Origin of the sequence: Mycobacterium sp. E3198 (genome assembly GCF_001667015.1) — a bacterium.
Lineage (GTDB): Bacteria > Actinomycetota > Actinomycetes > Mycobacteriales > Mycobacteriaceae > Mycobacterium.
In genome coordinates this window covers 1-98,873 of the sequence record NZ_LZIS01000116.1, presented here as the reverse complement: position 1 = coordinate 98,873, position 98,873 = coordinate 1, and the positions used below count along the sequence as shown (strand labels likewise).

The 98,873-nt window shown below is 68.4% G+C and carries 90 protein-coding genes and 2 pseudogenes; 55 read left to right on the top strand and 37 right to left on the bottom strand.

Annotation, left to right across the window (positions count from 1 at the left end):
* A partial coding sequence (locus tag A5673_RS13615; RefSeq protein WP_156748172.1) for a DUF222 domain-containing protein occupies positions 1–416 on the bottom strand: 416 nt, incomplete at its 3' end.
* A 546-nt stretch (positions 417–962) separates the two neighbouring features.
* On the opposite strand from A5673_RS13615, the gene hsaA reads away from it, so the two are divergent.
* A complete protein-coding gene (gene hsaA, locus A5673_RS13610; RefSeq protein WP_068232809.1) occupies positions 963–2,147 on the top strand; it encodes a 3-hydroxy-9,10-secoandrosta-1,3,5(10)-triene-9,17-dione monooxygenase oxygenase subunit in 1,185 nt (394 codons plus the stop codon).
* Positions 2,148–2,161: 14 nt separating this feature from the next.
* Positions 2,162–3,400: a cytochrome P450 gene (locus A5673_RS13605; RefSeq protein ID WP_068232804.1), complete on the top strand. Its 1,239-nt coding sequence runs from the start codon at positions 2,162–2,164 to the stop codon at positions 3,398–3,400.
* A gap of 3 nt (positions 3,401–3,403) precedes the next feature.
* On the opposite strand, the gene A5673_RS13600 is transcribed toward A5673_RS13605, so the two are convergent.
* The 4 genes from A5673_RS13600 to A5673_RS13585 all read right to left on the bottom strand — a co-directional run bounded on the left by A5673_RS13600 (position 3,404) and on the right by A5673_RS13585 (position 8,367).
* Entirely contained in the window at positions 3,404–4,549 is a 1,146-nt protein-coding gene (locus A5673_RS13600) for a Rieske 2Fe-2S domain-containing protein (RefSeq protein WP_068232802.1), read from the bottom strand.
* A 102-nt stretch (positions 4,550–4,651) separates the two neighbouring features.
* Positions 4,652–5,923, bottom strand: a complete 1,272-nt coding sequence (locus A5673_RS13595; protein WP_068232799.1) for an alpha/beta hydrolase — start codon at positions 5,921–5,923, stop codon at positions 4,652–4,654.
* Complete coding sequence (fadD12, locus tag A5673_RS13590) at positions 5,923–7,554, bottom strand: acyl-CoA ligase FadD12 (RefSeq protein ID WP_068232796.1); 1,632 nt, start codon at positions 7,552–7,554, stop codon at positions 5,923–5,925. Before fadD12 ends, A5673_RS13595 begins: the two co-directional genes overlap by 1 nt.
* A 3-nt stretch (positions 7,555–7,557) precedes the next feature.
* Positions 7,558–8,367 (bottom strand): 1-acyl-sn-glycerol-3-phosphate acyltransferase, encoded by an 810-nt coding sequence (locus A5673_RS13585; protein WP_068232788.1) that lies wholly within the window; start codon positions 8,365–8,367, stop codon positions 7,558–7,560.
* Between the two features lie 452 nt (positions 8,368–8,819).
* Here A5673_RS13585 and A5673_RS13580 point away from each other — a divergent pair, with 452 nt between their 5' ends.
* The 4 genes from A5673_RS13580 to A5673_RS13565 all read left to right on the top strand — a co-directional run bounded on the left by A5673_RS13580 (position 8,820) and on the right by A5673_RS13565 (position 13,367).
* Positions 8,820–9,128 (top strand): hypothetical protein, encoded by a 309-nt coding sequence (locus tag A5673_RS13580; RefSeq protein ID WP_231971080.1) that lies wholly within the window; start codon positions 8,820–8,822, stop codon positions 9,126–9,128.
* 124 nt (positions 9,129–9,252) lie between these two features.
* Entirely contained in the window at positions 9,253–10,977 is a 1,725-nt protein-coding gene (locus A5673_RS13575; RefSeq protein WP_068232781.1) for a DUF3556 domain-containing protein, read from the top strand.
* A complete protein-coding gene (locus A5673_RS13570) occupies positions 10,974–12,398 on the top strand; it encodes an NAD(P)/FAD-dependent oxidoreductase (RefSeq protein ID WP_068232779.1) in 1,425 nt (474 codons plus the stop codon). The genes A5673_RS13575 and A5673_RS13570 overlap by 4 nt, the downstream gene beginning before the upstream one ends.
* Positions 12,399–12,518: 120 nt before the next feature.
* The gene (locus A5673_RS13565) at positions 12,519–13,367 is read left to right on the top strand and encodes a L,D-transpeptidase (RefSeq protein WP_082958718.1); all 849 of its coding nucleotides are present in this window, start codon (positions 12,519–12,521) and stop codon (positions 13,365–13,367) included.
* A 102-nt stretch (positions 13,368–13,469) separates the two neighbouring features.
* Here A5673_RS13565 and A5673_RS13560 read toward each other — a convergent pair whose 3' ends face one another.
* Positions 13,470–14,144 (bottom strand): beta-xylosidase, encoded by a 675-nt coding sequence (locus A5673_RS13560; RefSeq protein ID WP_068232776.1) that lies wholly within the window; start codon positions 14,142–14,144, stop codon positions 13,470–13,472.
* A gap of 286 nt (positions 14,145–14,430) precedes the next feature.
* Between A5673_RS13560 and gap the strand changes: the two genes are divergently transcribed.
* From gap to secG, 4 genes are read left to right on the top strand one after another with little or no spacing between them, the layout of a single operon-like run.
* Complete coding sequence (gap, locus tag A5673_RS13555; RefSeq protein WP_068232767.1) at positions 14,431–15,450, top strand: type I glyceraldehyde-3-phosphate dehydrogenase; 1,020 nt, start codon at positions 14,431–14,433, stop codon at positions 15,448–15,450.
* 2 nt (positions 15,451–15,452) lie between these two features.
* Entirely contained in the window at positions 15,453–16,703 is a 1,251-nt protein-coding gene (gene pgk, locus A5673_RS13550; protein WP_068232764.1) for a phosphoglycerate kinase, read from the top strand.
* Positions 16,700–17,485, top strand: coding sequence for a triose-phosphate isomerase (tpiA, locus tag A5673_RS13545; RefSeq protein ID WP_068232761.1), 786 nt, complete (start codon positions 16,700–16,702; stop codon positions 17,483–17,485). The genes pgk and tpiA overlap by 4 nt, the downstream gene beginning before the upstream one ends.
* A 30-nt stretch (positions 17,486–17,515) precedes the next feature.
* Entirely contained in the window at positions 17,516–17,749 is a 234-nt protein-coding gene (gene secG, locus A5673_RS13540) for a preprotein translocase subunit SecG (protein ID WP_068232759.1), read from the top strand.
* Here secG and A5673_RS13535 read toward each other — a convergent pair.
* Entirely contained in the window at positions 17,746–19,773 is a 2,028-nt protein-coding gene (locus tag A5673_RS13535) for an APC family permease (RefSeq protein ID WP_068232756.1), read from the bottom strand. The genes secG and A5673_RS13535 overlap by 4 nt on opposite strands.
* A gap of 127 nt (positions 19,774–19,900) precedes the next feature.
* Between A5673_RS13535 and ppc the strand changes: the two genes are divergently transcribed.
* Together ppc and A5673_RS13525 are read left to right on the top strand one after the other, a co-directional pair.
* Positions 19,901–22,711: a phosphoenolpyruvate carboxylase gene (gene ppc, locus A5673_RS13530; protein WP_068232751.1), complete on the top strand. Its 2,811-nt coding sequence runs from the start codon at positions 19,901–19,903 to the stop codon at positions 22,709–22,711.
* A 16-nt stretch (positions 22,712–22,727) separates the two neighbouring features.
* Positions 22,728–23,507 (top strand): DUF1206 domain-containing protein, encoded by a 780-nt coding sequence (locus tag A5673_RS13525; protein WP_068232748.1) that lies wholly within the window; start codon positions 22,728–22,730, stop codon positions 23,505–23,507.
* Between the two features lie 2 nt (positions 23,508–23,509).
* On the opposite strand, the gene A5673_RS13520 is transcribed toward A5673_RS13525, so the two are convergent.
* The 6 genes from A5673_RS13520 to tkt are packed head-to-tail and all read right to left on the bottom strand — an operon-like array spanning position 23,510 to position 30,400.
* Complete coding sequence (locus tag A5673_RS13520; protein ID WP_068232745.1) at positions 23,510–23,899, bottom strand: ATPase; 390 nt, start codon at positions 23,897–23,899, stop codon at positions 23,510–23,512.
* 16 nt (positions 23,900–23,915) lie between these two features.
* A complete protein-coding gene (pgl, locus tag A5673_RS13515) occupies positions 23,916–24,653 on the bottom strand; it encodes a 6-phosphogluconolactonase (protein ID WP_068232742.1) in 738 nt (245 codons plus the stop codon).
* Positions 24,650–25,561: a glucose-6-phosphate dehydrogenase assembly protein OpcA gene (opcA, locus tag A5673_RS13510; protein WP_068232738.1), complete on the bottom strand. Its 912-nt coding sequence runs from the start codon at positions 25,559–25,561 to the stop codon at positions 24,650–24,652. The genes pgl and opcA overlap by 4 nt, the downstream gene beginning before the upstream one ends.
* 49 nt (positions 25,562–25,610) lie before the next feature.
* A complete protein-coding gene (gene zwf, locus A5673_RS13505) occupies positions 25,611–27,176 on the bottom strand; it encodes a glucose-6-phosphate dehydrogenase (protein WP_068232736.1) in 1,566 nt (521 codons plus the stop codon).
* The gene (gene tal, locus A5673_RS13500; RefSeq protein WP_068232734.1) at positions 27,173–28,294 is read right to left on the bottom strand and encodes a transaldolase; all 1,122 of its coding nucleotides are present in this window, start codon (positions 28,292–28,294) and stop codon (positions 27,173–27,175) included. The genes zwf and tal overlap by 4 nt, the downstream gene beginning before the upstream one ends.
* 15 nt (positions 28,295–28,309) lie before the next feature.
* Complete coding sequence (tkt, locus tag A5673_RS13495) at positions 28,310–30,400, bottom strand: transketolase (protein WP_068232732.1); 2,091 nt, start codon at positions 30,398–30,400, stop codon at positions 28,310–28,312.
* Positions 30,401–30,656: 256 nt separating this feature from the next.
* On the opposite strand from tkt, the gene A5673_RS13490 reads away from it, so the two are divergent.
* Positions 30,657–31,586 (top strand): heme o synthase, encoded by a 930-nt coding sequence (locus A5673_RS13490; RefSeq protein ID WP_068232729.1) that lies wholly within the window; start codon positions 30,657–30,659, stop codon positions 31,584–31,586.
* A gap of 3 nt (positions 31,587–31,589) precedes the next feature.
* Here A5673_RS13490 and A5673_RS13485 read toward each other — a convergent pair whose 3' ends face one another.
* The gene (locus tag A5673_RS13485) at positions 31,590–32,564 is read right to left on the bottom strand and encodes a quinone oxidoreductase (RefSeq protein ID WP_068232721.1); all 975 of its coding nucleotides are present in this window, start codon (positions 32,562–32,564) and stop codon (positions 31,590–31,592) included.
* A 19-nt stretch (positions 32,565–32,583) separates the two neighbouring features.
* Here A5673_RS13485 and A5673_RS13480 point away from each other — a divergent pair, with 19 nt between their 5' ends.
* Positions 32,584–33,234: a hypothetical protein gene (locus A5673_RS13480; protein ID WP_068232719.1), complete on the top strand. Its 651-nt coding sequence runs from the start codon at positions 32,584–32,586 to the stop codon at positions 33,232–33,234.
* On the opposite strand, the gene A5673_RS13475 is transcribed toward A5673_RS13480, so the two are convergent.
* From A5673_RS13475 to mptB, 4 genes are all read right to left on the bottom strand, one after another.
* Positions 33,184–34,128, bottom strand: a complete 945-nt coding sequence (locus A5673_RS13475; protein ID WP_369806480.1) for a heme A synthase — start codon at positions 34,126–34,128, stop codon at positions 33,184–33,186. The two genes, A5673_RS13480 and A5673_RS13475, sit on opposite strands and share 51 nt — an antisense overlap.
* A gap of 115 nt (positions 34,129–34,243) precedes the next feature.
* The gene (locus tag A5673_RS13470) at positions 34,244–34,954 is read right to left on the bottom strand and encodes an ABC transporter permease (RefSeq protein WP_231971084.1); all 711 of its coding nucleotides are present in this window, start codon (positions 34,952–34,954) and stop codon (positions 34,244–34,246) included.
* Positions 34,955–35,016: 62 nt separating this feature from the next.
* Entirely contained in the window at positions 35,017–35,970 is a 954-nt protein-coding gene (locus A5673_RS13465) for an ABC transporter ATP-binding protein (protein ID WP_156748170.1), read from the bottom strand.
* Complete coding sequence (mptB, locus tag A5673_RS13460) at positions 35,967–37,667, bottom strand: polyprenol phosphomannose-dependent alpha 1,6 mannosyltransferase MptB (RefSeq protein WP_068232713.1); 1,701 nt, start codon at positions 37,665–37,667, stop codon at positions 35,967–35,969. The genes A5673_RS13465 and mptB overlap by 4 nt, the downstream gene beginning before the upstream one ends.
* A gap of 56 nt (positions 37,668–37,723) precedes the next feature.
* Between mptB and A5673_RS13455 the strand changes: the two genes are divergently transcribed.
* The 7 genes and pseudogenes from A5673_RS13455 to A5673_RS13425 all read left to right on the top strand — a co-directional run bounded on the left by A5673_RS13455 (position 37,724) and on the right by A5673_RS13425 (position 44,014).
* Entirely contained in the window at positions 37,724–38,527 is an 804-nt protein-coding gene (locus A5673_RS13455) for a metalloregulator ArsR/SmtB family transcription factor (RefSeq protein WP_082958716.1), read from the top strand.
* Positions 38,524–39,966 (top strand): Fe-S cluster assembly protein SufB, encoded by a 1,443-nt coding sequence (sufB, locus tag A5673_RS13450; protein ID WP_068232707.1) that lies wholly within the window; start codon positions 38,524–38,526, stop codon positions 39,964–39,966. The genes A5673_RS13455 and sufB overlap by 4 nt, the downstream gene beginning before the upstream one ends.
* Positions 39,963–41,117: a Fe-S cluster assembly protein SufD gene (gene sufD / locus A5673_RS13445; protein ID WP_068232703.1), complete on the top strand. Its 1,155-nt coding sequence runs from the start codon at positions 39,963–39,965 to the stop codon at positions 41,115–41,117. Before sufB ends, sufD begins: the two co-directional genes overlap by 4 nt.
* Positions 41,114–41,914, top strand: coding sequence for a Fe-S cluster assembly ATPase SufC (sufC, locus tag A5673_RS13440; RefSeq protein WP_068232700.1), 801 nt, complete (start codon positions 41,114–41,116; stop codon positions 41,912–41,914). Before sufD ends, sufC begins: the two co-directional genes overlap by 4 nt.
* Positions 41,915–41,916: 2 nt before the next feature.
* Positions 41,917–43,206, top strand: a complete 1,290-nt coding sequence (locus tag A5673_RS13435) for a cysteine desulfurase (protein WP_068232697.1) — start codon at positions 41,917–41,919, stop codon at positions 43,204–43,206.
* Positions 43,203–43,689 (top strand): annotated as a pseudogene (sufU, locus tag A5673_RS13430) (Fe-S cluster assembly sulfur transfer protein SufU); the annotation flags it as partial. The gene A5673_RS13435 and the pseudogene sufU, both read left to right, overlap by 4 nt.
* Entirely contained in the window at positions 43,667–44,014 is a 348-nt protein-coding gene (locus A5673_RS13425; protein ID WP_068232694.1) for a metal-sulfur cluster assembly factor, read from the top strand. The pseudogene sufU and the gene A5673_RS13425, both read left to right, overlap by 23 nt.
* A 21-nt stretch (positions 44,015–44,035) precedes the next feature.
* On the opposite strand, the gene A5673_RS13420 is transcribed toward A5673_RS13425, so the two are convergent.
* From A5673_RS13420 to A5673_RS13410, 3 genes are all read right to left on the bottom strand, one after another.
* On the bottom strand, positions 44,036–44,776 hold the full coding sequence (locus A5673_RS13420; RefSeq protein ID WP_068232692.1) for a DUF5666 domain-containing protein: 741 nt from the start codon (positions 44,774–44,776) through the stop codon (positions 44,036–44,038).
* A gap of 33 nt (positions 44,777–44,809) precedes the next feature.
* Positions 44,810–45,598: a DUF5666 domain-containing protein gene (locus A5673_RS13415; protein ID WP_231971078.1), complete on the bottom strand. Its 789-nt coding sequence runs from the start codon at positions 45,596–45,598 to the stop codon at positions 44,810–44,812.
* 75 nt (positions 45,599–45,673) lie between these two features.
* Positions 45,674–47,500, bottom strand: a complete 1,827-nt coding sequence (locus A5673_RS13410) for an acyl-CoA dehydrogenase (protein WP_068232689.1) — start codon at positions 47,498–47,500, stop codon at positions 45,674–45,676.
* Between the two features lie 133 nt (positions 47,501–47,633).
* Here A5673_RS13410 and trxA point away from each other — a divergent pair, with 133 nt between their 5' ends.
* Positions 47,634–47,984: a thioredoxin gene (gene trxA / locus A5673_RS13405; protein ID WP_066910732.1), complete on the top strand. Its 351-nt coding sequence runs from the start codon at positions 47,634–47,636 to the stop codon at positions 47,982–47,984.
* A 15-nt stretch (positions 47,985–47,999) separates the two neighbouring features.
* Here trxA and A5673_RS13400 read toward each other — a convergent pair whose 3' ends face one another.
* Positions 48,000–49,430 (bottom strand): condensation domain-containing protein, encoded by a 1,431-nt coding sequence (locus A5673_RS13400; protein WP_231971070.1) that lies wholly within the window; start codon positions 49,428–49,430, stop codon positions 48,000–48,002.
* Positions 49,431–49,721: 291 nt separating this feature from the next.
* Between A5673_RS13400 and A5673_RS13395 the strand changes: the two genes are divergently transcribed.
* From A5673_RS13395 to A5673_RS13380, 4 genes are all read left to right on the top strand, one after another.
* Entirely contained in the window at positions 49,722–50,435 is a 714-nt protein-coding gene (locus A5673_RS13395) for a GAP family protein (protein ID WP_068232686.1), read from the top strand.
* Positions 50,436–50,463: 28 nt separating this feature from the next.
* Positions 50,464–51,273, top strand: coding sequence for an enoyl-CoA hydratase (locus tag A5673_RS13390; protein WP_068232683.1), 810 nt, complete (start codon positions 50,464–50,466; stop codon positions 51,271–51,273).
* Between the two features lie 21 nt (positions 51,274–51,294).
* Positions 51,295–52,923, top strand: a complete 1,629-nt coding sequence (locus A5673_RS13385; RefSeq protein WP_068232675.1) for an ABC-F family ATP-binding cassette domain-containing protein — start codon at positions 51,295–51,297, stop codon at positions 52,921–52,923.
* A gap of 103 nt (positions 52,924–53,026) precedes the next feature.
* Complete coding sequence (locus A5673_RS13380) at positions 53,027–53,233, top strand: helix-turn-helix domain-containing protein (protein ID WP_068232673.1); 207 nt, start codon at positions 53,027–53,029, stop codon at positions 53,231–53,233.
* Between the two features lie 38 nt (positions 53,234–53,271).
* Here the strand turns inward: A5673_RS13380 and A5673_RS13375 are convergent, their stop codons facing one another.
* Together A5673_RS13375 and A5673_RS13370 are read right to left on the bottom strand one after the other, a co-directional pair.
* On the bottom strand, positions 53,272–53,853 hold the full coding sequence (locus A5673_RS13375) for a TetR/AcrR family transcriptional regulator (protein ID WP_068232670.1): 582 nt from the start codon (positions 53,851–53,853) through the stop codon (positions 53,272–53,274).
* A 12-nt stretch (positions 53,854–53,865) separates the two neighbouring features.
* Positions 53,866–56,679: an aconitate hydratase gene (locus A5673_RS13370; protein WP_068232667.1), complete on the bottom strand. Its 2,814-nt coding sequence runs from the start codon at positions 56,677–56,679 to the stop codon at positions 53,866–53,868.
* Between the two features lie 176 nt (positions 56,680–56,855).
* Here A5673_RS13370 and A5673_RS13365 point away from each other — a divergent pair, with 176 nt between their 5' ends.
* The 9 genes from A5673_RS13365 (at position 56,856) to A5673_RS13325 (ending at position 65,756) form a co-directional block, all read left to right on the top strand.
* A complete protein-coding gene (locus A5673_RS13365; RefSeq protein WP_068232664.1) occupies positions 56,856–57,404 on the top strand; it encodes a DUF6676 family protein in 549 nt (182 codons plus the stop codon).
* Between the two features lie 239 nt (positions 57,405–57,643).
* Positions 57,644–59,077: an NlpC/P60 family peptidoglycan endopeptidase RipA gene (gene ripA / locus A5673_RS13360; RefSeq protein ID WP_068232662.1), complete on the top strand. Its 1,434-nt coding sequence runs from the start codon at positions 57,644–57,646 to the stop codon at positions 59,075–59,077.
* A gap of 10 nt (positions 59,078–59,087) precedes the next feature.
* Positions 59,088–59,813: an NlpC/P60 family peptidoglycan endopeptidase RipB gene (gene ripB, locus A5673_RS13355; RefSeq protein ID WP_068232659.1), complete on the top strand. Its 726-nt coding sequence runs from the start codon at positions 59,088–59,090 to the stop codon at positions 59,811–59,813.
* A gap of 110 nt (positions 59,814–59,923) precedes the next feature.
* Complete coding sequence (locus tag A5673_RS13350) at positions 59,924–61,054, top strand: MoxR family ATPase (RefSeq protein ID WP_068232657.1); 1,131 nt, start codon at positions 59,924–59,926, stop codon at positions 61,052–61,054.
* Positions 61,051–62,004 (top strand): DUF58 domain-containing protein, encoded by a 954-nt coding sequence (locus A5673_RS13345; RefSeq protein WP_068232655.1) that lies wholly within the window; start codon positions 61,051–61,053, stop codon positions 62,002–62,004. The genes A5673_RS13350 and A5673_RS13345 overlap by 4 nt, the downstream gene beginning before the upstream one ends.
* Positions 62,001–63,008, top strand: coding sequence for a VWA domain-containing protein (locus tag A5673_RS13340; RefSeq protein WP_068232652.1), 1,008 nt, complete (start codon positions 62,001–62,003; stop codon positions 63,006–63,008). The genes A5673_RS13345 and A5673_RS13340 overlap by 4 nt, the downstream gene beginning before the upstream one ends.
* Positions 63,009–63,130: 122 nt before the next feature.
* Entirely contained in the window at positions 63,131–63,895 is a 765-nt protein-coding gene (gene fabG1, locus A5673_RS13335) for a 3-oxoacyl-ACP reductase FabG1 (protein WP_068232651.1), read from the top strand.
* A gap of 16 nt (positions 63,896–63,911) precedes the next feature.
* Positions 63,912–64,721, top strand: a complete 810-nt coding sequence (inhA, locus tag A5673_RS13330) for an NADH-dependent enoyl-ACP reductase InhA (RefSeq protein WP_068232648.1) — start codon at positions 63,912–63,914, stop codon at positions 64,719–64,721.
* Between the two features lie 24 nt (positions 64,722–64,745).
* A complete protein-coding gene (locus A5673_RS13325) occupies positions 64,746–65,756 on the top strand; it encodes a ferrochelatase (protein ID WP_068232642.1) in 1,011 nt (336 codons plus the stop codon).
* A 138-nt stretch (positions 65,757–65,894) separates the two neighbouring features.
* Here the strand turns inward: A5673_RS13325 and A5673_RS13320 are convergent, their stop codons facing one another.
* Positions 65,895–66,815: a hypothetical protein gene (locus tag A5673_RS13320; protein ID WP_068232638.1), complete on the bottom strand. Its 921-nt coding sequence runs from the start codon at positions 66,813–66,815 to the stop codon at positions 65,895–65,897.
* A gap of 57 nt (positions 66,816–66,872) precedes the next feature.
* Here A5673_RS13320 and A5673_RS13315 point away from each other — a divergent pair, with 57 nt between their 5' ends.
* The 3 genes from A5673_RS13315 to A5673_RS13305 are packed head-to-tail and all read left to right on the top strand — an operon-like array spanning position 66,873 to position 68,841.
* Positions 66,873–67,307 (top strand): NfeD family protein, encoded by a 435-nt coding sequence (locus A5673_RS13315; RefSeq protein WP_068232635.1) that lies wholly within the window; start codon positions 66,873–66,875, stop codon positions 67,305–67,307.
* 28 nt (positions 67,308–67,335) lie between these two features.
* Entirely contained in the window at positions 67,336–68,475 is a 1,140-nt protein-coding gene (locus A5673_RS13310) for an SPFH domain-containing protein (RefSeq protein ID WP_068232633.1), read from the top strand.
* A gap of 9 nt (positions 68,476–68,484) precedes the next feature.
* Positions 68,485–68,841, top strand: coding sequence for a DoxX family protein (locus tag A5673_RS13305; protein WP_068232631.1), 357 nt, complete (start codon positions 68,485–68,487; stop codon positions 68,839–68,841).
* Here A5673_RS13305 and A5673_RS13300 read toward each other — a convergent pair.
* Complete coding sequence (locus A5673_RS13300; RefSeq protein ID WP_068232816.1) at positions 68,838–69,323, bottom strand: nitroreductase family deazaflavin-dependent oxidoreductase; 486 nt, start codon at positions 69,321–69,323, stop codon at positions 68,838–68,840. The genes A5673_RS13305 and A5673_RS13300 overlap by 4 nt on opposite strands.
* A gap of 29 nt (positions 69,324–69,352) precedes the next feature.
* Positions 69,353–69,967: a TetR/AcrR family transcriptional regulator gene (locus A5673_RS13295; RefSeq protein WP_068232628.1), complete on the bottom strand. Its 615-nt coding sequence runs from the start codon at positions 69,965–69,967 to the stop codon at positions 69,353–69,355.
* A 164-nt stretch (positions 69,968–70,131) separates the two neighbouring features.
* On the opposite strand from A5673_RS13295, the gene A5673_RS13290 reads away from it, so the two are divergent.
* Complete coding sequence (locus tag A5673_RS13290) at positions 70,132–71,541, top strand: MFS transporter (protein WP_068232625.1); 1,410 nt, start codon at positions 70,132–70,134, stop codon at positions 71,539–71,541.
* Here the strand turns inward: A5673_RS13290 and A5673_RS28395 are convergent.
* The 3 genes from A5673_RS28395 to A5673_RS13280 are packed head-to-tail and all read right to left on the bottom strand — an operon-like array spanning position 71,451 to position 72,424.
* Positions 71,451–71,750 (bottom strand): hypothetical protein, encoded by a 300-nt coding sequence (locus A5673_RS28395; protein WP_082958713.1) that lies wholly within the window; start codon positions 71,748–71,750, stop codon positions 71,451–71,453. The two genes, A5673_RS13290 and A5673_RS28395, sit on opposite strands and share 91 nt — an antisense overlap.
* A gap of 39 nt (positions 71,751–71,789) precedes the next feature.
* Positions 71,790–72,194, bottom strand: coding sequence for a type II toxin-antitoxin system VapC family toxin (locus A5673_RS13285; RefSeq protein ID WP_068232622.1), 405 nt, complete (start codon positions 72,192–72,194; stop codon positions 71,790–71,792).
* Positions 72,191–72,424, bottom strand: a complete 234-nt coding sequence (locus tag A5673_RS13280; protein WP_068232619.1) for a hypothetical protein — start codon at positions 72,422–72,424, stop codon at positions 72,191–72,193. The genes A5673_RS13285 and A5673_RS13280 overlap by 4 nt, the downstream gene beginning before the upstream one ends.
* A 116-nt stretch (positions 72,425–72,540) precedes the next feature.
* Between A5673_RS13280 and A5673_RS13275 the strand changes: the two genes are divergently transcribed.
* Together A5673_RS13275 and A5673_RS13270 are read left to right on the top strand one after the other, a co-directional pair.
* Complete coding sequence (locus A5673_RS13275) at positions 72,541–73,251, top strand: response regulator transcription factor (protein ID WP_068232616.1); 711 nt, start codon at positions 72,541–72,543, stop codon at positions 73,249–73,251.
* Positions 73,248–74,705, top strand: a complete 1,458-nt coding sequence (locus tag A5673_RS13270) for a HAMP domain-containing sensor histidine kinase (RefSeq protein ID WP_068232613.1) — start codon at positions 73,248–73,250, stop codon at positions 74,703–74,705. Before A5673_RS13275 ends, A5673_RS13270 begins: the two co-directional genes overlap by 4 nt.
* Here the strand turns inward: A5673_RS13270 and A5673_RS13265 are convergent.
* From A5673_RS13265 to A5673_RS13260, 3 genes are all read right to left on the bottom strand, one after another.
* A complete protein-coding gene (locus A5673_RS13265) occupies positions 74,702–74,944 on the bottom strand; it encodes a hypothetical protein (RefSeq protein WP_068232814.1) in 243 nt (80 codons plus the stop codon). The two genes, A5673_RS13270 and A5673_RS13265, sit on opposite strands and share 4 nt — an antisense overlap.
* 20 nt (positions 74,945–74,964) lie before the next feature.
* The gene (locus tag A5673_RS28390; protein ID WP_082958712.1) at positions 74,965–75,318 is read right to left on the bottom strand and encodes a hypothetical protein; all 354 of its coding nucleotides are present in this window, start codon (positions 75,316–75,318) and stop codon (positions 74,965–74,967) included.
* 121 nt (positions 75,319–75,439) lie between these two features.
* Positions 75,440–76,192: a TVP38/TMEM64 family protein gene (locus A5673_RS13260; RefSeq protein ID WP_068232605.1), complete on the bottom strand. Its 753-nt coding sequence runs from the start codon at positions 76,190–76,192 to the stop codon at positions 75,440–75,442.
* A gap of 169 nt (positions 76,193–76,361) precedes the next feature.
* Here A5673_RS13260 and mutA point away from each other — a divergent pair, with 169 nt between their 5' ends.
* The 4 genes from mutA (at position 76,362) to A5673_RS13240 (ending at position 82,849) form a co-directional block, all read left to right on the top strand.
* The gene (gene mutA / locus A5673_RS13255) at positions 76,362–78,203 is read left to right on the top strand and encodes a methylmalonyl-CoA mutase small subunit (RefSeq protein WP_068232602.1); all 1,842 of its coding nucleotides are present in this window, start codon (positions 76,362–76,364) and stop codon (positions 78,201–78,203) included.
* 3 nt (positions 78,204–78,206) lie between these two features.
* Positions 78,207–80,459 carry a methylmalonyl-CoA mutase gene (scpA, locus tag A5673_RS13250; protein WP_068232597.1) on the top strand — a complete coding sequence of 751 codons (2,253 nt, stop codon included), beginning with the start codon at positions 78,207–78,209 and terminating at the stop codon, positions 80,457–80,459.
* 16 nt (positions 80,460–80,475) lie between these two features.
* Positions 80,476–81,498, top strand: coding sequence for a methylmalonyl Co-A mutase-associated GTPase MeaB (gene meaB, locus A5673_RS13245; RefSeq protein ID WP_255396643.1), 1,023 nt, complete (start codon positions 80,476–80,478; stop codon positions 81,496–81,498).
* Positions 81,499–81,568: 70 nt separating this feature from the next.
* Positions 81,569–82,849, top strand: a complete 1,281-nt coding sequence (locus A5673_RS13240) for a serine hydrolase domain-containing protein (protein ID WP_369806481.1) — start codon at positions 81,569–81,571, stop codon at positions 82,847–82,849.
* 355 nt (positions 82,850–83,204) lie between these two features.
* Here A5673_RS13240 and A5673_RS13235 read toward each other — a convergent pair whose 3' ends face one another.
* A complete protein-coding gene (locus tag A5673_RS13235; RefSeq protein WP_197518372.1) occupies positions 83,205–85,190 on the bottom strand; it encodes an acyltransferase family protein in 1,986 nt (661 codons plus the stop codon).
* A gap of 305 nt (positions 85,191–85,495) precedes the next feature.
* Between A5673_RS13235 and A5673_RS13230 the strand changes: the two genes are divergently transcribed.
* The 6 genes from A5673_RS13230 to A5673_RS13205 all read left to right on the top strand — a co-directional run bounded on the left by A5673_RS13230 (position 85,496) and on the right by A5673_RS13205 (position 92,517).
* Positions 85,496–86,755, top strand: coding sequence for a nucleotide sugar dehydrogenase (locus A5673_RS13230; RefSeq protein ID WP_068232586.1), 1,260 nt, complete (start codon positions 85,496–85,498; stop codon positions 86,753–86,755).
* Positions 86,752–87,771, top strand: coding sequence for an NAD(P)-dependent oxidoreductase (locus A5673_RS13225; protein ID WP_068232583.1), 1,020 nt, complete (start codon positions 86,752–86,754; stop codon positions 87,769–87,771). Before A5673_RS13230 ends, A5673_RS13225 begins: the two co-directional genes overlap by 4 nt.
* 29 nt (positions 87,772–87,800) lie before the next feature.
* A complete protein-coding gene (locus A5673_RS13220) occupies positions 87,801–89,270 on the top strand; it encodes a glycosyltransferase (protein WP_068232580.1) in 1,470 nt (489 codons plus the stop codon).
* Positions 89,267–90,826: a hypothetical protein gene (locus tag A5673_RS13215; protein WP_156748165.1), complete on the top strand. Its 1,560-nt coding sequence runs from the start codon at positions 89,267–89,269 to the stop codon at positions 90,824–90,826. Before A5673_RS13220 ends, A5673_RS13215 begins: the two co-directional genes overlap by 4 nt.
* A 73-nt stretch (positions 90,827–90,899) precedes the next feature.
* The gene (locus A5673_RS13210; protein WP_197518371.1) at positions 90,900–91,643 is read left to right on the top strand and encodes a bifunctional 2-polyprenyl-6-hydroxyphenol methylase/3-demethylubiquinol 3-O-methyltransferase UbiG; all 744 of its coding nucleotides are present in this window, start codon (positions 90,900–90,902) and stop codon (positions 91,641–91,643) included.
* 199 nt (positions 91,644–91,842) lie between these two features.
* Positions 91,843–92,517, top strand: a complete 675-nt coding sequence (locus tag A5673_RS13205) for a methyltransferase domain-containing protein (protein WP_068232566.1) — start codon at positions 91,843–91,845, stop codon at positions 92,515–92,517.
* On the opposite strand, the gene A5673_RS13200 is transcribed toward A5673_RS13205, so the two are convergent.
* Positions 92,514–93,533, bottom strand: coding sequence for a glycosyltransferase (locus tag A5673_RS13200; RefSeq protein ID WP_068232553.1), 1,020 nt, complete (start codon positions 93,531–93,533; stop codon positions 92,514–92,516). The two genes, A5673_RS13205 and A5673_RS13200, sit on opposite strands and share 4 nt — an antisense overlap.
* 126 nt (positions 93,534–93,659) lie before the next feature.
* Here A5673_RS13200 and A5673_RS13195 point away from each other — a divergent pair, with 126 nt between their 5' ends.
* Genes A5673_RS13195 through A5673_RS13185 form a run of 3 tightly spaced genes read left to right on the top strand, consistent with a single transcriptional unit; the run spans position 93,660 to position 96,249 of the window.
* Positions 93,660–94,676: an ATP-grasp domain-containing protein gene (locus tag A5673_RS13195; RefSeq protein WP_197518370.1), complete on the top strand. Its 1,017-nt coding sequence runs from the start codon at positions 93,660–93,662 to the stop codon at positions 94,674–94,676.
* 14 nt (positions 94,677–94,690) lie between these two features.
* Positions 94,691–95,605: an NAD(P)-dependent oxidoreductase gene (locus A5673_RS13190; RefSeq protein ID WP_197518369.1), complete on the top strand. Its 915-nt coding sequence runs from the start codon at positions 94,691–94,693 to the stop codon at positions 95,603–95,605.
* The gene (locus A5673_RS13185) at positions 95,602–96,249 is read left to right on the top strand and encodes a metallophosphoesterase (protein WP_068232545.1); all 648 of its coding nucleotides are present in this window, start codon (positions 95,602–95,604) and stop codon (positions 96,247–96,249) included. The genes A5673_RS13190 and A5673_RS13185 overlap by 4 nt, the downstream gene beginning before the upstream one ends.
* Positions 96,250–96,257: 8 nt before the next feature.
* On the opposite strand, the gene A5673_RS13180 is transcribed toward A5673_RS13185, so the two are convergent.
* Entirely contained in the window at positions 96,258–97,427 is a 1,170-nt protein-coding gene (locus A5673_RS13180) for a DegT/DnrJ/EryC1/StrS family aminotransferase (protein WP_231971062.1), read from the bottom strand.
* A 171-nt stretch (positions 97,428–97,598) separates the two neighbouring features.
* Between A5673_RS13180 and A5673_RS13175 the strand changes: the two genes are divergently transcribed.
* Entirely contained in the window at positions 97,599–98,594 is a 996-nt protein-coding gene (locus A5673_RS13175) for a rhamnan synthesis F family protein (protein ID WP_068232539.1), read from the top strand.
* On the opposite strand, the pseudogene A5673_RS29535 reads toward A5673_RS13175, so the two are convergent.
* Positions 98,581–98,873: pseudogene (locus A5673_RS29535) on the bottom strand (glycosyltransferase family 2 protein); the annotation flags it as partial. The gene A5673_RS13175 and the pseudogene A5673_RS29535 overlap by 14 nt on opposite strands.

Genomic DNA, 98,873 nt, shown 5'->3' with positions numbered 1-98,873 from the left:
GCGACAAAGCTACGGATGATCTTGATGTGCCCGTCGCCGATCAACCCCTGGCGCTGGGCGGCGGCGGTCGCGGCCAGTTTGGGCGCCAGCGGCTGGCCGGTCAACGACCGGCGCTCCCCGAGATCCTCGGCCTCATCGACGCGCCGGGCGGCCTCGGTTTTGGTCAGCCGCAACCGGTCGGCCAACGCCGAACGCAGCGAGCCCCCCAACTCGGCCTTGCTGGCCTGCGCCCCGAGCTGATTGATCAACGCGTGCCCGGGTGTGCGCAGCCGGCGCGCCACGCACTCGAGGCGCTCGAGGGCCCGCAATCGCTCCGGGGTGGTGAACACGTCAAACGACAACGCGCACAGGCGTTCCGCCTCGTGATCGAGCGCGTCGAAGACCTCCACGATCTCCTCACGACTGCTCGCACCCATGCCCCAGACTCTACGAACACCCCCCGACAAGAATCGCCACAATGTGACCACTGAAACAACTGGGACGCAAGGGATTACCGGCAAACACCTCACCGGTGGTGGGGCCGATTGGTCGCGTACACCTACGACAGCAAAGCGGGCGACGGCCTTCGCGAAAGGTGCGCCCGCGGGGAGCTGGAGATGTGGAAAGCGTGTTGGGCGTGCGGCAATTCGGCGTGGCGACCGGGGACTTGGACACCGCGCGCGAATCCTCGACGATTCCTGCGCCTCGCCGACCAGGATGCGGGAGTGGTCGTGGCCTGGGCGCCCGCACTCAAGACGACGAAGGCCGCCAGCCGCTGCCCGTACGTCCATCGTTTTTGCGAGGCGATCCGGGCGAAGCGCCTGTGGGACTTTATGCCCTAGCTCCGACCGCGGGTGACGACATAATTAGAACAAGTTACAGAGCGGATTTTTGGTCTGTACCAGCGAAAACAATCGAATATTCGACCAATATTGCAACGTGCTCTAGTCCCGTGATCGGGTGCGCACGCCTGGAGGTAAGCAGTGACGACCATTCAAGAGCTCGATGCGCATTCCGTCCTGTCCGACATCGACGACCTGCTGCCCAGGCTGCGGCAGCGGGCGCCGGAGACCGAGGAGCTGCGGCGGTTGCCGGATGCCACCGTCGACGAGCTCCAAGAGATCGGCTTCTTCCGGCTGCTGCAGCCGGCGCAGTGGGGTGGGCTGCAGTGCGATCCGACGGTGTTCTTCGACGCCGTCCGGCGGCTGGCCAGCGCGTGCGGGTCCACCGGGTGGGTGGCCTCGATCCTCGGCGTGCACAACTGGCACGCGGCGCAGTTCGACCAGCAGGCCCAGCACGACGTGTGGGGCGAGGACGCGGGCGTGCGGATCTCCTCGTCGTACGCCCCGATGGGCGCCGGGCAGGTGGTCGACGGCGGCTATCTGCTCAACGGTTCGTGGAACTGGTCGTCGGGCTGCGACCACGCCACGTGGACCTTCGTCGGTGGCCCGGTGATCAAGGACGGCCAGCCGGTCGACTTCGGCAGCTTCTTGATCCCGATCGGCGATTACCGCATCGACGACGTGTGGCACGTCGTCGGCCTCAAGGGCACCGGCAGCAACACCCTGGTGGTCAAGGACGTGTTCGTGCCCCGGCACCGGTTCCTGTCCTACAGGTCGATGAACGACCACACCGCCGGCGGGTTGGCGGCCAACACCGATCCGGTCTACCGGATGCCCTGGGGCACCATGCATCCCACCACGATCACCGCACCCATCGTCGGGATGGCGTACGGCGCCTACGGATCCCACGTCGAGCATCAAGGGCGGCGGGTGCGCGCGGCGTTCGCCGGCGAGAAGTCCACCGACGACCCGTTCGCCAAGGTGCGCATCGCCGAGGCCGCCAGCGACATCGACGCCGCGTGGCGACAGCTGATGGGCAACGTCGGCGACGAGTACTCGTGCCTGCTGGCGGGCCGGGAGGTGCCGTTCGAGCTGCGGACCCGGGCCCGTCGCGATCAGGTGCGCGCCACCGCCCGCGCGATCGCCGCGATAGACCGCTTGTTCGACGCTTCGGGCGCCACGGCGTTGGCCGATACCGCCCCGCTGCAACGGTTTTGGCGCGACGCGCACGCCGGCCGGGTGCACGCCGCCAACGATCCCGAGCGGGCCTACCTGATCTTCGGCAACCACGAGTTCGGGCTGGCGCCCGGCGACACGATGGTCTGACAGAGGAGCCACTGATGACCTGCCCCCACCTTCCCGCCGGCTTCGACCCGACTGATCCTGACATCTACGCCGAGCGGTTACCCGTCGAGGAGCTTGCCGAGTTGCGCCACAACGCGCCCATCTGGTGGTGCGATCAGCCCATCGGCAAGGGCGGCTTCAACGACGGCGGCTTCTGGGTGGTGACGAAGCACAAGGACGTGAAGGAGGTGTCGCTGCGCAACGACGTCTTCTCCAGTTGGCTCAACGGCGCCATCCCGCGTTTCGCCGACGACATGAGCCGCGAGGACATCGACCTACAGCGGTTCGTGTTGCTCAACATGGACCCGCCGCACCACACCCGGCTGCGCAGGATCATCTCGCGGGGGTTCACGCCGCGCGCGATCGGCCGGCTGCGCGACGAGCTCAACGAGCGGGCGCAGGCCATCGCCAAGGCCGCCGCCGCAGCGGCTTTCGGTGATTTCGTGGAGCAGGTCGCGTGCGAACTTCCGCTGCAGGCCATCGCCGGGCTGCTCGGTGTGCCGCAGGAGGACCGCGGCAAGCTGTTCCGGTGGTCCAACGAGATGACGGGTGCGCAGGATCCGGAATACGCGCATGTCGATCCCAAGGCCTCATCCGCCGAGGTGTTGGCCTACGCGATGCAGATGGCCGAGGCCAGAGCCGAAAACCCCGGCGACGACATCGTTTCCACGCTGCTGCAGGCCGATATCGACGGCGAGAAGCTCTCCGACGACGAATTCGGTTTCTTCGTGATGATGCTGGCGGTCGCCGGTAACGAGACCACCCGCAACTCGATCACCCAGGGCATGATGGCGTTCGCCGACTTTCCGGACCAGTGGGAGCTGTACAAGAAGGAGCGCCCGGAGACCGCGGCCGACGAGATCGTCCGGTGGGCCACCCCGGTCACGGCCTTCCAGCGCACCGCCAAACAGGACACCGAGCTGTCGGGGGTCACGATCAAGAGGGGCCAGCGGGTGTTGATGTTCTACCGCTCGGCCAACTTCGACGAGGACGTCTTCACCGATCCGTTCGCCTTCGACATTTTGCGTAACCCGAACCCGCACGTCGGGTTCGGCGGCACCGGCGAGCACTACTGCATCGGCGCCAACCTGGCCAAGCTGACGATCAACCTGATGTTCAACGCCATCGCCGACCACATGCCCGACCTGACGCCCCTCTCGCCACCGGAGCGGATCCGGTCGGGGTGGCTCAACGGCATCAAGCACTGGCAGGTCGACTACACTGGCGCGCGCTGACTTCTATTGGGGCTGAACGACCTTGGGCCGCAGGTTCTCGTCGACCTCGGCGTGCCAGTGCCTGTTCGCCGCCGTGGTGTCGACCTCGTACTCGAAGCGGTCGGTCATCTGCGGCGTGACGTCGGCGGCATCCACATAGAACTGCTGGTACCAGCGGCGCAGCTGATAGACCGGGCCGTCCTCTTCGACCAGCAACGGGTTTTCGATCCGGGTCTTGTGCTTCCAGATCTCGACGTCCTGCAAAAAGCCCATGCTGACGCCCTCGGTGAACGCTTCGGACAGCTTCTCGGTGGCGGCGTCGTCCATGCCCTCGGGCTTTTTCACGATGACGCCCCACTGCAGCATGAAGGAGTTCTGCGTGACGGGGTAGTGGCAGTTGACGAGCACCGACTCGACTTTGTAGCCGCCGTAACTGTTGTGCAGCCAGTTGATCATGAACGACGGGCCGAAGTAGGAAGCCTCGGAATCGAGCAGTTGTTCGCCGGTGTAGTGCGAACCGCCGAGCAGCACGTCGGGCCGGCCGACCGTGCGCAGGTACTGCGACGCGATGTGGCCCTCGAAGACGTTCTTGAAGTACGTCGGGAAGCCGTAGTGGATGTAGAAGAAATGCGCCATGTCGACGATGTTGTCGACGATCTCGCGGCAGTTCGAACCCTCGATCAGCTCACTGCGCCAACGCCATTCGGTCCATGCGTCGCTGGCGGCCTCGGGAATGTCGGGGATCTGTAGTTCCGGCGACGGGGGGTTGCCCTCGGGGTCGTGCCAGACGAAGAGCAGACCGTTGTGCACCTCGGTGGGCCACGTTCGGGTGCGTGCCATCCGCGGCGTGCGCTTGGCGTACGGCACCTGCGTGCACCGGCCGTCGCCGCCCCACCGCCAGTCGTGAAACGGGCACGCGACGGTATCGCCCTTGACCATGCCCTGCGACAGGTCCCCGCCCATGTGCCGGCAGTACGCGTCGAGGACCCGCAGGTTGCGTTCGGTGTCGGCGAAGACGACCAGCTTGGTGCCGAAGACGTTGACCGGGTGGGGCCGGCCGTCGAGGAAGTCCCGGGCCACGCCCAGGCAGTGCCAGCCGCGAGCGAACCGGGTCGGCAACGTCCCGACGTCGATCTCCCGCACGCCGACCCCAGCGGTATCGATACTCACCGTGCGCCTCCACTCGCCGACCGACTAGAACACGTTCTAGTTTTGCCTCTGGCGAGCGGACAGCAATGCAGGCGAAAGCCCCTAAAGATGTGACTTATGGCCCTAGTCGCGCCCGAGATAGGTGGTCGCGTAGACCCAGGACAGGAACCGGGCCACCGCCTGCGCGGATTTATTCGCCCGCGGCGAACCGAAGATGTCGAAAGCGTGTTGCGCGTAAGGCAATTCGGCGTAGACCACGGGGGACTTCGACACCGACCGGAGTTCGCCGACGAACTCCTGCGCCTCGACGACCGGGATCAGGGAATCGTCAGTTCCATGCAGGACGAAAAATGGCGGTGCGTCCGGCCGCACGTATTGGATCGGCGAGGCGTCGAGGTAGATGTGCCGGTGGGTGCTGAGCTTGTGTTTTACCACCAGCCTTTCGAGCACCTCGACGAACTCGGCGCGCCCGTCGGCCTCGGTGGAATACCAGTCGTAGCGCCCGTAGTACGGGACGGCCGCCACCACCGAGGTATCGGCCTCTTCGAAGCCCGGCTGGAATTTGGGGTCGTTGGGCGTCAGGGCCGCCAACGCGGACAGGTGACCACCCGCCGAGCCGCCGCTGATCGCAACGAAATCCGGGTCTCCGCCATAGGCCGAGATGTTCTCCTTGACCCACTTCAGCGCGCGCTTGACGTCGACGATGTGGTCGGGCCAGGTGTGCCAGGGAGAAACGCGGTAGTTCATCGACACGCACACCCAGCCGCGCGAAACCAGATGGCTCATCAGGGGATACGCCTGCGGGCGGCGCCACCCGATCATCCACGCGCCGCCGGGCACCTGCAACAGCACCGGCGCCTTGCCATCGCGCGGCAGGTCGCGTCGACGCCAGATGTCGGCCAGGTTCGCGCGCCCGTGCGGGCCGTAGGACACGATGTTTTCTTTGTCGACGAAGCGCCGCCGGGCCACCGTGGTGCGCAGGGGTGGGTTGCGTCGGCCCCTGCCCTTTCGAGGGGTCGGCGTCGCGGGCAGTTTGGCCAGTTCCTCGGCGTAATCGGGGCCGAGCTCTTCTTTCAGTCCGGTTTCCAGCACTGGGCCGGGGGTTGTCGCGCCACGGTATTGGATCATTCCCAGGATCGGCCAGGACGCGACCGTGAGGGCCAGCGCCAGCTTTCCCTTTCGTCCCGCGAAATCACCCCGGCGGGCGCGTCGGGCGGCATCGAGCATGGAGGCGGCGGCGTAGAGGCCCGGCACCTCCGACGCCGGCCAGCCGAACCAGAACACCAGCACCGAGGCGTAGGGATGCCGGCTGATCGGGTGTAATCCGTTGGCAGCGTTGGTCAATTCGAGCGCGGCACGCGCCAGCGGCCTGGGTTGTCTGACGTTGAAGCGCATCAGCCGCCGACCCGGGCCTGCAGCTCGTTGCGCAGGATCTTGCCGGTGCTGCCGCGGGGCAGCTCGTCGAGGACGGTGATTTCGCGGGGCACCTTGTAGTTGGCCAGGTTCTCGCGCACGTGTTGTTTGAGCGTGTCGACCGTGGCCGATCCGCCCGGGACCAGCACCACGAAGGCCGCCAGCCGCTGCCCGTACTGCTCGTCGTCCACGCCGATCACCGCGGCCTCCGCCACCTCGGGGTGCGCCGCCAGCGTCTTCTCCACCTCGATCGGGTAGACGTTCTCGCCGCCGGACACGATCATCTCGTCGTCGCGTCCCACGACGAACAGCCGCCCGGCCTCGTCGAGGTATCCGACGTCGCCCGACGACATGTACCCGGCGTGAAAATCCTTCGTGGTGCCCGACGTGTAGCCCTCGAACTGGGTGTCGTTGCGGACGTAGATGGTGCCGACCTCCCCGGTGGGCAGCTCGTTGAATTCGTGGTCCAGGATGCGGATTTCGGTTCCGCCCGCCGGCCGGCCCGCGGTGTCGGGGGCCGCACGCAGGTCCGCCGGGGTGGCGGTGGCGATCATGCCGGCCTCGGTGGCGTTGTAGTTGTTGTAGATCACGTCGCCGAACTGGTCCATGAACGCGATGACGACGTCGGGGCGCATCCGGGACCCGGACGCCGCGGCGAACCGCAATGACTTGCCGCTGTACCGGTTTCGCACCTCGGCGGGCAGCTCCATGATGCGGTCGAACATCACCGGCACCACCGCCAGGCCGGTCGCCTGATGGCGGTCGACGAGGTCCAGGGTGGCCTCCGGGTCGAACTTGCGCCGGGTGACCACGGTGCAGGCCATCGACGCGGCGAAGATCAGCTGCGAGAAGCCCCAGGCGTGGAACATCGGCGCCGCGATCACGACGGTTTCCTCCGCCCGCCACGGCGTGCGGTCCAGGATCGCCTTGAGCGTGCCCACTCCGGCGTTGCCGCCGGTTTGGTTGGCGCCCTTGGGTGTTCCGGTGGTGCCCGAGGTCAGCAGGATCATCCTGCCCTTGCGCCCGGTGCGGTGCGGCCGTTGGCCGGCGTCCTCGGCGATCAGCCGCTCGACCGTCGCGCCGTGCTGCCCGTCGGAGGTCCAGGCCAGGATCCGGGTGGCGTCCGGCTTGTCGGCCAGCGCGCGATCGACGGTCTCGGTGAACTCCTCGTCGTACACCACGGCGTCGACGCCTTCGCGGTTGACCACGTCGGCCAGGGCCGGCCCGGCGAACGACGTGTTGAGCAGCACGACGTCCGAGCCGATCCGGGCGGCGGCCACCACCGCCTCGACGAAGCCGCGGTGGTTGCGGCACATGATCCCAACGACCTTCGGCTGACCCGAGGGCAGGCCCTGCAGCGCCGCGCCGAACGCGTTGATCCGCTCGTCGAGCTGCCGCCAGGTCAGCGTGCCCAGCTCGTCGATCAGGCCGGGACGGTCCGGGCAGCGCGCCGCCGCGCTGGCGAAGCCCACGGTCATGCCCAGGCCCTCGCGGCGCATGGCCGCGGCCATCTTCAGGTAGCGGTCGGGGCGCATCGGCGCGATCATCCCGGCGCGCCACAGGGTTCCTAAGACACCGAGGCCGTCGAGAGCCTGGTTGACGGGGGAGGCCACGGCTCAGCCCAGGATCGGGAAGCGTCGTTTGGCGGCGAGCCCGTCGAGCGCCTGCTGCATCACCGACCGCACATGCTCGTCGACCTCGTCGACGTCCGGGTCGTCGCCGAACTGCGCGGCGATGTCGATGGGCGGCAGCACCTGCGTCACGATCTTGGCGGGCAGCGGCACGTTGGGCGGCACGACGGCGCTGAGCCCGAACGGGAAGCCGAACGACAGCGGCAGAATTGCGCTGCGCAGCAAGCGCTTTATGCCCAGGCGCTCGGCCAGCCAGGTGCCGCGGGTCAGGTAGAGCTGGGTCTCCTGGCCGCCGATGGACACGGCGGGCACGATGGGCACGCCGGCCTCGATCGCCGTGCTGACGTAGCCCTTGCGGCCGTTGAAGTCGATGACGTTCTCCGCGACCGTGGGCCGGTACGCGTCGTAATCGCCTCCCGGGAACACCACCACCACGCCCCCCGACCGCAGCGCCTTGGCCGCGTTCTCCCGGTTGGCCCGGATGTAACCGGTGCGCCGGAACAGCGATGCCGTGGGGCCCGTCATGAGGATGTCGTGACTCAGGGTGTAGACCGGCCGGCCGTAGCCGAACTTCTCGTAGAAACCGGCGCTGAAGATCGGGACGTCCATGGGGAACATGCCCCCGGAATGGTTGCCGACCACCAGCGCCCCGCCCGGCGGGAATGAATCCAGGCCGTGCACCTCGGATCGGAAATAGGTCTTCAGGAACGGGCGCATCACGCCCATCAGGCGCTGGGTCAGACCGGGGTCGAATTTCTCGATGTCCTCGATGTCTGGGCTGTCGCTGTCGGTCACGTTTCTCCTCGTGGCTCTGGCGGGCCGCAATGCCCGTCGAGTCCCTCGATGGTAGCGACCGGGATCGGGCCGCCGGCGCGATGTTTGCCCGGATTTGTACCCGCGACCGGTTTGAGCCAACCCACCGCAGAGGGATCCGCTGCCGGGGCGTGGGGCGTCGGTCGGCTCGGGGAAGACAATTCACGATGCAATTTTGGGAAACGTTCGTTTTCCGGCCTGCTTTGCGGCCCGCGCCTATGGCGCCGGTCGGGTCCGGGGGTTATGGTTACCTCTCGCCAAACACCCAAGCCGCAGCTGAGAGGGCCGAAATGGAGGTCGCCGGTTTGTCCGACGAGCGCGCCACCCGCCCGGCTGCTGGGCACGCCTCGGGTGGTGTTCGGGACCGGCGCGGGCGGATGCCCCGCAGCAGCGCGGTCCGCCCAGGCCCGGTAAACGTCCGCCAAGGAGGGGCCATGCCTGGCGTGACCGTGAACCGCCCAGCCCGCGATGTCACGCTGCCGGCCGCGGTGGTCGAGACGGCCGATCACCGGCAGGCCGACTACTTCCGTCGGGTCCTGGTCCAGAGCCGCCGCCACATCGACCACCGGCTGGGCGAGTACCAGAAGGCGATCGCGGCCGCCGAGGCCGCCGGCGACGCGGAGGCCGCCGGCAGCCTTCGGCGCATGGCGAGCAGCGAAGAGCGGGAACGTCAGGTTTTGGACGGCATGATCGAAAACCTGCAGCGGCGATTCCCGCATCGCTCGCGCCCCGCGACCCGCTAGGGCCGCCGCCGGCGCCTCAAACAGGCTGGGCGTCAGCGATTCTCATCGACCCATACCGCTGGGTCCCTCGCTGTGGATAGATTGTATTGGCCAACTGGTTTCCTCTCGGACTTTAGGGCCGCCCATGGGATTCATGTCACCCGAGCTACCGGACGTCGACCCCGACACCTGGCGGACGTTGCCACGGGCAACGCGGCTGCAGATCGTGACCCGCCACTGGGCGGAGCACGGGTTTGGCACCCCCTACGCGGTGTACCTGCTGTACCTGCTGAAGATCGCCCTGTACGTCGCGGCACCGGCCGCGATCATCTCGCTGACGCCCGGCCTGGGCGGCCTCGGGCGCATCGGCGACTGGTGGACGCAGCCGATCGTGTACCAGAAGTTCATCGTGTTCACGCTGCTGTTCGAGGTCCTCGGCTTCGGCTGCGGCTCCGGCCCGCTGACCGGCCGGTTCATGCCGCCCATCGGTGGGTTCCTGTATTGGTTGCGCCCCAACACGATTCGGCTGCCCGCATGGCCGGGCAAGGTCCCGTTCACGGCCGGCGACAACCGCACCGTCGTCGACGTCGCGCTGTACGCCGTCGTGCTGGTCGGCGGGGTGTGGGCGCTGTTGTCGCCGGGCCCCCTGATCGACCCGGTCCGGGTGGTGCCGACGATCGTCGCGCTGGCGGTACTGGGTCTGCGGGACAAGACGATCTTCCTGGCCGCCCGCGGCGAACACTATTGGCTGAAACTGTTCGTTTTCTTCTTCCCGTTCACCGATCAGATCGCGGCCTACAAGATCATCATGTTGTGCCTGTGGTGGGGAGCGGCGACCTCCAAGCTCAACCACCACTTCCCGTACGTGGTCTCGGTGATGACGAGCAACAACGCGCTGTTGCGGCCCAGGCTGTTCAACCCCCTCAAACACGCGCTCTACCTCGACCACGTCAACGACCTGCGCCCGTCGTGGTTGCCGAAGGCCATGGCGCACATCGGCGGCACCACCGCGGAATTCGTGGTCCCGACGCTGCTGGTTTTCGTCGCCGGCGATCAACCCTGGCGATGGTTCCTCATCGGGTTCATGGTGATCTTCCACCTCAACATCCTGTCCAACCTCCCGATGGGAGTTCCGTTGGAGTGGAACGTGTTCTTCATCTTCTCGCTGTTCTATCTGTTCGGGCACTACGGCGCGATCCGAGCCACGGACCTTCGATCGCCCCTGCTGCTCGCCCTCATCGTCGTCGCGGTGGCCATCGTGATCGCAGGAAACATGTTTCCCGAAAAGATTTCGTTCCTGCCGGCCATGCGCTACTACGCGGGCAACTGGGCCACCAGCGTGTGGTGCTTCCGCGCGGGCGCCGAGGACAAGATCGAGGCACGGGTCGTGAAAAGCTCTGCGCTCGTGGTGAATCAGCTGGCCAAGCTCTACGGCGCGGGGACCGCCGAAGTGATGTCCGACAAGGTGGCCGCTTTCCGGGCGATGCACACGCACGGCAGGGCACTCAACGGGCTATTGCCCCGCGCGATCGCCAACGAGGCCGATTACCGCATCCGCGACGGCGAAGTGGTTGCCGGGCCGCTGGTCGGATGGAACTTCGGCGAGGGCCACCTGCACAACGAACAACTGCTCGAGGCGGTGCAACGGCGCTGCGGATTCGACGACGGTGACGTCCGCGTCATCGTGCTCGAAGGTCAGCCGATCCACATCCAAAAGCAGTGGTACCGCATCCTGGATGCCAAGACCGGACTGATCGAGTCGGGCTACGTGGAGGTCGCGGACATGCTGACCCGCCAGCCGTGGCCGGAGCCCGGGGACGAGTTCCCCGTCCACCTCACCACACAGCCGGTCGTTCACGGCGAGTCGTGACCAAGGCGGTCGTCGTCGGCGCCGGGCCCAACGGCCTGGCCGCGGCGATCCACCTGGCTCGCAACGGCGTCGACGTGCATGTGCTGGAGGCCCGCGACACGGTCGGCGGGGGAGCCCGCTCGGGTGAGCTGACGGTGCCCGGCGTCATCCACGACCACTGCTCGGCTTCCCACCCGTTCGGCGTCGGCTCGCCGTTCTGGGAACAGATCGGGCTGAAAGACCATGGGCTGGTGTGGAAATGGCCCGAAATCGACTGTGCGCACCCGCTGGACGACGGCACCGCGGGCGTGCTGTATCGGTCGATCGAGGCGACCGCGGCCGGCATGGGGCCGGACGGGAAGCGGTGGCGGCACGCCTTCGGGGACCTCGCGGCGGGGTTCGACGAGCTCGCCGAGGATTTCTTTCGGCCGATCCTGCATTTTCCGCGGCACCCGGTGCGCGTCGCCCTGTTCGGTCCGCGGGCGCTGTTGCCCGCGACGGTGCTGGCGCGGTGGTTTCGCACCGAGCGGGCGCGCGCGTTGTTCGGCGGCGCGTCCGCGCACATGTTCACCCGGCTGGACCGGCCGCTCACCGCGGCCATGGGGCTGATGTTTTTGGCCGGCGGGCACCGCCACGGGTGGCCCGTCGCCCAGGGGGGATCCGGGTCGATCATCCGGGCGCTGGCCGCGGCCCTTTCTGCGCACGGCGGCACCGTGAGCACTTCGGTGACCGTCACCGACCGCCGCGACATCCCCGCCGCCGACATCGTCATGCTCGACCTCACCCCCGCGGCGGCGCTGAGGATCTACGGCGACGTCATGCCCGGCCGCGTCGCGCGCGCCTACCGGCGCTTCCGCCAGGGGTCGTCGGCGTTCAAGGTCGACTTCGCGATCGAGGGCCGCATCCCGTGGACCAACCCCGACTGCCGCCGCGCCGGCACCGTGCACCTCGGCGGCACGTTCGCCGAGACCGTGGAGACCGAGCGGCAACGCGCCCAAGGCAAGATGGCGCAGCGGCCGTTCGTCCTCGTCGGGCAGCAGTACCTGGCCGACCCGTCGCGGTCGTCGGGCAACGTCAACCCGATCTGGGCCTACGCCCATGTGCCGTTCGGCTACACCGGCGATGCGACGGCCGCGGTCACCGGCCAGATCGAGCGGTTCGCCCCGGGCTTTCGCGACCGCGTCACCGCGACCGTCAGCACGGGCACCGCCGACCTGGCGGCCTACAACCCCAACTACATCGGCGGGGACATCCTCGGCGGCGCCAACGACGGCCTCCAGGTCATCCTGCGCCCGCGGATCGCGGTCAACCCGTATGCGACCGGCGTGCCGGGCGTCTACCTCTGTTCGCAGTCGACGCCGCCGGGCGCCGGCATCCACGGGCTGTGCGGGTACCACGCCGCCGCGTCGGCGTTGCGGTGGCTCACCGTGGCCAAACCGTGACTGAGATTTGACCAATTGCGCACGCGCCCTTGCGCTTCCGCTGGTCGCCCGCCCTCTAACATCCCTATTGCAACTGTGTCAGTTGATGGATTTGGGTCGGTTAGCTAAGGAATTGGAGCCATGCGAGCGGTTGTTCGGTGTGTGCTCGCCGTGGGGATCGCCGCGAGCGTGGTAACGGGGCCGGTCGACGTGCGCCTGGCGGCGGCGAGCCGGCCCTACGGCCCCACCATCGCCTCGGTCCTGCCTGCGCGCGGATCGGTGGTCGGCGTGGCACACCCGGTGGTGGTGAGGTTCGGCGCGCCCGTCACCGACCGACGCGCGGCCGAGCGCGGCGTGCAGGTCACCTCGGCGCCACCGATGACCGGCAAGTACGACTGGCTCGACGCCGACGTGATGCGCTGGGTTCCCGACCACTACTGGCCGGCACACAGCACGGTGGCGCTCTCGGTGGGCGGGCGGGCCACGGAATTTCAGACGGGTCCCGCCGTGGTCGGCGTCGCCAACGTCGCCGACCACACCTTCCGGGTGACCATCGACGGGGGGCCGCCGCTGCCCGCGCCCCACCACCGGCCCCACTGGGGAGAAGAGGGTGTGCTGCCGGCCTCGATGGGCCGGCCCGAGTACCCGACGCCGGTCGGCTCCTACACCGTCCTGTCCAAGGAACGCACGGTGATCATGGACTCGAGCAGCGTCGGCATCCCCGTCGACGACCCCGACGGCTACCGCATCCCGGTGGACTACGCCGTCCGCTTCACCAGCCGCGGCCTCTTCGTCCATTCGGCCCCGTGGGCCGTCAACGCGATGGGGCTGGAGAACACCAGCCACGGCTGCATCAGCTTGGCCCCCGAGGACGCGGAGTGGTACTACGACACCGTCCACGTCGGCGACCCGGTGATCGTCGAGGACACGCCACCGGCGCCACCGCAACGGCCCAAGCCGCCGTTGCTGTGGGAGGCCCCGCCGAGCTGACGTCCGAATCCGCGGTTACCGCAACGCCTTTCATCCTCCACCACGAAACGGACCCGCCGGGTTTCACCCAGCGGGTCCGTTTCGATCAGAAGCGGTTCGGCCTCAGTGCGCGGGGCCCGGCGCAATCGGCTCACCCGACACCGGGCCGCCGGCCGGCGCCGGGCCGGTCGGCTCGCCCTTGCCGGTCCCGGCCATGTCGATGATCGGAGCGGCCACCGGCGCCGCGGCGTCCAGCGGACCGCCGGCGAGTGCGATCAGCGGAGCGCCGACCGGCACCACGGGCACGGGCGCCCCCACGGGCACCGGCGGTATCGGCGCGCCCACGGGGATCGGCGGTATCGGCGCGCCCACGGGGACCGGCGGTATCGGCGCGCCCACCGGCACCGGCGGCACCGGCGCGCCCACGGGCACGGGCGGGCCGAGCGCGATGAGCGGAACTCCGGCCGGCACCACCGGAACCGGCCCGGGCGCAACCAGCGGCACCCCCGACATGTCGGTGATCGGGGCGCTCGACGTGCATACGGTGGCGGCCGGTGCGGGTCCGCCGGGCGCCGGAGCGGGTCCGGCGGGTGCGGGTCCGACCACTCCCGGTGCGCCGGCGCCCAGTGGCGCGCCGCCGGCCGCCGGCGCGCCGGCCTCGCCCGACTGTCCCTGGATGCACGCGTAGCCGCCGGTTTTCAGCGGGACGGCCGTCGCATCCGGGCTCAACGCTATTGCGGCCCCGCACAGTCCGGCGATGGCACCAACTGTGATGTTGAACCGATCTAAGCCCGTCATCAACCTCGACTCCTTCAGCGTTCGCAATCAAATGCGGCGGCAGAACCGCATAGCCGTACCGCAGCCGTGTCGAATGTATGGGTTGGCATCGCTATTGGACATGCGACGATTCGGGGGCTTATAGAACCGATACAAAGGAGACACGCTCCGGTTACCAGGGGGTTTGCGCCCGGCGAGAAGCGCCGTCGCAAGGCCGGCGCTGTTACCGGCGCGCGGCGGCGTTTGCTGCTGATCTAGGCTGGCCACGAGCGCTCATCAGCGGACATAGAAAGACAGGGAGAGACAAGTGACTGTCCGAGTAGGCATCAACGGCTTCGGTCGAATCGGACGCAACTTTTACCGGGCCCTGCTGGCTCAGCAGGAGCAGGGCACCGCGGACATCGAGGTGGTGGCCGTCAACGACATCACCGACAACGCCACGCTGGCGCACCTGCTCAAATTCGACTCGATCCTGGGCCGGTTGCCCTACGACGTCACCCTCGAGGGCGAGGACACCATCGTGGTGGGAACTCGCAAGATCAAGGCGCTGGAGGTGCGCGAGGGCCCGGCGGCGATGCCGTGGAGCGACCTGGGCGTCGACGTCGTCGTGGAGTCCACGGGCCTGTTCACCAACGCGGCCAAGGCCAAGGGGCACCTGGACGCCGGGGCCAAGAAGGTGATCATCTCCGCGCCGGCCACCGACCCCGACATCACCATCGTGCTGGGCGTCAACGACGACAAATACGACGGCAGCCAGAACATCATCTCCAACGCCTCGTGCACGACGAACTGCCTGGCGCCGGTCACCAAGGTGCTGCAGGACGAGTTCGGCATCGTCAAGGGGCTGATGACCACCATCCACGCCTACACCCAGGACCAGAACCTGCAGGACGGGCCGCACAAGGACCTGCGCCGCGCCCGTGCGGCCGCGCTGAACATCGTGCCGACCTCCACCGGGGCGGCCAAGGCCATCGGCCTCGTGATGCCGGAACTCAAGGGCAAGCTCGACGGGTACGCGCTGCGGGTGCCGATCCCGACCGGCTCCGTCACCGACCTGACCGTCGAGTTGTCCAAAGCCGCCGGCGCCGAGGACATCAACGCCGCGTTCAAGGCCGCCGCGGAGGGGCGCCTGAAGGGCATCCTGAAGTATTACGACGCGCCGATCGTGTCGGCCGACATCGTCACCGACCCGCACAGCTCGATCTTCGACTCCGGGTTGACCAAGGTCATCGACAACCAGGCCAAGGTGGTGTCCTGGTACGACAACGAATGGGGCTACTCCAACCGCCTCATCGACCTGGTCGCGCTGGTCGGCAAGTCGCTCTGACCGTGCCCGTCCCGACACTGGAAGACCTTCTCGCGGAAGGGGTTTCGGGTCGAGGCGTGCTGGTGCGCTCCGACCTGAATGTGCCGCTGGACGACGACGGCGCCATCACCGATGCCGGCCGCATCACCGCGTCCGTGCCGACGCTGCAGGCGTTGCTTCAGGCCGGCGCCAAGGTCGTGGTCACCGCGCATCTCGGTCGTCCCAAGAACGGCGCCGATCCGAAGCTGTCGCTGGCGCCGGTCGCGGCGGCGCTCGGTGAGCAGCTCGGCCGGCACGTCCAGCTGGCCGGCTGCGATGGTTCCCGAGTCGTCGGTGGCGACGCGCTGGCGCGCGCCGAGGGACTGACCGACGGCGACATCCTGTTGCTGGAGAACATCCGCTTCGACCCGCGGGAAACCAGCAAGGACGACGGTGAGCGGCTGGCGCTGGCCCGGCAGCTGGCCGAATTGGTCGGGCCGACGGGCGCTTTCGTCTCCGACGGCTTCGGCGTGCTGCACCGCAAGCAGGCCTCGGTGTACGACGTCGCCACCCTGCTGCCGCACTACGCCGGCACGCTGGTCGCCGCGGAGATCCGGGTGCTGGAGCAGTTGACCAGCTCGACCACGCGCCCCTATGCCGTGGTGCTCGGCGGGTCGAAGGTGTCCGACAAGCTCGGCGTCATCGAGTCGCTGGCGACCAAGGCCGACAGCATCGTGATCGGCGGCGGTATGTGCTTCACTTTCCTTGCCGCGCATGGCCTTTCGGTGGGCACGTCGCTGCTCGAGACTGAAATGGTCGACACCTGCCGCAGGCTGAGCGAGACCTACGCCGACGTGCTGCACCTCCCGGTGGATGTCGTGGTGGCCGAGAAGTTCGCCGCGGATTCGCCGCCGGAAACCGTGGCGGCGGACCGGATTCCGCAGGACAAGATGGGCCTGGACATCGGGCCGGAGTCGGTCCGGCGGTTCGCCACGCTGCTGTCCAACGCCAAGACCATCTTCTGGAACGGCCCCATGGGGGTGTTCGAGTTCCCGGCGTTCGCCGCCGGCACCAAGGGCATCGCCGAGGCGATCGCCGAAGCGACGGGCAAGGGCGCGTTCAGCGTGGTGGGCGGCGGGGATTCCGCAGCCGCGGTGCGCGCGCTCGGCATCCCCGAGGGTGATTTCTCGCACATCTCCACCGGCGGCGGCGCGTCGCTGGAGTACCTCGAGGGCAAGCCGCTGCCGGGCATCGAGGTGCTGGGCCGGCCGCAACCGACTGGAGGGGACGCGTGAGCCGCACGCCACTGATCGCCGGCAACTGGAAGATGAACCTCAACCACTTCGAGGCGATCGCGCTGGTGCAAAAGGTGGCGTTCGCGCTCCCGGACAAGTACTACGACAGGGTCGACGTCACGGTGATCCCGCCGTTCACCGACCTGCGCAGCGTCCAGACCCTGGTCGACGGCGACAAGCTGCGGCTGACGTACGGGGCCCAGGACCTCTCGCCGCACGACTCCGGCGCCTACACCGGTGACATCAGCGGCGCCTTTTTGGCCAAGCTCGGCTGCAGCTTCGTCGTGGTCGGGCACTCCGAGCGGCGCACATACCACAACGAGGACGACGCGCTGGTCGCCGCCAAGGCCGCCGCCGCGCTCAAGCACGAGCTCACCCCGATCGTCTGCATCGGCGAGCACCTGGACGTCCGGGAGGCGGGCAAGCACGTGCCCCACTGCGAGGAGCAGCTGCGCGGCTCGCTGGCGGGCCTGTCGGCCGAACAAATCGCCAAGGTCGTCGTCGCCTACGAGCCGGTCTGGGCGATCGGCACCGGGCGGGTGGCCAGCGCGGCCGACGCCCAGGAGGTGTGCGCGGCCATCCGCGAGCAGCTGGACACGCTGGCATCGCGGCAGGTGGCCGACACCGTGCGGGTGCTCTACGGCGGGTCGGTGAACGCCAAGAACATCGGCGACATCGTCGCCCAGAACGACATCGACGGGGCCCTGGTCGGCGGCGCGTCGCTGGACGGCGAGCAGTTCGCGACGCTGGCGGCGATCGCGGCCGGCGGGCCGCTACCGTGACGCCGCGGCGGCACCGGTAGGCTTTGGCGCATGCAATTGGGTCTGCAGATCACCCTGGTGGTCACCAGCATCCTGGTGGTGCTGCTGGTGCTGCTGCACCGCGCCAAGGGTGGCGGCCTGTCGACCCTGTTCGGCGGCGGCGTGCAGTCGAGCCTGTCCGGGTCGACCGTGGTGGAGAAGAACCTCGACCGGCTGACGCTGTTCATCGTGGGCATCTGGCTGGTGTGCATCATCGGCATGGAACTGCTGATCAAGTACCGCTAGCCCCCGCTGGCCACCCGAGTTTCGCTTGGCGTGTCGCGGTCGATCCCGCTGCGCACGTCGCCGGCCCGGTACACGACGCGGGACAGGTCCCGGCGCTCCGAGGAACGCAGTTGCCACGGCACGCTGGTGACCATCACGCCCGGCTCGAACAGCAACCGCCCCTTGAGCCGCCACGAGCTCTGGTTGTGCAACAGGTTCTCCCACCAACGGCCGACGACGTATTCGGGGATGTAGACGTTGATGACGTCGCGGGGTGCTCCGTTGCGCAACCGCTTGATGTAGTCGACCACGGGCCGGGAGATCTCGCGGTAGGGCGATTCGATCACCTTCAGCGGCACGTCGACGCTCAGGTTTTCCCAATCCTCGACCAACGTCGTGGTGTCGGCGTCGTCCACCTTGACGGTCAGCGCGGTCAGCGTGTCCGGATTGGTCGCCCGGGCGAACATGACCGCGCGCAGGGTCGCCTTGTGCCAACTCGAGACCAGCACGATCGCATGCACCCGGCTTGGCCGGACCTGCTCGTCCTCGTCCTCGATGTGCAACTCGGTGGCCACGTGCGCGTAATGCCGTCGTATTCCCTGCATCACGAGGCACAGCACCGGGATCGCGATCACCACCAGGTACGCGCCGTGGGTGAACTTGGTCACCATCACCACCACCAGAACGACGCCGGTGAGGCAGGCGCCGAACGCATTGATGGCCCGGGCGCGGTTGATGCTGAGCCGTTGCGCGCGGGTGTCGGCGTCGCGCAGCGCCCGGTTCCAATGCCACACCATGCCCGTCTGGCACAACGTGAACGAGGTGAACACGCCGAGGATGTAGAGCTGGATCAGCCGGGTCGTCGAACCACCGAACGCATAGATCAGCCCGCCGGCGATCGCGGCGAGCAGGATGATGCCATTGGAAAACGCGAGCCGGTCACCGCGGGTATGCAGTTGCCGCGGCAGATAGCGATCCTGGGCGAGGATCGAGCCCAGGAGCGGAAATCCGTTGTAAGCGGTGTTGGCGGCCAGGATCAGGATCAGCGCCGTCGCGGCCTGCAGGTAGTAGAACATCACGCTGTTGTTGCCGAACACCGCGGCCGAAATCTGAGCGATCACCGTGCGCTGCGGGTCCCGGTTGCAATCGCCGTGGAACCCGACGAGATCGCAGGTGTTCTCCACCACGCGGGTATGCGCGATCAGGGCCAGCCCGGTCACGCCGACGAACATGGTGATCGCCAGCGCTCCCATCGCGGACATCGTCCGTGCGGCGTTGAGCGCCTTCGGCTTTCGGAACGCCGGCACCCCGTTGGAGATCGCCTCCACCCCCGTGAGCGCGGTGCAACCGGACGAAAACGCGCGCAGCGCCAGCAGGGCGATTGCCAGCACGTTGAGTCCCGACAGCTCGGCGTGGATGCCGTAGTGCGCACTCTCGGCCTGCGGCGCGTCGCCGAGCAGCGTTCTAACCAGACCGATGCCGATCATCAGCAGCACGCCGGCGATGAAGGCGTAGGTCGGCACGGCGAACGCCCGCCCGGACTCACGCACACCACGAAGGTTCATCGAGGTCAACACCGCGATGAAGCCGAGGTTCACCGCCACCCGGTACGGGTTCAGTTCGGGCACAGCGGAAATGATGTTGTCGACGCCCGCTGCGACGGACACCGCCACCGTCATGACGTAGTCCACCAGCAGCGCGGCCGCCACCACCAGTCCGGCGCGCGGCCCCAGGTTTCGGGAGGCGACCTCGTACGAGCCGCCACCGCTGGGATAGGCCTGGACCACCTGCCGGTAGGACAACACCACGACGCCGAGCAGCACCACTACCGCGGCGGCGATCCACGGCGTCAGGTAGAGGTAGCTCAGGCCGCCGAGGGTCAGGATCAAGAGGATCTCTTGTGTTGCGTACGCCACCGAGGACAACGGGTCGCTCGCGAAGATCGCCAGCGCGATCCGCTTGGGCAACAGCGTGTGGTGCAGCCGATCGCTGCGAAACGGTCGGCCCACAACCAGGCGCTTGACCAGCGAAGTCGGTGACGACACGGTAGGAGCGTAGTGGCGAATCCGCGCACGCGTCCGCCGCCGGCCGTAGAGATTCCGTAAAAACTCGCCGCTAAGGGGTTGACCCCTCGGCGGGCGGACGACGCGTCCCGCACCGATACTGGGACGCATGGCTGACGCTTCCGACACCGCGCTGGAACCGATCGGTGCCGTCCAGCGCACCCGGGTCGGCCGGGAGGCGACCGAGCCCATGCGGGCCGACATCAGGCTGCTGGGCACCATCCTCGGCGACACCGTGCGGGAGCAGAACGGCGCCGAGGTGTTCGACCTGGTGGAGCGGGCCCGGGTGGCGTCCTTCCGGGTGCGCCGCTCCGAGATCGACCGGGCCGAGATGTCGCGGATGTTCTCTCGCATCGACATCCATCTGGCCATCCCGATCATCCGGGCGTTCAGCCACTTCGCGCTGCTGGCCAACGTGGCCGAGGACATCCACCGGGAACGGCGGCGCGCGATCCACGCCGCCGCCGGCGAGGCCCCGCAGGACAGCAGCCTGGCCGCCACCTACGCGAAACTGGATCTGGCCGAGCTGGATTCGGGCACGGTGGCCGCCGCGCTGGCGGGCGCGCTGGTGTCGCCGGTGATCACCGCCCATCCCACCGAGACCCGGCGGCGCACCGTGTTCGTCACCCAGCACCGGATCACCGAGTTGATGCGGCTGCACGCCGCCGGCCACACCGAGACCGATCACGGCCGCAACATCGAGCGCGAGCTGCGCCGCCAGGTCCTCACGCTGTGGCAGACCGCGCTGATCCGGCTGTCGCGGTTGCAGATCACCGACGAGATCGAGGTGGGCCTGCGCTATTACCCGGCCGCGCTGTTCACGGTGATCCCGCAGGTCAACGCCGAGGTGCGCAGCGCGTTGCGGGCCCGCTGGCCCGACGCCGACCTGCTCGCGGCGCCGATCCTGCAGCCGGGCTCCTGGATCGGCGGCGACCGCGACGGCAACCCGAACGTGACCGCCGACGTCGTCCGTCGGGCGACCGGCAGCGCCGCGTTCACCGCACTGGCGCACTACCTGGCCGAGCTCACCGACCTCGAGCAGGAGCTGTCGATGTCGGCGCGCCTGATCACGGTCACCGCCGAATTGACCGCGCTGGCCGAGGGCTGCGACGAGAAGGCCCGGGCCGACGAGCCCTACCGGCGGGCGCTGCGGGTGATCCGGGGCCGGCTCACCGCGACGGCCGCCGAGATCCTGGACCGCCGGCCACAGCACGCACTCGACCTGGGCCTGGCGGCGTATTCGGCGCCGGGCGAGCTGCGGGCCGACCTGGACGTGATCGACGCCTCGCTGCGCACGCACGGCGCCGGGCTGCTGGCCGACGATCGGCTGGCCCGGTTGCGAGAAAGCGTGCACGTCTTCGGGTTTCACCTGTCCGGCCTGGACATGCGGCAGAACTCCGACGTGCACGAGGAGGTGGTCGGCGAGCTGCTGGCCTGGGCCGGGGTGCATCCGGACTACGGCTCGTTGGCGGAAGGCGACCGCGTCGAGCTGCTGGCCGGGGAGCTGGCCACCCGCCGGCCGCTGGTCGGCGACCGCGCCGCGCGCCTCTCGGACCTGGCCCGCGGCGAGCTGGGCGTCGTCGCGGCGGCCGCCCGCGCGGTGCAGCTCTACGGTCCGGCGGCGGTGCCCAACTACGTCATCTCGATGTGCCAGTCGCCCTCGGACGTCCTCGAGGCCGCGATCCTGCTCAAAGAGGCCGGCCTGCTGGACGCCTCCGGGCCGGAAACCTATTGCCCCGTCGGCATCTCGCCGCTCTTCGAGACGATCGACGACCTGCACAACGGGGCGTCGATCCTGCAGGCGATGCTGGACCTGCCCATCTACCGGGCGCTCGTCGCCGCGCGCGGCGACTCGCAGGAAGTGATGCTGGGCTACTCGGACTCCAACAAGGACGGCGGCTACCTGGCCGCCAACTGGGCCGTCTACCGGGCCGAGCTCACCCTCGTCGAGGTGGCGCGCAAGACCGGTGTTCGGTTGCGGCTCTTCCACGGTCGCGGCGGCACGGTCGGCCGCGGCGGCGGCCCCAGCTACCAGGCGATCCTGGCGCAACCCCCGGGGGCGGTCAACGGCTCGCTGCGCCTGACCGAGCAGGGCGAGGTGATCGCCGCCAAATACGCCGAGCCGCAGACCGCCCGGCGCAACCTGGAGAGCCTGGTGGCGGCCACGCTGGAGTCCACGCTGCTGGACGTCGAGGGCCTGGGCGACGCCGCCGAACCCGCCTACGCGGTGCTCGACGAGGTCGCGGCCCTGGCCCACCGGGCCTACGCCGAATTGGTCCACGAGACACCGGGTTTCGTCGACTACTTCAAGGCCTCCACTCCGGTCAGCGAGATCGGGTCGCTGAACATCGGCAGCCGGCCGACGTCGCGCAAGCCCACCGAGTCCATCTCCGACCTGCGCGCCATCCCGTGGGTGTTGGCGTGGACCCAGTCGCGCGTGATGCTGCCGGGCTGGTACGGCACCGGGTCGGCGTTCGAGCAGTGGATCGCGGCCGGCCCCGAAAGCGAAGGCGAGCGGGTCAAGATCCTGCACGAGCTGTACGAGCGGTGGCCGTTCTTCCGCAGCGTGCTGTCGAACATGGCGCAGGTGCTCGCCAAGAGCGACCTGGGCCTGGCCGCCCACTACTCCGAGCTGGTGGCCGACGAATCATTGCGGCACAGGGTGTTCGACAAGATCGTCGACGAGCACCGGCGCACCATCGCCATGCACAAGCTCATCACCGGTCACGACGACCTGCTCGCCGACAACCCGGCGCTGGCCCGTTCGGTGTTCAACCGCTTCCCTTACCTGGAGCCGCTGAACCACCTGCAGGTGGAGTTGCTGCGGCGCTACCGATCGGGCGACGACGACGAGTTGGTGCAGCGCGGCATCCTGCTGACGATGAACGGGCTGGCGAGCGCGTTACGTAACAGCGGCTGACGGGCATCCACGTGCCATGGACCCGGCACAAGTGGCTCAAAACCGCGTGTTCGAACGATTCGCCCGCGCCGGCTACGTGGTGAATGGGCTGCTGCACCTGATCGTCGGCTACCTCGCCTTCCGTGTCGCTTTCGGCGACGGTGGCACCGCCGATCAGACCGGCGCGCTGGCGACGTTGGCGGGCAAACCGGGCGGCCCGGTGGTGCTGTGGATCGCCGCGGCCGCCCTGCTGGCGATGGGCCTGTGGCGGCTCGTGGAATCGGCCCTCGGTCGCTCGAGCGACCGCTCGTCGCCACGACCGTGGGACCGGGCGAAAGCCCTCGGATTGGCGGCGGTGTATCTCGCCTTCGCCTACTCGGCGTTCGGGTACGCCCGGGGCGCCGGGCGCTCGGCCGATCAACAGAATTCGAGCATCAGCGCCCGCCTGATGCAGACCACCGCCGGGACCGTCGCGCTCATCTCCTGCGGCGTCGTCATCGTCGCGGTGGGTGGCTACCACATCTACAAGGGCGCCAGCCGCAACTTCGTCGGCGACCTCAAGGGCAAGTCGGGTGATTTGGTGCGGCGCCTCGGCGCGACCGGCTACGTCGCCAAGGGGTTGGTGATCGCCGGCACCGGGGCCCTGGTCGTCGTCGCCGCCTGCCGCTCCGAACCGAAGAAGGCCACCGGCCTGGACGGGGCGCTGAAAACCCTGGGGGCGCAGCCCTACGGGGCGGCGTTGTTGGTCGCGGCCGGCGCGGGGATCATCACGTACGGCCTGTACAGCTTCGTGATGGCCCGATCGACCAAGATGTAGGGCTAGCGGTTGCGCAGCCTGTCCAGCACGCCGCGCACGGCGTGCTCGGTGATGGACAGCGGGGACATCATGGTCTCGCCCACCTTCACCATGTCGTCGATCCGCGCGACGATGGCCTCCACCGGCTCGACCAGGACGATCAGCCGCTTGGCCAGATCGTCGAGGCTGCCCAGGGTGCCGTCCAGGTGATCGAGGCCGGCCTCCATGCGCTCGACCGTGGCGTTGAGGTTGGACAGCGAGCTGTTGAGCTCCTGCATGGTCCTGCTCAGGCCGTCGAGGACGTCCTCGACCTGTTCGACGGTCTTGTCGGCGTTCAGGGCGGCCTGGGTGAGGGTCTTGATCCGGCTCCGCTCGGGCCCGCCGCGGACGGTTCTGTCTGCCATGTCGGCCATTATTGACTCCCGCCGGTCAGCGGGGAAGCTTGGATGCGGCCTCTTGGTCGAGCAACCACAGCGTGGTCTCGAGCCCGACGGCCCCGGCCGCGGGCACCGATGCCGGTGCGACGCCACCGATGGCGGCGGCCGCCGCGTCGGCCTTGCCCGCGCCGGACACCATCAGCCACACCTCGCGGGACCTCTGGATCGCGGGCAGCGTCAACGTGATTCGCTGTGGCGGCGGCTTGGGGGAGTCCTCGACGGGCACCACCATGCGGGTGGTCTCGCGCACGGCGGGTGTGTCCGGGAACAGCGAGTTGATGTGGCCCTCGGGCCCCATGCCCAGCAGGTGGACGTCGAAATTCGGGACCGGCTGGCCCGGTGCGGCGTTGGCGGCCAGCAGCTGTTCGTAGGCCAGCGCCGCCGCGGCGAGGTCCGTGCCGAACTCCCCGTCGCTGGCCGGCATCGCGTGCACGTGGCTGTACGGGATGTCGATGTGATCGAGCAGCGCCTCGCGCGCCTGCTTGTCGTTGCGCTCGTCGTCGTCCTCGGGCACGTAGCGCTCGTCGCCCCAGAACAGATGCACCTTTGACCAGTCGACCTGCTGGTCCCGAAGGTGCTTCAGCAGCCCGATGCCGTTGCCGCCGCCGGTCAGCACGATCAGCGCCCGGCCTCGCGCCGCGACGGCGGAACCGATGGTGTCGACAAGGCGCCCGCCCGCAGCCTCGACCAGGGCGTCGCCATCCGGAAAAACATCGACTATGGGTGTCACACGTATCGCACCTTCTTGATACCTTCGAGCGCGGTCAAATAAATTTCGTCGGCGTCCAGCCGCCGCAGGTCCTCGGCCAGGCATTCACCGGTTTCCCTGCGCGCCAACGGAACCAAGGCGTCCGGCTTGGCGGTCCGGCTCAGCGTGGCCGTCCTGCCCTCCTGGGGGCGGCTCAAGACGATGGTCTCGCTCTTACGCGCCAGCTCGACCTTGAGTTCGCCGACGGCCCGGCGCACGGGGCCGTCGATGCGGCTGGCCAGCCAGCCGGCCAGGATGTCGAGGGCGGGCTCGGTCTGCAGGCCCGACACCAGCGCCGACTCGATGGGTTCGTGCGGCGGCTGGTCGACGGCCGAGGTCAGCAGCGCCCGCCAGTAGGTGATGCGCGCCCAGCACAGGTCCGTGTCGCCGGGGCTGTATCCGGGCAGCCGGCTCGTGATCGCCGACAACGGATCGATGCCGTTGGTCGCGTCAGTGATGCGCCGAATTGCCAACTTGCCCAACGGGTCCTGCGCCGGTGACTCCGGGGCGATGTCGGGCCACCACGCGACGACCGGGATGTCGGGCAACAGGAACGGGATGACCACGCTGGAGGCGTGGCCCGACAGCGGGCCGGACAGCGTCAGGATCACCACCTCGCTGGCGCCGGTGTCGCCGCCCGAGCGCAGCTGCGCGTCCAGGCGCGGTTCGTCGGCGTACGGGTCGCCGCGCATCGTGACGATGATCCGGCTGGGGTGCTCGTGGCTGGCGTCGTTGGCGGCGGCGAGCGATTCCTCCAGCACCTCTTCGCTGTCGGGCGCGATGAGCAGCGTCAGCACCCGGCCCATGGTGACCGCGCCGGTCTTCTCGCGCAGCTCGTCGAGTTTCTTGTTGACCGCGGTGGTGGTCGTGTCGGGCAGGTCGACAATCATTGGCGCCGCTCCTCCTCATCGCTGCGCTCTGCATCGTCGCCGGCGCGGATCACGGCCGCCGCCATTCCCGCCCGGTGCGGCGCAGCATCTCGAACGCCGATTCCGGACCCCAGGTGCCGGCCTCGTACGGGTCCGGCTTGCCGTGTGCCGCCCAGTTGTCGAGGACGGGATCGAGGATCTCCCAGGCCAATTCGACCTCCTCGTTGACCGGGAACAGGGACGGCTCGCCGAGCAGCACATCGAGGATGAGCGCTTCGTAGGCCTCCGGCGATTCCTCCGCGAACGCCGACCCGTAGGAGAAGTCCATGTTGACGTCGCGAACCTCCATCGCGGTGCCGGGCACCTTGGAGCCGAACCGCAGCGTGATCCCTTCGTCGGGCTGCACGCGGATCACCATGGCGTTGGTGCCCAGCTCGTCGGTCATGGTGGCGTCGAACGGCAGAAACGGGGCACGCTTGAAGACCAGGGCGATCTCGGTCACCCTGCGGCCCAAGCGTTTACCGGTGCGCAGATAGAACGGCACACCGGCCCAGCGCCGGGTGTCGATCTCAAGCGTGATGGCGGCGAACGTCTCGGTGGTGGAGTCCTTCGAGAACCCCTCCTCGTCGAGCAGCCCCACCACCTTTTCGCCGCCCTGCCAGCCCCCGGTGTATTGGCCGCGGCTGGTGGTCTCGTCGAGCGGTTCGGCGAGCTGCGTCGCCGAGAGCACCTTGATCTTTTCGGTCTGCAGCGCCGCCGGGTTGAAGCTGACCGGCTCCTCCATCGCGGTCAGCGCCAGCAGCTGCATGAGGTGGTTCTGGATGACGTCGCGGGCGGCGCCGATGCCGTCGTAGTAGCCGGCCCGGCCGCCCAGCCCGATGTCCTCGGCCATGGTGATCTGCACGTGGTCGACGTAGTGGGCGTTCCAGATCGGGTCGAACAACTGGTTGGCGAACCGCAGCGCCAGGATGTTGCGCACGGTCTCCTTGCCCAGGTAGTGGTCGATCCGGAACACCGCCTCCTCCGGAAAGACGGCGTTGACCGCCTTGTTCAGGGCCTGCGCGCTCTCCAGGTCATGGCCGAACGGTTTCTCGATCACGACCCGGCTCCAGCGATCGCCCTGCGGGCGGGCCAACCCGGACGTGTGCAGCTGCTCGCACACCACCGGGAACGACTTGGGCGGGATCGCCAGGTAGAAGGCGTGGTTGCCGCCGGTGCCGCGCTCGGCGTCGAGTTTTTCCAGGGTCTCGGCGAGCCGGGCGAACGCCTCGTCGTCGTCGAAAGCGCCTGGGACAAAACGGAATCCCTCGGCCAGCCGCTCCCAGTTCTCCTCCCGGAACGGCGTGCGGCAATGCTCCTTGACGGCCTGGTAGACCACCTTGCGGAAGTCCTGGGTCTGCCAGTCGCGGCGGGCGAAGCCCACCAGGGAGAAGGTGGGCGGCAGCAGCCCGCGGTTGGCCAGGTCGTAGATGGCCGGCATGACCTTCTTGCGGGCCAGGTCGCCGGTGACGCCGAAGATCACCATGCCGCACGGGCCGGCGATCCTGGGCAGCCGCTTATCCTGCTTGTCCCGCAACGGGTTTTGCCACTGCACCGACCCGGCGCGGGCGCCCACCTTCGAGCTCGGCGGGCTCATTTGTCGGCAGAGTCGAGCTGCTTCTGCGTTTCCTCCAGCAATTCGGTCCAGGACTCCACGAACTTGTCGACGCCCTCGTTCTCCAGCACCACGAAGACATCGGTCAGGTCCACCCCGACCGCGGCGAGCTTGTCGAATACCTCCTGGGCGGCCGATGCCGTCCCGCTGACGGTGTCGCCCTTGACATCCCCGTGGTCGGCCACCGCCTCAATCGTCTTCTCCGGCATGGTGTTCACCGTGTTCGGCGCGACCAACTCGGTGACGTAGAGGGTGTCGGGGTAGTCGGGGTTCTTGACTCCGGTGGAGGCCCACAGCGGGCGCTGCACGCGGGCGCCGTCGGACTTGAGCGCCGCGAAGCGCTCGCCGCCGGTGAAGACCTCCTCGTAAGCGGCGTACGCCAGCCGGGCGTTGGCCACCCCGGCCTTGCCGCGCAGCCCCAGCGCGTCCTCGGAGCCGATCTTTTCCAGCCGCTTGTCGACCTCGGTGTCGACCCGGGATACGAAAAACGACGCGACCGAGTGGATCTTGGACAGGTCGTGGCCGGCCTCGCGGGCCTTCTCCAGCCCGGCCAGGTAGGCGTCCATCACCTGGCGGTGCCGCTCGACGGAGAAGATCAGCGTGACGTTGACCGAAATCCCTTCCGCCAGCACGGCGGTGATGGCCGGGATGCCGGCCTTGGTCGCCGGGATCTTGATGAACAGGTTCGGCCGGTCGACGATCTTCCACAGCTCGACGGCCTGCGCGATGGTCTTGTCGGTCTCGGCGGCCAGCCGCGGGTCCACCTCGATGGACACCCGGCCGTCGACCCCGTCGGAGGCCTCCCACTCGCGCTTCAGCACATCGCACGCGCTGCGCACGTCGTCGGTGGTGACGGTGCGCACGGTGGCGTCGACGTCTGCGCCGCGCTCGGCCAGCTCGGCGATCTGGCCGTTGTAGGAGTCGCCCTCGGCGAACGCCTTCTGGAAGATCGACGGGTTAGTCGTCACGCCGACAACGCTTCTGGTGTCGATCAGCTCTTGCAGGTTGCCCGACTGCAGCCGCTCGCGCGACAGGTCATCCAGCCAAACGGACACGCCCGCGGCGCTCAGCGCCGCGAGGTTGGGGTTCTGACTGGCCATGTGAATCACCCTTTCTCAGTTGTCGACTACCTGCTCCGCGGCCGCCGCGACGGCTTCGGCGGTGAAGCCGAACTCACGGAACAAAGTCTTGTAGTCGGCGGATTCGCCGTAGTGCTCGATCGACACGATCCGGCCCGTATCGCCGACCAGCTTGTGCCAGGGCTGCGCGACCCCGGCCTCGACGGCCACCCGCGCCGACACCGACGGGGGCAGCACGCTGTCCCGGTATTCCTCGGACTGGGACTCGAACCACTCCACGCACGGCATCGACACCACACGGGCGACGATGTCTCTGTCCGCCAACAAATTTCGTGCCTCGACGGCGAGCTGCACCTCGGAGCCCGTGGCGATCAAAACCACGTCGGGCTCGTCGCCGCCGTCGTCGCCGAGGACGTAGCCGCCGCGCCCGACGCCCTCGAAGTCGGTGCCCTCCAGCACCGGCACGCCCTGGCGGGTCAGGATCAGGCCGACCGGGCCGCTGCCGTTGCCGCGGGCCAGGATCGTGCGCCAGGCATACGCCGTCTCGTTGGCGTCGGCCGGGCGCACCACCGACAGGTTGGGGATGGCGCGCAGCGCCGCCAGATGCTCGATGGGCTGATGCGTCGGGCCGTCCTCGCCCAGCCCAATCGAGTCGTGCGTCCACACGTAGATCGTGTCGATGTCCATCAGCGACGCCAGCCGCACCGCCGGGCGCATGTAGTCGGAGAACTGCAGGAACGTGCCGCCGTAGGCGCGGGTCGGGCCGTGCAGCACGATGCCGGACAGGATGGCGCCCATCGCGTGCTCGCGCACGCCGAAGTGCAGCGTGCGACCGTACCAGTCGGCCGTGTAGTCCTTCGTCGAAATCGAGGGCGGGCCAAACGATTTCACGTTGTCCATGGTGGTGTTGTTGCTGCCCGCCAGGTCGGCCGAGCCGCCCCACAGCTCCGGCAGTTTCGGCCCCACCGCGTTGAGCACCTTGCCGGACGCCGCGCGGGTGGCCAGCGGCTTGTCGTCCGTTGTCCAGACGGGGACGTCCGCGTCCCAGCCGTCGGGCAGCTGCTCGGCGGTCAGCCGGTCCAGCAGCGCCTTGCGCTCGGGCTCGCGTTGCGCCCACGCGTCGAACTCGGGCTGCCACTTCTCGTGGGCTTCCCTGCCCCGGTCCACCAGCTTGCGGGTGTGGGCGAGCACCTCGTCGCGCACCTCGAAGTTCTTGTCGGGATCGAAGCCCAGGATCTTCTTGACGGCCGCGACCTCCTCGTCGCCGAGGGCCGCGCCGTGCGCCTTGCCGGTGTTCATCAGCTTGGGCGCCGGGTAGCCGATGATGGTGCGCAGCTCGATGAACGACGGCCGGTCGGTGACGGCCTTGGCGTTGGCGATGGCCTCCTCGATGCCGACGACGTTCTCGCCGCCCTCCACCCGCTGCACGTGCCAGCCGTAGGCCTCGTAGCGCGCCGCGGTGTCCTCGCACAGCGCGATGTTGGTGTCGTCCTCGATCGAGATCTGGTTGTGGTCGTAGAAGACGATGAGGTTGCCGAGCTGCTGCACGGCCGCCAGCGACGAGGCCTCGGACGTCACGCCCTCCTCGATGTCCCCGTCGGAGGCGATCACGAAGATGAAGTGGTCGAACGGGCTGGTGCCCGGCTCGGCGTCCGGGTCGAACAGCCCCCGCTCGTAGCGCGACGCCATCGCCATCCCGACCGACGAGGCGAGGCCCTGGCCGAGCGGGCCGGTGGTGATCTCGACGCCCTTGGTGTGCCGGAACTCCGGGTGCCCGGGCGTCTTGGATCCCCAGGTGCGCAGCGACTCGATGTCGGACAGCTCCAGGCCGAACCCGCCGAGATACAGCTGCAGATACAGTGTCAGGCTGCTGTGCCCGGCCGACAGCACGAACCGGTCGCGGCCCAGCCAGTACGTGTCGCTGGGGTCGTGGCGCATGGTGCGCTGAAACAGGGTGTAGGCCAGCGGCGCCAGGCTCATCGCCGTCCCGGGGTGGCCGTTGCCCACTTTTTGGACCGCGTCGGCGGCGAGCACCCGGATCGTGTCGACCGCAGCCGAATCGATCTCGGTCCAGTCGTCGGGCAGGTGCGGATGGGTCAGCGTGGAGATCTCTTCGAGTGTGGTCACAGCCTCTGTCCTTGGGTCATCAAGCTGATATTGCTCACCCTAATGCGGGAGTGCCGGCTCTTGCAGTGCAGAGTTTCGGGTACCCAACGCCGGCCACGGTGAAAATTACGCGCCGACGCCTCAACCCTCGCAATCAGTCCGGCAATGCGGGCAAAATTCACCCGATGGGACCCTGAGGGCGGGCCACCGTCCCCACGCGGTCTACCATCGTGCGTAGTAGATGCTGCGCGCTGCTGCGACCCCGAGGAGTTATTGCGTGAGCGTTCGCGGGCGCGTCGCGCCGAGTCGAGAGGCACCGAGCCGGGTACCGGGCACGGTCTTGGCGTACCTGGCGCTCACCAAGCCGCGGGTCATCGAACTGCTGCTCGTCACCGCGATACCCGCGATGCTGCTGGCCCACCGCGGCACCGTGAACCCGCTGCTGATCCTCAACACGCTGATCGGCGGGATGCTGGCGGCCGGTGGCGCCAACACGCTCAACTGCGTGGCCGACGCCGACATCGACAAGGTGATGAAGCGCACGGCGCGCAGGCCGCTGGCGCGGGCCGCCGTGCCGACGCGCAACGCCCTGGTCTTCGGGCTGGTGCTCACCGCGGCGTCCTTCGTCTGGCTCTGGTGGACGACCAACCTGCTGTCCGGGCTGCTGGCCATGGCGACCGTCGCGTTCTACGTGTTCGTCTACACGCTGTTCCTCAAGCGCCGCACGTCGCAGAACGTGGTGTGGGGCGGGGCGGCCGGGTGCATGCCGGTGATGATCGGCTGGTCGGCCGTCACCGGCACCATCGGCTGGCCGGCGCTGGTGATGTTCGCGATCATCTTCTTCTGGACGCCGCCGCACACCTGGGCCCTGGCCATGCGCTACAAGGACGACTACAAGGCGGCCGGCGTGCCGATGCTGCCCGCCGTGGCCACCGAGCGTCAGGTCACCAAGCAGATCCTGATCTACACCTGGCTGACCGTGCTGGCGACGCTGGCGCTGGCGCTGGCCACCGGCTGGCTGTACGCGGCGGTCGCCGTGCTGGCCGGCGTGTGGTTCCTGGCCATGGCCCACCAGCTGTACGCCGGCGTGCGGGCCGGCGAGCCGGTCAAGCCGTTGCGGCTGTTCCTGCAGTCGAACAACTACCTGGCCGTGGTGTTCTGCGCGCTGGCGCTCGATTCCGTCGTCGCGCTGCCGACGCTGCTGTAGCCCTTAGGGCAGCAGCACGATTGAGCCCGTGGTCTTGCGGCCCTGCAGGTCCTGGTGTGCGCGCGCCGCGTCGGCCAGCGGGTAGCGCCCGCCGACCTCGATGGTGATGGCGCCGCCGTCGATCGCCTCGAACAGTTCGCCCGCACGCCACTGGAACTCGTCGCCGGTGCGGATGAAGTGCACCAGCGACGGCCGGGTCAGGAACACCGATCCGGCGGCGTTGAGGCGCTGCGGATCGAAGGGCGGGACGGGCCCGCTGGCCGCGCCGAACAGCGCCAGGGTGCCGCGCACGGCCAGGCTGGCCAGGCTGGCGTCGAACGTGGTCTTGCCCACACCGTCGTACACCGCCGCCACCCCGGCGCCGCCGGTCAGCTCGCGGATCCGCCGGCCGAATTCGGCGGCGTCGTCGGGATAGGGGAGCACCTCGTCGGCGCCGGCCTGCCGCGACATCCGCTCCTTCTCCGGCGTGGACACCGTCGTGATCACCCGGACGCCAAGGCTTTTCGCCCACTGCGTCAGGATCAGCCCGACGCCGCCGGCGCCGGCATGCACCAGCACGGTTTCGCCGTCCCGCACCGGATACACCGACTTCAGCAGGTAGTGCGCGGTCAGGCCCTTCAGCATCACCGACGCCGCCACGTCGGACGCGACGTGATCGGGCACCTTGGCCGTCAATGACGCTGGCGCAGTGGCGAATTCGGCGTAACCACCGGACGCCGCGGCGGTGCCCACCCGATCGCCGACGCCGAATCCGTCGACTCCGTCGCCCGTGGCGACGACGGTTCCGGACGTCTCCTGGCCGAGGATGAACGGCAGCTGCCGCGGATACTGCCCGGAGCGGAAATAGGTGTCGATGTAGTTGACGCCGATCGCCTCGGCCTTGATCAGGACCTCGCCGGGACCGGGCTTGGGGTCGGGGACGTCGACGTAGCGCAGGACTTCGGGGCCGCCGGTTTCGCTGATTTCGATTGCGTGCATAGCGATATCATGCCCGGGCATGAAGCTGGCCCGACCGGACGTCTTCCATCCGCGGATCGTGCTGGCGGGCGGGCCGCGACACCCGGACGACGCGGGGCTGGTGCCCGCGCTGCGCAAGCGCGGGCTGCACGCCCGCTGGCTGCCGTGGCACGACCCGGACACCGCGGGCGCCGACCTCGTCATCCTGCGCGCCGTCCCGGACGCCGCCGAGCGCCGCGAGGAATTCCTGGGCTGGGTCCGCCGGGTGCGCCACCTGCTCAACCCGCCCGACGCCGTCGCGTGGAACCTCGGCGAGCGGTACCTGCGCGACCTGGAGGACGACGGGGTGCCGACGGCGCCGGGCCGAACGGCGCAGGCGGCCTTGATCTTTGTCGGCGGCACGCAATCGCACGCCTGGCCGAGCGAGCCGGAGTTTGAGGCGTGGGATCTGGGTTACGCCGCGATCGCGTCGGCCGCCGCGCGCGCCGGGATCGGCGTCCGCGAATTGCTGTACGCGCGCGCCGACGTGGCGGGGGACCGGCTGGTGGGCCTCGACCTCGTCGCGCCGCCGCTGGGGTGGTCGCGCCTGGACCCGGCCACCCGCGAGCGGGCCCAGCGCGACTTCGCGCTGGCCGTGGAATCAGCCTGCGAGCGCCTCGGCCTGGGCCCGTTCTCGCATCGAGGCCCATAGGGCCGCGGTGGCCGCCGTGCAGGCCGCCGCGCCGGCGACGTGCACCGCGACCAGCGCGGCGGGCACCCCGGTGAAGTACTGCGCGGTGCCGACGGCGGCCTGCGCGCACACCAGGGCGACGAGCACGCCGAGCCGCAGCCGGATGGACCGGGCGGCGTCCACCGCCAGCAGCCCGAAGCCCAACCCGACCAGCAGCGCCAGGTAGGCGACCAGCAGCGACGAGTGCGCGTGCACCAGGGTGGTGATCTCGACCTCGAGCCGCGGCACGGTGCGGCTCGGGCTGCGGTCACCGGCGTGCGGGCCGGCCGCCGTGACCAGCGTGCCGGTGACCAGCACGGCCGCCAGGTTCACGGCGCTCAGCGCGGTGAGCGCGCGCAGCGGCCGCGCCACCCGGTTGCGGACCACCCCGTCGTCGGGCTCGCCGACCTTGACGTAGAGCAGCACCGACAGCCACACCATCGTCATCGACGTCAGCAGGTGGATGGCCACGGTCCACCACAGCAGCCCGGTGCGCACCGTGATGCCGCCGATCACCGCCTGCACGACCGTGGACACCGGCATCAGCCACGCGTAGACCAGGACCTCGCGGCGCCGGCGCGCCCGGGTGACGGCGAGCACGGCCAGCGCCGCGGCGATCACCACCGCGAAGGTGACCATCCGGTTGCCGAATTCCACGGCCTGATGGATCCGCGGCACCTCGGCGTGGGCCACCGGCGTGAAGCTGCCCGGGAAGCACTGCGGCCACGTCGGGCACCCCAGGCCCGAGGCGGTGACGCGCACGATGGCGCCCGTGACGGCGATGCCGCCCTGGGTGAGGATGACGAGCGCGGCGACGGCCCGCTGGGCGCGCAGGCTGGGGTCGGGCAGCAGGTCCAGCCACCGTCGCACGCGCACCGCCCGATCGTAGCGGCGACTACGCCCTGTAGTAGAAGCGGGCGTTGACTCTGCGCTGGCGGCGCGAGCTACTCGAACTTCTTCACCGTGGACGCAGACTCAATGAGCGAAGCCGTCAGGTGAAGCGGAACCAGCGCCGCGCGGCCAGCGCCGCCACCGCGCCCCACGCCGCCAGGACGACGACGCCGAACCAGTCCACCGACAGCGCCATCGCCTGCGACAGCGCCTCGGTCAGCGCGCCCGACGGGGTGAGCCGCGCCGCCCACTTGACCCCCGCGGGGATCATCCCGGATTCCAGGGTCAACGCGCCCAGCCCGGCGAACACGAACCACATCAGGTTGGCGACCGCGAGCACGATCTCGGCCCGCAGCGTCCCGCCCAGCAGCAGCCCGAGGGCCGCGAAGCCCGCGGTGCCCAGCGCGATGACGGCCGCGCCCAACACCAGCGCCGCCGGCGCCGGCCGCCAGCCGAGCGCGAAACCGATGGCGCCCAACAGGATTGCCTGCAGGAACACCACCGTCACGACGGCCAGCGACTTCCCGGCGATGATGCCCCACACCGGCAGCGGCGTGGCCCCGAGCCGTTTCAGCGCGCCGTAGCGGCGATCGAACGCGACCGCGATCGCCTGCCCGGTGAACGCCGTCGAAATCACCGCCAGCGCCATGATCGGCGGGACGAAGGTGGCGGCGCGGTTGTGCCCGAACGAGCCGAACGGCAGCAGCGTCAGCCCGACCAGCAGCGTGATCGGGATGAACATGGTGAGCAGCAGCTGCTCGCCGTTGCGCAGCAGCAGCTTGAGCTCCAGACCGTACTGCGCGGCCAGCATCCGGGGCACGGCGCTGGGACGCGGGTCGGGCGCGAAGGTCCCTGCCGGAAAGGCACTGTCGGTCAAGGCCGTAACTTCCTGCCGGTCAGGTCGAGGAACACGTCCTCGAGGCTGCGTTGCTCGACGCGCATGTCGGTGGCGAGCACGTCGATCCGCGCGCACCACGCCGTGACCGTCGCCAGCACCTGGGGATCGACCGGGCCCTCGACCAGGTACTCCCCGGGGGTCACCTCGGTGACCTTGTAGTCCTCCGGCAGCGCGGCGGCCAACAGGGAAAGTTCGAGCCGCGGCGGCGCGCTGAACCGCAACTGGTCTTTGGCGCCGGCGCGCATCAGCTCCGCCGGCGTGCCCGCGGCCACCGTCACGCCGTGGTCGATGATGACCAGCCGATCGGCGAGCTCCTCGGCCTCCTTGAGCTGATGGGTGGTCAGCACCACCGTCACGCCGTCGCGGCGCAGCGCGTCGATCAGATCCCAGACCAGTAGCCGCGCGTGAGCGTCCATGCCCGCCGTGGGCTCGTCGAGAAACACCAGCTCGGGGCGGCCGACCAGCGCACACGCCAGCGCGAGCCGTTGCTGCTGGCCGCCGGAGAGCCGCCGATACGTGGTGCGGGCCGCGTCGGTGAGGCCCAGCGTGTCCAGCAGCCACGCGGGATCCAGCGGGTCGGCGGCGTAGGAGGCCACCAGGCGGAGCATTTCGCCGGCGCGCGCCGCGGGATAGCCGCCGCCGCCCTGCAACATCACCCCGATGCGGGCTCGCAGCCGCGCGTTGTCGGCGATCGGGTCCAGGCCGAGGACCTCGATGGTGCCGGCGTCGGGGCGCACGAAGCCCTCGCACATCTCGACCGTGGTGGTCTTGCCGGCGCCGTTGGGGCCGAGCAGCGCCAGCACCTCGGCCGCGCGCACCTCCAGATCGAGGTTCGCGACGGCGTCGACGGCGGCAGCGCCGGACCCATATCGCTTGCTGACCCCGCGCAGCCGCACCACCGTGTCGGGCGTTTCGGGGAGCGGGCTCACGTGGAATCAGCGTAGGCGTCGGGCGCCGCCTCCGAACTGGGGGTCTCGGGAGCCGCCGGGGCCGACTGCGGGATGCCCGCCTGCCCGTTCGTTTCCGGGCGCGTCGGCGGGAGCTGGCGCCACGGCAGCCGGGTGTAGGTCACGGCGATCAGCGCCGCCACGATCAGGGTGCTGGCCAGAGTGGCATCCACGATCTGAAACAGCGCGAAGCGGTCGCCGTTGGCCGTTGGGCCGAAGATGCCCACGATGAGGGTGATGACGATCGCCGCCACCCGGAAGCCGGTGCGGGTCGCCCAGGCGGCCAGCGGGATGATCGCCCACAGTAGATACCAGGGCTGCACGACGGGAAACAGCAGCACGGTGATGCCCAGCGCGACGCCCAGGCCGCCGATCGGGTGCAACCGACCGCGGAAGACGGCCACCAGCAGCCAGGCCACCATCACCGTGATGATCAGCACGCCGATGGCGCGCGTGAGCCCCAGCACCGCGGTGGTGTGATCGCCAAGGCCCAGCAGGATCCCGACCTGCCCGGTCCCGAGCGCCAGCAGCGTCGGCGGCGACATCCAGCTGCGGACCACGTTGGCGGTGCCCAGCGTGTAGATCCAGCCGAACCCGAGCCCGCTGGCCCAGCCGACGAGGGCCATCACCGCCAGCGCCAGCGCCGTCATCGCGCCGCCGGCCAGCAGCAGTGCCCGCACGGTGCCGCCGCAGCGGTAGGCCAGCGCCACCGTCACGAACCCCAGCGCCAGCAGCGACGGCAGCTTCACCTGCGACGACAGCGTGATCAGGATCGCGCCCGCGAGCAGCATCCCCAGCGGTTCCCAATCCGGGCCCGGCCGCCACGACGCGGGCCGCAGCCGCGGAGAGTCGATGCCGCGCAGCGCGAACTCGGCGCCGGCCAGCATCAGCCCGAGCATCAGCGCCTCGTTGTGCACGCCGGCGACCAGATGCATGATCAGCAGCGGGTTGGCCGCGCCCAGCCACAGGGCGCTGACCTCGGCGACGCCGCAGCGGCGGGCCAGCCGCGGGGTGGCCCACACGATCAGCCCGACGCCGGCCAGCACCACCACCCGGTGGCAGAGCACCGCGGCGACGATGTTCTCCCCGGTCAGCGACGAGATCCCGCGCCCGATCCACAGGAACAACGGGCCGTAGGGGGCCGGCGTCTCGCGCCACAGGGTCGGGACCGACAGCGTGAACACGTGACCGAGACCCAGCCCGGACGCCGGGCCCACCTTGTAGGGGTCGAGCCCCTCCAGCGAGATCTGGCTCTGCGCCAGGTAGGAGTAGACGTCCTTGCTGTACATCGGCGGCGCTATCAGCAGCGGCAGCGTCCACAGCAGCAGGGTGCGGTCCAGGTCGCCGCGCGACATCCGCCGGTTGCCCAGCGCGAACCGCCCGAGCATCAACCAGGCGAGCGCCATCATCACGGCCCCGGTGGTCGTCATGGTCAGTGACACGGTCTGGATGCGCGACGGCAGGTTGAGCAGCCGGACCCCGAACGTGGGGTCCTGGACGACGGGCCGCGCCCCGGCGCCCAGCGCGCCGATCGCCATCAGGACCGTGCCGGTCGCGCCGAACAGGCGGGTGCGGCGCAGGACGGCGAGCTCGGTAGTGTTCAGCGGCGGACCGACCGCTTGCTCGTCGCCGTGCAGGCTGGCGATCGACGAGCTCAGCGTGTGGTGGCGCGCTGCCATCAGAGCAGCGTAGCCGTCGCCATCTGTGACCAGCGCAACGTGCGGACAGGGGACCCGTGGTGGACCGATCCCCGGAATTGCGTCACACTGGTGTTGTGAAAATCCGAACCGGCCTCTCCGAGGTCCCTGAGGCCACCGCCGTCGGCGCGGCGGTCGCGGATGGTCACACCCGGCGCGCCATCGTTCGCCTGCTGCTGGAATCCGGGTCGATCACCGCCGTCGAGATCGGCGAGCGGCTGGGCCTGGCGCCCGCCGGTGTGCGGCGGCACCTGGACGCGCTGATCGAGGCGGGCGACGCCGAGTCGGTGGCCGCCGAGGCGTGGCAGCAGGTGGGCCGCGGGCGCCCGGCCAAGCGCTTCCGGCTGACCGCGGCCGGCCGGGCCAAGCTCGACCACGCCTACGACGACCTGGCCGCGGCGGCCATGCGGCAGCTGCGCGAGATCGGTGGCGAGGACGCCGTCCGCACCTTTGCGCGGCGGCGCATCGACGCGATTTTGGCCGGCGTCGAGGCGGCCGACAGCACCGACGACGTCGCGGTTGAGGAGGCCGCCGCGCGGGTCGCCGGCGCGCTCACCAAGGCCGGCTACGTCGCGACCACGACCCGGGTGGGCGGGCCGATCCACGGGGTGCAGATCTGCCAGCACCACTGCCCGGTGTCCCACGTCGCCGAGGAATTCCCCGAGTTGTGCGAGGCCGAGCAGCAGGCGATGGCCGAGGTGCTCGGGACCCACGTGCAGCGGTTGGCGACGATCGTCAACGGAAACTGCGCCTGCACCACCCACGTGCCACTCACTGTTCCCGTCTCGAGGGCGCCCAGCCCGCGCCGCGAGACCACCAGCCACGAAGGAGCGTCGTTATGACCCTAGAGGCCGACAAGACCGCGGCCCTGCCGCTGACCCAGGAGGAGGCGATCGCCTCGCTGGGCCGGTACGGCTACGGCTGGGCGGACTCCGACGTCGCGGGCGCCAGCGCGCAGCGCGGGTTGTCCGAGGCGGTGGTCCGCGACATCTCGGCGAAGAAGAACGAGCCCGAGTGGATGCTGCAGACCCGGCTCAAGGCGCTGCGCATCTTCGAGCGCAAGCCGATGCCGAACTGGGGATCCAACCTCGAGGGCATCGACTTCGACAACATCAAGTACTTCGTGCGCTCCACCGAGAAGCAGGCCGCGACGTGGGACGACCTGCCGGAGGACATCCGCAACACCTACGACCGGCTGGGCATCCCGGAGGCCGAGAAGCAGCGCCTGGTTGCCGGCGTCGCGGCCCAGTACGAGTCCGAGGTGGTGTACCACCAGATCCGCGAAGACCTTGAGGCGCAAGGGGTTATCTTCCTCGACACCGACACCGGGCTGCGGGAGCATCCCGACGTCTTCAAGCAGTACTTCGGCACCGTCATCCCCGCGGGCGACAACAAGTTCTCCGCGCTGAACACCGCGGTGTGGAGCGGCGGCTCGTTCATCTATGTCCCGCCGGGCGTGCATGTCGACATCCCGCTGCAGGCCTACTTCCGGATCAACACCGAGAACATGGGGCAGTTCGAGCGGACGCTGATCATCGTCGACGAGGGCGCCTACGTTCACTACATCGAGGGCTGCACCGCCCCGATCTACAAGTCGGATTCGCTGCACTCGGCGGTGGTCGAGATCATCGTGAAGCCCGGTGGCCGTTGCCGTTACACGACGATCCAGAACTGGTCGGGCAACGTCTACAACCTGGTCACCAAGCGCGCCCGCGCCGAGGCCGGCGCCACCATGGAGTGGGTCGACGGCAACATCGGGTCCAAGGTCACCATGAAGTACCCGGCGGTCTGGATGACTGGTGAGCACGCCAAGGGCGAAGTCCTCTCGATCGCCTTCGCCGGCGAGGACCAGCACCAGGACACCGGCGCCAAGATGCTGCACCTGGCGCCGAACACGTCGAGCAACATCGTGTCCAAGTCGGTGGCGCGCGGCGGCGGGCGCACCTCCTATCGCGGTCTGGTGCAGGTGAACAAGGGCGCGCACGGCTCCCGCTCGAGCGTCAAATGCGATGCGCTGCTGGTCGATACGATCAGCCGCAGCGACACCTACCCGTACGTCGACATCCGCGAGGACGACGTCACGATGGGTCACGAGGCGACCGTGTCGAAGGTCAGCGAAAACCAGCTGTTCTATCTGATGAGCCGCGGCCTTACCGAGGACGAGGCCATGGCGATGGTGGTGCGCGGCTTCGTGGAGCCGATCGCCAAAGAGCTGCCGATGGAGTACGCGCTCGAGCTCAACCGGCTCATCGAGCTGCAGATGGAGGGCGCGGTCGGATGACCGCCGCGCTCAACAAAGGAGAGCTGTTCGCCTCCTTCGACGTCGACGCGTTCGAGGTTCCGCACGGCCGCGACGAGCTCTGGCGGTTCACCCCGCTGCGCCGGTTGCGCGGGCTGCACGACGGCTCCGCGCGGGCCAGCGGCAAGGCGGAGATCAGCGTCAGCGAGCAGCCGGGCCTGCGGGTCGAGACGGTGCGCCGCGGCGACGAGCGGCTCGGTCGCGGCGGTGCTCCCGCCGATCGCGTTGCCGCCCAGGCGTTTTCGTCGTTCAATTCGGCGACGCTGGTCACCGTGGGTCGCGACACGCGGATCGCCGATCCGGTCAACGTCAGCGTCACCGGGCCCGGCGAGGGCGCGGTGGCGTACGGGCACCTGCAGATCCGCGTCGAGGAGCTCGGCGAGGCGGTCGTCGTGATCGACCAGCGGGGCAGCGGAACCTACGCGGACAACGTCGAATTCGTCGTCGATGACGCCGCCCGGCTCACCGTCGTGTGGATCGCCGACTGGGCCGACGACATGGTGCACCTGTCCGCCCACCACGCGAGGCTCGGCAAGGACGCGGTGCTGCGCCACGTCGCCGTGACGCTCGGCGGCGAAATCGTGCGGATGTCGGCCAACGTGCGGTTCTCCGGTCCCGGCGGGGACGCCGAGCTGCTGGGCCTGTACTTCGCCGACGACGGCCAGCACCTCGAGTCGCGGCTGCTGGTGGACCACGCACAGCCCCACTGCAGGTCGAACGTGCTGTACAAGGGTGCGCTGCAAGGGGATCCGGACTCCGCGCTGCCCGACGCACACACCGTGTGGGTGGGGGACGTGCTGATCCGCGCCGACGCCACCGGCACCGACACCTTCGAGGTCAACCGCAACCTGGTGCTCACCGACGGCGCGCGCGCCGACTCGGTGCCGAACCTCGAGATCGAGACAGGCGAGATCGTCGGGGCCGGGCACGCCAGCGCCACCGGGCGTTTCGACGACGAGCAACTGTTCTACCTGCGCTCCCGCGGCATCCCGGAGGAACAGGCCCGGCGCCTGGTGATCCGCGGCTTCTTCGGCGAGATCATCGCCAAGATCGCGGTTCCGGAAGTGCGGGAACGCCTGACCGACGCCATCGAACACGAACTGGAACTCACGGAAAAGACAACAGCTTCATGACGACTCTGGAAATCAAGGACCTGCACGTCAGCGTCGACGCCGCCGAGGGGGAGCAGGAGATCCCGATCCTCAACGGCGTGGATTTGACCGTGAAATCCGGTGAGACGCACGCCCTGATGGGCCCCAACGGCTCCGGCAAGTCGACGCTGTCGTACGCCATCGCGGGTCATCCCAAGTACCGCGTGACGTCGGGTTCGATCACGCTGGACGGCGAGGACGTGCTGGCGATGAGCGTCGACGAGCGCGCGCGGGCCGGCATCTTCCTGGCCATGCAGTATCCCGTCGAGGTGCCCGGCGTTTCGGTGTCGAACTTCCTGCGCACGGCGGCCACCGCCGTCCGCGGCGAGGCCCCGAAGCTGCGCCACTGGGTCAAAGAGGTCAAGACGGCGATGGGCTCGCTCGACATCGACCCGGCGTTCGCCGAGCGCAGCGTCAACGAGGGATTCTCCGGCGGGGAGAAGAAGCGCCACGAGATCCTGCAGCTGGAACTGCTTCGGCCCAAGATCGCGATCCTCGACGAGACCGACTCCGGCTTGGACGTCGACGCGTTGCGGGTGGTCAGCGAGGGCGTGAACCGCTACGCCGAGTCCGGCTGGGACGATGGCACCGGCCAGCCGGTGCGTGGCGGCGTCCTGCTGATCACGCACTACACGCGCATCCTGCGCTACATCCACCCCGAGTACGTGCACGTGTTCGTCGGCGGCCGCATCGCCGAATCCGGTGGGCCGGAGCTGGCCGACGAACTCGAGCAGAACGGCTACGTGCGGTTCACCCAGTCGGCGGCCGCAGGGGCGTAGCCATGCTGGACGTCGCGGCGATCCGTGCCGACTTTCCGATCCTCAAGCGCGTGATGCGCGGCGGAAACCAGTTGGCGTACCTGGATTCCGGGGCGACATCACAGCGCCCGGTGCAGGTGCTCGACGCCGAGCGGGAATTCCTGCTCACCTCCAATGGCGGGGTGCACCGCGGCGCGCACCAGCTGATGGAGGAGGCCACCGACGCCTACGAGCAGGGCCGCGCCGACATCGCGGCCTTCGTCGGCGCCGAGCCCGACGAGCTGGTGTTCACCAAGAACGCCACCGAGGCGCTCAATCTGGTCTCATACGTGCTGGGGGACAATCGTTTCGAACGCGCCGTCGGGCCCGGTGACGTCATCGTCACCACCGAGCTCGAACACCACGCCAACCTGGTTCCGTGGCAGGAGCTCGCCCGGCGCACCGGGGCCACGTTGCGCTGGTACGGCGTCACGGACGACGGGCGCATCGATCTGGACTCACTGCAACTCGACGAGCGGGTCAAAGTCGTTGCCTTCAGCCATCATTCCAATGTCACCGGCGCGGTCGGCCCGGTGGCCGACTTGGTGACGCGCGCCAAGGAGGTGGGCGCCCTGACCGTGTTGGACGCCTGCCAGTCGGTGCCGCACCGGCCGGTCGACTTCCACGCGCTCGACGTCGACTTTGCGGCGTTCTCCGGGCACAAGATGTTGGGCCCCAACGGGATCGGCGTGCTGTACGGGCGCGGCGAGCTGCTGTCGGCCATGCCACCCTTTCTCACCGGCGGGTCGATGATCGAGACGGTGACCATGGAAGCCTCGACCTACGCGGCTCCGCCGCAGCGCTTCGAAGCGGGCACCCCGATGACGTCTCAGGTGGTCGGTCTGGCCGCGGCCGCGCGCTATCTCGGCGCCATCGGGATGGATGCCGCCGAACAACACGAGCGAAAACTGGTCGCCGCGACCATCGAGGGCCTGTCCGGCATCGACGGTGTGCGCATTCTCGGCCCGGCGTCGATGGCGGACCGTGGCTCGCCGGTGTCGTTCGTCGTCGACGGCGTGCACGCCCACGACGTCGGGCAGGTGCTCGACGACGACGGCGTCGCGGTGCGCGTCGGGCACCATTGCGCGCTGCCGCTGCACCGCCGGTTTCAGTTGGCGGCCACCGCGCGGGCGTCGTTCGCGGTGTACAACACCGCCGACGAGGTCGAACGTCTGGTGGCCGGCGTGCGACGCGCGGTGGATTTCTTCGTCGGCGACCGCAAGCGCGGCGAAGCCGGGCGCAGCGGGTCGCCGCCATGGGTCGGGAGAGGCTGACGTTGCGCCTCGAGCAGATCTATCAGGACGTGATCCTCGACCACTACAAGCACCCGCAGCACCGGGGGCTGCGGGAGCCGTTCGGTGCGCAGGTGTACCACGTCAACCCGGTGTGCGGCGACGAGATCACGCTGCGGGTCACATTGTCCGACGACGGCGAAACCGTCGCCGACGTCTCCTATGACGGGCAGGGCTGTTCGATCAGCCAGGCGTCGACGTCGGTGCTGACCCAGCAGGTGATCGGTCACAGCGTCGGTGAGGCGCTCAAGACCACGACCGCCTTCACCGAGATGGTGTCCTCGCGCGGCACCATCGAGGGCGACGAGGACGTGCTGGGCGACGGCGTCGCGTTCGCCGGGGTCGCGAAGTACCCCGCGCGGGTCAAGTGCGCGCTGCTCGGATGGATGGCGTTCAAGGACGCGCTGGCCCAGGCCAGCGCGAGCTTCGAGGAGGACCAGAAATGAGCGAAACCGCGGCACCGGGCGACGAGTTGCTCGCCGACCTGGAGGAGGCGATGCGCGACGTCGTCGACCCCGAACTGGGCATCAACGTCGTCGACCTGGGCCTGGTCTATGGCCTGAACGTCGAGGACGGCGACGAGGGAACCGTCGCGCTGATCGACATGACGCTGACCTCGGCGGCCTGCCCGCTGACCGACGTCATCGAAGACCAGTCGCGCAGCGCGCTGGTGGGCGCCGGCCTGGTCGACGACCTGCGGATCAACTGGGTGTGGAACCCGCCGTGGGGCCCCGACAAGATCACCGACGAGGGCCGCGAGCAGCTGCGCGCCCTCGGCTTCACCGTCTGAGGCAGGCGCCCCTTCGCCCTTCTAGATGTGGAAGGGGAGATGGGGCAGGTGCAGGTGGTGATGGTGGGGGCGCCCCATCGGCGGGCACGCCTGCAGGCTGATCGTCATCGCGTGCAGCACTCCGGCGTCCTGGGTGCCCTGAGCGCCCAGGCACGTGCCGTTCACAATGGCCTGGGAGCCCGACGGCGTCTGTTTCTGGTAGGACGTCGAGTTCGCGACCGTCACGGTGGTGGGCCTCGGTTGGGGACCGATGCCGCTGACGGCGATGGTGTTACCGGAGACCGAGCTGACCGTGCCGAAGAACCCCGCCGGCGGCGGGCACTTGCCGTCGACGGCTGAGGTGACCGTCACGGCCTGCGCGGTGATCGGAGCCCCCGTGGGCGAATTCTGCGGGGCGCCGCGCACGTTGACGCAACTGCCCGGGGTGACGTCGGCCAGCCGGGCCGGGCTGACCTGGACGATCCGCGTCGATGGCGAGAAGTCCACGGTGGCGGACCCCGTGCGCGTCCTCAGCCGGATCGTGCCGCCCGACACCGAGTCGACCAGGCCCTCGACGTAGTCCTTGGCCGCGGGCGGCGGCGGGGGAGCCGGCGGCGACGGCGCGCCCGGCGCGGGGCCGGGCGGCAGCGCCGTCACCGTCGGCTTGCCGCTATTGCTCGCGGTGCCGTCCGAGTGGCACATGGCGACGCTCAACGCGATGACGGCGATGACCCCGACAAGCGTGACCTGAGCCAGCCGAGGCTTGACGTTGCCGGCGGACATCGACGTGGCTCCGATCGTGCGTTGCGGACTCGATCACCCGCGCGGTTTGCCCGGGCACTTGCCGTCGACGGCCGCCCGCACGGTGATCGACGTCGCCTGCAGCGCTCCGGCGTTGTCCATGGTTCCGCGGGCCTTGACGCACTTGCCCTGGGCGACCGCGTCGGGAGTTGCGGTGGTCAGCTTGGTGTACGTGGTCTTCTCGTCGACTGTCACCGCGGTTTGCGTGGTGTTACCGCTGGCGTCGGTGCCCGCGACGCTGATGGTGTTCCCGGTCACCGACGCGACGGAGCCCCGCACCGGCTGCGCGTTCGCGGGCGCCGGCGAGGGGGAGCCGGAGGGGGCGGGTGAGCTGGAACCGGGGCCGGAAGCCGGTCCGGGCTCCTTGGGCTTCGGGCAGGTGCCGTTGACGGACGGGCTGACCCGGACCGACGCCGCGTTGACCGGTTGCTGCCCGCCCTGCGCTTCCTTGGTGGGCCGCACGGTGACGCAGCTGCCGGAGGTGACGTCACCCAGCGTGGCCGGGGAGACCTCGGTGATCTTGGTCGTGGCGGTGAAATTCACGGCGGCGTTGCTGTTGTCTTCCTTGGTGACCTGGATCGAGTTGCCCGCGACGGACGCGATCAGGCCGCTCACCTTGGCCTGGTTCTGGGCCGGCGCCTGCGACGTGGTCGTCGAGGTCACCGTCGACGTGGAGGTGGACGCCGACGTGGGAGCCGATTGGTTCGACGAACCGCACGCCGCGACGGACAGCGCGGCGGCGCCCGTCGCGGCCAGGACGGTGAACCGGGCGAGCCGGGGCGTGGGACAGCCTGCAGAAATCAACGTTTCCCCCATTCGTGAGTTGGACCACGAAAAGGTGTACCCGCTCTAGCTGTGTCGCAGCTGTGAAACGCCCAGTCAGAAGGCGTCTTCGGAGATGCGCATGATGTCGTCGTCGATGGATTCGATGACCCGGCGCTGCGCGGCCAGCCGCGGCAGCATGTTCTTGGCGAAGAACGTCGCGGTCGCGATCTTGCCCTGATAGAAGTGCGTGTCGCTCGGGCTAGCGTCGGCCAGCGCGGCGTGGGCGATGCCGGCCTGGACCAGCAGCCGCCAGCCGATGAGCAGGTCGCCGACCGCAAGGAGATACCGCACTGAACCCAGCCCCACCTTGTAGATCTCGGTGGGCTGCTGCGTGGCCGACATCAGGTAGCCGGTCAGCGCGCCCGTCATCGCGGTGACTTCGTCGAGCGCGGCCTGCACCAGCTCGGCCTGTGGTTTCAGCGCCTCGTCGCACTCGTCGACGGTGCGGCTGATCCGGGCGGTCAGGAACTGCAGCGCCTGGCCGCGGTCGCGGACGATCTTGCGGAAGAAGAAATCCAGCGCCTGGATGGCGGTGGTGCCCTCGTAGAGCGAGTCGATTTTGGAGTCGCGGATGTACTGCTCGAGCGGATAGTCGACCAGGAAGCCCGAGCCGCCCAGCGTCTGCAGCGACTCGGTGAGGATCTCGTAGGCACGCTCGGAGCTCACCCCCTTGACGATCGGCAGCAGCAGGTCGTCGATGCGATGCGCCATGTCGGGGTCGGCTCCCGAAACCCGTTGCGCGACATCGGGATCCTGATGGGCGGCGGCATACATGTAGAGCGCCCGCAGGCCCTCGGCGTACGCCTTCTGGGTCATCAGGCTGCGCCGCACGTCGGGGTGATGCATGATCGTGACCCGCGGCGCCGTCTTGTCGGCCATCTGGGTGAGGTCGGCGCCCTGCACCCGCTCCTTGGCGAAGGCCAGCGCGTTCAGGTAGCCCGTGGACAGGGTGCCGGCCCCCTTCACGCCGATCGTCATGCGGGCCTGCTCGATCACGGTGAACATCTGCGCGATCCCGTTGTGCACGTCGCCGACCAGGTAGCCGACGGCCGGCACGTCGCCGTCGCCGAACGTCAACTCGCACGTCGGCGAGGACTTGATGCCCATCTTGTGTTCCAGCCCGGTGGCGAAAACGCCATTGCGGGAACCAATTTCGAACGTCTCGGGATCGAACAGGTACTGGGGCACATAGAACAGGCTCAACCCTTTGGTGCCCGGGCCGGCCCCTTCGGGCCGGGCCAGCACCAAATGGAAGATGTTCTCGGCGGTCTCGCCGACGTCACCGCCGGAGATGAACCGCTTGACGCCCTCGATGTGCCAGCTGCCGTCGGCTTGTTGGACGGCCTTGGTGCGGCCCGCCCCGACGTCGGATCCGGCATCGGGCTCCGTGAGCACCATGGTGGCCCCCCAACCGCGCTCCACACCGACCGCGGCCCACTGCCGTTGCTGCTCGTTACCCTCCTCGTACAGCGCCTGCGCCATGAACGGGCCGAAGTTGAAGAAGTTCGCCGACGGGTTGGCACAGAGGATCATTTCGGTGACCGCCCAGGCCAGCGGGGGCGGCGCCGGCATGCCACCGATCTGTTCGGCCAGCCCCAGCCGCCACCACCCCGCCTCCTTGATCGCCTGCACGGTCTTGGCCAACTCGTCCGGGACGCTGATCGTGTGCTCGGCGGGATCGAAGACCGGCGGGTTGCGGTCGGCGGCGGCGAAGGATTCGGCGACCGGGCCTTCGGCCAGGCGGGCGGCCTCGCTCAAGATCGTCCGGACGGTGTCCTCGTCGAGGTCGCTGTAGCGTCCGGCGCCGAGGACGGCACCGACCTCGAGAACCTCGAACAGGTTGAACTCGAGATCACGCACGTTAGCGATGTAGTGGCCCAACGCGATTCCCTCACTGGTCGAAATAAGCGGGCGGATCGTCGGCCTCAAGTGTCTCCGACGTGGGAAAACGTACGCAACCGTAACCTGATACGCCCGCGGGAACACCGCATCGGTTATCGACGTTAAGGCAATTGTGACAACACGCGATCTCACTGCTGAGAAGTTCAACGAAACCATCGAGGGCAACGACATCGTCCTCGTCGACTTTTGGGCGTCCTGGTGCGGTCCGTGCCGCCAGTTCGCGCCGACTTTTCAGGAGTCGTCGGAGAAGCACCCCGACGTCGTGTACGCCAAGGTCGACACCGAGGCCGAACAACAGCTCGCGGCGGCCGCCCAGATCCGGTCCATCCCGACGCTGATGGCCTTCAAGAAGGGCAAGCTGCTGTTCAACCAGGCCGGAGCGCTACCGCCGGCGGCCCTGGAGGACCTGGTGCAGCAAATCAAGGCCTTCGACGTCGAGGCGGCCGAGGCCGAGCAAGCCTGATCGGAGCCCGTGCCGCTACAGCGCGGCGGCGCTGCACAGCGGCGCCACCGCGCCGCGGCCCTCGGCCACCCGGACGTAGATGGATTTCAGCGTCTCGATGTAACGGGCGACCGACTCGCGCGCGACCGGATTGTCCGGGAAAAACACCATGGCGTGCGTCTCGTTCTCGTAGCGGTTGACGCGCAGATCGAACCGGGCCGGGACCCCGCCGTCGTGGTGGATCTTGATGTTCGAGCCGCCCCATTCGGACTTGACGATGGTGGACAGGGGAGGGCTGCTGGCGTCGAGGTGAAACAGCAACGGGACGCGGCCGTCCGGCATCCTCAACCACGGCGCCAGTTCCAGCACGCGCGAAAACGGGACGTTCGCCAGCGCTTTGCCGGAGTCGAACGACTTCTGCGCGGCGCGGGCGGTGTCCCCGAAGGACGACCCGTCGACGGGGATGGTGATCGGGACAAAGCCGGTGAACCAACCGATCGTCAGGAACTCGTCACGGCTGCTGCGGGTATCACACGCGACAAGCCCGTAATACTTGTCGGCGCCGGTCAATTCGTATTGCGCGAGCGCGGCACAGGCGAAGACGCCGCCGCTGAAACGCGCACCCGCTGCGAGGCAAGCGGATTCGAAGTTGGCCGTCTGCCGTTCGTCCATCACCCGCACGAACATCAGGTCGCAGGAGCCCGACCCGTCGCCGAGCGACACCGGGCACTCCGGCAGTGTTCCGTCGTTTGATTCGAAGAAGTCGACCCAGCCGCGCACCTGCGGCGAATCCAGCGTGAGGGCGGCGGTGTATTCGTGCTGCCGCACACAGTAATCCGTGTAGCTGCCGGGGGTCGGAAGCGCCGGCGGCGCACCTCCGGCGAGCAGCGAGGTGTACATCAGATACAGCTCGAGGCGGATGGCCCCCAGGAACTGCGCGTCGATGTAGAGATGGTCGATGGCGAAGCAGAAGGTGAAGTGATCCGCGCGCTGAATGATCGCGAACCTGAAGCAATCCCATTGCAGTGGGCTCGGCGTGGCGGCGATGTGCTCGCGCAACGCCTCCGGCGTCATCTCGCCGTGCTCGATCGCGACACATTGAATGTCGCCGCGTTTGCGGACGGTGCGCCTGACGATGCGGTCATCGTCGGCAAACGCGAACCAGCTGTGGTAGGTGTCGTGCCGCCGGAGGTGCGTGTTGATGACGTACGTCAGGACCCGGATGTCGCATTTGCCCGGCATGTCCCAACTGCCGATGCACAGCCGTGACATGTCGACCCCGCGGCTTTGGTGGTCGCGGAAGTTGCGCAGGTGCCGGGCTTGCTGGTGGCTGGCCGGCACGGCGCTTACCGGAGCTTGCCTGACCTTGGCAAGCGAGGCGGGTGAGGGATGCCAACACACGACCGTCCCCGGCTCCGGCGCCCATTCGTCGAGGGCCCCGAACGCCTCTTCTCCTGGGATGAACACATTCCCTCCCCTGATCGCTTCACCGCGCGGGCATAGCGGATTCATAGACTCGGCCACGACTTGATTGTTCGCGGACTACCTCCACTGGTCGGATCTCGTTGCGGCCCAGCGCATTTACGCGGCCAACCCGTACGCGTCACGGCGGCATAGCCGACACGTACCCAACGGTGGCTAAACGTAGCAGACCGAACCAACCCAAGTGGGCCGTTTCAAAGACATTTAACGTACGCGCCCACCACCGAAACAGCGATCCGCGGGTCGGCCATGCCCGCCCGCGGTAAAGTCGCGCGCATGTGGGGCACGGTGCTGGCGTTAGCGCTGGTCGCCGGGGTGGACCCGGGACGGATCGGGATCGCCCTGCTGCTGTTTTCCCGGCGCCGGCCCGTGCTTCATCTCGTCGCATTATGGCTCGGCGGGATCGCGGTCGGCGTCCTCCTGGCCCTGGGCGCGCTCGTGGGCCTGCACGACGTCGCCCTGGGAGTCATGGACCGCGTGGAGCTCGCCACCTCGACCGCCACCGCGGGGCGGATTCAGATTGCGATGGGCGTGTTCGCGCTGGTGGTGGCCGCGCTGATAGCGATCGGTTTTTCGGTGCGTCAACCCGCGGCAATGCCCGTCGGTGGTCCGTCAAGCCCGGCCGGGCCGACGGCGATTTCGCGATTGTCGACGCGCGCGACAGACGCGCTGCGGGCCGGGCCGCCGTGGATCACCTTCCTGGTCGGGGTGGGGATCACCACCGACTTTCGCTACCTGGCGGCGCTCACCGTGATCCTGGCGTCGGGGGCCGCCTTGGGCACCCAGGTCAGCGCCGCCGCGGCATACACGCTGGTCGGGCTGGCGTTTGCCGAGATCCCGCTGGTCTGCCACCTGGCGGCGCCGGCGCGGACCGGCGCGGTGATGTCGCGCGTGCACGACTGGGTGCACGCCCGCAGGCGGGCCGTCTTCGGGCTCGTCGTCGCCGCGCTGGGCGTGTTCCTGTTGACCACCGGCATGGGCCACGTCTGAGCCACCGGCGTTCCGTTACCTTTCACGGGTGAGCCTCGTACTGGTAGAGCAACCGCGGCCCGGCGTCGCGCTGATAACCCTCAATCGGCCCGAACGGATGAACTCCATGGCGTTCGACGTCATGGTGCCGCTCAAGGAGGCCCTGGAACAGGTCACCTACGACAATTCCGTGCGGGTAGTCGTGCTGACCGGGGCGGGCCGGGGCTTCTCCTCGGGCGCCGACCACAAGTCCGCCGGATCGGTGCCCCACGTTGACGGGTTGACCCGTCCGACCTATGCGCTGCGGTCGATGGAGGTGCTCGACGATGTGATCCTGGCGCTGCGGCGGCTCCACCAGCCGGTGATCGCGGCGGTCAACGGCGCCGCGATCGGCGGCGGGCTGTGTTTGGCGCTGGCCGCCGACATCCGGGTGGCCTCGAGCGGCGCCTACTTCCGGGCCGCGGGCATCAACAACGGCCTGACGGCCAGTGAGCTGGGCTTGAGCTACCTGCTGCCCCGGGCCATCGGGTCGTCGCGCGCGTTCGAGATCATGCTGACGGGCCGCGACGTCACCGCCGAGGAGGCCGAGCGGATCGGGCTGGTGTCGTGTCAGGTGCCCGAGGAGCAGCTGCTGGACACCTGCTACGCGATCGCCGCGCGCATCGCCGCCTTCTCGCGGCCCGGCACCGAGTTGACCAAGCGCACACTGTGGAGCGGGCTGGACGCCGGTAGCCTGGAAGGGCACATGCAAGCCGAAGGCCTGGGACAGCTCTTCGTCCGCCTGCTCACCGCCAACTTCGAAGAAGCGGTCGCCGCGCGCGCGGAGAAGCGGCCGCCGGTGTTCACCGACGAAAAATAGCCGGAAAGCAAGGGAGTAGATGTGATCACCGCCACGGACCTCGAGGTCCGCGCTGGTGCGCGCATTCTGCTCTCACCGGACGGCCCGGACCTGCGTGTGCAGCCCGGTGACCGCATCGGGCTGGTCGGCCGCAACGGCGCGGGCAAGACCACGACGCTGCGCATCCTGGCGGGCGAGTCCGAGCCGTACGCCGGATCGGTGGCTCGCGTCGGCGAAATCGGTTATTTGCCCCAGGATCCCAAGGAAGGCGATCTCGACGTCCTGGCCCGCGACCGGGTGTTGTCGGCCCGCGGCCTGGACGTCCTGCTCACCGACCTCGAGAAGCAACAGGCGTTGATGGCCGAGGTCGCCGACGACGACGCACGCGACCGCGCGATCCGCCGCTACGGGCAGCTCGAGGAGCGGTTCGTGGCGCTGGGCGGCTACGGCGCCGAGAGCGAGGCCGGGCGCATCTGCGCGAGCCTGGGCCTGCCGGAACGGGTGCTGACCCAGCAGCTGCGCACACTGTCCGGCGGCCAGCGGCGTCGGGTGGAGCTGTCGCGCATCCTGTTCGCCGCGTCCGACACCGGCGCGGGCTCGTCCACCACGCTGCTGCTCGACGAGCCGACCAACCACCTCGACGCGGATTCGCTCGGTTGGCTGCGCGATTTCCTGCGGGCGCACACCGGCGGGCTGGTGCTGATCAGCCACAACGTCGAGCTGCTCGCCGACGTGGTCAACCGGGTGTGGTTCCTCGACGCCGTGCGCGGCGAGGTGGACGTCTACAACATGGGCTGGCAGAAGTATCTAGACGCCCGCGCCACCGACGAGCAGCGTCGTCGCCGGGAGCGCACCAACGCCGAGCGCAAGGCCGCCGCCCTGCGCACGCAGGCCGCCAAGCTCGGCGCGAAGGCCACCAAAGCCGTTGCGGCCCAGAACATGTTGCGCCGAGCCGACCGGATGATGGCGGCGCTGGACGAAGAGCGCGTCGCCGACAAGGTGGCCCGGATCAAGTTCCCCACCCCGGCCGCCTGCGGGCGCACGCCGCTGGTGGCCAAGGGATTGAGCAAGTCCTACGGGTCGCTCGAGGTGTTCAGCGGTGTCGACCTGGCCATCGACCGCGGATCGCGCGTCGTGGTGCTAGGCCTCAACGGCGCCGGCAAGACGACGCTGCTGCGGTTGCTGGCCGGTGTCGAAAGCGCCGACAGCGGGGGCCTCGAGCCCGGGCATGGTTTGCGGATCGGCTATTTCGCGCAGGAGCACGACACGCTCGACAACGACGCGACCGTCTGGGAGAACATCAGGCACGCCGCGCCCGAGTCCGGCGACCAGGAGCTGCGCGGCCTGCTCGGCGCGTTCATGTTCAGCGGTCCGCAGCTCGACCAGCCCGCGGGGACACTGTCCGGCGGGGAGAAGACCCGGCTCGCACTGGCCGGTTTGGTGGCGTCCACGGCCAACGTGTTGCTGCTCGACGAACCGACCAACAACCTCGATCCCGCATCGCGCGAACAGGTCCTCGACGCGCTGCGCAGCTACCGGGGAGCGGTGGTGTTGGTGACGCATGACCCGGGCGCCGCCGAGGCCCTCGACCCGCAGCGCGTCGTGCTGTTGCCCGACGGCACCGAGGATTACTGGTCCGACGACTACCGGGATCTCATCGAGCTGGCTTGATCGGCACGTGGCCGCAGGCGATTTCGGCCAAAGCGGCCCGCGACCGGCGATGGCTTCCTACTCTATGTGCTTGGGGAGCGAGTCCGAGCATGGAGGGGAGCCGGTGAGAAAGCCGAACAAGACGCGCGAGCAGACGCTGCACGAGCTACGCAACGCGTACGAGCGCGGTGCCAGCATCCGCACCCTGGTCGCCACCACCGGCCGGTCCTACGGATCGATTCACAGCATGCTGCTCGAGTCCGGCACCACACTCCGCGGCCGCGGCGGCCCCAACCACACTTCGGCCCGGCGCCAGTCCACGCGAGCGTAGCGTCACTGCGAAATTACGTCCCCTCATTCGCAGTGGCGTTACGCTCGCGCCCCAGAGTCCTTGCGCCGCACCGACTTTTCCACCAGGTCGAGGACCGCGGCCAGCCGCCGCGGGTCTTCGCCGGACGCCAGCCGGGCCACCAGACCGTCGAGAACCAGCTCTAGGTAGCACTGCAAGACGTCGGCGGGGACGTCGTCGCGCACCCGGTGCGCCTCGGTCTGGCGGCGCAGCCGATCGGTGGTCGCGGCCGCCAGCTCCGCGGAACGCTCCGCCCAGCCGCGACTGAACACGGGGTCGTTGCGCAGCTTGCGGGCGATCTCCAGCCGGGTGGCCAGCCAGTCGAACTCCTCGGGCGCGGCGAGCATGTCGCGCATCACCTGGATCAGGCCCTCGCGGGATGCCACGTCGGCCATCCGCTCGGCGTCCTCGTGCGCCAGCGCGAAAAACAGCGCGTCCTTGTCGCGGAAGTGATGGAAGATCGCGCCGCGCGACATCCCGACCGCCTTCTCCAGCCGGCGCACCGTGGCCTTGTCGTAGCCGTACTCGGCGAAGCAGCGACGGGCGCCGTCGAGGATCTGGCGGCGGCGAGCCGCCAGATGGTCCTCGCTGACTTTGGGCACAGGCGACGACGGCTACGACTTGAGCATGTTGCGCAGCACGTACTGCAGGATGCCGCCGTTGCGGTAGTAATCCGCCTCGCCGGGGGTGTCGATGCGCACCACCGCGTCGAACTCGATCGGGTCGCCGGATTCCTTGGCGGCCTTGACGCGCACCGTCTTCGGCGTCTTGCCGTCGTTGAGCGCCTCGATGCCGGTGATGTCGAAGACCTCGGTGCCGTCCAGCCCCAGGTCGCCCGCCGTCTTACCCTCGGGGAACTGCAGCGGGATCACGCCCATGCCGATCAGGTTCGAGCGGTGGATGCGCTCGAACGACTCGGCGATCACCGCCCGCACGCCCAGCAGCAACGTGCCCTTGGCCGCCCAGTCGCGCGACGAACCCGAGCCGTATTCCTTGCCGCCCAGCACCACCAGCGGAATGTCCTGTGCCGCATAGTTTTGCGCCGCGTCGTAGATGAACGCCTGCGGGCCGCCGTCCTGGGTGAAGTCGCGGGTGTAGCCGCCGGCGACGTCGTCCAGCAATTGGTTGCGCAGCCGGATGTTGGCGAACGTGCCACGGATCATCACCTCGTGGTTGCCGCGCCGCGAGCCGAAGGAGTTGTAGTCCTTGCGGTCGACGCCGTGCTCGTCGAGGTACTGCGCCGCCGGGGTGCCCGGCTTGATGCTGCCCGCGGGGGAGATGTGGTCGGTGGTCACCGAATCGCCCAACAGCGCCAGCACCCGGGCGCCGCTGATGTCCTTGACCGGCTCCGGGTCGGGCGCCATGCCCTCGAAGTACGGGGGCTTGCGCACATACGTCGAATCCGGGTCCCACTCAAAGGTGTTGCCGCTGGGCGTCGGCAGGTTGCGCCAGCGCTCGTCACCCTTGAACACGTCGGCGTAGTTCTTGGTGAACATTTCCTGGCTGATCGCCGAGGCGATGGTGTCCGAGACGTCCTTCTGCGACGGCCAGATGTCTTTGAGGAAGACGTCGTTGCCGTCCTTGTCCGCGCCGAGGGGCTGGGAATCGAAGTCGAAGTCCATGGTCCCGGCCAGGGCGTAGGCCACCACCAGCGGCGGCGACGCCAGGTAGTTCATCTTGACGTCCGGGTTGATGCGGCCCTCGAAGTTCCGGTTGCCCGACAGCACGGCGGCAACCGAAAGGTCGTTGTCATTGATCGCCTTGGAGATCTCGTCGGGCAGCGGGCCGGAGTTGCCGATGCACGTGGTGCAGCCGTAGCCGACGAGGTAAAAGCCGAGCTTCTCCAGGTACGGCCACAGCCCGGCCTTGTCGTAGTAGTCGCTGACGACCTGGGAGCCGGGAGCCATCGAGGTCTTCACCCAGGGCTTGGAGGCCAGGCCCTTCTCGACGGCGTTGCGCGCCAGCAGCGCCGCGCCCAGCATCACCTCCGGGTTGGAGGTGTTGGTGCACGACGTGACCGCCGCGATCACCACCGCGCCGTGATCGAGCACGAACTCGCCGAGTTCGTCGGACTTCACGGTCACCGGGTTGCTCACCCGCCCGTTGGAATGTGCGGCGGCCGATTCCACCTTGGGCAGGGCGTCGGCGTCGGGGCACTCGGTGTTCTGTCCGGGGTCGCTGGCCGGGAAGGACTCGTCGACGGCCTCGTCCAGCTTCGAGTACTCCTTCTTGTCGGGGTCGTCGCCGACGTAGTTCGGGATCTGCTCGCGGAACGTGGATTTGGCATCCGACAACGCGATTCGGTCCTGCGGGCGCTTGGGCCCGGCGATCGACGGCACCACGTCGGACAGGTCGAGTTCGAGGTACTCAGAGAACTCGGGCTCGTGCTCGGGGTCGTGCCACATTCCCTGCTCCTTGGCGTACGCCTCGACCAGGGCGAGCTGCTCCGGCTTGCGCCCGGTGAACTTCAGGTAGGAGATGGTCTCCTCGTCGATCGGGAAAATCGCTGCGGTGGAACCGAATTCGGGGCTCATGTTGCCCAGGGTGGCGCGGTTGGCCAGCGGCACCTCGGACACGCCCTCGCCGTAGAACTCGACGAACTTGCCGACCACGCCGTGCTTGCGCAGCATCTCGGTGACGGTGAGCACGACGTCGGTGGCGGTGACGCCGGCCTGGATCTCGCCGGTCAGCTTGAAGCCGACGACCCGGGGGATCAGCATCGACACCGGCTGACCGAGCATCGCCGCCTCGGCCTCGATGCCGCCCACGCCCCAGCCCAGCACGCCGAGGCCGTTGACCATCGTGGTGTGCGAGTCGGTGCCCACGACCGTGTCCGGATAGGCCACGCCGTCGCGGTCCATCACGACGCTGGCCAGGTACTCGATGTTGACCTGGTGCACGATGCCGGTGCCCGGCGGCACGACCTTGAAGTCGTCGAATGCGCCCTGCCCCCAACGCAGGAACTGGTAGCGCTCGCCGTTGCGCTGGTATTCGATCTCGACGTTGCGCTCGAACGCGTCGGCGCGGCCGAACAGGTCGGCGATCACCGAGTGGTCGATCACCAGGTCGGCGGGCGCCAACGGGTTGACCTTGTCGGGCTTGCCGCCGAGGTCGCCGATGGCCTCGCGCATGGTGGCCAGGTCGACGATGCACGGCACGCCGGTGAAGTCCTGCATCACGACGCGCGCGGGCGTGTACTGGATCTCAATGCTGGGCTCCGCCTTGGGATCCCAGTTGGCGATGGCCTCGATGTGGTCCTTGGTGATGTTGCTGCCGTCCTCGTTGCGCAGCAAATTCTCGGCGAGGACCTTGAGGCTGTAGGGGAGCTTCTCGGTATTGGGGACGGCGTCGAGGCGATAGATCTGGTAACTCTTGTCGCCGACCTTGAGGGTGTCGCGGGCTCCGAACGAGTTCACAGAATCAGTCACTTCAACTCCCGAGGATTTAGTTCTTCCACCGACGGGCCGTGTCGGCGGCGGTGCCAACTTTAACAGTACGCTTGTCCTGCATTACGGCGGGCGCCCCTAGTCCCAGTCTTGTCGCGACGGCCCCGGGTTTAAACCCCTTACCGGCTCCAATCCGCGCCCGACACTAGAGTGACGGCATGACCGGGCACGATTCTTTCGTTCTGCCGCTCTACATTCCGCAGGACGTCGACATGACCGCGATCAAGGCCAAGGTCGCCGTCGACGGCGTCAGCGCGCCGCCGGACGCCCTGCCCGGGCTGCTTGAGGTGGTCAACCAGGCGCACGCCGACGGCATCAACCTCAAGATCGTGCTGCTCGACCACAACCCGCCCAACGACACGCCGTTGCGCGACATCTCCACGGTCGTCGGCGCCGACTACCACGACGCCACGGTGCTGACCCTCAGCCCGAATTACGTCGGCAGCTACAGCACGCAGTTCCCGCGGGTCACCCTCGAGGCCGGGGAGGACATCGCCAAGACGGGCAATCCGGTGGTCTCGGCGCAGCATTTCCTGCACGAGCTGCAGTCGCCCGAATTCCCCTGGACCGGCCTGACGATATTTCTTGTGATCGGGGTGCTGGGGGCGGCCATCGGCACGAGATTCCTGCAGTTGCGCAGCAGGCGTGCAGCAACGTCGGCCGGCGCACCGGAAAACTCCGCCACCGAGGCTGATCAGGGCGCCTAACACGCGCATCCGGCTCCGGTCACCTGGCCGGGCACCTGCCCGCCCCGGCGTGCGGCAAACCCGCTAGGTCACCGTTCGGTCACATTAAACGCACGTCCAGAGTGCAGTTTGTGACGAGCGTTTCCAGCGCGTCTCGTGTGACGTACGGTGCAACTGATGCCCCTGTTGTTCCTGGCGCTTTCGAGATTCACGTGCCTGGCGCCGCCCGTCCGCGTTGAGCCGTAGGAGACCTGAGCCGTATGAGACGTACCCGGTGGGGCTTCTCGGCGCGACCGGCCGGCAGGCTGGTCCGGCCGGTCATTCCTTCGGTGCTGAGCGTGGCGATGCTGGTGTGCACTCCGGGTCTGGCGGACGCCGATCCCGCCGCCGACAGCCTGGCCGCCCTGATCGCCAACGTGGCCAGGGCCAACCAGCGTTTGGAAGACCTCACGGCCGAGATCCAGACCGAGCAGGAAAGCGTCAATAAGGCCCTGGTCGACGTCGAGACCGCGCGCGACAACGCGGCCGCGGCACAGCACGACCTCGAGGCGAGCCGGCAGGCGGTCGCCGAGGCGAACACCGCGATCGCGGCCGCACAGCACCGGTTCAACACCTTCGCGGCGGCCACCTATATGAACGGCCCGTCGGGCAGCTACCTGATGGCGACCAGCCCCGAGGACATCATCGCCACCGAATCGGCCGCCCGAACCCTGACCGCCAGTTCCCAGGCGGTGATGGACAAATTGCAGCGGGCCCGGACCGAACAGGTGAACAAGGAATCGGCCGCGCGGCTGGCCAAGCAGAAGGCCGACAAGGCTGCCGCCGACGCCAAGGCCAGCCAGGATGCCGCGGTGGCGGCGCTTACCAACTCCAAGCGGAAGTTCGGCGAACAACGCGAGCAGGCCTCCCGACTGGCCGCTGAGCGCGACGAGGCGCAGGCCAAACTCGAGGCGGCCAAGCTGCAATGGTCGGCGGGCAAGGGCGGCGACGCCGCCCCGGCATCGGGCGACCGGTGGGATCCGGGGGCCCCGGCCGGTGCACCGCGCCCCGCGGGCCGCCAGTGGGACGGCGTGTGGGACCCGACGTTGCCGATGGTCCCCAGCGCCAACGTCCCCGGTGACCCGATCGCCGTGATCAACCAGGTGCTGGGCATCTCGGCCACCTCGACGCAGGTCACCGCCAGCATGGGCAAGAGTTTCCTGCAGCAGCTGGGCATCCTGCGGCCAGACGACACGGGGATCACCAACGCGAGCCCGGGCGCGACGGCCGCGCGGATCCCGCGCGTGTACGGGCGGCAGGCCAGCGAGTATGTGATCCGCCGGGGCTTGTCGCAGATCGGCGTCCCCTATTCCTGGGGCGGCGGCAACGCGGCCGGGCCGAGCAAGGGGATCGACTCGGGCGCCGGGATCACCGGTTTCGACTGCTCGGGCCTGGTCCTGTACTCGTTCGCCGGCGTGGGCATCAAGCTGCCGCACTACTCGGGTTCGCAGTACAACCTGGGCCGCAAGATTCCGTCGTCTCAGATGCGCCGTGGCGACGTCATCTTCTACGGCCCGGGCGGCAGCCAGCACGTGACGATCTACCTCGGCGGCGGCCAGATGCTCGAAGCCCCCGACATCGGTTTGAAGGTCCGCGTCGCTCCCGTGCGCACCAGTGGGATGACGCCGTATGTGGTCCGCTACATCGAATACTGAACGAGGAGCTATGCGCCGCAAACGGTTTCATCTGGTCAACCTGGCCTGGATCACCGCGTTGGTGACCGGGCTGATGTTGTCTGTGGCCAGTCCGGCCACCGCCGATCCCGGGCCGTGGGATCCGACGCTGCCGGCCCAGATCAGCGCCGGCGCCCCGGGGGATCCGCTCGCGGTCGCCAACGCCTCGCTGCAGGCCACCGCCCAGGCCACCCAGACCACGCTGAACCTGGGTAAGCAGTTCCTCGGCGGGCTCGGGATCAATCTCGCTGGCGATCCCGCCCCCGCCGCGGCGACCCCCACCAACCCCGGCGGCAAGATCCCGCGGGTCTACGGCCGGCAGGCGATCGAGTACGTGATCAAGCGGGGCGGGTCGCAGATGGGCGTCCCCTATTCGTGGGGCGGGGGCTCGCTGGACGGGCCCAGCAAGGGCGTCGGAGACGGCGCCGGCATCAACGGGTTCGACTGCTCGGGCCTGATGCGGTACATGTTCGCCGGGGTCGGCGTGCTGATCCCGCGGTTTTCGGGTGACCAGTACAACGCCGGCCGCCACATCCCGCCCAACGAGGCCAGGCGCGGCGACCTCATCTTCTACGGACCGAACGGTGGCCAGCACGTCACCATGTATCTCGGCAACGGTCAGATGCTGGAGGCGTCGTCACTGGCTGGCAAGGTGACGGTCAGCCCGGTGCGCAAGCCGGGTATGACGCCGTTCCTGACTAGGATCATCGAGTACTGATCGCGGGCCAGCGAACCGCGCCGTCGACGGAAACCGGCAGGCCTGGAATAGTTGGACGAGGGCACGTCGCTGCCCGGCAGTCGTGTCCGATTGAGCGTGGAGGGTTCTTGATGACATCAGCAGGTGGGCCGCCCCCGGGCGCCAGCAGTTACCCGGGCCCCGGCGGGCCATCCGGCCCGCCCGCCCACGAAGCGCCCCCCGGCGGCGGCAATGGCCTGGCCGCCGAGGTCCACACGCTGGAGCGGGCCATCTTCGAGGTCAAGCGGATCATCGTCGGCCAGGACCAGCTCGTCGAGCGGATGCTGGTGGGCCTGCTGTCCAAGGGCCACGTGCTGCTCGAGGGCGTTCCCGGCGTGGCGAAGACGCTGGCCGTCGAGACCTTTGCGCGGGTGGTCGGCGGGACCTTCGCGCGCATCCAGTTCACGCCCGACCTGGTGCCCACCGACATCATCGGTACCCGCATCTACCGCCAGGGCAAGGAGGAGTTCGACACCGAACTCGGCCCGGTGGTGGTCAACTTCCTGCTCGCCGACGAGATCAACCGCGCGCCGGCCAAGGTCCAGTCGGCGCTGCTGGAGGTCATGCAGGAGCGCCACGTCTCGATCGGCGGAAAGACCTTTCCGCTGCCCAATCCGTTCCTGGTGATGGCGACGCAGAACCCGATCGAGCACGAGGGCGTCTACCCGCTGCCCGAGGCCCAGCGGGACCGCTTCCTGTTCAAGATCAACGTCGGCTACCCGACGCCGGAGGAGGAGCGGGAGATCATCTACCGGATGGGCGTCAGGCCGCCGGTGCCCAAGCAGATCCTGAACACCGAGGACCTGCTGCGGCTGCAGGAGATCGCGTCCAACGTCTTCGTCCACCACGCGCTGGTCGACTACGTGGTGCGCGTCGTCACCGCCACCCGTAACCCCGAGCAGCTTGGCATGAACGACGTCAAGACCTGGGTCTCGTTCGGCGCGTCCCCGCGCGCCTCGCTGGGCATCATCGCCGGCGCCCGCTCGCTGGCGCTGGTGCGCGGCCGCGACTACGTCATCCCGCAGGACGTCGTCGAAGTCATCCCCGACGTGCTGCGGCACCGGTTGATCCTCACCTACGACGCGCTCGCCGACGAAATCTCGCCGGAGATCGTCATCAACCGGATCCTGCAGACGGTGGCCCTGCCGCAAGTGAACGCCGTTCCGCAGCAAGGTCATTCGGTTCCCCCGGTGATGCAGACCGTGGCGGCCAGCGGTCGGTGACCGATCCCCAGAAGCCTGCGGTGCGTCATCCGCCATCGTTTGAGCGTGGGCAGATCGACGACCCGAAGCTGTCGGCGGCGCTGCGGCAGCTCGAGCTCACGGTCAAACGCAAGCTCGACGGTGTCCTGCACGGCGACCACCTCGGCCTGATCCCGGGGCCGGGCTCGGAGCCGGGGGAGTCGCGCGAGTATCAGCCCGGCGACGACGTGCGGCGGATGGACTGGGCCGTCACCGCGCGCACCATGCACCCGCACGTCCGGCAGATGATCGCCGACCGCGAGCTGGAGACGTGGATGGTGGTCGACATGTCGGCCAGCCTGGACTTCGGTACCACGGTGTGCGAGAAGCGCGACCTGGCCGTGGCGGCGGCCGCGGCGATCACGTATCTCAACAGCGGCGGCGGCAACCGACTCGGCGCGATCATCGCCACCGGCGCGACTATCACCCGCGTGCCGGCCCGCTCGGGGCGCCAGCACGAGCAGACGCTGCTGCGCACCATCGCGACCACCCCCAAGGCGCCGGTCGGCGTGCGCGGGGATTTGGCAATTGCCATCGACGCGCTGCGCCGGCCGGAACGCCGCCGCGGCATGGCCGTCATCATCAGCGACTTCCTCGGCCCGATCAACTGGATGCGCCCGCTGCGGGCGATCGCCGCCCGCCACGAGGTGCTGGCCATCGAGGTGCTCGACCCCCGTGATGTCGAACTGCCCGACATCGGCGACGTCGTGTTGCAGGACGCCGAGACCGGCGTCACCCGGGAATTCACCATCGACGCCCAGCTGCGCGACGACTTCGCCAAGGCGGCCGCGGCGCATCGTGCGGAGGTGTCCCGCACCATCCGGAGCTGCGGGGCCCCGGTGCTGACGCTGCGCACCGACCGGGACTGGATCGCCGACATCGTCCGCTTCGTCGAGTCCCGCCGGCGCGGGGCACTGGCGGGACGGCAGTGACATTGCCCCTGCTGGGCCCGATGTCGTTGTCGGGCTTCGCGCACTCGTGGTTCTTCCTTTTCCTCTTTGTCGTTGTCGGGCTGGCCGCGCTGTACATCGTGCTGCAGCTGGCGCGGCAGCGGCGGATGCTGCGGTTCGCCAACATGGAGCTGCTGGAAAGCGTTGCGCCGCAGCGGCCGTCGCGTTGGCGGCACGTGCCGGCGATCCTGCTGGTGGCGTCGCTGGTGCTGTTCACCATCGCGATGGCGGGTCCGACCAACGACGTGCGGATTCCCCGCAATCGCGCGGTGGTCATGCTGGTGATCGACGTGTCCCAGTCGATGCGCGCCACCGACGTCCCGCCCAATCGGATGGCGGCCGCGCAGGAGGCGGCCAAGCAGTTCGCCGACGAGCTGACGCCGGGAATCAACCTGGGCCTCATCGAGTACGCCGGCACCGCGACCGTGCTGGTGTCGCCGACGACCAACCGGGACGCGACCAAGGCCGCGCTGGACAAGCTCCAGTTCGCCGACCGCACGGCCACCGGGGAGGGCATCTTCACCGCGCTGCAGGCCATCGCGACCGTCGGCGCGGTGATCGGGGGCGGCGACACACCGCCCCCCGCTCGGATCGTGTTGTTCTCGGACGGCAAGGAGACGATGCCGACCAACCCGGACAACCCCAAGGGCGCCTTCACCGCCGCGCGCACCGCCAAGGACCAGGGCGTGCCGATCTCGACGATCTCGTTCGGCACGCCCTATGGGTTCGTCGAGATCAACGACCAGCGCCAGCCCGTTCCGGTCGACGACTCCACCATGAGGAAGGTCGCCGACCTCTCCGGCGGGAACTGGTACAACGCCGCGAGCCTGGCCGAGTTGAAGGCCGTCTACGCGTCGCTGCAGCAGCAGATCGGTTACGAGACCATCAAGGGCGACGCCAGCGCGGGCTGGCTGCGGCTGGGTGCGCTGGTGCTGGCGCTGGCGGCGCTGGCCGCGTTGCTGATCAACCGGCGGCTTCCGACGTAGCTTTGGCTCGCGAGTGTCACGCCAGCGTGACGGTGGGCGTCGAGTGTCACGCCAGAGTTACGCTCGCGGCACGACAGGGGGCAGATTTCGGGCCCGCCGCGGTGAGGCGATAGGTTGGCGGGGTGACTGACACAGCCACCGAGAACGCCGAAAGTGCTGCCGACTACGGCAGACCCGCATTCGTATCCCGCTCGGTCCTGGTGACGGGCGGTAACCGGGGGATCGGTCTGGCGATCGCACAGCGGCTCGCCGCCGATGGCCACAAGGTGGCAATCACGCACCGCGGATCCGGGGCGCCCGACGGGCTGTTCGGCGTCGAGTGCGACGTCACCGACAACGACGCCGTCGATCGCGCCTTCAAAGAGGTCGAGGAGCACCAGGGGCCGGTCGAGGTGCTGGTGTCCAACGCGGGCATCTCCGCGGACGCGTTCCTCATCCGGATGACCGAGGAGCGCTTCGAGAAGGTCATCGACGCCAACCTCACCGGGGCGTTCCGGGTGACCCAGCGCGCAGCGCGCAGCATGCAGAAAAGGCGGTTCGGCCGGATCATCTACATCGGCTCGGTCTCCGGCAGCTGGGGCATCGGCAACCAGTCCAACTACGCTGCCGCCAAGGCCGGCCTGATCGGCATGGCCCGCTCGATCTCCCGGGAACTGTCGAAGGCGGGGGTGACCGCGAACGTGGTCGCCCCGGGCTACATCGACACCGAGATGACCCGCGCGCTCGACGAGCGGATTCAGGCGGGGGCGCTGGAGTTCATCCCGGCGAAGCGGGTCGGCACCGCCGCCGAGGTCGCCGGGGTGGTCAGCTTTCTTGCGTCCGAGGACGCGAGCTACATCGCCGGCGCGGTGATCCCGGTCGACGGCGGCATGGGCATGGGCCACTGAGAGACGAAGGACGGAAATGGCAGGACTGCTCGAAGGCAAACGGATTCTGGTCTCCGGGATCATCACCGACTCGTCGATCGCGTTTCACATCGCCAAGGTGGCCCAGGAGGCGGGGGCGCAGTTGGTGCTGACCGGATTCGACCGGTTGCGCCTGATCCAGCGGATCGCCGACCGGCTCCCGGAGAAGGCGCCGCTGATCGAACTCGACGTGCAGAACGAGGAGCACCTGGCCACCCTGGCCGACCGGGTGACGGCCGAGATCGGCGAGGGCAACAAGCTGGACGGCGTGGTGCACTCGATCGGCTTCATGCCGCAGACCGGGATGGGCATCAACCCGTTCTTCGACGCCCCGTATGAGGATGTGTCGAAAGGCATTCACATTTCTGCCTTTTCGTACGCCTCGCTGGCCAAGGCGCTGCTGCCGATCATGAACCCCGGTGGCTCCATCGTCGGCATGGACTTCGACCCGTCGCGCGCGATGCCGGCCTACAACTGGATGACGGTGGCCAAGAGCGCGCTGGAATCGGTCAACCGGTTCGTGGCGCGCGAAGCCGGACCGTACGGTGTGCGCTCCAATCTGGTTGCCGCAGGCCCCATTCGGACGCTGGCGATGAGCGCGATCGTCGGCGGCGCCCTCGGTGAGGAGGCCGGCGCCCAGATGCAGCTGCTCGAGGAGGGCTGGGACCAGCGCGCACCGATCGGCTGGAACATGAAGGATCCCACGCCGGTCGCCAAGACCGTGTGCGCGCTGCTCTCGGAGTGGCTGCCGGCCACAACGGGTACCATCATCTACGCCGACGGCGGCGCCAGCACGCAGTTGCTCTAAAAGCGGAATTGCTCTGAGCCCCTGATGGAATTCGACGCGGTCCTGCTGCTGTCTTTCGGCGGGCCGGAAGGGCCCGAGCAGGTGCGGCCCTTCCTGGAGAATGTCACCCGGGGCCGCAACGTGCCGCCCGAGCGGCTCGACGAAGTCGCCGAGCACTACCTGCATTTCGGCGGGGTGTCGCCGATCAACGGGATCAACCGGGCGCTCATGGCCGAGCTGCGAAAAGAACTCGACGTGCCCGTCTACTTCGGCAACCGCAACTGGGAGCCGTACGTCGAGGACACCGTTGCGACGATGCGCGACAACGGTGTTCGCCGGGCCGCGGTGTTCACCACGTCAGCCTGGAGCGGGTACTCCAGCTGCACCCAATACGTCGAGGACATCGCCCGGGCCCGCCGGGCGGCCGGACCGGGCGCCCCCGAATTGGTCAAGCTGCGGCCGTATTTCGACCACCCGCTGTTCGTCGAGATGTTCGCCGGGGCCATCGCGGCGGCGGCCGGCACCCAGCCCGCCGACGCGCGGCTGGTGTTCACCGCGCACTCGGTTCCGGTGGCGGCCGACCAGCGTTGCGGTCCCCGGCTGTACAGTCGCCAAGTCGCCTATGCCACAAGGCTGGTGGCCGCCGCCGCGGGTTACGCCGACTACGACCTGGCCTGGCAGTCACGGTCGGGGCCGCCGCAAGTTCCGTGGCTGGGGCCCGATGTCGCCGACCACCTCAAGGCGCTCGCGGATGCGGGCACCCCGGCCGTGATCGTGTGCCCCGTCGGGTTCGTCGCCGACCACATCGAGGTGGTATGGGATCTGGATCAGGAGTTGCGCCTGCAGGCCGAGGCGGCCGGGGTGGCCTTCGCCCGGGCGGCCACGCCTAACGCCGATCGTCGATTCGCCCGGCTGGCAGTGGATCTGGTCGACGAACTTCGCCACGGCCGGGCGCCTGATCGGGTGAGTGGAGCCGATCCGGTGCCGGGCTGCCTCGCCAGCGTCAACGGCGCGCCGTGCCGCCCGCCGCACTGCGTTGCGCCGGAATGCGGTTAGGCGGTCCGGCCGAATGCAGGGTTGAGTGTGAATTCTTGGCTTTGCGTGTGAGCGGGTGGCCGGATCCGGGCGTCTTTCGCGCCCTCGACGCACACGCAAAGCCCAGGATTCACGGCGAAAGGCCAACGCGGAGACTGACTAGTCGGCCCAGGCCGAATGCAGGATCGCGGTGACCGCGGCCATCCGCGCCGACCGCACCACCGTGGTCAGCGGGCGCAGCGCATCGGTCGCGATTCGGGCCTGCGACGACGATTGCGTGCCAATGCCGGCGACCATCCGGCCCGTCGGGGGGTCGGACACCCGGCTGAGCCCGGAACCCACCGCGATGATCGCGTCGACGTGCGCGGCATTCTCCAGCACGCGCAGGGCGCGAGAGGGCGCGTGGTCGGGAATGCGGTGTTGCCGTGCCGATTCCAGCAGCTGCTCGACGAGCCCCCGCGGGTCGTCCACGTCGGACGCGGCGGCTCCCAGCCCGATGGCGCCGAGCGCGTCGGCCGCCGATCGCACCGCCGACCGCAGCGCGTACTCGGCGTCGCCGAGCTCGTAATGGTCGAGCACGGGCGCGCCGGGCAGGGAGTACACCGTCCAAGACAGCCCGCACAATTCCGGTGATTCCGTGTCGTCGTCGGCCTCGTCGAGGTCGCCGTAGCTGAACTCCGGGACCAGCCCGACGGCGGTGCCGGGATCGTCGGGGTTGGTGACGATGACCGCCTCGCCGGCGGCCAGGGCGTCGGATTCGAACTGCGTTCCCGGCGCCAGGCCCCGCACGTCCCCGGGCACCGGCAGCACCATGTTGACCGTTCCCCGCAAACGTCCCGGGGCAACCGACACCGCCGGCCGGCCCACGGCCGCGCGCAGTGTTTGCAACAGCGTGACGGTCCCGGCGTCGTGGACATCCGGCCACGGCAGACCGGTGTGTCCCGCGGCGACCGCATCGTACGCGGTGACCGATTGCTTTGGCGCCCAGACGGATAACGCGTCCAAGACGTCGTCGGGCGCCGCCTTGCCCGCGAGCCAGGCGTTGGCCCACAGGGAGAGCGAGACACTGGGACACCACATGATCTCGGAGTGTAGTTGTTTGATCCGGCAAAGGCGGATTACGCGTATTCTGGCCGCATGCCCGCCGCGGTGATCTGGCTCATATTCGCGCTGGTGCTCGCCGGTGCGGAGGCGCTGACGGGTGACATGTCCCTGTTGATGCTTTCCGGTGGCGCGCTCGCCGCCACGGGCACGACGTGGTTGCTGGACTGGCCGGTGTGGGCCAACGCGGCGGTATTCGCGGTCGTTTCGGTGCTGCTCCTGGTGCTGGTGCGGCCGGCGCTGCGGCGGCGGCTCACGCCGGCGAAGGGGCTGCCGACCGGCATCAAGGCGCTGGAGGGCAAGAGCGCGCTGGTCCTTGGCCGCGTCGCGCGCGACGAGGGCCAGGTGAAGCTGGACGGCCAGGTATGGACCGCGCGGCCACTCAACGACAACGATGTGTACGAACCCGGCGAACGAGTGACCGTCATGCAGATCAACGGCGCCACCGCGGTGGTGTTCAAGGGCATGTAAACCCTCTGGAGAAACAGGAGGAAGCGCGATGGCTGGAATTGCTCTGCTGGTGGTGGCGCTTGCCATCGTGGCCTTCGGGATCATCGTGGTGGCAAAGTCCGTCGCGCTGATCCCGCAGGCCGAGGCCGCGGTGATCGAACGCCTGGGTCGGTATAGCCGCACGGTCAGCGGGCAGCTGACGTTGCTGGTGCCGTTCATCGACCGCGTGCGCGCCCGGGTGGATCTGCGCGAGCGGGTGGTGTCGTTCCCGCCGCAGCCGGTGATCACCGAGGACAACCTGACCCTCAACATCGACACCGTGGTCTACTTCCAGGTCACCGTCCCGCAGGCCGCCGTGTACGAGATCAGCAACTACATCGTCGGCGTCGAGCAGCTCACCACGACCACGCTGCGCAACGTGGTCGGCGGGATGACCCTCGAGCAGACGCTGACCTCCCGCGACCAGATCAACGGCCAGCTGCGCGGCGTGCTCGACGAGGCGACCAACCGCTGGGGCCTGCGGGTCGCCCGGGTCGAGCTGCGCAGCATCGACCCGCCGCCGTCGATCCAGGCCTCGATGGAAAAGCAGATGAAGGCCGACCGCGAGAAGCGGGCCATGATCCTGACCGCCGAGGGCATGCGCGAGGCGGCGATCAAGGAGGCCGAGGGCAACAAGCAGGCACAGATCCTGGCCGCCGAGGGCGCCAAGCAGGCCGCGATCCTGGCCGCCGAGGCCGACCGGCAGTCCCGGATGCTGCGCGCTCAGGGTGAGCGCGCCGCGGCCTACCTGCAGGCGCAGGGCCAGGCCAAGGCCATCGAGAAGACGTTCGCCGCGATCAAGGCCGGCCGGCCCACCCCGGAGATGCTGGCCTACCAGTACCTGCAGACGCTGCCGGAGATGGCCCGCGGCGACGCCAACAAGGTGTGGGTGGTGCCCAGCGATTTCAGCGCGGCGCTGCAGGGCTTCACCAAGCTGCTCGGCGCCCCGGGCGAGGACGGCGTGTTCCGGTTCCAGCCGTCCCCGGTCGAAGACGCCCCCAAGCACAGCGCCGACGACGACGCCGACGTCGCGGACTGGTTCTCCACCGAGACCGACCCGGCCATCGCGCAGGCGGTGGCCAAGGCCGAGGCGATCGCCCGCCAGCCGGTGGACGGCCAGCCGGGAGCGCCGCCCGAGCTGACCCCATAGGCTGGTCGGATGAGCGCGCTGACTTCACCGAAAACCTATGTGGGACTTGCCGCCTTCCACGCCGTCGACGCGGTGGCATGCGGAGTCCAGGTGGCCCCGATCAAGAAGGTTCTGGACGACGTAGGGGTGCCCGACGAAATCCGTCCCGTGCTGCCGGTGGTGAAGGCGGCCGCCGCTATCGGGCTGCTGTCGGTCACCCGCTTCCCGGCCCTGGCGCGGCTGACGACGGCGATGCTGACGCTGTACTTCGTCCTGGCCGTCGGCGCGCACATCCGGGCGCACGACAAGGCGGTCAACACCCTTCCGGCGGCGGCGTTTCTGGCCACCTTCGCCGCGATGACGGTCAAGGGCCCGGATCGCGGCTAGTCGCGACTGTCCAAACGCAATTCGACCATCGGCAGCGGCGTGTCCGTGTCGGTGATCGGCGCGCCCAGCGTCTCCTCGATCACCGGGCTGAGTTGATCCCACGCGCGGGCGTGCCGGCCACGGTAGGCGGCCAGCGCGCGGTCGGCCTCCGCTTGGCCGAGGATGCGCGCGGTGGCGCGCCGGGGCGCGTGGCTGCCGATGTAAACGCGGACCCGCGGGTTGGCCTCAATGTTGCGGAACCACTGGGCTTTCCGGCCGAAGCCGGACGCGATGACGTAGACGTCCGCGGTCGGGTGACCGACGACCTCCAACACGACGTAGCGCGGGGCGCCGGACTTGCGGCCGATGTGCTCGAGCATCAGGATGCGCGAACCGAACAGCGCGCCGGCGCGGGCCTTGTAGATCCAGATCGGCGCGCGCATCAGCCGGCGGGAGCGCAGCAGGCGCGCGCCGGTCCTCACAAGCAGTGACGTGTTGGACATCGTTTCCTCCCTCATCTGTTTCTCCCGTATCAGCGACCGATAAGTCCGTCGCGATAGATCGCGAACACCTCGCCGGCCCAGCGGCGCATCCCCGCCGTCGAAAGCGGATCGACGCCGAGCACTTCCGTCAGGCGGGGCCGCAGCGTCAGCACCGCCAGGTCGTTGACCAGCAAAAACGCGGCCCGGACCTGCGGGTCTTCGCCGGGGCTCGCGGTTCCGTCGGCAACCATCGTTTCGAGCGTGGCCTGGCTGAGCCGGAAGAGCCGGTCGAATAAGGCCGAACCGGCGGGGCCGCCGCCGATCAGCAGCCGGCTCAGGTAGGTGGGGATCGCCGAGTCCGGCGGTAGGTGGGTGGCCAAGCCGTCCAACAGGTTTGGCATGGCCGTGGGTTCGAGCCCCACCGCGGCGGTCTGGGTGGTCATCGTCGCGAGTAGCGCCTCGAAGGTCGCGACGACGTGGGCGTCGACGGCCTCGACCAGACCCTCTTTCGAGCCGTAATGCCGGATGAGCAGCGCGGGGGAGACGCCGGCCGCACCCGCGATGTCGCGCATCGTGACCGCGTCGGGTCCGCGCTGGGCGAACAGCCGGAGCGCTTCGTCGCGGATGCGCGCGCGGGCCGTTCGATCGTCGGGTAGTAAATGCACGTTTATAATTATAAACAAATGTTTACCCCGCTCGCGCGGCGGGGCCCCGCGCACCGCATGGATCTCGGTCGTTTTGGGTAGCGTCTTAACCAATGAGTCGAAACGCGGACCAAGGTCGGGACACGACGTGGACGCCGGACGACATTCAGGTTGTCGATAGGCGAGTGACGCATCGCTCGATCCAGGGCACCGCGATCGGCAACTTCATGGAGGCCTACGACTTCACGCTGTTCAGCCTCGTCGCCACGATCCTGGCGCAGAAGTTCTATCCCGGGGAAAACTCCGGCGCGGGCAACCTGATCGCCACCTTCGGCACCATGACGGCGGGGTTTGTGGTGCGGCCGCTGGGCGGCATCATTTTCGGCCCGCTCGGGGACCGCATCGGCCGCAAGCCCGTGCTGGTGGTGACGATCTCGCTGATGGCCGTCTGCGCGACCGCGACCGGCGTGCTGCCCGTCTACCACACCATCGGCATCTGGGCGCCGATCCTGCTCACGGTCATTCGCGTTTGCCAGGGCCTGTCCTCCGGCGGGGAGTACGCGGGCGCCATGACGTTCATCGCCGAGCACGCCCCGGACCACAAGCGGGGCACGCTTGCCGGTTTTTTGCCGGTGGGCACGCTGGCCGGCTTCGTGGTGGGCGCCGCGCTGGTGACGACGCTGCAGACCGCGCTACCGACCGCCGACATGCTGGCGTGGGGCTGGCGCGTTCCCTTCTTGTTGGCGGCGCCGCTGGGGCTGATCGCGGTCTACCTGCGGTCGCGGATCGACGAGACGCCCGATTACGAGGAGATGCACGCGCGCCAGCAGCAGACGTCCGCGCGGAAGCAATTCAGCCAGACGGTCGTGCGGCAGTGGAAGGCGCTGTTGATCTGCATCGGTCTGGAGTTGGCGATCAGCGACACCAGCTACATGGTCAGCGGGTACGTGCCGACCTACCTGAAGAAGACCGTGGGGGTGCCCGACAATCCGGCATTGGTGATGGTCCTGATCGTGCTGGCGGTCTTGACGGTCGGTGTCCTGCTGGTCGCGATGCTGTCCGACCGCGTCGGCGTCAAACCGTTGATGTGGACGGGATGCGGGCTGCTGGTGGCGGTCTCCATACCGGCGTTTTCCTTGATGCAGCTGGGCGGGTCGTACCCGGTGAAGTTCGGCGGTGTGCTGCTCGTCGGCCTGCCCATGCTGTTCCTGAGCAGCCTCGAGCCGGCGATCCTGCCCGCACTGTTTCCCACGAACGTGCGCTACGGCGCGGTGTCGATCGGGTTCAATATCGCCGTCTCGGCCTTCGGCGGTACCACCCCGTTGATCGCCGAGACGCTGGTCGCCGGCACCGGCAACGCGATGATGCCGGCGTACATGCTGATGTTCGCCGGGCTGGTCGGCGCGATCACCCTGATCTTCGCGCCCGAGGTCGCCGGGCAGCCGTTGCTGGGCTCCGGGCCGGCGGTCGACAGCCCGGACGAGGTGGGCGACCTGATCGAAACTCAGCGCGGCAGCGGCGGCGGCAAGGGCGGGGCGGGGATGACCCCCGGCGTGGGCGCCGGCGCCGTACCCGAGACCGGCGGAGCGGGATAGACGCAGCCGGACGCGTTCGACCCCAGGGGCGGCGGATAGGGCGGCGGGGGAAGCTGAACCCGGACCGTGAAGACCAGGCCGGTGATCGCGAAGGCGGCGATCGCGCCCAGCACCAAGCCCACCAGCCCGACGGCGACGACGACGCCCGTGGAATGCCGGCGGGCTGGCGGCGCGGGGGGCGGGGCATTTCGGGTGTCGTTGGAGGTCATGCGCCTTCCCCGGGTCGTCGGTATGGGTCCCTCAGGACGCTACTTTCCGGGGACCGACACTGAACAGGTGATGCCCGGCGCGCGCAGTATCCGCTGATCCAGCGTGACCAGCGGGACGGCCAAGATCTCGGCGAGCGCGACGTAGCTGGCGTCGTAGCTCGAGAGATTGGCCCGCAACTCCCAACTGCGCGTTGCCAGCAGGTCGTAGGGCCACAGTTCTATCGTCAGGTCGAGCAGGTCGGTGTGGGCCTGGGCGGCCTGGTCGGCGCTGATCGCTCCGCTCGACTCCGCACGCCTGATGACATTGGCGCATTCGTACGGCAGCAACGTCGGTGCGAAGAGTTCGGCCTCCGCCACACGCGCGGTTGCCCATTCACCATCGCCGCCGGAATCCAGCAAGACGGCAATGACCGCCGATGCGTCGCAAACGGCGCGCTCGGTCACAGGCGTTCGGCGTCTTTGGCGGCGAGGATGGCGGCGGCGTCGAGGCGGACCTTTGTCGCGTTGACCCGGGCGCGCGCGCGAGCGACGACGTCCCGCGGCGCCGGCCTGTCGGCCGTCGCGACGAGCAGGCCGCGCAGGAACTCCTGCAGCGACTGCCCCGACCGGGCTGCGCGGGCGGCCAGTTCGTCGCGAACCTCGTCCGGGACACCTCGGATCGTGATGGCGACCATGTCTGCATAGTAGCAGCATTGCCTGCATAGTGCAGACAGAGCAGCGCACTATGAAGCGAACCTGAAGAAACGGGCTTGCCCGGCCGGTTGCCGAAACGCACCGCCCACAATGGGGCATGGCCAGTTCCCCGCGCGCAGAGAGGCGCCCGACGGCCGGCGCACCTCGGGTGCTGGTGGTCGAGGATTCCGAGACCATCCGCGAAATGGTCAGCGAGGCGCTGGCCGACGCCGGTTACCACGCCGACGCCTGCCGCGACGGCGACGGTTTGGAGGGCGCCCTCGACGGGCTGCGACCGGACCTGGTGGTGCTCGACGTGATGCTGCCGGGGCGCGACGGGTTCGCGCTCATCGACGTGATCCGGGAGTGGGGCGATGCCGGCATCGTGCTGATCACGGCCCGCGACGGCCTCACCGACCGGCTGCGTGGCCTCGACGGCGGCGCCGACGACTACGTCGTCAAACCGTTCGAGCTGGCCGAATTGGTGTCACGGGTCAACGCGGTGCTGCGCCGGCGCGGACGGCTGCCGCGGGTGCTGCAGGTGGGCGACCTGATCGTGGATGTCGACGCGGGCGTGGCCGTGCGCGCGGGGCACGAGCTGGAGCTGACCGCCACCGAGCTGCGGCTGTTGCACTTCCTGGTCGAGCAGCGCAGCCGGATCGTGAGCGCCGGGCAGATCCTGAACGCGGTGTGGGGCTACGACGCCTACGATCCCAACCTGGTGCAGGTGCATATCAGCGGGCTGCGGCGCAAGCTCGAGGCCCACGGGCCGCGGATTGTGCACACCGTCCGGGGCATCGGCTACCGCGTGCAGGCCCGCCGGCCATGACGGTCGACCCCGTGACGCCGACGCCGTCGCTGCGACGACGGGTCGTCGTCGTGGTCATCGGGTTGCTCGCGACGCTGTTGATGGTGCTCGGGGTGGTCATCGACGTCAGCCTCCGCGCCCAGGCCCGCCGAGACCTCAACGATCGCCTTCTCGCGGCCACCTCGCGCGCGGACGCGCTCGCGCAGGCGCACACCCCGCCGCAGCAAATCGCCGCCCAACTCAATGGCGGCGTCGTCCGCGCGCTCGTGATCACCGCCGACGGCACGGGCTACGGCGACCCCGCGATCAGCCCGGACCCCGGCGCCGGCGCGTTCGTGCCGCCGCCACCGCCGCCGCCGGGCTACCCGCCGTTCGGGCCGCCGCCGTACCCGCCCCCGCCGCCGGGCGGACCGCCCGCCGCCACCGCCACTGAGCTGGTCCATCCCTTGCCCGACGGCGACCGGCTCATCCTGGTGGCCGACACGACGCAGACCACGCAGGTCACCCGCCAGCTGCGTCAGCTGATGATCGGCGCCGGTGTGGTGACGCTGCTGGTGGCGGCGCTGCTGGCGGTCGCGGTCAGCCGGGTCGCGCTGCGGCCGCTGGATCGGCTCACCGCGCTGGCGACCGACATCGCGACCGGTGATCGCGGCCGGCGATTGCGCCCCAAGCGCACCGACACCGAACTCGGCCGCGCGGCCGGCGCCTTCGACGGAATGCTGGAGGCGCTGGAGGCCTCCGAAAGGCGGGCCCGGGACGCGGCCGAGGACGCCCGGCGCGCCGAGGCGGCCACCCGGCGATTTCTCGTCGACGCCGCCCACGAGCTGCGCACCCCGATCGCCGGCATCCAGGTCGCCGCCGAACAACTCGCCAGCAACGCCGCGCAGTACCAGGGCGACGAGGCGCGCGCCCAACACCATCGCGCCTCGCTGTTGCTCTCCGACGCCCGCCGGGCCGGGCGCCTCGTAGGCGACATGCTGGACCTGAGTCGCATCGACGCCGGGCTGCCGCTGGACGTGCAGGACGTCGACCTCGCCGCGGTGGTCGACGCGGAAGCCGACCGGACGACCATGCTGGCGCCGCGCGTCACGGTCGTCCGGACCGGCCTAACCGAGCTCGAGGTGAAGGCGGACGCGACCCGGCTGGCCCAAATCCTGGGCAACCTGCTCGACAACGCCCGCCGGTACACGCCGGCGGGGGGCGCGATCAACGTCGACCTGCGCACGAGCGACCACACCGCCGAAGTCACGGTCACCGACACCGGCCCCGGCATTCCCGATGACGAGCGTGACCGCATCTTCGAGCGGCTGGTGCGCCTGGATGCCGGGCGCGCCCGCGACCACGGCGGCGCCGGGCTCGGCCTGCCGATCGCCCGGGCGCTGGCGCGCGCCCACGGGGGCGAGCTGACCTGCCTTCCCCGCGACGGCGGGGCGCAGTTCCGGCTCAGCCTGCCCGTGGGCGCGGCGCCGGCCTAGAAGCCCGGCGGCGGGGGCGGTCCGCCCGGGTGCGGCCCGAACGGTCCGCCGGGTGCGCCGGGTCCGGGCGGTGGCGGCCCGAACGGCCCACCCGGTCCCGGCGGCGGCGGACCCGGTTGCCCGGGCGCCGGGGGTGGTGGCGGGGGGTCGGCCGCGGCTACCGCGGTGCCGAAGCCCGTCATTGCGATTCCGAGGGCGCCCGCGAGCACCGAGCCGGCGATGAGTCGCTTGATCTCCATTGCAGGTGTCTCCTGTTCGTTTATCGGGTCGGCGCCGGCGGTGACGGCGGGGTCGTCGGCCCGCCGGGCGGTGTCCCCGGCCCGCCGGGCTGTGGCGGCTGGCCCGGCGGGGGCGGACCGGCCCAGGGCGGCGGCGGGTGCCAGGCGAACGGCGGCGGCGGTGGGGGCCCCAAGGCGCCCGGCGGCGGCGGCGGAAAACCGAACCCCGGCGGCGGGCCAGCAGGGGCCCACAGGCCGATCAGCGTGGCGGCCCCGAAGGCCCCCACGGCGAGCCCCGCCAACCCGCTGCCGACGGCGACCCCGACGGGGTGCCGGTGCAGGACCGAAGGTGGGCTTGCGGGCGGTGTGCTGCGGATCGGTTCCTCGACGGTCACGGTTGCCTCCTCGTTGCTGTGCTGGTGGCAGCGACGGTAGGAAGCGAAGCTGAAATCAACCTGAAGTCAGCCGTTGCCGGCGCACGTCTTCAGGTTCGCTTCAGAAAAAGGCCATGCGCAGTTAGCTGACCGCGGCCGGTTCGGGCGCGCTCTGCGTCTTGCGGCGGTGGTGGCTGCGGTGCTGGCGGATCTCGACGACCAGCCCCGTCACGCCCAGCGCCCCGGTGCACAGCGACACCAGCAACAGCAACGGGCTGGGGTGACCGGCGAGCGCGTCACCCAGGATCACCACCGCGGCGGTGCCGGGCAGCAACCCGGCGACGGTGGCGAACGTGTACGGCGCCACCCGCACGGTCGACGCGCCGGCGGCGTAGTTGATCGCCGAAAACGGCACGGCGGGTATCAGCCGCAGCGACAGGATGGCCAGCCAGCCGCGTTCGCGCAGGCGCTCCTCGACGGTGTCGATCGATCGGTGCCGAACCAGGCGGTTGAGCTGCCACCCGGCCGCGCGCACCAGCAGCAACGCGAGCACCGCGCTGGCGGTGCTGGCCACCACCGCTATCCCGATTCCCAGCAGCGGGCCGAAGAGCAGCCCGGCGGCCAGGGTGAACGCCGTCCGGGGAACCGGCACCACCGTGGCGACGACGTGCGTGCCCAGGAACGCCAACGGGAACCAGGGGCCCACCGATTCCGCCCAATCCCGCATCTGCAGCGGCGTCGGCAACGGCAGCCAGGTCGCCGCCGCGATCAGTGCTGTGATCCCGACCACTGCGGCGACGGCGCGCGGCCGCGAGAGCTGACGCGCGGCCACGCCGCACGCGGCGCGGAGCTCGCGCAGTCTGGCGCTGATTTTGCAGGTGGCGGAAGCCGTCACGCTTGACAAGGGTACGGGCCGGAGCTGAATAGTTCGTTTCTCGACGCTGGCGTTTCCGCGGCGACCCGTCCGGGTCGCCGGACCGAGCGGTTTTTAGCGCGGAGCCCCGATCAACTAGCCTCATTAGTACGTGGCAGAGCCCCATTTGCAGGGAAAAAGGGAGCAATCGGTGTCCATTGATGTACCCGAACTCGCCGACCTAGAACAGGTTCGCGGGCGTTGGCGCACTGCGGTCGCCGGTGTCCTGTCCAAGAGCACACGCCAGGATCCCGACCAGCTGGGCGACGAGCCCGAGCGGCTGCTGGACACCCCGACGTATGACGGCATCGCCATCCGGGCGCTCTACACCGCCCTCGACGAGCTGCCCGAACCCCCGCTGCCCGGCGAGTGGCCCTACGTCCGCGGCGGCGACCCGCTGCGCGACGTCAACGCGGGCTGGAAGGTGGCCGAGGCGTTCGGCGTTCCCGGCGGCGACGGCAACGCCGCGGTGCTGGCCGCCCTCGCCGAGGGGGTCAGCGCGCTGCGGATCCGGGTGGGCCGGTCCGGGGTGGCGCCCGCGGAGCTCGCGCCACTGCTTTCGGGCGTGTACCTCGACCTGGTGCCCGTCCTCCTCGACGCCGGCGCCGACTACCCCGAGGCCTGCGACGCCCTGCTGGCGCTGATCGACGAGCTGGGTCCGCAGCAGCGCGCCACGCTCTCCGTCGACCTGGGCGCCGACCCGCTGACCGCCAAGCTCAGCGGGCGGGAGTCCCCGTCGACCGAGCAGGTGGTCGCCGTGGCCACCCGCGCGGCCGGCGGCCGCGGCGTGCGGGCGATCGCCGTCGACGGACCCGCCTTCCACAACCTGGGCGCCAACGCGACCTGGGAGCTGGCCGGCGCCGTCGCGGCCGCGGTGGCCTACCTGCGGTTGCTCACCGACTCCGGGCTCCCCGTCGCACAAGCCTTGCGGCAGATCAGCTTCCGGCTGGCCGCCGACGACGACCAGTTCCTGACGATCGCCAAGCTGCGCGCCGCGCGCCGGCTCTGGGCGCGGGTCGCCGAGGTCGTCGGCGACCCCGAGGGGGGCGCCGCCGTCGTGCACGCGGAGACCTCGCTGCCGATGATGACCCAGCGCGACCCGTGGGTGAACATGCTGCGCGGCACCGTGGCCGCCTTCGGGGCGGGGGTCGGCGGCGCCGACACCGTGCTGGTGCTGCCGTTCGACGGGGCCATCGCTGGCGGCTTTCCCGGTGTGGCGAACGGCTTCTCGCGGCGTATCGCGCGCAACACCCAGTTGCTGCTGCTGGAGGAATCGCACGTCGGGCAGGTGCTGGACCCCGCCGGCGGGTCGTGGTTCGTCGAGGACCTCACCGAGCAGCTGGCGCAACAGGCCTGGCAGCACTTCCAGGACATCGAGTCGCGCGGCGGGTTCGTCGACGCCCGCGACTACATCGCGGAGCAGATTGCCGGCATCGCGGCGCGGCGCGCCGACGACATCGCGCACCGGCGCACGGCGATCACCGGCGTCAACGAATACCCGAACCTGGAGGAACCGCCGCTGCCACAAGGAGATTCGCCATCGACTGTCCGGCGATACGCGGCGCAATTCGAGGAGCTGCGGGACCGGTCGGACGCCTATCTGGCTCGCACCGGCGCGCGTCCGAAGGCGCTGCTGCTGCCGTTAGGCCCGTTGGCCGAGCACAACATTCGGGCGACGTTCGCGGCCAACCTGCTGGCCTCGGGCGGCATCGAGGCGATCAACCCCGGGCCGGTCGACGCCGCGGGAATCGCGGCAGCCGTGGCGGCGGCCGGGTCGCCTGCCGTGGCCGTCATCTGCGGCACCGACAAGCGCTATCACGACGAGGCCGCGAGCGCCGTCGAGGCGGCCCGCGCCGCCGGTGCGTCGACGGTCTGCCTGGCCGGGCCCGAAAAAGCGCTCGGGGATGCCCAGCATCGGCCGGATGAGTATCTGACCGCGAAAATCAATGCGGTGCAAGCCTTGTCGAACCTGCTGACACGATTGGGGGCGTAGCTAATGACGATGACCACACCCGCGATCGGCAGTTTCGCCGACATCCCGCTGCAAGGCGATCGCGACGTGCGGCCGCCCACTGGGGCCGCCGCGGACGAGCAGGCCGCCGCAGCCGCGGCGGCGCACGGGTACGCGCCCGAACAACTGCACTGGCACACGCCCGAGGGCATCGACGTCAAGCCGGTGTACATCGCCGAAGACCGCGCCGCCGCGGTGGCCGACGGCTATCCGCTGAACAGCTTCCCCGGCGAACCGCCGTTCGTGCGCGGCCCCTACCCGACGATGTACGTGAACCAGCCTTGGACGATTCGCCAATACGCCGGTTTCTCCACCGCCGCGGATTCCAACGCGTTCTACCGGCGCAACCTCGCCGCCGGCCAGAAGGGCCTGTCGGTGGCCTTCGACCTGGCCACCCACCGCGGTTATGACTCCGACCATCCTCGCGTTCAGGGTGACGTCGGAATGGCCGGGGTGGCAATCGATTCGATCCTCGACATGCGCCAGCTGTTCGACGGCATCGACCTGTCCGCGGTGTCGGTGTCGATGACGATGAACGGCGCGGTGCTGCCCATCCTGGCGCTATACGTGGTGGCCGCCGAGGAGCAGGGGGCACCGCCGGAGAAGCTGGCCGGCACCATCCAGAACGACATCCTCAAAGAGTTCATGGTGCGCAACACCTACATCTACCCGCCCAAGCCGTCGATGCGCATCATCTCCGACATCTTTGCCTACACCAGCGCCAAGATGCCGAAGTTCAACTCCATCTCGATCTCCGGCTATCACATCCAGGAGGCCGGTGCCACAGCGGATTTGGAGCTCGCCTACACGCTGGCCGATGGCGTCGACTACATCAAGGCGGGTCTGGACGCCGGCCTGGACATCGACAAGTTCGCGCCACGGCTGTCGTTCTTCTGGGGCATCGGCATGAACTTCTTCATGGAGGTCGCCAAGCTGCGCGCCGGCCGGCTGCTGTGGAGCGAGCTGGTGGCCGAGTTCGGCGCCAAGAACCCGAAATCCCGTTCGCTGCGTACACATTCGCAGACCTCGGGCTGGTCGCTGACCGCCCAGGACGCCTTCAACAACGTGGCGCGCACCTGCATCGAGGCGATGGCCGCCACCCAGGGCCACACCCAGTCGCTGCACACCAACGCCCTGGACGAGGCGCTGGCGCTGCCCACCGACTTCTCCGCCCGGATCGCGCGCAACACCCAGCTGCTGCTGGCGCAGGAGTCGGGGACCACCAGGCCGATCGACCCGTGGGGCGGTTCCTATTACGTGGAGTGGCTGACGCATCGGCTCGCGCAGGCGGCCCGCGCCCACATGGCCGAGATCGCCGAGCACGGCGGCATGGCGCAGGCCATCGACGACGGCATCCCCAAGATGCGCATCGAGGAGGCCGCCGCGCGAACCCAGGCCCGGATCGACTCGGGCCAGCAGCCGGTGATCGGGGTGAACAAGTACCAGGTCGACGAGGACCAGGAGATCGAGGTCCTCAAGGTGGAAAACAGCCGGGTGCGCGCCGAGCAGCTGGCCAAACTGCAAGAGCTGCGGGCCAACCGGGACCCGAAGGCCGTCGAGGCGGCCCTCGCCGAGCTGTCCCGCGCCGCCGCCGCCACCGGGCGCGCCGGCGAAGACGGGCTGGGCAACAACCTGCTGGCGCTGGCCATCGACGCGGCCCGGGCCAAGGCCACCGTGGGCGAGATCTCCGATGCGCTGGAAAAGGTGTATGGCCGTCACCAGGCGGAGATCCGTACCATCGCCGGGGTCTACCGTCACGAAGCCGGAAAGGCCACCAACATCGCCACCGCCACCGAACTGGTCGAGAAATTCGCCGAGGCCGACGGGCGCCGGCCGAGGATCCTGGTGGCCAAGATGGGTCAGGACGGTCACGACCGCGGGCAGAAGGTGATCGCGACGGCGTTCGCCGACATCGGGTTCGACGTCGACGTCGGGTCGCTGTTTTCCACGCCCGAGGAGGTGGCCCGCCAGGCCGCCGACAACGACGTGCACGTCATCGGGGTGTCCTCGCTGGCCGCCGGCCACCTGACGCTGGTCCCGGCGCTGCGCGACGCGCTGGCCGAGGTGGGCCGGCCCGACATCATGATCGTGGTCGGCGGCGTCATCCCGCCCGGCGACTTCGACGAGCTGTACGCCGCCGGGGCCACCGCCATCTTCCCGCCGGGGACGGTGATCGCCGACGCCGCAATCGGCTTGCTGCACAAGCTCGCCGAGCGGCTCGGGTATGACCTGAACTGATGTTGACTCTGCGGCTATGGCGACAAAGTGCGAGAAGGCCGCACCCTCAGCGCAGAGTCAACGCCAGATGACGCCCCAGGAATTGGCCAAGGCCGTCCTCGGCGGCGACCGCGCGGCGCTGCCGCGGGCCATCACGTTGCTGGAATCCACCCGCGCCGACCACCACGAGAAGGCGCAGCAGTTGCTGCTGGAGCTGACGCCCCACGCGGGCAACGCCCACCGCGTCGGCATCACCGGGGTCCCCGGGGTGGGAAAGTCCACCAGCATCGAGGCGCTCGGCATGCACCTGATCGAGCAGGGCCACCGGGTCGCGGTGCTGGCCGTCGACCCGTCGTCGACGCGCACCGGCGGCTCGATCCTCGGGGACAAGACGCGGATGGCGCGGCTGGCGGTGCACCCGGACGCCTACATCCGCCCGTCGCCGACGTCGGGCACGTTGGGCGGTGTCGCCAAAGCCACCCGGGAGGCGATCGTGCTGCTGGAGGCCGCCGGGTTCGACGTGATCCTGGTCGAGACCGTGGGCGTGGGCCAGTCCGAGGTGGCCGTGGCAAACATGGTGGACACCTTCGTGCTGTTGACCCTCGCGCGCAGCGGCGACCAGTTGCAGGGCATCAAGAAAGGCGCGCTGGAGCTGGCCGACATCGTGGTGGTCAACAAGGCCGACGGGGAGCACCTGGCCGAGGCGCGCAAGGCCGCGCGCGAGCTGTCCGCGGCGATCAGGTTGATTCATCCGGGCGAAACGCTTTGGCGGCCACCCGTTCTCACCATGAGCGCGACGGAGGGAACCGGCCTGGCCGAGCTGTGGGAGACCATCGAGCGCCACCGCCGGGTGCTCGCCGACGCCGGCGAACTCGACGAGCGCCGCCGGGCCCAGCAGGTCGACTGGACCTGGCAGATGGTCCGCGACGCCGTCCTGGACCGGGTGCTGTCCAACCCGGCCGTCCGCAAACTTCGTGCCGACGTGGAACGCCAGGTCAGGGCGGGGGAGTTGACTCCGGCGCTCGCGGCCCAGCAAATACTTAAGGCCGCGTCTGGCTAACGGAAAGGTAAATTAACCCCCGTTTCCCCGACGGACGGTATGAATTCCAAGTAAATTCAATACTGTGACGATGGAGTCCCGGGTCGCTCGCCGCGCGGTCCCTGTCCACGATGGCCCTGACGCAGGCCAGCGTGTGTCCGGTGCGGCCGACCCACATTTCGCGTGCGTCGTTCGCGGTTTTTCCACCATGTTCCCCGCCCGCCGGTTCGGTGGCGGGGCGCTGGCGGTCTACGTCGACGGTCAACCGGCCGTTGACGTGTGGACGGGCTGGGAGGACCGGGGCGGTCACGTGCCGTGGTCGGCCGACACCGCCCCGATGGTGTTCTCGGCCACCAAGGGCATGGCCGCCACCGTCATCCACCGGCTCGCCGACCGCGGTCTCATCGACTACGAGGCGCCCGTCGCCGAATATTGGCCGGAGTTCGGCGCCAACGGCAAAGCCGAACTCACGGTGCGGCAGGTGATGAGGCACCACGCCGGCCTGTCGGGCCTGCGGGGCGCCACTCAGGAAGACCTGCTGGACCACGCCCTGATGGAAGAGCGCCTGGCGGCCGCGTCGCCGGGACGCCTCCTGGGCAAGTCCGCCTACCACGCGCTGACCTTCGGCTGGCTGATGTCCGGGCTGGCCCGGGGCGTGACCGGCAAGGGCATGCGCGCGCTGATCCGCGAGGAGCTCGCCGAGCCGCTGGGTACCGACGGCATGCACCTGGGCCGGCCGCCGGCCAAGTCCCCGACGCGGGCCGCGCAGATCATCATGCCGCAGAACCTCGTCGCCAACCCCGTCGTCAGCTACGTGACGCGCAAGGTCGCCCACGAGCTGTCCGGCGGATGGCGGTCCATGTACTTCCCGGGCGTGATCGCCGCTGCACAGGGTGAGATCCCGTTGCTGGACGCCGAGATCCCCGCCGCCAACGGCGTGGTGACGGCCCGCGCGCTGGCGCGCATGTACGGGGCAATCGCCAATGGCGGCGAGATCGACGGCACCCAATTCTTGTCCCGTGAGCTGGTCGCCGGGCTAACCGGTCGGCGGAGCCTGCGGCCGGACCGAAACCTCTTCGTGCCGTTGGCTTTCCACCTGGGCTATCACAGCCTGCCGATCGGCAACGTGATGCCGGGCTTCGGTCACGTCGGGCTGGGCGGTTCGGTCGGCTGGGCCTACCCCGCGGAGGGTGTGGCGTTCGCGCTGGTGCACAACCGGCTGCTGACACCGTTCGTGATGACCGATCACGCCGCGTTCGTCGGGCTCTACAAGCTGATCCGCGACGCCGCCGCGAAGGTGCGCAAGCGCGGTCTGCAGCCGGTGACCGAGTTCGGGGCGCCGTTCTCGGAGCCCGGAGCCGTCGCCGGCTAGCTTCACAGGCGGCATGCCCCGGCCACAAGCCTGCCCGCGGGCATCAGTAATCCTGCCAACCTGCTGGGAAAAACGGCTGCTTTCGTTTCTGCTGTTCGTGGCCCGGCTAAGGCTGCTTTCATGGGGGCTGCAAGGCGACGCAGTTGGATGCTGATCGGGCTTCTGGCTGGCGCGGCGATGGTAGCGGTTGTCGCAGCTTTCGCAGAGGCCCAGGTATGGAAAATGAAACGCGATCTGTTCCGCAGAGGGTTTTGGTGAGCACGAAGGCGATCGTGCTGCTCGGCCAAAGTTGAATGCGGCTACGGCGCTGCCCGACAAGAGGCGCGCGCTGGGCGGCGGCGTACGCAGCCAACGTTCAAGGGCGCCCTACCGCGACCCTGAACTCGGGGAAGTCGGCGAGCATCCGCTCTGCGAGGAACCGGCTGCCGTTGTTGTTCAAGTGGTTTGTGTCGCGGTACAGCAGGGCATCGCCCCTGTTCATGCTGCAAACACGTTCGTCGCAGAAGTACTCGGCCGTGTTGAGCAGCTGAACGCCGGGCACTTTACCGACGGCGTCTCTCAGCGCTCCGATGTACGTCGCTCGCCTCGCTTCGAATAGTTCACGGTCCTCGCTGCACTTCGGGAACGGTACGACCGGGGCGATGCGGTACTTGCAGGATTCCGCCTCGAAATCGAACGTCGGGACGTCATCGGTCACAAAGACGGCCTTGCCCTTGGACTTGAACGTTTCGAGGGTTTTCACCAGCTCATCCGGTGCCACTCCGCGCAGCACCCACTCCGCCGTCAGGATTACTGCTTGCACCGCCGGATCCGACCCGACGTGGTCGATGATCTGGCTCATCCCGGTTACGGATCGCACCGGAATCCCGCGGATGTAGTAGACGACATTCTTGTCGGGCAGAGCTTCGGCCAATCCCAGGAACAGATGCTCCGCATGGCTGTCGCCGAGTAGCGCGACATTGATGTGGGAATCGGGTTTGGACTGGTGGCAGCGGACGATCCCCTTCCATTTCGGGGCGCCGTCCCTGAGTGGCTGGTCCGAACACGGAAAGTAGGTGCGGGACAAATACTTGTAAAAGTCTGTCCAGTCCGTGTCGCCCTGGTGGGTCACCGGCACCGCTCCCGACGAGTAGCGCGGTAACCAATAGTCGTTCGCGCCGACGTAACAGGTCACGGCCAACAGGATGGAGGGGCACACCACAGCGCCGACGAGAGCGATGCTGCGCCCGCGGCTCAGCGCGGGGAGCCGCCGCAAGGGTTGTTCGACCCAGCGGTAGGAGGCCACCGCGGGCAGGATGGACAGGGTTGCCGCGATCGCCGCGACGAACGGCTTCCCCGGTAATAGGTGAACGGCAAACACCTTCAACGGCCAGTGCCAAAGGTAGATCGAGTAGGACCAGTCTCCGATCTTGACGACGGCGGGAAGCGCGAGGGCGCGGCTGATCGGTGTGTTGTGCCGGGTCCCCGCCGCGATCAGCAAGAGCGTTCCGCACACCGGGAGCAGTGTCCACGGACCGGGGAAAGGCATGCCGCCGTGTATGAGCCAAGCCGATGCGGCGAGCAAGGCCGCGCCGATCCACGCCGCGGCATGGGCAATCCGGGCGGACCGCAACGACCGGCTCGTGGTGGCCAGGGCAAGCAGCGCGCCCAGCGCGAACTCCCAAGCGCGGGTGGCGGGACTGTAGAAACCCAGCAGGTACTTTCCGGCCGGTGAACCGATTGCGTCATTTCCGATTGCGGCCAGCCCGAAAGACGCGGCGGCCGCCGTTGCGACCAGGACCGTTACCCAGGGAGTGCGTCCGCCGCGGCGCTGGCAGAGCAGCCAGCCGAGGAAAAGGATCGCCGGAAAAACCAGGTAGAACTGCTCCTCCACCGAGAGCGACCAGGTGTGCAAAAGGGGATTGGATTCTGCCGGCAGGTCGAAGTAATCGCCTGTGTTGTAATCGATTACGAAGTTGGCGACGAGAAGCATTGCGCCGACGCCGGTTTGAGCCGCTGTCTGTTGCGTGCTGAACGGCGGAAGCAGGCAAAATGCGAGAATCATCGTCACGGCGACGGTCAATGCCAGGGCCGGGGTCAATCGTTTGAACCGCCGGAAGTAGAAACGGGCGAAGTTGAAGCGTCCAGTCGCTGAATGCTCGCGATGAATCATGCCGGTGATCACGAAACCGGAAATTACGAAGAAGACGTCGACGCCGACGAAGCCACCCGGCACCGGCAGTCCCCCATGGAAAGCCACCACCAAGAGGACCGCGACAGCTCGAAGACCTTGGATGTCTGAACGGCGGTTGTCGCTGACAGCTCGGCTCGCTGACCGGGGCGCATCTTTCAGCTCGAACAACCGCTCTCCTTCACTCGAGATCGCGATATGCAGATCGGGGGTCGTAATAGACCGCGATCATCTCGCCCTCGCGGTTCAGGCCACCCCGCGGTGAGAATAACGGTTTTCGGGGGAGGTTTGTCGCGTTTGGAGGTTACCAAAGCGTCCAGTGCATCCAAGATGCGTCGGGATTGTTCGCTCAAAACGCCCACGTTCGGATACGCCAGCTCGTAGGCTTCTACACACAGTAGCCGTGGACGTCGGAGACAGCCTGCATCGGGGGCGGGAATTGTCGCAGATAGGAAAGTGGGGAGGCGGCGGTTCACATGGTGACTCAATCCGATAAGCGCATCTGCATCATCGGCGGCGCCGGGCACGTCGGGCTACCGCTGGCGCTCGTGCTCGCGGACGTGGGATTCAACGTCGATATTTTGGATACGAACGCGACCGCCTTGAAGACGATCATGGCCGGGCGGATGCCGTTCGTCGAGAACGGAGCCCAGGAGCTGCTCAAGCGGTTGTTGCCGACCGGGCGCATCTCGGCGACGACCGATTCGTGGGCGGTCAGGAACTCCGACATCGTGATCTGCGTCGTCGGAACCCCGGTGGATGAGTACCTGACACCGCAGGCGCACACCTTCTTTCGCATCATCGACGAGATCAGCCCGTACTTCCACGACGGGCAGACGCTCGTGCTCAGAAGCACCGTCTACCCCGGGCTGAGCCAGCGCGTCCACGACATGTTCGCCGACCGGGGGATCGGCGTTCATGTCACGTTCTGCCCGGAGCGCATCGCGCAGGGCCATTCGATTCGCGAGCTGAGGATGATTCCGCAGATCATCAGTGGTTTCGACGTCGAGGGTCGCCGGATCGTCCGCGAACTTTTCTCCCAGGTCACCAGCGAGATCATCGAGGTGGAGCCGCAGGAGGCCGAGCTGGCCAAGCTGTTCTGCAACGCCTACCGCTACATCCAGTTCGCGGTCGCCAACCAGTTCTATCTGCTCAGCCGCGAGGCCGGGCTGGACTTCGATCGCGTCCATCACGCGGCCACCCACAAAAACGCCCGGGTCGACAGTCTGCCCCGCGCCGGACTGGCGGCGGGCCCCTGCCTGTTGAAGGACACCATGCAGCTCGCCGCGTTCAGCAACAACAACTTCATGCTGGGGCACGCGGCCATGCTGATCAATGAGGGCCAGCCACAGTTCATCGTGAACATGCTCAAGCGCCGGGTTGACCTGCGCGACAAGACCGTTGGCCTGCTCGGCATGACGTTCAAGGCGGACTGCGACGACACGCGCGACTCGCTGAGCTTCAAGCTCCGGCACCTGCTCATGCTGGAGGCCAAGAACGTCATGCTGCACGACCCGTTCCTGGATGGCCCGGATTACTACGCGCTGGACGCCGTTTTGGGCCGGGCCGATGTGATCGTCATCGGCGTGCCCCACTCGATCTACCGCGGCCTGCAGATCCCGCGGGACAAGATCGTCGAGGACGTCTGGGGCTGCCTGGATGTCGCCGAACCCGAAGCGGAGGCGTCGAACGGAGCCCGGCTGGCGGCGCTGGGCACGGGAACGCCGGCCCAGTGAAGGTTCTCGTCACCGGCAGCGCGGGATTCATCAACGGCTACGTTGTCGACGAGCTGCTGCGCGCCGGCCATGAGGTCGTCGGGATCGACAACTACTCCAAATACGGCAAGGTCACGAAGAGCTACGACGACCACCCGCGCTACACCTTCGTCGAGGGTGACGTCAAAGACGTGGATTTGATGTTCCAGCTGATCGAGGGGTGCGACCAGCTGGTCGCCAGTGCGGCCCGCATCGGCGGCATCACCTACTTCCACGAGTACGCCTACGACCTGTTGGCCGAGAACGAACGGATCGCCGCCGCCCATTTCGACGCCGCCATCTACGCGTACCGCAAGGGCTGGCTCAAGAAGATCAACGTGATCAGTTCCTCGATGGTGTTCGAGAACGCCACCGTTTTCCCGACGCCGGAGAAGCACATCACCGAGTGTCCGCCCCCGACAAGCACTTACGGCTTTCAGAAGCTGGCCTGCGAGTACTTCGCGCACGGTGCCTATGAGCAGTACGGGCTGCCGTATACGATCATCCGCCCCTTCAACTGCGTAGGCACCGGCGAGCAGCGGGCGCTCGGCGGCCGCGAAATTCCCAGCGGCAACGTCAAACTCGCGATGAGCCACGTCGTGCCCGACCTCATCCAGAAGGTGGCGAAGGGCCAGGACCCCCTGCACATCCTCGGCGACGGCACCCAGGTGCGCCACTACACCTACGGCGGCGACCTGGCGCGCGGCATCCGCACCTGCATGGAACATCCGGCCGCGCTGAACGGGGACTTCAACCTGTCGACGCCCCAAGCCACCACCGTGCTGGAGTTGGCGGAAGTGATCTGGAAAAAGATGCGGCCCGGCGCTCCGTTTCGCTACGAGAGCGATCCGCCGTTCGAGCACGACGTCCAGTTGCGCTCGCCGGATGTCCACAAGGCGTCCGAGGTTCTGGGTTTCGAGGCGGCGACGACGCTCGATGCCATGCTGGACGAGGTCATACCCTGGATCGTCGACGCCGTCGAGGCCGGAACCATCTGACGTGCAAGAGTTGTCGCCACCGAAACGTCATGCGCATCGCGGGTAGGCCCGACCTTCAACAGCTGTACCGCAATCGCTTCGGCCACGCCCGCGAGTCGCGGTCGGCCATCTGGGCCGTCTTGGTCCGGGACTTTTTCCAGGCGTGGATCAGGCGCAGCGACACGGTGGTCGACCTCGGTTGCGGCTACGGCGAGTTCCTCAACCACGTGAGCGCCGCGCGCCGGATCGGCGTCGACCTCAATCCGGACAGCGCCGGCATGCTGGAGCCCGGCGTCGAGTTCCACCAGGGCCGCGCCGACGACCTCGGCTTCCTCGCGGACGGGTCGGTGGACGTCGTGTTCACCAGCAACCTGCTGGAGCACCTGCGGAGCAAGGAAGAGGTCGAGCGCACGATCGCCGCGGCCCGCCGGGTGCTCAAGCCGGGCGGTCACCTGATCGCGATGGGACCCAACATCCGCTTTGTCCCCGGCGACTATTGGGACTTCTGGGATCACATGGTGCCGATCAGCGATCGCTCCCTGACCGAGCTGCTGGAGTCCTGCGATTTCGAGGTCGTGGAAAGCTACGGCCGGTTCCTGCCCTACACGTCGTCCTCGCCGTTGCCGCAGGCGCCGATCCTGGTGCGCGGGTACCTACGGTCCAGAATGGCGTGGCGAATCTTGGGCAAGCAATTCGTGATTCGCGCCCGCAAGCCGGGATCTGGATCCGCGGCCGACGATCAGCGCCTAGTGAGCGTGGTCATCCCGGTCCACAACGAGGGCGACAACATCCAGCTCTGTGTCCGCAGACTCACCGAGGCGTTGGCCGGAACCCCGCACGAGCTGCTCGTGTGTTACGACTTCGACGAGGACAGCACGCTGCCCGCGCTGGCCGCCATGCTCGACAGGCCGGCCACCGTGCGGCTGGTCCGTAACTCTCTCGGGAAGGGCGTGGCGAACGCCTTGATCGCCGGTTTCGCGGCCGCCCGCGGCGACGTCGTCGTCACCAGCATGGCCGACCTTTCCGATCCGCCTGCGGTAATTCCGTTGATGGCGGCCAAAATTCGCGACGACGGAGCGCACGTCGTCAGCGGATCCCGCTACATGCGTGGGGGCACCCAGCGCGGCGGACCCCGGTTGAAGACGCTGATGTCGCGCACCGCCGGACTCAGCCTGCACTACGTGGGGCGCATCCCCACGCACGATGCCACCACGAACTTCCGCGCCTATAGTCGCCGCTTCCTCGACGAAGTCCCTGTGGAGAGTGGGCAAGGTTTCGAGGTGGGGCTGGAGCTCACGACGAAGGCGCATCTGCTCGGCTATCGGGTCGATGAGGTTCCCAGCAGTTGGGATGACCGAACCGCCGGCGACAGCAAGTTCGATCTGGTCGGCTGGCTGCCGGCCTACCTGCATTGGTACGGGTTGGCCATGCGGCGTCCGGTATTGCAGTGGGCGGGAAGCGGTCTGGCCTCGTTGGGGGCGCTGCGGCTGCTCCGCCGGTACGGAAAGAGTCACTCATGAAAATGACTTTGGACGCCCGGCAGCATCACCGGGAGCGGGAAGATGACGGAGTGACGCCGCACGCCGCGCCTACTACACCGCGGCCCGGGCGGAAGCGCACAGTCGCTTTGCTGGCCGCGGTCGCCTGCGCTGTTCTGGGCGCCAAGCTCATCACCATCTGGATCCTCGGTTCGCCGATGCCCTTTTACGATCAATGGAACGGCGAGGCGGCAGATCTATTTTCCCCATACCTGAGGGGCACGCTGTCTTTGAACGATCTGTTAGCCCCGCACAATGAACACCGCATCCTCGTTTTCCGTCTGTTCGCGCTGGCCCATCTCGAGCTGGCGGGTGAATGGAACGTGCGCCTCGAGATGGTCTTCGGCGCGATCGTGCACACCGCGGTGATCGCCTGGCTGGCGGCGCTGCTGATGCCCCTTGTCCCCATCCAACGCCGCATGCTCCTGGCGTGCTTCATCGCATTCCTGTTTGCCCTGCCTATGGGTTACGAGAACACTCTGTGGGGATTTCAGAGCCAGGTGTACCTCGCGTTGCTCTTCGGTATCGCGGCCGTGGTCGCGTTCGCTTTCGCGCGGCCGTTTTCGGCGCGTTGGTTTGGCGGATTGGCCGCCGCCGTGCTCAGTTACTTCTCTTTTGCGACGGGTGTGGCCGCCGTCCTCGCCGTGGGCGCGCTCGTGGGCATCCAGATCGCTACCAACGCCAGAAAGCGGTGCGCCCGTGAGATCGCCGGTGTTGTCATCCTCACGTCAATCGCGGTGGCGATGATCGTCTGGGCCGCATCCATCCCGCATCCGGTGAAAGTGCCATGGACATCGTTCATCCAGGGTTTGTGCCAGTTCGCCGCTTTGGTGGGCGTCGGTTTCATCCCGATGGTCTGGTTCTGCTATCACGCGGTGGCGAGGCGGCCCCGTATTTCCGATCGTGTCTGGATTGCAGTCGGAATTAGTGGGTGGGTCACCATCCAGCTCGTGCTGCTTGCTTACGGTCGTGGAACCGCCATCGCCGCGCGGTATCTGGACATTGCGCTGCTCGTTTACCCGGTGGCTCTGATGGCGGTCTTCGCGAGCTTCGACAGGGTGTGTGTCTCGCGATTCAGCCGATTCGCGAAGCAAGGTGTCGTGATGTGGGTGTTCATCGTCGTGACGGCTTTTGGCGCGCTCGGCTACGGGTTGGTGCTCAAGGCCGTCGCCTGGGGTGAAGGGGCACATCAACAAGAGATCAACGTCCAGGCTTATCTCGCCACGCGAAACGTCGCTGATCTCAAAGCGAAGGGCGGTCGCGGCCAGGCGGTCGACCTCTCCTTTCCCGACCCACAACGACTGGCGTCGATCTTGGCCGATCCCGACGTGAGGGCGATTCTGCCCCGTGAATTCCGGCCTACCAACTCCGACAACGCCGGTGCACGCAGCAGGATGCTGCTCAAGGGGTCCCTGGCCGGCGTCACCGCCGGCGCGGTCCGGCTCCTACCGGTAGTCGCCCCTGCATTGCTGGCACTCGGCGTAGGTTTGTTCTTCGCCGTCGGAGCACGGTTGAGCATCCCTGGCGCGCGGCGGTGACCCTGCTGCGATCGCGACTCGCCCCCGCTGAGATTTTTGGACAATGTGGAGGAACGGAATGTTGAATTCGGCGGTGAAACCGGCGGCCGACCTGTTCTTTGCGGTGAAGTATGCGGGCCAACGACTGCCTCTGCGGCAGAAGTACCAGTCATTCGTCGCCCGCCAATACGGGATTGAGGTCGGTGGTCCAAGCCTGCTGTTCAAGACCCTGTTGCCCCTATACCAAGTTGCTGCGGGCTTGGATGGCGTCAACTTCGGCACGGATACCGTCTGGGAGGGCAGCATCGCCGCAGGAAATGACTACAGGTATTACCCCAGCAAACGCGGGCGGCAGTTCATCGAGGAGGCGACTAACTTGTCCGCCATCGACGCGGCGCAATATGACTTTCTATTGTCGTCTAACTGTCTGGAGCACGTCGCCAATCCGATTAAAGCACTGAACGAGTGGAAGCGGGTGATCAGGCCCGATGGCGGACTGATACTCGTCCTGCCTAACAAAGAAAGCAACTTCGACCATCGGCGCCCGTTCACCAAGTTCGAGCACTTGTTGGACGACTTCGACAGCGATGTGGGAGAGGATGACCTCACGCACCTGGATGAGATCCTCGCGCTCCACGACCTGCCGATGGACCCTCCGGCCGGTGATTTGGAAAATTTTCGGCGGCGAAGCCTGAAGAATTTCGAGAACCGGACGCTTCATCACCACGTCTTCGACGTCCCGCTCATCGAAACAATGCTGGACCATGTCGGCTTCGAGATCCTGGACATGACGACCACGCGGACGGACTTCTTCGCGCTGGGCAGAAAGAAAACCTAAGCCAAGCGAGCGAGAACGGGTCGTCGTGGTCGAACGAGCAATCGGCGAGTGCGCCGGCGGGTCCTGTTGTTGAATGAGACCCGTGGTTTTCTCGGACACCGGCCGTCGCGCTGGCACCCTTGTCCGCCGTGCCCTCTACCTGGGCCCGGGTCAGTGCAACATATGCCGAAGCCGGGTCCGCTTCCGGAGCATCAGCCGCATGCTGGGCGGCGTGCTCGCCAAGTACGGCCACCCGTACTCGCTCGACGACTTCGAGACCATGAACCACCGCCGGTACCTGTGTCCGGTGTGCGGTTCTTCCGATCGGGACCGCCTCTACAAGCTCTATATCGACAATTTCTTGCAGCCCAGCGGTGTCCGACGCGTGCTGGAATTTGCGCCGGCCCCAGCGCTTTCGGCGTACTTGCGCGGGCGCGACGATCTGGAGCACCGCACGGCGGATTTGATGATGGCCGGGGTCGACGACGTCGTCGACATCACCGACATGACGATGTACGCCGACGCGTCGTTCGACTTTTTCATCTGTTCGCACATCCTTGAGCACGTCCCCGACGACGCCCGCGCCCTGAGCGAGCTGTACCGGATCCTGACGCCCGGCGGGCGCGGCATCATCATGACCCCCGTGGCGCCCGACGGCGCCTTCGACGAGGACCCCACGGTGACCGACGAGGGGGAGCGGTGGCGCCGCTTCGCGCAAGGTGACCACGTGCGGCTCTACGATCGCTCCACCCTCTGCTCCCGGATCCGGCAGAGCGGCTTCGAGCTTTCCGCGCTCGACTCGGACACCTTCGGCGAGGACGTGTTCTCGCGGCATGGCGTCGCGCCGGGCTCCGTGCTGTACGTCGTTCGAAAGCCGGGTACGGACGCCGTCTAGCGGCCGTTGGGGCGTGCGATCCGGCGTTTCGCCCGGCCGGAGTACGCGTCGAGATGAGCCCGCCAGCCGGACAATTCGCTGGAAAGCCGCTTCTGGAGTCGGCGTCGCGGTGTCTGCGTCCGCAGATGTTGCAGGGCCAGCATCGCGAGCCGCGGCCGCCTTGCGATGACGTCGAGGAGCGCGGCGCGCCCCTCCGGGCCCGGGACCTTCGCGATCTCGCCGAGGACCCACTCGGCGCTCTCGCCGATGACCTCCTCGCGGGAGGCTTCGCCGGGGAATAGGTCGAGCATCGCCTCGAGCATCGCCGCCACCCCGGGACCCCGGTTCAGCCAGAACTTCGGGGGGTCCGCGTACGCGGTGTGCCAGATACCCTGCGAGTGGCGGCGGTAGACCCCCATCGTTTCGGGCAGCATGGCGATGCCGCCGCGGGCCGCGTGCAGGACATGCAGATACCAGTCCAGCGGCATGACGTCGGGCGGGATGCCGTCGTAGCGCGGAAGGCGGCGGTAGACGACCGAGTTCGTCTGGATGAAATTGCGCGCGATCAACGCCTCCACGGACAGGTCGGCCCGCCAGGAAATCGGCGGGTGCTCCGAGTCCTTGGACCCGTCGTCGCAGATCACCCGCACCGGGTGGAAGCACACCGTCGTTTCCGGGTGCTGATCGAGGAAGGCTACCTGCTTGCTCAGCTTCAGCGGGTCGTCCCAGAAATCGTCCCCCTCGCAGAGGGCGACGTACTCGCCGCGGGCAGCTTGCAGGGCGCTGGTCAGGTTCGCGAAGGCGCCGATGTTTTCGGAGCGGAGGATCGGCCGGAACAGTTGCGGATACCGGTCCGCGTACTGTCGAACGATTGCCTGAGTGGCATCAGTCGAGGCGTCATCGGCGACGACGATCTCGACGGGGAAGTCGGCCTTCTGGGCGACGAAGCCATCGAGGGCCTGGCGGATGTACGGCTCCTGGTTGTACGTAATCGACACGACGCTGACCTTGGGCGGCTGCGCGGCTGTATCGGTCACTAGCACTGCCTTCCGGATCTGCCATCGAGTGTGTCCACAGAAACACTAGCCGCGCGCCGAGCCCAGAAAGCAGACATGGGCCGACAACCTGACGGGTACGATGCCGGTCGTGTCGGAATGGGGGATGTGTCCTACTCACCGCGGCGTGAGCACGTGAAGAACATCCTGGTGACGGGCGTCGGCGGTGGCGTCGGCCAGAGTGTGCTCAAGGCGCTGGCGCAGACGTCCTACGGCGTCGTCGCCACCGATTCCGAAGTGCTCGCCGCCGGACTGCACGCCGCGCCCAGGGCGTACCGAGGGCTTTATGCGTCCGACCCGAGATTCATCGATCGGTTGGTGGAGATCTGCCTCGCGGAGCAGTGTGGGCTGATCTTCGTGGGCCATGACGTCGAGTTGCTTCCCTTGTCGGAAAACATCGACAGGTTCACGGCGCAGGGCATCGTGCCGGTCATCAGCGCGCCGGAGATCGTCCGCCTGTGCGACGACAAGCTTCAGACGAGCGCGTTCGTCGGCTCGCTGGGGTTGCCGACCCCGGCAACCCAGAAACTGTGCGACGTCGAGGAATTCGAAGGCCCGGTCGTGCTCAAGCCGCAGCGGGGCGGTGCGCGCTCGCGGAGCACCTTCGTCGCGCGCACGGAGCGGGAATTCGAGCTTTTTCGCCAGCTCGTCGACCCCGAGAACTGCATCGTGCAGGAGTACATCGAAGGCGACGAATATACCTGCGGCAGTGTGACTCTCGACGGCAACTGCCTCGGGGTGATCGTCATGCGGCGCATTTTGCGCGACGGCGATACCTACAAGGCGTTCGTCGAGCACAACCCGGAACTGGAAGCGACGGTCCGGACGATCGTCGAGGCGCTGAAGCCGTTCGGCGCGTGCAACATTCAGCTACGGGTCAGGGACGGCCAGGCGTACGTCTTCGAAATCAACGCGCGCTGCTCGGGAACGACGGCCGCCCGCGCGCTGGCCGGCTTCAACGAGCCCAAGATCATCGCCGACTATGTGCTGGGCGGCGCCGCGCCAACGTTTTCCATCAGCGAGGTCACCATCCTGCGCTATTGGCAGGAACTGGTGGTGCCCAACGCCGACATCGAACAACTACGCGACACCGGGTTCCTGTCCGGTGGCGGCAAGCGGCTATGACCGGGCTTGTCCTGGTGACCGGGGCGGCCGGCTTCACCGGCCGACACGTGATACGCGCCCTCACCGACGGCGGATACCGCGTGGCCGCCTGGCAGCATCGCACGCCGCTGCCCGCGGACCTGGCGGCGCTGTGCGAGCGCGTGACCCGTGGCGATATACGGGAGCCGCAGGCCCGCGCGGCGGCGCTGGACGGAGTCCACGCCGTCTGCCACCTGTCGGCGTACATCCCCGCCGATATGGGGGACCTCCACGAGGCGGCTCAGTGCAACGAGATCAATGCGCTGGCCGCGATCAACCTCGCGGAGGAGGCGGGGCAGCGCGGCGTCCGGAGGTTCGTTCAGCTATCCGGCGCCAATATTTACGCGGACTCCGACAGCCCGCGCACCGAGTCCGACGCGGCGTTTCCGTCGCGATACGGGACCGCATACCTGACAAGCAAGCTCGCGGCGGAGGTCTATCTGTCGAATATCGCCAATCGCACGGACATGGAGGTCCTGATTCTGCGCGTCGCGACGCCATACGGGCCCGGGGAGCCGGCGCAGAAGGTCATCCCGACGTTTCTGCGGCTGACGGCCGAGGGCAAGCCGTTGCGCATCGTCGGCGGCGGCGTGGCGCGGTTCAACTATGTGCATGTGGCCGACGTGGCGGCCGCCGTGCTTAGCGCCGTTGGCTCCGGGGACGGCGGGATCTACAACATCGCCTCCGGCGAGCACACCAGCCTCCTCGAGCTGGCCCGGCAGGTCGTCGCCCTGTACGGCCAGGGCGATGAGGCCCTGCAGGTCGAGCCCGCGATGCCCGGCTCGTTCGCGGGGTTCGCGCCCCTCTCGATCGAAAAGGCCCGTCAGACATGGCGATTTGCGCCGCGTTCCCTGGGCGCGGGAGTGCGCGAGTACCGCGATCATCTCGTCGAAGAAGGAGAGATCGCATGAAGGTCGCCGTCTTCAGCGACGTACATGGCAACCTGGTCGCGTTGCAGCGGTTCGTGGAGGCGACATCCGGGCGTGTCGACGCCTATCTGTGCCTGGGGGATGTGGTCAATTACGGCCCGTGGAACGACGAATGCGTGGATCTCGTCCTGAGCCTGCCGGGGATCCAGGTTGTCGAGGGCAATCACGAAAGGCTGTTTCGAGGTGACGAGAGCCCCGATCGGGAGATTCCCCTCGTTCAGGACTTCTATCGTCATTCCCGGCCTCTGTTCTCCCGCAACGGATTCCTGACGCAAGTCCTCGACCACGTCGACCTCGGCATCTACCGCTGCATCCACACGATCGGTGAGCGGAGGATCTACCCGGACACCGACATCGATATCGATCGCCATTACATGGTCGGGCATACCCATCACCAATATCGGATCGAGCGTGGCGAATTCACGATCGTCAATCCGGGCAGCATCGGCCAGAACCGCAAATGGATCGATGCGGCGGACTTCCTGATCCTGGACACCGCCAGCGGTGAGATCCAGTTCGAATCGATTCCCTACGAGGTTGACCGCCTCCTCGAGGAGTTTTCCGCGCGTGGCTACCCCGAGGACTGCATCCGCTACTACGCGAACAAGGCCCGCAAGTTCGGATAGCGTTGCCGTCAGCTCCCGTTCTTCACGGCGGAGATGATGCGCGCAACATCGTCGGGCGGCATGTTGTCGTGGATCGGGAGCGACACGATGCGTGAGCAGACATCTTCGGTGACGGACAGGTCTGCCGAGGCGATCAGCTCCGGGTGTGCCATGAAGTAGGGGTGCCGGTGCAGCGGCGGGTTGTAGTAATCGCGGGCCTGCACCCGGCTCTCGTGCAGGCTGGCGAGCACCGCGACCTGCTGCTCGGCGGATGCGCAGCACGCGCTTCCGCAGCACAGCGAGGAGACCTCGGCATTGGGTTGGAACCGCAGACCCAGCCCGGTGAGTTCGGTGCGGTACCGCTCGAGGACGTCGCGGCGCGTTGCCAGGCGGTCGTCGAGACCGACAAGCTGGCGCAGTCCGATCGCGGCATTGATCTCCTGCAGCTTCGCGTTGAGGCCCAGCGAGGCGCAGGCGCGCGAAGCATCAAAGCCGAAGTTCTGGAAGTGAAGGGCATGGTCGACCAGGCGTTGGTCGCGAGACACCAGCGCTCCGCCTTCGCCGATCGCGAACGGCTTGGTCGCGTGGAAGGAAAAGATCTCGCAGGAGCCGCGCCCTCCGACGGGGTTGCCGTCCGCGTACATCGAGCCGAAGCCGGCCGCCGAGTCGAGCACGACGGGCAGTTCCCATTCGGCGGCGAGATCCTCCCACGCACCCACCTGAGGGTTGCCGACGCCGAATGCGTTGGTGAGCAGGATGCCGGCGATTTGATCGCGTGCCGACTCGAGCACGGCACGCGCGGACGGGACGCTCGGCTGCCAGGTGTCGGGATCGATGTCGACGAACCACGGGCGGTACCCGACCCACAGGGCGGCCTCGGCGACGGCGATGAAGGTGAACGCCGGCGTCAGCAGGTAGCGGTCCCGCCTCCCCGGGCCGAAGGTGGCGTCTACCGCCGCAATCAGCGCCAAGGTGCCGTTGGCGAAGGTGGCGACGTGCAGGCCACCCCCGAGGTACGTGGTCAGGGCGTGCGCGAACTGCCGCTCCTTCGGGCCGAAGTTGGTGTACCAGTTGTTGTGGACGATCTCTTTGAAGTCTTCGGCCAGCTCGTCAGGTCCTGGAAAGCTCGGGCGGATATAGGGAATTTCGGCCGGCACCAAGCCACGGGTCTCCGGCGCGGATGTCGCCTCGCCCGCCACCTTGAGCCTCTGGTTCATTCCGATGCACCCCCATCTGCGTGTCGAGCGACACACTAGTCGGACGGCGGGCGAACCCTGCCGTTTCGGGTCATATCGGCGCTTCAATCGTGGCGCTCTATCGTGGGGACCGGTAGGCCCACCGGGGGCGAGCGACGCGCCGGAAGCTGCGAGGTGACCTTGAATCTGGCGAGCAGGCTACGCGCTGAGGCCGGGCGCGCCCGCCGCTACGCGGACGCCGTGCCATACCGCTTACACGGCAACGCGCTCCGCTTCATCCGTCAAACGCACCAGGAGCTGCCGCCGCAGCCTTCGCCCGGGCGCGGCACGCTGGTCTTGTTCGCACACTTCGACTCCCAGGGAATCGTCGACCCCTACGTCGTCTATTACCTCAAGGCGCTGTACCAGCTGGGCGCAACGATCGTGTTTGTCTCCGGTACTCCACGGCTCACGCCGGAGTCCGTCGCTCCACTGCGTGCCCTCTGCGCGGGCGTCTACACCCGGCGCACCCTGTGCATGGACTTCGGCTCTTGGCACCTCGCCTGGTCCATCCTCAAGCGGCACGGCTGGTCGCTCGATCAGTTCGACCGCCTGGTCCTGGCCAACGACAGCGTGTTCGGGCCACTTTTTCCGCTCGAGGAGATGTGGAGCTCGTTCTACGGCGCCGACATGTACGGCGCCATCGAAAGCGCCGAGTTCGGCGTCCACCTTCAGTCGTTTTTCCTGGCGTGGGACCTCAATTCGCGAACCCGCCCGTTCCTCAACGAATTCTGGGATGACTTCGCCTACATCGTCGACAAGGTCAACATCGTCGACCGATACGAGATCGGGCTGTCCAGGCGCGCTCGCGACGCGGGGCTCGCCATGAAGCCGTTCGTGTCGGTCGCCGACCTTCGGGCGACGTATGAGCGGTCAGCGGACCACCAATGGGCGGGCAAGTTCTCCGGAGAACCGTTCAACCACACCCTGTACTACTGGGACGGCCTGATCGAGCACTTCCGTTTTCCCTTCCTCAAGGCGAGTTTGCCGCGATACAACGAGCCCTGGCACGACTCCATGGCGCGGTTGCGCGACTTCCTCGAGCAGCGCACCGACTATCCCTACGAGCTCATCCAAGCCAACCTGGACCGGCTCGGCTGCGGCCCGTCGACCTGGGTCAAACCGGCCTAGGAAGGCCGTCGCGCCACCGCCGCGCGCGGGCGAACTCGGCCGCCGGAGCCGACGCGATGGTCTTCAGGCGCGACCGCCGCTCCGGACCGAAGGCCAACACCCGAAAAGGCAGGGCCAGCCACGTGATTGACCACCACACGCCCGCGATGGCGCGGATCGAGGCGGACGACGCCGGATCGACGACGAGCCACGTGAGAATCCGTAGCTGGTCGAGCCAATTGCCCCCCGCTTTGACGATGTGCATCGATTCGTTGGTCGCGGTGTGGGTTCGCACCGACA

What these genes read in the sequence shown, in the direction of transcription:
- A5673_RS13605 (WP_068232804.1), top strand. Translation starts at nt 2,162, where the DNA reads ATGACCTGCCCCCACCTTCCCGCCGGCTTCGACCCGACTGATCCTGAC.
- A5673_RS13595 (WP_068232799.1), bottom strand. Translation starts at nt 5,923, where the DNA reads ATGCGCTTCAACGTCAGACAACCCAGGCCGCTGGCGCGTGCCGCGCTC.
- A5673_RS13580 (WP_231971080.1), top strand. Translation starts at nt 8,820, where the DNA reads ATGCCTGGCGTGACCGTGAACCGCCCAGCCCGCGATGTCACGCTGCCG.
- A5673_RS13575 (WP_068232781.1), top strand. Translation starts at nt 9,253, where the DNA reads ATGGGATTCATGTCACCCGAGCTACCGGACGTCGACCCCGACACCTGG.
- A5673_RS13565 (WP_082958718.1), top strand. Translation starts at nt 12,519, where the DNA reads ATGCGAGCGGTTGTTCGGTGTGTGCTCGCCGTGGGGATCGCCGCGAGC.
- A5673_RS13560 (WP_068232776.1), bottom strand. Translation starts at nt 14,144, where the DNA reads ATGACGGGCTTAGATCGGTTCAACATCACAGTTGGTGCCATCGCCGGA.
- secG (WP_068232759.1), top strand. Translation starts at nt 17,516, where the DNA reads ATGCAATTGGGTCTGCAGATCACCCTGGTGGTCACCAGCATCCTGGTG.
- ppc (WP_068232751.1), top strand. Translation starts at nt 19,901, where the DNA reads ATGGCTGACGCTTCCGACACCGCGCTGGAACCGATCGGTGCCGTCCAG.
- A5673_RS13525 (WP_068232748.1), top strand. Translation starts at nt 22,728, where the DNA reads ATGGACCCGGCACAAGTGGCTCAAAACCGCGTGTTCGAACGATTCGCC.
- A5673_RS13520 (WP_068232745.1), bottom strand. Translation starts at nt 23,899, where the DNA reads ATGGCCGACATGGCAGACAGAACCGTCCGCGGCGGGCCCGAGCGGAGC.
- opcA (WP_068232738.1), bottom strand. Translation starts at nt 25,561, where the DNA reads ATGATTGTCGACCTGCCCGACACGACCACCACCGCGGTCAACAAGAAA.
- zwf (WP_068232736.1), bottom strand. Translation starts at nt 27,176, where the DNA reads ATGAGCCCGCCGAGCTCGAAGGTGGGCGCCCGCGCCGGGTCGGTGCAG.
- tal (WP_068232734.1), bottom strand. Translation starts at nt 28,294, where the DNA reads ATGGCCAGTCAGAACCCCAACCTCGCGGCGCTGAGCGCCGCGGGCGTG.
- A5673_RS13485 (WP_068232721.1), bottom strand. Translation starts at nt 32,564, where the DNA reads ATGCACGCAATCGAAATCAGCGAAACCGGCGGCCCCGAAGTCCTGCGC.
- A5673_RS13480 (WP_068232719.1), top strand. Translation starts at nt 32,584, where the DNA reads ATGAAGCTGGCCCGACCGGACGTCTTCCATCCGCGGATCGTGCTGGCG.
- A5673_RS13470 (WP_231971084.1), bottom strand. Translation starts at nt 34,954, where the DNA reads ATGCTGGCCGCGCAGTACGGTCTGGAGCTCAAGCTGCTGCTGCGCAAC.
- mptB (WP_068232713.1), bottom strand. Translation starts at nt 37,667, where the DNA reads ATGGCAGCGCGCCACCACACGCTGAGCTCGTCGATCGCCAGCCTGCAC.
- sufB (WP_068232707.1), top strand. Translation starts at nt 38,524, where the DNA reads ATGACCCTAGAGGCCGACAAGACCGCGGCCCTGCCGCTGACCCAGGAG.
- sufD (WP_068232703.1), top strand. Translation starts at nt 39,963, where the DNA reads ATGACCGCCGCGCTCAACAAAGGAGAGCTGTTCGCCTCCTTCGACGTC.
- sufC (WP_068232700.1), top strand. Translation starts at nt 41,114, where the DNA reads ATGACGACTCTGGAAATCAAGGACCTGCACGTCAGCGTCGACGCCGCC.
- A5673_RS13435 (WP_068232697.1), top strand. Translation starts at nt 41,917, where the DNA reads ATGCTGGACGTCGCGGCGATCCGTGCCGACTTTCCGATCCTCAAGCGC.
- A5673_RS13425 (WP_068232694.1), top strand. Translation starts at nt 43,667, where the DNA reads ATGAGCGAAACCGCGGCACCGGGCGACGAGTTGCTCGCCGACCTGGAG.
- A5673_RS13420 (WP_068232692.1), bottom strand. Translation starts at nt 44,776, where the DNA reads ATGTCCGCCGGCAACGTCAAGCCTCGGCTGGCTCAGGTCACGCTTGTC.
- A5673_RS13395 (WP_068232686.1), top strand. Translation starts at nt 49,722, where the DNA reads ATGTGGGGCACGGTGCTGGCGTTAGCGCTGGTCGCCGGGGTGGACCCG.
- A5673_RS13365 (WP_068232664.1), top strand. Translation starts at nt 56,856, where the DNA reads ATGACCGGGCACGATTCTTTCGTTCTGCCGCTCTACATTCCGCAGGAC.
- ripA (WP_068232662.1), top strand. Translation starts at nt 57,644, where the DNA reads ATGAGACGTACCCGGTGGGGCTTCTCGGCGCGACCGGCCGGCAGGCTG.
- ripB (WP_068232659.1), top strand. Translation starts at nt 59,088, where the DNA reads ATGCGCCGCAAACGGTTTCATCTGGTCAACCTGGCCTGGATCACCGCG.
- A5673_RS13350 (WP_068232657.1), top strand. Translation starts at nt 59,924, where the DNA reads ATGACATCAGCAGGTGGGCCGCCCCCGGGCGCCAGCAGTTACCCGGGC.
- inhA (WP_068232648.1), top strand. Translation starts at nt 63,912, where the DNA reads ATGGCAGGACTGCTCGAAGGCAAACGGATTCTGGTCTCCGGGATCATC.
- A5673_RS13325 (WP_068232642.1), top strand. Translation starts at nt 64,746, where the DNA reads ATGGAATTCGACGCGGTCCTGCTGCTGTCTTTCGGCGGGCCGGAAGGG.
- A5673_RS13320 (WP_068232638.1), bottom strand. Translation starts at nt 66,815, where the DNA reads ATGTGGTGTCCCAGTGTCTCGCTCTCCCTGTGGGCCAACGCCTGGCTC.
- A5673_RS13315 (WP_068232635.1), top strand. Translation starts at nt 66,873, where the DNA reads ATGCCCGCCGCGGTGATCTGGCTCATATTCGCGCTGGTGCTCGCCGGT.
- A5673_RS13310 (WP_068232633.1), top strand. Translation starts at nt 67,336, where the DNA reads ATGGCTGGAATTGCTCTGCTGGTGGTGGCGCTTGCCATCGTGGCCTTC.
- A5673_RS13305 (WP_068232631.1), top strand. Translation starts at nt 68,485, where the DNA reads ATGAGCGCGCTGACTTCACCGAAAACCTATGTGGGACTTGCCGCCTTC.
- A5673_RS13300 (WP_068232816.1), bottom strand. Translation starts at nt 69,323, where the DNA reads ATGTCCAACACGTCACTGCTTGTGAGGACCGGCGCGCGCCTGCTGCGC.
- A5673_RS28395 (WP_082958713.1), bottom strand. Translation starts at nt 71,750, where the DNA reads ATGACCTCCAACGACACCCGAAATGCCCCGCCCCCCGCGCCGCCAGCC.
- A5673_RS13280 (WP_068232619.1), bottom strand. Translation starts at nt 72,424, where the DNA reads ATGGTCGCCATCACGATCCGAGGTGTCCCGGACGAGGTTCGCGACGAA.
- A5673_RS13275 (WP_068232616.1), top strand. Translation starts at nt 72,541, where the DNA reads ATGGCCAGTTCCCCGCGCGCAGAGAGGCGCCCGACGGCCGGCGCACCT.
- A5673_RS13270 (WP_068232613.1), top strand. Translation starts at nt 73,248, where the DNA reads ATGACGGTCGACCCCGTGACGCCGACGCCGTCGCTGCGACGACGGGTC.
- A5673_RS13265 (WP_068232814.1), bottom strand. Translation starts at nt 74,944, where the DNA reads ATGGAGATCAAGCGACTCATCGCCGGCTCGGTGCTCGCGGGCGCCCTC.
- scpA (WP_068232597.1), top strand. Translation starts at nt 78,207, where the DNA reads ATGACGATGACCACACCCGCGATCGGCAGTTTCGCCGACATCCCGCTG.
- meaB (WP_255396643.1), top strand. Translation starts at nt 80,476, where the DNA reads ATGGCGACAAAGTGCGAGAAGGCCGCACCCTCAGCGCAGAGTCAACGC.
- A5673_RS13240 (WP_369806481.1), top strand. Translation starts at nt 81,569, where the DNA reads ATGGAGTCCCGGGTCGCTCGCCGCGCGGTCCCTGTCCACGATGGCCCT.
- A5673_RS13230 (WP_068232586.1), top strand. Translation starts at nt 85,496, where the DNA reads ATGGTGACTCAATCCGATAAGCGCATCTGCATCATCGGCGGCGCCGGG.
- A5673_RS13220 (WP_068232580.1), top strand. Translation starts at nt 87,801, where the DNA reads ATGCGCATCGCGGGTAGGCCCGACCTTCAACAGCTGTACCGCAATCGC.
- A5673_RS13215 (WP_156748165.1), top strand. Translation starts at nt 89,267, where the DNA reads ATGAAAATGACTTTGGACGCCCGGCAGCATCACCGGGAGCGGGAAGAT.
- A5673_RS13205 (WP_068232566.1), top strand. Translation starts at nt 91,843, where the DNA reads ATGCTGGGCGGCGTGCTCGCCAAGTACGGCCACCCGTACTCGCTCGAC.
- A5673_RS13185 (WP_068232545.1), top strand. Translation starts at nt 95,602, where the DNA reads ATGAAGGTCGCCGTCTTCAGCGACGTACATGGCAACCTGGTCGCGTTG.